117 protein-coding genes, 3 tRNA genes and 1 pseudogene (2 of these 121 only partly in view) are annotated in these 110,421 nt (G+C 67.8%); 55 read left to right on the plus strand and 66 right to left on the minus strand.

Annotated elements, in window-relative coordinates:
- Positions 1 to 84 carry the 3' end of an MFS transporter gene (locus tag ACLBWJ_RS08655; protein ID WP_447660133.1) on the plus strand. The gene continues 1,425 nt to the left of window position 1, outside the view, so 84 of the gene's 1,509 nt are visible here — the last part of the coding sequence; its start codon lies off the left edge, out of view; the stop codon is at positions 82 to 84.
- On the opposite strand, the gene ACLBWJ_RS08660 is transcribed toward ACLBWJ_RS08655, so the two are convergent.
- The 5 genes from ACLBWJ_RS08660 to ACLBWJ_RS08680 all read right to left on the minus strand — a co-directional run bounded on the left by ACLBWJ_RS08660 (position 76) and on the right by ACLBWJ_RS08680 (position 5,732).
- Entirely contained in the window at positions 76 to 1,683 is a 1,608-nt protein-coding gene (locus ACLBWJ_RS08660; protein ID WP_447660134.1) for a molybdopterin-dependent oxidoreductase, read from the minus strand. The genes ACLBWJ_RS08655 and ACLBWJ_RS08660 overlap by 9 nt on opposite strands.
- 125 nt (positions 1,684 to 1,808) lie before the next feature.
- On the minus strand, positions 1,809 to 2,861 hold the full coding sequence (locus ACLBWJ_RS08665; protein ID WP_323986967.1) for a GNAT family N-acetyltransferase: 1,053 nt from the start codon (positions 2,859 to 2,861) through the stop codon (positions 1,809 to 1,811).
- A 47-nt stretch (positions 2,862 to 2,908) separates the two neighbouring features.
- Positions 2,909 to 3,901 carry an ABC transporter substrate-binding protein gene (locus ACLBWJ_RS08670; protein WP_447660135.1) on the minus strand — a complete coding sequence of 331 codons (993 nt, stop codon included), beginning with the start codon at positions 3,899 to 3,901 and terminating at the stop codon, positions 2,909 to 2,911.
- Positions 3,902 to 3,954: 53 nt separating this feature from the next.
- On the minus strand, positions 3,955 to 4,722 hold the full coding sequence (locus ACLBWJ_RS08675; protein ID WP_323986965.1) for an amino acid ABC transporter ATP-binding protein: 768 nt from the start codon (positions 4,720 to 4,722) through the stop codon (positions 3,955 to 3,957).
- Positions 4,719 to 5,732, minus strand: coding sequence for an amino acid ABC transporter permease (locus ACLBWJ_RS08680; RefSeq protein ID WP_447660136.1), 1,014 nt, complete (start codon positions 5,730 to 5,732; stop codon positions 4,719 to 4,721). The genes ACLBWJ_RS08675 and ACLBWJ_RS08680 overlap by 4 nt, the downstream gene beginning before the upstream one ends.
- Positions 5,733 to 5,888: 156 nt before the next feature.
- On the opposite strand from ACLBWJ_RS08680, the gene ACLBWJ_RS08685 reads away from it, so the two are divergent.
- Entirely contained in the window at positions 5,889 to 6,521 is a 633-nt protein-coding gene (locus tag ACLBWJ_RS08685; protein ID WP_354451661.1) for a LysE family translocator, read from the plus strand.
- A 24-nt stretch (positions 6,522 to 6,545) separates the two neighbouring features.
- On the opposite strand, the gene ACLBWJ_RS08690 is transcribed toward ACLBWJ_RS08685, so the two are convergent.
- From ACLBWJ_RS08690 to ACLBWJ_RS08700, 3 genes are all read right to left on the minus strand, one after another.
- A complete protein-coding gene (locus ACLBWJ_RS08690; RefSeq protein WP_447660137.1) occupies positions 6,546 to 6,782 on the minus strand; it encodes a hypothetical protein in 237 nt (78 codons plus the stop codon).
- 372 nt (positions 6,783 to 7,154) lie between these two features.
- Entirely contained in the window at positions 7,155 to 8,501 is a 1,347-nt protein-coding gene (locus tag ACLBWJ_RS08695) for an HNH endonuclease (RefSeq protein WP_447660138.1), read from the minus strand.
- Positions 8,502 to 8,609: 108 nt separating this feature from the next.
- Positions 8,610 to 9,350 carry a GNAT family N-acetyltransferase gene (locus tag ACLBWJ_RS08700; RefSeq protein WP_274179040.1) on the minus strand — a complete coding sequence of 247 codons (741 nt, stop codon included), beginning with the start codon at positions 9,348 to 9,350 and terminating at the stop codon, positions 8,610 to 8,612.
- Between the two features lie 181 nt (positions 9,351 to 9,531).
- Between ACLBWJ_RS08700 and ACLBWJ_RS08705 the strand changes: the two genes are divergently transcribed.
- Positions 9,532 to 10,248: a Pr6Pr family membrane protein gene (locus tag ACLBWJ_RS08705; protein ID WP_447660139.1), complete on the plus strand. Its 717-nt coding sequence runs from the start codon at positions 9,532 to 9,534 to the stop codon at positions 10,246 to 10,248.
- On the opposite strand, the gene map is transcribed toward ACLBWJ_RS08705, so the two are convergent.
- Positions 10,232 to 11,002: a type I methionyl aminopeptidase gene (gene map / locus ACLBWJ_RS08710; protein ID WP_323986959.1), complete on the minus strand. Its 771-nt coding sequence runs from the start codon at positions 11,000 to 11,002 to the stop codon at positions 10,232 to 10,234. The two genes, ACLBWJ_RS08705 and map, sit on opposite strands and share 17 nt — an antisense overlap.
- Before the next feature lie 58 nt (positions 11,003 to 11,060).
- On the opposite strand from map, the gene ACLBWJ_RS08715 reads away from it, so the two are divergent.
- Complete coding sequence (locus ACLBWJ_RS08715) at positions 11,061 to 11,327, plus strand: helix-turn-helix transcriptional regulator (protein WP_094261289.1); 267 nt, start codon at positions 11,061 to 11,063, stop codon at positions 11,325 to 11,327.
- A 67-nt stretch (positions 11,328 to 11,394) separates the two neighbouring features.
- Here ACLBWJ_RS08715 and ACLBWJ_RS08720 read toward each other — a convergent pair whose 3' ends face one another.
- Complete coding sequence (locus ACLBWJ_RS08720) at positions 11,395 to 11,886, minus strand: FBP domain-containing protein (protein ID WP_447660140.1); 492 nt, start codon at positions 11,884 to 11,886, stop codon at positions 11,395 to 11,397.
- 322 nt (positions 11,887 to 12,208) lie between these two features.
- On the opposite strand from ACLBWJ_RS08720, the gene ACLBWJ_RS08725 reads away from it, so the two are divergent.
- Together ACLBWJ_RS08725 and ACLBWJ_RS08730 are read left to right on the plus strand one after the other, a co-directional pair.
- A complete protein-coding gene (locus ACLBWJ_RS08725; protein WP_447660141.1) occupies positions 12,209 to 12,892 on the plus strand; it encodes a hypothetical protein in 684 nt (227 codons plus the stop codon).
- A gap of 81 nt (positions 12,893 to 12,973) precedes the next feature.
- Positions 12,974 to 13,660 carry a phosphatase PAP2 family protein gene (locus tag ACLBWJ_RS08730; RefSeq protein WP_447660142.1) on the plus strand — a complete coding sequence of 229 codons (687 nt, stop codon included), beginning with the start codon at positions 12,974 to 12,976 and terminating at the stop codon, positions 13,658 to 13,660.
- Here ACLBWJ_RS08730 and ACLBWJ_RS08735 read toward each other — a convergent pair.
- The gene (locus tag ACLBWJ_RS08735; RefSeq protein ID WP_447660143.1) at positions 13,605 to 14,051 is read right to left on the minus strand and encodes a hypothetical protein; all 447 of its coding nucleotides are present in this window, start codon (positions 14,049 to 14,051) and stop codon (positions 13,605 to 13,607) included. The genes ACLBWJ_RS08730 and ACLBWJ_RS08735 overlap by 56 nt on opposite strands.
- 158 nt (positions 14,052 to 14,209) lie before the next feature.
- Between ACLBWJ_RS08735 and ACLBWJ_RS08740 the strand changes: the two genes are divergently transcribed.
- The 8 genes from ACLBWJ_RS08740 (at position 14,210) to ACLBWJ_RS08775 (ending at position 22,480) form a co-directional block, all read left to right on the plus strand.
- Entirely contained in the window at positions 14,210 to 14,878 is a 669-nt protein-coding gene (locus tag ACLBWJ_RS08740) for a peptidylprolyl isomerase (protein WP_114587486.1), read from the plus strand.
- A gap of 206 nt (positions 14,879 to 15,084) precedes the next feature.
- Positions 15,085 to 16,071, plus strand: a complete 987-nt coding sequence (locus tag ACLBWJ_RS08745) for a methionine ABC transporter ATP-binding protein (protein ID WP_447660144.1) — start codon at positions 15,085 to 15,087, stop codon at positions 16,069 to 16,071.
- Positions 16,068 to 16,811, plus strand: a complete 744-nt coding sequence (locus ACLBWJ_RS08750; protein WP_112615635.1) for a methionine ABC transporter permease — start codon at positions 16,068 to 16,070, stop codon at positions 16,809 to 16,811. The genes ACLBWJ_RS08745 and ACLBWJ_RS08750 overlap by 4 nt, the downstream gene beginning before the upstream one ends.
- A 66-nt stretch (positions 16,812 to 16,877) precedes the next feature.
- The gene (locus tag ACLBWJ_RS08755; protein ID WP_447660145.1) at positions 16,878 to 17,720 is read left to right on the plus strand and encodes a MetQ/NlpA family ABC transporter substrate-binding protein; all 843 of its coding nucleotides are present in this window, start codon (positions 16,878 to 16,880) and stop codon (positions 17,718 to 17,720) included.
- Positions 17,721 to 17,744: 24 nt separating this feature from the next.
- Entirely contained in the window at positions 17,745 to 19,178 is a 1,434-nt protein-coding gene (gene argG, locus ACLBWJ_RS08760; RefSeq protein WP_447660146.1) for an argininosuccinate synthase, read from the plus strand.
- Between the two features lie 58 nt (positions 19,179 to 19,236).
- Positions 19,237 to 19,875, plus strand: coding sequence for a TetR/AcrR family transcriptional regulator (locus tag ACLBWJ_RS08765; RefSeq protein WP_112615629.1), 639 nt, complete (start codon positions 19,237 to 19,239; stop codon positions 19,873 to 19,875).
- Positions 19,875 to 20,540 (plus strand): hypothetical protein, encoded by a 666-nt coding sequence (locus tag ACLBWJ_RS08770; RefSeq protein ID WP_447660147.1) that lies wholly within the window; start codon positions 19,875 to 19,877, stop codon positions 20,538 to 20,540. Before ACLBWJ_RS08765 ends, ACLBWJ_RS08770 begins: the two co-directional genes overlap by 1 nt.
- Positions 20,537 to 22,480, plus strand: coding sequence for a YhgE/Pip family protein (locus ACLBWJ_RS08775; protein WP_447660148.1), 1,944 nt, complete (start codon positions 20,537 to 20,539; stop codon positions 22,478 to 22,480). The genes ACLBWJ_RS08770 and ACLBWJ_RS08775 overlap by 4 nt, the downstream gene beginning before the upstream one ends.
- A 6-nt stretch (positions 22,481 to 22,486) precedes the next feature.
- On the opposite strand, the gene ACLBWJ_RS08780 is transcribed toward ACLBWJ_RS08775, so the two are convergent.
- Positions 22,487 to 23,185 carry a helix-turn-helix transcriptional regulator gene (locus ACLBWJ_RS08780; RefSeq protein ID WP_447660149.1) on the minus strand — a complete coding sequence of 233 codons (699 nt, stop codon included), beginning with the start codon at positions 23,183 to 23,185 and terminating at the stop codon, positions 22,487 to 22,489.
- 73 nt (positions 23,186 to 23,258) lie between these two features.
- Here ACLBWJ_RS08780 and ACLBWJ_RS08785 point away from each other — a divergent pair, with 73 nt between their 5' ends.
- Together ACLBWJ_RS08785 and ACLBWJ_RS08790 are read left to right on the plus strand one after the other, a co-directional pair.
- Positions 23,259 to 23,999, plus strand: a complete 741-nt coding sequence (locus ACLBWJ_RS08785; protein ID WP_447660150.1) for an alpha/beta fold hydrolase — start codon at positions 23,259 to 23,261, stop codon at positions 23,997 to 23,999.
- Positions 24,000 to 24,051: 52 nt separating this feature from the next.
- Positions 24,052 to 25,065 carry a glycoside hydrolase family 6 protein gene (locus ACLBWJ_RS08790; protein ID WP_274179056.1) on the plus strand — a complete coding sequence of 338 codons (1,014 nt, stop codon included), beginning with the start codon at positions 24,052 to 24,054 and terminating at the stop codon, positions 25,063 to 25,065.
- A gap of 15 nt (positions 25,066 to 25,080) precedes the next feature.
- Here the strand turns inward: ACLBWJ_RS08790 and ACLBWJ_RS08795 are convergent, their stop codons facing one another.
- The gene (locus ACLBWJ_RS08795) at positions 25,081 to 26,379 is read right to left on the minus strand and encodes a PP2C family protein-serine/threonine phosphatase (RefSeq protein ID WP_447660151.1); all 1,299 of its coding nucleotides are present in this window, start codon (positions 26,377 to 26,379) and stop codon (positions 25,081 to 25,083) included.
- A gap of 108 nt (positions 26,380 to 26,487) precedes the next feature.
- On the opposite strand from ACLBWJ_RS08795, the gene ACLBWJ_RS08800 reads away from it, so the two are divergent.
- A complete protein-coding gene (locus ACLBWJ_RS08800; protein WP_447660152.1) occupies positions 26,488 to 27,027 on the plus strand; it encodes a hypothetical protein in 540 nt (179 codons plus the stop codon).
- Between the two features lie 7 nt (positions 27,028 to 27,034).
- A complete protein-coding gene (locus ACLBWJ_RS08805; RefSeq protein ID WP_447660153.1) occupies positions 27,035 to 27,619 on the plus strand; it encodes a TetR/AcrR family transcriptional regulator in 585 nt (194 codons plus the stop codon).
- Between the two features lie 4 nt (positions 27,620 to 27,623).
- Here the strand turns inward: ACLBWJ_RS08805 and mnhG are convergent, their stop codons facing one another.
- The 7 genes from mnhG to ACLBWJ_RS08840 form a co-directional block, all read right to left on the minus strand.
- A complete protein-coding gene (gene mnhG, locus ACLBWJ_RS08810; protein WP_112615611.1) occupies positions 27,624 to 27,974 on the minus strand; it encodes a monovalent cation/H(+) antiporter subunit G in 351 nt (116 codons plus the stop codon).
- Complete coding sequence (locus ACLBWJ_RS08815; protein WP_114587494.1) at positions 27,971 to 28,243, minus strand: monovalent cation/H+ antiporter complex subunit F; 273 nt, start codon at positions 28,241 to 28,243, stop codon at positions 27,971 to 27,973. The genes mnhG and ACLBWJ_RS08815 overlap by 4 nt, the downstream gene beginning before the upstream one ends.
- Positions 28,240 to 28,803, minus strand: a complete 564-nt coding sequence (locus tag ACLBWJ_RS08820; RefSeq protein ID WP_404568584.1) for a Na+/H+ antiporter subunit E — start codon at positions 28,801 to 28,803, stop codon at positions 28,240 to 28,242. The genes ACLBWJ_RS08815 and ACLBWJ_RS08820 overlap by 4 nt, the downstream gene beginning before the upstream one ends.
- Positions 28,804 to 28,805: 2 nt before the next feature.
- Positions 28,806 to 30,371 (minus strand): Na+/H+ antiporter subunit D, encoded by a 1,566-nt coding sequence (locus ACLBWJ_RS08825; RefSeq protein ID WP_274179060.1) that lies wholly within the window; start codon positions 30,369 to 30,371, stop codon positions 28,806 to 28,808.
- Positions 30,368 to 30,889 carry a Na(+)/H(+) antiporter subunit C gene (locus ACLBWJ_RS08830; protein WP_112615603.1) on the minus strand — a complete coding sequence of 174 codons (522 nt, stop codon included), beginning with the start codon at positions 30,887 to 30,889 and terminating at the stop codon, positions 30,368 to 30,370. Before ACLBWJ_RS08830 ends, ACLBWJ_RS08825 begins: the two co-directional genes overlap by 4 nt.
- Positions 30,886 to 33,798 (minus strand): Na+/H+ antiporter subunit A, encoded by a 2,913-nt coding sequence (locus tag ACLBWJ_RS08835; protein WP_447660154.1) that lies wholly within the window; start codon positions 33,796 to 33,798, stop codon positions 30,886 to 30,888. Before ACLBWJ_RS08835 ends, ACLBWJ_RS08830 begins: the two co-directional genes overlap by 4 nt.
- A gap of 71 nt (positions 33,799 to 33,869) precedes the next feature.
- A complete protein-coding gene (locus ACLBWJ_RS08840) occupies positions 33,870 to 34,928 on the minus strand; it encodes a LacI family DNA-binding transcriptional regulator (RefSeq protein ID WP_447660155.1) in 1,059 nt (352 codons plus the stop codon).
- A gap of 56 nt (positions 34,929 to 34,984) precedes the next feature.
- Here ACLBWJ_RS08840 and ACLBWJ_RS08845 point away from each other — a divergent pair, with 56 nt between their 5' ends.
- Positions 34,985 to 36,244, plus strand: coding sequence for an MFS transporter (locus tag ACLBWJ_RS08845; RefSeq protein ID WP_447660156.1), 1,260 nt, complete (start codon positions 34,985 to 34,987; stop codon positions 36,242 to 36,244).
- Between the two features lie 265 nt (positions 36,245 to 36,509).
- Here ACLBWJ_RS08845 and ACLBWJ_RS08850 read toward each other — a convergent pair whose 3' ends face one another.
- Positions 36,510 to 37,100: a TetR/AcrR family transcriptional regulator gene (locus ACLBWJ_RS08850; RefSeq protein ID WP_447660157.1), complete on the minus strand. Its 591-nt coding sequence runs from the start codon at positions 37,098 to 37,100 to the stop codon at positions 36,510 to 36,512.
- Positions 37,101 to 37,164: 64 nt separating this feature from the next.
- On the opposite strand from ACLBWJ_RS08850, the gene ACLBWJ_RS08855 reads away from it, so the two are divergent.
- From ACLBWJ_RS08855 to nucS, 3 genes are read left to right on the plus strand one after another with little or no spacing between them, the layout of a single operon-like run.
- Positions 37,165 to 37,926, plus strand: a complete 762-nt coding sequence (locus ACLBWJ_RS08855; RefSeq protein WP_447660158.1) for a CPBP family intramembrane glutamic endopeptidase — start codon at positions 37,165 to 37,167, stop codon at positions 37,924 to 37,926.
- Positions 37,927 to 37,973: 47 nt separating this feature from the next.
- Entirely contained in the window at positions 37,974 to 38,564 is a 591-nt protein-coding gene (locus ACLBWJ_RS08860; RefSeq protein WP_404568433.1) for a GNAT family N-acetyltransferase, read from the plus strand.
- A 9-nt stretch (positions 38,565 to 38,573) separates the two neighbouring features.
- Positions 38,574 to 39,272 carry an endonuclease NucS gene (gene nucS / locus ACLBWJ_RS08865; RefSeq protein ID WP_091501312.1) on the plus strand — a complete coding sequence of 233 codons (699 nt, stop codon included), beginning with the start codon at positions 38,574 to 38,576 and terminating at the stop codon, positions 39,270 to 39,272.
- Positions 39,273 to 39,291: 19 nt separating this feature from the next.
- Here the strand turns inward: nucS and ACLBWJ_RS08870 are convergent, their stop codons facing one another.
- The gene (locus ACLBWJ_RS08870) at positions 39,292 to 40,164 is read right to left on the minus strand and encodes an aldo/keto reductase (RefSeq protein ID WP_447660159.1); all 873 of its coding nucleotides are present in this window, start codon (positions 40,162 to 40,164) and stop codon (positions 39,292 to 39,294) included.
- A 90-nt stretch (positions 40,165 to 40,254) separates the two neighbouring features.
- Here ACLBWJ_RS08870 and ACLBWJ_RS08875 point away from each other — a divergent pair, with 90 nt between their 5' ends.
- The 4 genes from ACLBWJ_RS08875 (at position 40,255) to ACLBWJ_RS08890 (ending at position 42,975) form a co-directional block, all read left to right on the plus strand.
- Positions 40,255 to 40,896: a TetR/AcrR family transcriptional regulator gene (locus tag ACLBWJ_RS08875; RefSeq protein ID WP_447660160.1), complete on the plus strand. Its 642-nt coding sequence runs from the start codon at positions 40,255 to 40,257 to the stop codon at positions 40,894 to 40,896.
- Between the two features lie 10 nt (positions 40,897 to 40,906).
- A complete protein-coding gene (locus ACLBWJ_RS08880) occupies positions 40,907 to 41,578 on the plus strand; it encodes an HAD hydrolase-like protein (protein ID WP_447660161.1) in 672 nt (223 codons plus the stop codon).
- A 174-nt stretch (positions 41,579 to 41,752) separates the two neighbouring features.
- The gene (locus tag ACLBWJ_RS08885) at positions 41,753 to 42,244 is read left to right on the plus strand and encodes a GNAT family N-acetyltransferase (RefSeq protein WP_447660162.1); all 492 of its coding nucleotides are present in this window, start codon (positions 41,753 to 41,755) and stop codon (positions 42,242 to 42,244) included.
- A 611-nt stretch (positions 42,245 to 42,855) separates the two neighbouring features.
- Entirely contained in the window at positions 42,856 to 42,975 is a 120-nt protein-coding gene (locus ACLBWJ_RS08890; RefSeq protein ID WP_282501782.1) for a glutaredoxin domain-containing protein, read from the plus strand.
- A gap of 99 nt (positions 42,976 to 43,074) precedes the next feature.
- Here the strand turns inward: ACLBWJ_RS08890 and ACLBWJ_RS08895 are convergent, their stop codons facing one another.
- The 7 genes from ACLBWJ_RS08895 to ACLBWJ_RS08925 form a co-directional block, all read right to left on the minus strand.
- On the minus strand, positions 43,075 to 43,365 hold the full coding sequence (locus ACLBWJ_RS08895) for a hypothetical protein (protein ID WP_447660163.1): 291 nt from the start codon (positions 43,363 to 43,365) through the stop codon (positions 43,075 to 43,077).
- A gap of 52 nt (positions 43,366 to 43,417) precedes the next feature.
- Positions 43,418 to 44,263 carry a hypothetical protein gene (locus ACLBWJ_RS08900; RefSeq protein ID WP_447660164.1) on the minus strand — a complete coding sequence of 282 codons (846 nt, stop codon included), beginning with the start codon at positions 44,261 to 44,263 and terminating at the stop codon, positions 43,418 to 43,420.
- A gap of 338 nt (positions 44,264 to 44,601) precedes the next feature.
- Positions 44,602 to 44,880 (minus strand): DUF3892 domain-containing protein, encoded by a 279-nt coding sequence (locus ACLBWJ_RS08905; protein WP_447660165.1) that lies wholly within the window; start codon positions 44,878 to 44,880, stop codon positions 44,602 to 44,604.
- 163 nt (positions 44,881 to 45,043) lie between these two features.
- Positions 45,044 to 45,661, minus strand: coding sequence for an Abi family protein (locus tag ACLBWJ_RS08910; RefSeq protein ID WP_447660356.1), 618 nt, complete (start codon positions 45,659 to 45,661; stop codon positions 45,044 to 45,046).
- A gap of 212 nt (positions 45,662 to 45,873) precedes the next feature.
- Positions 45,874 to 46,617, minus strand: coding sequence for a recombinase family protein (locus tag ACLBWJ_RS08915; protein ID WP_447660166.1), 744 nt, complete (start codon positions 46,615 to 46,617; stop codon positions 45,874 to 45,876).
- Positions 46,581 to 47,249 carry a maleylpyruvate isomerase family mycothiol-dependent enzyme gene (locus ACLBWJ_RS08920; RefSeq protein ID WP_282502684.1) on the minus strand — a complete coding sequence of 223 codons (669 nt, stop codon included), beginning with the start codon at positions 47,247 to 47,249 and terminating at the stop codon, positions 46,581 to 46,583. Before ACLBWJ_RS08920 ends, ACLBWJ_RS08915 begins: the two co-directional genes overlap by 37 nt.
- Positions 47,249 to 47,539 (minus strand): DUF1905 domain-containing protein, encoded by a 291-nt coding sequence (locus tag ACLBWJ_RS08925; protein ID WP_282502683.1) that lies wholly within the window; start codon positions 47,537 to 47,539, stop codon positions 47,249 to 47,251. The genes ACLBWJ_RS08920 and ACLBWJ_RS08925 overlap by 1 nt, the downstream gene beginning before the upstream one ends.
- A gap of 66 nt (positions 47,540 to 47,605) precedes the next feature.
- Here ACLBWJ_RS08925 and ACLBWJ_RS08930 point away from each other — a divergent pair, with 66 nt between their 5' ends.
- Entirely contained in the window at positions 47,606 to 48,601 is a 996-nt protein-coding gene (locus tag ACLBWJ_RS08930; RefSeq protein WP_323986950.1) for an RNA polymerase subunit sigma-70, read from the plus strand.
- A 177-nt stretch (positions 48,602 to 48,778) separates the two neighbouring features.
- A complete protein-coding gene (locus ACLBWJ_RS08935; RefSeq protein WP_323986949.1) occupies positions 48,779 to 49,522 on the plus strand; it encodes an alpha/beta fold hydrolase in 744 nt (247 codons plus the stop codon).
- 89 nt (positions 49,523 to 49,611) lie between these two features.
- Here ACLBWJ_RS08935 and ACLBWJ_RS08940 read toward each other — a convergent pair whose 3' ends face one another.
- On the minus strand, positions 49,612 to 49,962 hold the full coding sequence (locus ACLBWJ_RS08940) for a hypothetical protein (RefSeq protein ID WP_282501774.1): 351 nt from the start codon (positions 49,960 to 49,962) through the stop codon (positions 49,612 to 49,614).
- Positions 49,963 to 50,128: 166 nt separating this feature from the next.
- Here ACLBWJ_RS08940 and ACLBWJ_RS08945 point away from each other — a divergent pair, with 166 nt between their 5' ends.
- Positions 50,129 to 51,067, plus strand: coding sequence for an AbiTii domain-containing protein (locus tag ACLBWJ_RS08945; RefSeq protein ID WP_447660168.1), 939 nt, complete (start codon positions 50,129 to 50,131; stop codon positions 51,065 to 51,067).
- Positions 51,068 to 51,171: 104 nt separating this feature from the next.
- On the opposite strand, the gene ACLBWJ_RS08950 is transcribed toward ACLBWJ_RS08945, so the two are convergent.
- The 4 genes from ACLBWJ_RS08950 to trxB are packed head-to-tail and all read right to left on the minus strand — an operon-like array spanning position 51,172 to position 54,627.
- The gene (locus tag ACLBWJ_RS08950; RefSeq protein WP_282501772.1) at positions 51,172 to 51,573 is read right to left on the minus strand and encodes an arsenate reductase ArsC; all 402 of its coding nucleotides are present in this window, start codon (positions 51,571 to 51,573) and stop codon (positions 51,172 to 51,174) included.
- A gap of 11 nt (positions 51,574 to 51,584) precedes the next feature.
- Positions 51,585 to 52,577 carry a metalloregulator ArsR/SmtB family transcription factor gene (locus ACLBWJ_RS08955; RefSeq protein ID WP_407667121.1) on the minus strand — a complete coding sequence of 331 codons (993 nt, stop codon included), beginning with the start codon at positions 52,575 to 52,577 and terminating at the stop codon, positions 51,585 to 51,587.
- Positions 52,574 to 53,668: an ACR3 family arsenite efflux transporter gene (gene arsB / locus ACLBWJ_RS08960; protein ID WP_282501770.1), complete on the minus strand. Its 1,095-nt coding sequence runs from the start codon at positions 53,666 to 53,668 to the stop codon at positions 52,574 to 52,576. The genes ACLBWJ_RS08955 and arsB overlap by 4 nt, the downstream gene beginning before the upstream one ends.
- A complete protein-coding gene (gene trxB / locus ACLBWJ_RS08965) occupies positions 53,665 to 54,627 on the minus strand; it encodes a thioredoxin-disulfide reductase (protein WP_282502613.1) in 963 nt (320 codons plus the stop codon). The genes arsB and trxB overlap by 4 nt, the downstream gene beginning before the upstream one ends.
- A gap of 74 nt (positions 54,628 to 54,701) precedes the next feature.
- On the opposite strand from trxB, the gene ACLBWJ_RS08970 reads away from it, so the two are divergent.
- Entirely contained in the window at positions 54,702 to 55,091 is a 390-nt protein-coding gene (locus tag ACLBWJ_RS08970; RefSeq protein WP_282501769.1) for an arsenate-mycothiol transferase ArsC, read from the plus strand.
- A gap of 45 nt (positions 55,092 to 55,136) precedes the next feature.
- On the opposite strand, the gene ACLBWJ_RS08975 is transcribed toward ACLBWJ_RS08970, so the two are convergent.
- The gene (locus tag ACLBWJ_RS08975; protein WP_447660169.1) at positions 55,137 to 56,450 is read right to left on the minus strand and encodes an FAD-dependent oxidoreductase; all 1,314 of its coding nucleotides are present in this window, start codon (positions 56,448 to 56,450) and stop codon (positions 55,137 to 55,139) included.
- A 90-nt stretch (positions 56,451 to 56,540) separates the two neighbouring features.
- On the opposite strand from ACLBWJ_RS08975, the gene ACLBWJ_RS08980 reads away from it, so the two are divergent.
- Both ACLBWJ_RS08980 and ACLBWJ_RS08985 read left to right on the plus strand, forming a co-directional pair.
- Positions 56,541 to 56,891 carry an ArsR/SmtB family transcription factor gene (locus ACLBWJ_RS08980; protein ID WP_282501768.1) on the plus strand — a complete coding sequence of 117 codons (351 nt, stop codon included), beginning with the start codon at positions 56,541 to 56,543 and terminating at the stop codon, positions 56,889 to 56,891.
- Positions 56,888 to 57,391 (plus strand): GNAT family N-acetyltransferase, encoded by a 504-nt coding sequence (locus ACLBWJ_RS08985; protein WP_282501767.1) that lies wholly within the window; start codon positions 56,888 to 56,890, stop codon positions 57,389 to 57,391. Before ACLBWJ_RS08980 ends, ACLBWJ_RS08985 begins: the two co-directional genes overlap by 4 nt.
- A gap of 281 nt (positions 57,392 to 57,672) precedes the next feature.
- Here the strand turns inward: ACLBWJ_RS08985 and ACLBWJ_RS08990 are convergent, their stop codons facing one another.
- Together ACLBWJ_RS08990 and ACLBWJ_RS08995 are read right to left on the minus strand one after the other, a co-directional pair.
- Positions 57,673 to 58,761: a hypothetical protein gene (locus ACLBWJ_RS08990; RefSeq protein ID WP_447660170.1), complete on the minus strand. Its 1,089-nt coding sequence runs from the start codon at positions 58,759 to 58,761 to the stop codon at positions 57,673 to 57,675.
- A 167-nt stretch (positions 58,762 to 58,928) separates the two neighbouring features.
- Entirely contained in the window at positions 58,929 to 59,615 is a 687-nt protein-coding gene (locus tag ACLBWJ_RS08995) for a hypothetical protein (RefSeq protein WP_447660171.1), read from the minus strand.
- Between the two features lie 267 nt (positions 59,616 to 59,882).
- On the opposite strand from ACLBWJ_RS08995, the gene ACLBWJ_RS09000 reads away from it, so the two are divergent.
- From ACLBWJ_RS09000 to ACLBWJ_RS09020, 5 genes are all read left to right on the plus strand, one after another.
- A complete protein-coding gene (locus tag ACLBWJ_RS09000; RefSeq protein WP_282501765.1) occupies positions 59,883 to 60,359 on the plus strand; it encodes a DUF2975 domain-containing protein in 477 nt (158 codons plus the stop codon).
- Positions 60,359 to 60,577: a helix-turn-helix domain-containing protein gene (locus ACLBWJ_RS09005; RefSeq protein ID WP_023953394.1), complete on the plus strand. Its 219-nt coding sequence runs from the start codon at positions 60,359 to 60,361 to the stop codon at positions 60,575 to 60,577. Before ACLBWJ_RS09000 ends, ACLBWJ_RS09005 begins: the two co-directional genes overlap by 1 nt.
- Positions 60,578 to 60,697: 120 nt before the next feature.
- Positions 60,698 to 62,170, plus strand: coding sequence for a DUF3375 domain-containing protein (locus ACLBWJ_RS09010; protein WP_447660172.1), 1,473 nt, complete (start codon positions 60,698 to 60,700; stop codon positions 62,168 to 62,170).
- Positions 62,163 to 62,897, plus strand: coding sequence for a DUF4194 domain-containing protein (locus ACLBWJ_RS09015; protein WP_274179100.1), 735 nt, complete (start codon positions 62,163 to 62,165; stop codon positions 62,895 to 62,897). The genes ACLBWJ_RS09010 and ACLBWJ_RS09015 overlap by 8 nt, the downstream gene beginning before the upstream one ends.
- Positions 62,894 to 66,253, plus strand: a complete 3,360-nt coding sequence (locus ACLBWJ_RS09020; protein WP_447660174.1) for an ATP-binding protein — start codon at positions 62,894 to 62,896, stop codon at positions 66,251 to 66,253. Before ACLBWJ_RS09015 ends, ACLBWJ_RS09020 begins: the two co-directional genes overlap by 4 nt.
- A gap of 40 nt (positions 66,254 to 66,293) precedes the next feature.
- Here ACLBWJ_RS09020 and ACLBWJ_RS09025 read toward each other — a convergent pair whose 3' ends face one another.
- Entirely contained in the window at positions 66,294 to 66,710 is a 417-nt protein-coding gene (locus tag ACLBWJ_RS09025; RefSeq protein ID WP_274179102.1) for a hypothetical protein, read from the minus strand.
- A 137-nt stretch (positions 66,711 to 66,847) separates the two neighbouring features.
- Positions 66,848 to 66,931, minus strand: a tRNA-Leu gene (locus ACLBWJ_RS09030).
- Positions 66,932 to 67,072: 141 nt separating this feature from the next.
- Here ACLBWJ_RS09030 and ACLBWJ_RS09035 point away from each other — a divergent pair.
- From ACLBWJ_RS09035 to pknB, 7 genes are read left to right on the plus strand one after another with little or no spacing between them, the layout of a single operon-like run.
- Positions 67,073 to 67,813 carry an FhaA domain-containing protein gene (locus ACLBWJ_RS09035; RefSeq protein ID WP_112615553.1) on the plus strand — a complete coding sequence of 247 codons (741 nt, stop codon included), beginning with the start codon at positions 67,073 to 67,075 and terminating at the stop codon, positions 67,811 to 67,813.
- Positions 67,810 to 68,367, plus strand: a complete 558-nt coding sequence (locus ACLBWJ_RS09040) for an FHA domain-containing protein FhaB/FipA (RefSeq protein ID WP_269268443.1) — start codon at positions 67,810 to 67,812, stop codon at positions 68,365 to 68,367. The genes ACLBWJ_RS09035 and ACLBWJ_RS09040 overlap by 4 nt, the downstream gene beginning before the upstream one ends.
- Positions 68,368 to 68,376: 9 nt before the next feature.
- Positions 68,377 to 69,612, plus strand: a complete 1,236-nt coding sequence (locus ACLBWJ_RS09045; protein ID WP_112615549.1) for a PP2C family protein-serine/threonine phosphatase — start codon at positions 68,377 to 68,379, stop codon at positions 69,610 to 69,612.
- A gap of 56 nt (positions 69,613 to 69,668) precedes the next feature.
- On the plus strand, positions 69,669 to 70,994 hold the full coding sequence (locus ACLBWJ_RS09050; protein ID WP_112616917.1) for an FtsW/RodA/SpoVE family cell cycle protein: 1,326 nt from the start codon (positions 69,669 to 69,671) through the stop codon (positions 70,992 to 70,994).
- Entirely contained in the window at positions 70,991 to 72,448 is a 1,458-nt protein-coding gene (locus tag ACLBWJ_RS09055; protein ID WP_114587517.1) for a peptidoglycan D,D-transpeptidase FtsI family protein, read from the plus strand. Before ACLBWJ_RS09050 ends, ACLBWJ_RS09055 begins: the two co-directional genes overlap by 4 nt.
- Positions 72,445 to 74,298, plus strand: a complete 1,854-nt coding sequence (locus ACLBWJ_RS09060; protein ID WP_447660176.1) for a protein kinase domain-containing protein — start codon at positions 72,445 to 72,447, stop codon at positions 74,296 to 74,298. The genes ACLBWJ_RS09055 and ACLBWJ_RS09060 overlap by 4 nt, the downstream gene beginning before the upstream one ends.
- Before the next feature lie 11 nt (positions 74,299 to 74,309).
- Positions 74,310 to 76,058, plus strand: a complete 1,749-nt coding sequence (pknB, locus tag ACLBWJ_RS09065) for a Stk1 family PASTA domain-containing Ser/Thr kinase (protein ID WP_274179104.1) — start codon at positions 74,310 to 74,312, stop codon at positions 76,056 to 76,058.
- A 32-nt stretch (positions 76,059 to 76,090) separates the two neighbouring features.
- Here pknB and ACLBWJ_RS09070 read toward each other — a convergent pair whose 3' ends face one another.
- The 4 genes from ACLBWJ_RS09070 to ACLBWJ_RS09085 form a co-directional block, all read right to left on the minus strand.
- Positions 76,091 to 76,732: an anthranilate synthase component II gene (locus ACLBWJ_RS09070; RefSeq protein WP_282501754.1), complete on the minus strand. Its 642-nt coding sequence runs from the start codon at positions 76,730 to 76,732 to the stop codon at positions 76,091 to 76,093.
- Positions 76,729 to 76,887, minus strand: a complete 159-nt coding sequence (locus tag ACLBWJ_RS09075) for a hypothetical protein (protein ID WP_181574158.1) — start codon at positions 76,885 to 76,887, stop codon at positions 76,729 to 76,731. The genes ACLBWJ_RS09070 and ACLBWJ_RS09075 overlap by 4 nt, the downstream gene beginning before the upstream one ends.
- Positions 76,887 to 77,612: a class E sortase gene (locus ACLBWJ_RS09080; RefSeq protein WP_274179106.1), complete on the minus strand. Its 726-nt coding sequence runs from the start codon at positions 77,610 to 77,612 to the stop codon at positions 76,887 to 76,889. Before ACLBWJ_RS09080 ends, ACLBWJ_RS09075 begins: the two co-directional genes overlap by 1 nt.
- A gap of 74 nt (positions 77,613 to 77,686) precedes the next feature.
- Positions 77,687 to 77,872, minus strand: a complete 186-nt coding sequence (locus tag ACLBWJ_RS09085; RefSeq protein WP_354451708.1) for a hypothetical protein — start codon at positions 77,870 to 77,872, stop codon at positions 77,687 to 77,689.
- Between the two features lie 361 nt (positions 77,873 to 78,233).
- On the opposite strand from ACLBWJ_RS09085, the gene ACLBWJ_RS09090 reads away from it, so the two are divergent.
- Positions 78,234 to 78,473, plus strand: a complete 240-nt coding sequence (locus tag ACLBWJ_RS09090) for a cell division protein CrgA (protein WP_023953414.1) — start codon at positions 78,234 to 78,236, stop codon at positions 78,471 to 78,473.
- 76 nt (positions 78,474 to 78,549) lie between these two features.
- Here ACLBWJ_RS09090 and ACLBWJ_RS09095 read toward each other — a convergent pair whose 3' ends face one another.
- Positions 78,550 to 79,449, minus strand: a complete 900-nt coding sequence (locus ACLBWJ_RS09095; RefSeq protein WP_274179108.1) for a rhomboid family intramembrane serine protease — start codon at positions 79,447 to 79,449, stop codon at positions 78,550 to 78,552.
- 7 nt (positions 79,450 to 79,456) lie between these two features.
- Positions 79,457 to 80,014 (minus strand): peptidylprolyl isomerase, encoded by a 558-nt coding sequence (locus ACLBWJ_RS09100; protein WP_181574157.1) that lies wholly within the window; start codon positions 80,012 to 80,014, stop codon positions 79,457 to 79,459.
- A gap of 92 nt (positions 80,015 to 80,106) precedes the next feature.
- Here ACLBWJ_RS09100 and ACLBWJ_RS09105 point away from each other — a divergent pair, with 92 nt between their 5' ends.
- Together ACLBWJ_RS09105 and ACLBWJ_RS09110 are read left to right on the plus strand one after the other, a co-directional pair.
- Positions 80,107 to 80,685, plus strand: a complete 579-nt coding sequence (locus ACLBWJ_RS09105) for a DNA helicase (protein ID WP_112615535.1) — start codon at positions 80,107 to 80,109, stop codon at positions 80,683 to 80,685.
- A 5-nt stretch (positions 80,686 to 80,690) separates the two neighbouring features.
- Positions 80,691 to 81,176, plus strand: a complete 486-nt coding sequence (locus ACLBWJ_RS09110) for an aminoacyl-tRNA deacylase (protein ID WP_274179110.1) — start codon at positions 80,691 to 80,693, stop codon at positions 81,174 to 81,176.
- Positions 81,177 to 81,458: 282 nt separating this feature from the next.
- On the opposite strand, the gene ACLBWJ_RS09115 is transcribed toward ACLBWJ_RS09110, so the two are convergent.
- Genes ACLBWJ_RS09115 through ACLBWJ_RS09150 form a run of 8 tightly spaced genes read right to left on the minus strand, consistent with a single transcriptional unit; the run spans position 81,459 to position 91,980 of the window.
- Positions 81,459 to 81,740 (minus strand): hypothetical protein, encoded by a 282-nt coding sequence (locus ACLBWJ_RS09115; RefSeq protein WP_354451711.1) that lies wholly within the window; start codon positions 81,738 to 81,740, stop codon positions 81,459 to 81,461.
- A gap of 16 nt (positions 81,741 to 81,756) precedes the next feature.
- Positions 81,757 to 82,572, minus strand: coding sequence for an ABC transporter permease subunit (locus tag ACLBWJ_RS09120; protein ID WP_274179112.1), 816 nt, complete (start codon positions 82,570 to 82,572; stop codon positions 81,757 to 81,759).
- Positions 82,572 to 83,504 (minus strand): ABC transporter ATP-binding protein, encoded by a 933-nt coding sequence (locus tag ACLBWJ_RS09125; protein WP_274179113.1) that lies wholly within the window; start codon positions 83,502 to 83,504, stop codon positions 82,572 to 82,574. Before ACLBWJ_RS09125 ends, ACLBWJ_RS09120 begins: the two co-directional genes overlap by 1 nt.
- A complete protein-coding gene (locus ACLBWJ_RS09130; protein ID WP_274179114.1) occupies positions 83,501 to 84,775 on the minus strand; it encodes a metalloprotease in 1,275 nt (424 codons plus the stop codon). Before ACLBWJ_RS09130 ends, ACLBWJ_RS09125 begins: the two co-directional genes overlap by 4 nt.
- Positions 84,772 to 85,908, minus strand: coding sequence for a lantibiotic dehydratase C-terminal domain-containing protein (locus ACLBWJ_RS09135; protein WP_274179115.1), 1,137 nt, complete (start codon positions 85,906 to 85,908; stop codon positions 84,772 to 84,774). The genes ACLBWJ_RS09130 and ACLBWJ_RS09135 overlap by 4 nt, the downstream gene beginning before the upstream one ends.
- Positions 85,905 to 88,661, minus strand: a complete 2,757-nt coding sequence (locus tag ACLBWJ_RS09140) for a lantibiotic dehydratase (protein WP_447660179.1) — start codon at positions 88,659 to 88,661, stop codon at positions 85,905 to 85,907. Before ACLBWJ_RS09140 ends, ACLBWJ_RS09135 begins: the two co-directional genes overlap by 4 nt.
- Before the next feature lie 2 nt (positions 88,662 to 88,663).
- Complete coding sequence (locus ACLBWJ_RS09145; RefSeq protein ID WP_282501751.1) at positions 88,664 to 90,247, minus strand: nitroreductase family protein; 1,584 nt, start codon at positions 90,245 to 90,247, stop codon at positions 88,664 to 88,666.
- Between the two features lie 29 nt (positions 90,248 to 90,276).
- The gene (locus tag ACLBWJ_RS09150; protein ID WP_274179118.1) at positions 90,277 to 91,980 is read right to left on the minus strand and encodes a TOMM precursor leader peptide-binding protein; all 1,704 of its coding nucleotides are present in this window, start codon (positions 91,978 to 91,980) and stop codon (positions 90,277 to 90,279) included.
- Positions 91,981 to 92,055: 75 nt separating this feature from the next.
- Between ACLBWJ_RS09150 and ACLBWJ_RS09155 the strand changes: the two genes are divergently transcribed.
- Positions 92,056 to 92,214, plus strand: a complete 159-nt coding sequence (locus tag ACLBWJ_RS09155; RefSeq protein ID WP_269268424.1) for a hypothetical protein — start codon at positions 92,056 to 92,058, stop codon at positions 92,212 to 92,214.
- Positions 92,215 to 92,623: 409 nt separating this feature from the next.
- On the opposite strand, the gene ACLBWJ_RS09160 is transcribed toward ACLBWJ_RS09155, so the two are convergent.
- The 4 genes and pseudogenes from ACLBWJ_RS09160 to ACLBWJ_RS09175 all read right to left on the minus strand — a co-directional run bounded on the left by ACLBWJ_RS09160 (position 92,624) and on the right by ACLBWJ_RS09175 (position 96,176).
- The gene (locus tag ACLBWJ_RS09160) at positions 92,624 to 92,800 is read right to left on the minus strand and encodes a hypothetical protein (protein ID WP_274179119.1); all 177 of its coding nucleotides are present in this window, start codon (positions 92,798 to 92,800) and stop codon (positions 92,624 to 92,626) included.
- Positions 92,801 to 92,802: 2 nt separating this feature from the next.
- Positions 92,803 to 92,898: pseudogene (locus ACLBWJ_RS09165) on the minus strand (hypothetical protein); the annotation flags it as partial.
- 21 nt (positions 92,899 to 92,919) lie between these two features.
- On the minus strand, positions 92,920 to 94,866 hold the full coding sequence (locus tag ACLBWJ_RS09170) for a hypothetical protein (protein ID WP_447660181.1): 1,947 nt from the start codon (positions 94,864 to 94,866) through the stop codon (positions 92,920 to 92,922).
- A 164-nt stretch (positions 94,867 to 95,030) separates the two neighbouring features.
- Positions 95,031 to 96,176: a sensor histidine kinase gene (locus tag ACLBWJ_RS09175; protein ID WP_269268421.1), complete on the minus strand. Its 1,146-nt coding sequence runs from the start codon at positions 96,174 to 96,176 to the stop codon at positions 95,031 to 95,033.
- 257 nt (positions 96,177 to 96,433) lie between these two features.
- Here ACLBWJ_RS09175 and ACLBWJ_RS09180 point away from each other — a divergent pair, with 257 nt between their 5' ends.
- Positions 96,434 to 97,093: a response regulator gene (locus ACLBWJ_RS09180; protein ID WP_447660182.1), complete on the plus strand. Its 660-nt coding sequence runs from the start codon at positions 96,434 to 96,436 to the stop codon at positions 97,091 to 97,093.
- A gap of 176 nt (positions 97,094 to 97,269) precedes the next feature.
- Here ACLBWJ_RS09180 and ACLBWJ_RS09185 read toward each other — a convergent pair.
- The 9 genes from ACLBWJ_RS09185 to dnaA all read right to left on the minus strand — a co-directional run bounded on the left by ACLBWJ_RS09185 (position 97,270) and on the right by dnaA (position 107,245).
- A tRNA-Ala gene (locus ACLBWJ_RS09185) sits at positions 97,270 to 97,342 on the minus strand.
- A gap of 14 nt (positions 97,343 to 97,356) precedes the next feature.
- Positions 97,357 to 97,430: transfer RNA gene (locus ACLBWJ_RS09190), tRNA-Ile, on the minus strand.
- 61 nt (positions 97,431 to 97,491) lie between these two features.
- Positions 97,492 to 97,896, minus strand: coding sequence for a DUF3566 domain-containing protein (locus tag ACLBWJ_RS09195; RefSeq protein WP_112615523.1), 405 nt, complete (start codon positions 97,894 to 97,896; stop codon positions 97,492 to 97,494).
- Complete coding sequence (gene gyrA / locus ACLBWJ_RS09200) at positions 97,893 to 100,472, minus strand: DNA gyrase subunit A (protein WP_112615521.1); 2,580 nt, start codon at positions 100,470 to 100,472, stop codon at positions 97,893 to 97,895. Before gyrA ends, ACLBWJ_RS09195 begins: the two co-directional genes overlap by 4 nt.
- Positions 100,473 to 100,505: 33 nt before the next feature.
- Complete coding sequence (gene gyrB / locus ACLBWJ_RS09205) at positions 100,506 to 102,563, minus strand: DNA topoisomerase (ATP-hydrolyzing) subunit B (protein ID WP_274179122.1); 2,058 nt, start codon at positions 102,561 to 102,563, stop codon at positions 100,506 to 100,508.
- Between the two features lie 123 nt (positions 102,564 to 102,686).
- Positions 102,687 to 103,175 carry a DUF721 domain-containing protein gene (locus tag ACLBWJ_RS09210; protein WP_112615518.1) on the minus strand — a complete coding sequence of 163 codons (489 nt, stop codon included), beginning with the start codon at positions 103,173 to 103,175 and terminating at the stop codon, positions 102,687 to 102,689.
- The gene (gene recF / locus ACLBWJ_RS09215) at positions 103,162 to 104,328 is read right to left on the minus strand and encodes a DNA replication/repair protein RecF (RefSeq protein ID WP_274179123.1); all 1,167 of its coding nucleotides are present in this window, start codon (positions 104,326 to 104,328) and stop codon (positions 103,162 to 103,164) included. Before recF ends, ACLBWJ_RS09210 begins: the two co-directional genes overlap by 14 nt.
- Positions 104,329 to 104,386: 58 nt before the next feature.
- Positions 104,387 to 105,526 carry a DNA polymerase III subunit beta gene (dnaN, locus tag ACLBWJ_RS09220; protein ID WP_112615514.1) on the minus strand — a complete coding sequence of 380 codons (1,140 nt, stop codon included), beginning with the start codon at positions 105,524 to 105,526 and terminating at the stop codon, positions 104,387 to 104,389.
- Between the two features lie 393 nt (positions 105,527 to 105,919).
- Entirely contained in the window at positions 105,920 to 107,245 is a 1,326-nt protein-coding gene (gene dnaA / locus ACLBWJ_RS09225; protein WP_447660357.1) for a chromosomal replication initiator protein DnaA, read from the minus strand.
- A 396-nt stretch (positions 107,246 to 107,641) separates the two neighbouring features.
- On the opposite strand from dnaA, the gene rpmH reads away from it, so the two are divergent.
- The 6 genes in view from rpmH to rsmG are tightly spaced (at most 46 nt apart) and all read left to right on the plus strand, a layout consistent with a single transcriptional unit that may run on beyond the window.
- Positions 107,642 to 107,779 (plus strand): 50S ribosomal protein L34, encoded by a 138-nt coding sequence (rpmH, locus tag ACLBWJ_RS09230; protein ID WP_036304730.1) that lies wholly within the window; start codon positions 107,642 to 107,644, stop codon positions 107,777 to 107,779.
- A gap of 13 nt (positions 107,780 to 107,792) precedes the next feature.
- The gene (rnpA, locus tag ACLBWJ_RS09235; RefSeq protein ID WP_023953438.1) at positions 107,793 to 108,131 is read left to right on the plus strand and encodes a ribonuclease P protein component; all 339 of its coding nucleotides are present in this window, start codon (positions 107,793 to 107,795) and stop codon (positions 108,129 to 108,131) included.
- Positions 108,128 to 108,484, plus strand: a complete 357-nt coding sequence (yidD, locus tag ACLBWJ_RS09240) for a membrane protein insertion efficiency factor YidD (protein WP_269268416.1) — start codon at positions 108,128 to 108,130, stop codon at positions 108,482 to 108,484. Before rnpA ends, yidD begins: the two co-directional genes overlap by 4 nt.
- A gap of 7 nt (positions 108,485 to 108,491) precedes the next feature.
- Complete coding sequence (gene yidC, locus ACLBWJ_RS09245; protein ID WP_112616914.1) at positions 108,492 to 109,580, plus strand: membrane protein insertase YidC; 1,089 nt, start codon at positions 108,492 to 108,494, stop codon at positions 109,578 to 109,580.
- A gap of 46 nt (positions 109,581 to 109,626) precedes the next feature.
- Complete coding sequence (locus ACLBWJ_RS09250; protein ID WP_274179125.1) at positions 109,627 to 110,133, plus strand: Jag family protein; 507 nt, start codon at positions 109,627 to 109,629, stop codon at positions 110,131 to 110,133.
- Positions 110,126 to 110,421: the beginning of a 16S rRNA (guanine(527)-N(7))-methyltransferase RsmG gene (rsmG, locus tag ACLBWJ_RS09255; RefSeq protein ID WP_274179200.1), read on the plus strand. It continues 352 nt past the right edge of the window; the window shows 296 of its 648 coding nt (coding positions 1-296); it begins with the start codon at positions 110,126 to 110,128; its stop codon lies beyond the right edge, outside the window. The genes ACLBWJ_RS09250 and rsmG overlap by 8 nt, the downstream gene beginning before the upstream one ends.

A 110,421-nucleotide genomic window follows, 5' to 3' on the forward strand; every position in this document is an offset into this window, starting at 1 on the left:
GGAATTGCGGATGCGGCGGGTCCAGGATCCGCAGTTCGTGGCGAGTCGACGGGGGTTGCCGCAGGGGCTCGGGGGTCAGGCTGAGACCGTCACCAGGACGCGCTGCCAGCCACTCGAGCCGTCGGGAGCGATCGGGGCGCGCTCCTCGATCTGCGTGTCGCCGTCCTTGTTGACGGCGCGCACCTCGACGTAATGGGTTCCCGCCTCGGCCTGCCACTCGAGCATCCACTGCACCCACGTGTCGGCGTTGATCGGGTTGGAGAGCGTCGCAGCCTGCCAGTCGCCGTCGTCGATGCGCACCTCGACACGCTCGATGCCCACGGTCTGAGCCCAGGCCATTCCCGCGATCGCGACGGTTCCCGCCGCCACCGGGGTACCCGTGCGCGGCGTGTCGATGCGGGAGGAGAACTTGATCGGCGCTTCGGCTGCGTACCCACGCGGGGTCCAGTACGCCTCATCGGCCTCGAACGTCGTGACCTTCAGCTCCGTCACCCACTTCGTCGCGGAGACGTAGCCGTAGAGCCCGGGCACGACCATGCGCACCGGGAATCCGTGCTCGAGCGGCAACGGCTCGCCGTTCATCTTCACGGCGAAGATCGCGTCCCGCGCATCGTCGGTCAGAGCTTCCAGCGGAGTGGATGCCGTGTAGCCGTCGACGCTCTTCGAGAGCACCATGTCGGCGCCGGACTGCGGCCCGGCCATGCGCAGGATGTCGCGGATCGGGACGCCCTGCCAGATGGCGTTCCCCACCAGCCCGCCGCCGACCTCGTTCGAGACGCAGGTGAGCGTGACCGCGTACTCGTCGAGGCCCATGCCGACGAGGTCGTCGAAGCTCAGCTCGACACGCTGATCGACCATGCCGTCGATGACGAGGCGCCACGTGGTGGGGTCGACCGAGGGGACGGTGAGCGCCGTGTCGACGCGGTAGAAGTCCGCGTTCGGGGTGATGAGCGGCGAGATGCCCTCGACCTCGAGCTCGGCGCCGTCGGGGATCGTGACCGTCGACCGGGGTTCGGGGATGCGCAACTCACGGCGGAGGGCGTCGACCGAGGCCGTCGTCGCATTGAGCAGGCGGGCTCCGACGCCAACGATCACGGCCGCGAGGCCCACGCCGCCCGTCGCGACGAGGAAAGATCGACGGCCGAGGCCGCGCTGCTCAGCGGCCGGCGCGGCCGGGGTGTCGGCCTCCGCGGCATCCGCAGCGCCCGCCCAGCGCCGGAGGCGCGTGATGAGGAGAACGAGGACGAATACCCCGACCAGCGTTCCGATCACCGGCGGAACGAACGCCAGCGGGCTGGCTCCGGTGCGGGTGATGATGGCAGCGGTCGAGATCACCCCGGCGAGGGCGATCACGATGACGCCGAACGGCCGCACGAAGAACTGCAGGATGCCGGCGACCGCGGCGGCGATCACGACGGCGAGCGCGAGACTGCCGAGCAGGACGACCTTGTCGGCCGAGCCGAAGGTCGCGATCGCGAACTCCTTGAGGGGTTGCGGCACGATGTCGATGACGAAGGCACCCACCGCGAGGATGGGGCTGCTCTCGCGCGCGACGAGGAGCGCGATCAGTTCGGCGACGGCGAGGAAGGCGGCCGCGCTGACGATGCCCGCGAGGGCGCTCCACAGGCCCCAGGCCCAGCGCCGACTCTTCACCTGGTTCGCGGATGCGGTTGATTTCGCCATCGCTGTCGCCTCTCGATCGGCAGATCACTCGTACCGTGCATAGTTCTTCGTCGCCGAGCCCGCAACGGATGGAAATCCGGCGGAAACGGTGCGTGCTCGGCGGCGGGGACGGGGTGGGGCGGAGGCTAGAGGGGCTTGGCGAAGCAGCGGGAGAACGCGTACTCGGTGTACGGCGCGTAGATCGGGATGGGCGTGTAGCCGAGGCGTCCGTAGAGCTCGACGGCGTCATGCTGGCGGTCGCCGGTCTGCAGGATGACGCGTTCCGCGCCTCGATCGAGAGCGATGCGCTCGAGCTCGGCGAGCAGCGCCCGGCTCGCGCCGAGACCGCGGGCACGGGGGTGGACGTACACGCGCTTGATCTCGAGATCCCGGATGCCGTCGTGCTCGAGGACGCGGAGTGCGCCGTGGCCCACGGCCTCGCCCGCGGCATCCGTCACGAGCACCGTCGCGACGATCGTCGCGGGGTCGATCGCGAAGGCGCGGGCGGACCGGGCGGCGGCCTCGGGATCGGCGTCGTCGAAGCGGTCGGCGTAGCGCGGACCGACCTCACGGTCCATCTCGGCGCGCAGGGCCGCGGCACGCGGGTCGTCGTAGTCGATGTGCTCGAACAGCCACGTCATGGCCGAGACGCCGGCAGTGGTGCGGGTTGCCGCGCGGGGCTCCGGTGCGAGGTCGTATCCGAACGCGAGCAGGTCGACGAAACGGCCCGGCTCGACCTCGATCCGGCCCTCCCGCTCGGGCAGGCGCGTGAAGCCGAGCTTGGCGTACAGCGCGTGCGCGGCGGTCATCTCGGGCCCGCTGTTCATGACGACGCGATGCGATCCGCGCTGCCGGGCCAGCTCGATGACGTGCCGGGTGAGCGCCTCGCCGACTCCTCGGCCACGGGCTTCGGGGGCGACGGCGAGCTGGCGGAAGTCCGTCTCGCCGGGCTGCGCGACGCCGGCGAGCGGACGGTTGGGCCGGGCGACCCAGACGGTTCCGAGGATCTCGCCCTCATCCACCGCCACCCACACATCTCCGATCCGCACGCGGGCGGCGACGTCCCTCAGCGAGTCGAGGTACTGCTCCGAGAGTCGGTCGTAGCTCTGCTGGTAAGCGCGCGCGGTCAGCTCGCCCGCCCGAGCGAATTCCTCGGTGCGGACGAGCCGGATGGTGAGCGCTGTCGCGGTCGATGTCACGAGGCGACGCTACCTCTCACCGCGACCTGTTCACGACGCATAGCCGTTCATGACGCGGGGAGTCCGGGCGGGTTGATCTCGCTCTTCCCGATGCGCTCCGACTCGAGCCCCCACGTCTCGAGGACCTCGTCGTACTGCCCGCCCTCGATGAGGGCGTTGATCGCGATCGACACCGGCTCGATCAGGCCGTTGCCCTTCGCGGTCGCCGCGGCGATGTTGGCGGTCTGCGGCCAGCCGCCGGGCACGAGGCCGACGAGCTTGGTGTCGCCGGTCTCCCGGGCCGACCAGGCCGAGGTTGCGTTGGGGCCGAAGGTCGCGTCGACGCGGCCGGACTGCAGCGCGAGGACGGCGGCGGCGTTGTCGTCGTAGTACTGGAGTTCGGCGGGAGCCTCGCCGGCAGATTCGAGCTCCTCGTTCCAGGCGAGCAGCACCTGCTCCTGGTTTGTGCCCGAGCCGACCACGATCTTCAGGCCCGAGATGTCGGCGGCTCCCTCGATCTTCTCGATGTCGCTGTCGGCGCGGACGTAGAAGCCGAGGAGGTCTTCGCGGTAGCTCGCGAAGTCGTAGAGCTCCTTCCGCTCTTCCGTGACGGTGACGTTCGAGGTGATGAGGTCGTATTTGCCCGACTGGATGCCGAGGGGCCAATCGGCCCACGCGACGACGACGGGGTTGTACTCGAGCCCGAGCGCTTCGGCGATGAGCGATCCGATGTTGGGCTCGGTTCCGGCGGCCTCGGTCTCGCCCTCGGGGATGTAGCCGAGCGGGGGCAGGTAGGCGGAGTGGGCGACGGTCAGCTTGCCCTCCTCGACGGGCTGGAAGCCGCTCGCCTCGAGGGCCGCGACGGCCTCGGCGACGGGTTCGTCGAGGTGCACCCAGTGGATGTCGTCGGTCGCGACGTTGGCCGTGGTGGGTGCGGGCGCCGCGGCCTCGGCTTCGGCGGGTCGGTTGAGGTTCACGGCGGTGACGATGCCGCCGACGATCGCCGCGACCGCGACGACGCCGAGTCCGGCGGCGATGCCCTGCTTCTTACTGATGGCCATGCTGTGGGTCTCTCTCGAAAAGTGGGGTGCGGGTGGAGGGGTGGGATGGGATGTCAGGCGAGGACCTTGGCGAGGAACTCCTGCACGCGGGGGTGCTTCGGCGCGACGAGCACCTCGGCGGGCGGGCCCTGCTCGATGATCCGGCCGCCGTCGAGGAAGACGACGCGGTCGGCGACCTCGCGGGCGAAGCCGATCTCGTGGGTCACGATGATGAGCGTCGTCCCGAGCTGCGCCAGGTCGCGGATGACGTCGAGCACCTCGCCGACGAGTTCGGGGTCGAGCGCGCTCGTCGGCTCGTCGAACAGGATTACCTTGGGCTTCAGAGCCAGCGCTCGCGCGATCGCGACGCGCTGCTGCTGCCCGCCCGAGAGCTGGCGGGGGTAGTGACCGGCCTTGTCGCCGAGCCCGACGCGGTCGAGCAGCCCGAGCGCGAGCTCGCGGGCGTCGTCCTTCGACAGCCGACCGAGCGCGATGGGCGCTTCGGTGACGTTCTCGAGGGCGGTGAGGTGGGGAAAGAGGTTGAAGTTCTGGAAGACGATCCCGATCTGGGTGCGGCGTTCGAGCACCGCCTTCTCGCGCAGCTCGTAGAGCTTGCCGTTCCGCTGCTCGTAGCCGATGAACTCGCCGTCGACCGTGACCGATCCGCGGTCGACCGTCTCGAGATGATTGATGGTGCGCAGCAGCGTCGACTTGCCCGAGCCGCTCGCGCCGAGGATCGCGACGACCTCGCCCGGCTCGACCGTGAGGTCGATGCCGCCGAGCACCTCGACTCCGGCGTAGCTCTTGTGGACGTTGTGGATCTCGACGAGACCGATGGTCATGACTTTCCTCCGGGTGCGAGGGGGCGGGGTGCCGGCGCGTCGTCGCCGAGCCGAGCCCATTGCGCCGCGATCCAGCGGCGCGCGCGCTGGACGGGCGTGGGCGGCAGAACTCGTACGGATCCCCGCGCATAGTGACGCTCGATGTAGTACTGAAGGATGCTGAGCACCGTGGTGATGATCGTGTACCAGACCACCGCGACGAGCAGCAGCGGGATGACGCGGCTGTTGCGGTTGTAGATCACCTGCACCGCGTAGAACAGCTCGGGGATCGCGATCACGAACAGCACCGACGTGCCCTTGACGAGGCCGATCACCTCGTTCGTGGCGTTGGGGATGATCGATCGCATGGCCTGCGGCAGCACGATGCGGCTGAGTCGGCGACGCGGCGGGATGCCGAGGGCCGCGGCCGCCTCGAGCTGGCCCTGGTCGACCGAGAGCAGGCCGCCGCGGATGATCTCGGCGGAGTAGGCCGCCTGGTGCAGGCTCAGGCCGAGCACGCCCGCCGCGAACGCGCTGATGAGCTGCACCGTCGGGAACTCGACGATCCAGAAGTCGGTCGTGAAGGGGGTGCCCAGCCCGAGCGTCGGATACAGGTAGCCGAGGTTGTACCAGACGACCAACTGTACGACGAGGGGGACCGAGCGGAAGAACCAGATGAAGCTCCACGCCGCCGCGTTCAGCAGCGGCGACTTGGCGAGCCGAGCCAGCGCCAGCACCGTCCCGAGCAGGAATCCGATCGTCGCCGACACTGCCGTGTAGACGAGGGTGAGGCCGAGTCCCTGCAGCACCGGGTCGGAGAAGAAGTACTGCGCGAAGTAGCCCCACTCGTAGTTCTCGTTCGTCACGAGCGACCACAGGAACTGTGCGACGACGAACACGATGATCGCGGCGATCGCCCACCGGAACCAGTGCCGCGTGCGGACGACGGGGATGTCGCCGAGGTCGACGCGCTGCGCGGTCGGCGCAGTGTCGCCGACGCTGCGGTCGACGCGCGAGACGGTGTCGGTCATGCGGATCTCCTCGGAACGGCGCGGATGCAGCGGATGCTGCGGATCGCCCGACAGTAGAGCGGCGCGGGCGCCGCTGTCGCGGCGCCGCCACACACGGCGACACGCACGGAGACATGGCGTAATACAGGCGACTCCTCGGGCCGATAGCGTTCGTTCGTGATCCCGTTCGAGAACCTGCTGGCGTTCCTCCTCGCGGCTGTCGTCATCATCGTGATCCCAGGCCCCGGTGTGCTGTTCGTCATCGGCCGATCGATCGCCCTCGGGCGTCGCGCCGGCGTGCTGAGCGTGCTCGGAAACGCGCTCGGGAACGTCCCTGCCCTGCTCGCGGTGGCGTTCGGGGTCGGCGCGATCGTCGCGTCGTCGGTCGCCGCTTTCACGGTCATCAAGATCGTCGGCGCCGCGTATCTCGTGTGGCTCGGGGTGCAGGCGATCCGCCACCGTCACGCGCACGTGCGCACGCCCTCGAATGTGCGTACGTCGCCGATGCGCCTGCTTGCTCAGGGGTTCGTCGTCGGTGTGACGAACCCGAAGACGATCGCGTTCTTCGTGGCTGCTCTCCCGCAGTTCGTCGCCCCCGGCGCTGGTCCGATCTGGATGCAGCTCCTCGCGCTCGGCCTGATCTTCCAGGTGCTCGCCGTGGTGAGCGACAGCCTGTGGGCGCTCGCGGCGGGAACGGCCCGCGCGTGGTTCGCCACCTCACCGCGCCGCATGGCGACGCTCGCAAGCGCGGGAGGCGTGATGATGATCGGGCTCGGCGGAACCCTCGCGTTCGCGGGCGCGAAGGGCTGACGACGGCGCGCGCCGCGCGCCCTGCTACCCCAGGATGTTGAGCACGAGAAGTGCAGCGGTCGCCAAGAGCGACGCTGCGCCGGTCGCCGGTCGGAGGCGGACCGGGATGAACGCGGCGATGAGTGTGACGCACGCGATGGCCGCCATCGCGAACGCAGCGATCACGAGCACAGCGTGGAGGAGATACCCGCCGGGATCGAAGAGTTGGAGGATCAGGGTGGTCGCGCCGCAGAGCACGGATACGAGCACGACCGACACCAAGGGCGCTGTTGCTCGAGACCACCCGACGGCTTGTTGCACTCGAATCGCAGTCCCCCCGATCACTCCCCCGCACACGAACCACAGGGCTGAGTAGGCGAGGAACCGAAGAGGACCCGACTGGTTGGGCGCCGTGAGGCTGATGATGCTCGCGGGAATGAGCGCGATGACGCCGACGAAGACCGCGGCAGCGAGCCACCGCCGGTATGAAGGCCGAGCGACCGTCCGTTCTCCCGCATTCGACCCGCCAGCATTCCGGTCAGTCACCTCGGAGCACCCCTTCGTCCACTCCACCCTCGCATAGCGCCCGCGCACACGTCAGGGGATATCACCGCGCGTGCTGCTGCGTGGTCCGATCGACTGGCGCGGCTGGCGTCAGAAGGGTGCTGCTTCACCCGGCGGCGGTCCGCCGAGTGCGGCATCCGGTGGCGGGTCCGCGGTGTCTATCGTGAAGCAGACGGCGGGTATGGGGACGTCTTCGCGGTAGACCCGGCCGAGGGGTGAGGTCCATTCCAGGACCCCGCCGCCGACCTGCCTGACTTCCCACTTCGTGAATTGCTTCATCGAGTGGTGTCGTTGGCAGAGGTGGGCGAGGTTGAAGATGTGGGTGTGCCCACCCAGGGCGTAATCGACCGTGTGGTCGAGTTCGCACCGGATCGCGGCCCGCCGACATCCCGGGAATCGGCAGTGCTGATCCCGCGCCATCAAAAGTTTCTTCATCGACGCGGTCGGCCGGTACGTGTCGATCTCGACCGGGGTGCGGGTGACGGGGTCGATGAACAACCGGTCCCACTCGCTGACCTGCCCGGCGAGCTCGCGCGCCGTATCCGCATCGATCAGCGCACCCCCGACGGCTTCGGCGGGGTTCTCGTCACGCCCCATCAACGTTTCCGCCGTGACCGCGACCTGAACGCGTGCCCGGATCGCCCCGAGCCCACCGGCCCGGTCCGTCCCGTACGTCGGGTCGACCACGGGCGCCCCGCCGAGGACGAGGTCACCGAGGATGTCGGCGCGCAGCTGATCCATCGTTCGCGTATCGGCCGGCTCGCATGCGCCTGCGGCATCCGCCCGGGCGTCCTTCACCAACTGCCCCATCTGCGTGAGCCGGTCGAGCATGCCCACCGCGATCACGGTCGGGACGGTCGCGATGACATCCGACATCCCGTCCGTCCCGTGCGCGACCCGCACGCACCGCCCGGCGGCGGCTTCGCGGTGCCGGTCGGTGAACGTGCGCTCGTGCAGCTTCTCCGCGAGGGCACGCAGGGCCGGTTTCACCCGGGTGGCGATGTCGCGCTCGCACACCGCGATCGCCGCGACCTCGAACTCGCCCCGCACCTCATCGGGCAGCCCGGTTCCCGCTTTGACGACCGCGTCGACGTGGTCGCGGGTGATCCGCCGCTCCTCCCACGCCGAGAAGACGGTCGGGTAATCGTCGACGATCGTCAGCGCATGGTCGATGTCGGCCTGCAGGCGCCTGTCGGTCCGCCGGGCCAGCCCCGCAGCTTCAGCCGCGACCGACCGCAGCTCCATGTCCGAGGCCATCCCACGCACTCCGTCACGGCGCGCCTCACGCAACGCGGACCGGCCCAGCTCGGCCAGAGCCCGCACCGAAGCGACATCCGCGTCATGCACCAGCGCGAGCGCCTCGCCGTAAGCCGCGATCGCGGGGCCGTGCGGCGAGACCTCGATCTCGTCCGAGCCGCAACCCCTGTTCGCTGACATGTTCCCATTGTGGCAGCGGGGTCAGACATTTACGTCGAACAAACATACGAAGAGCGAAACTCGTCAGAGCGCACGACTGGGGAGGAATCGCCGACCGGGAACCGCCGGTCAGGGCACGCGCACGCCCGTGAAGTTCGTCCGCTGCCGCAATTCGAACCCCAGCTTCTCGTAACCGGCGATCGCGTTCACGTTCGACGCCGCGGCGTGCATCATCGCTCGGCCACCCCGCTGCTGGATGTGGAACGCGACATCTAGCACCAGCCGCGACGCGAGCCCCTGCCGCCGGTACGCCTCGTCGGTCGCGACGGCGCTGATCTCGGTCCATTCGCCCGGCTGCAGCCGCTCCCCGGCCATCGCGATCAGCCGGCCGTCGCGCCGGATGCCGATGTACCGGCCGAGCAGGTGGGTGCGCGGCCGGAAGGGACCGGGCCGGTTGCGTTCGACGAGCGCGAGCATGTCGGCGACATCCGCCTGCCCCAGCTCGACCGCCTCGTCGTCCGGTCGCGGCTGCAGGCGATCCGTCTCGACGAGCTGCACTCCCGCGCCACCGAACGTGCGCACCCACCCGTCAGGCAGCACCGGCCCAGCACCATCACTACCGCCAACGTCCGCACGGTCGGGCGTACTGATGCTGAACTCATTGCCCGAACCCACCACGGTCGTGAGCGAGTCCCACACCGCGGGGTCCTCCCATGTGCGCACGCCCACGAAGCCGGCCACGTCGTCGGGATACCGGCGGACGAGGTCGTCGCCGATGGCGAGGTGCGCGTGCGCCCCGGTCAGCGAATGCCATGCGGCGTTATCGCGGACGTCGGGGCCGCCCAGAACAGGAGGGGTGGTGATGGTCATCGGGTTCGTCCTCTCGCGCGCCGCGTGCTGCCTTCGCCGCGGTCGCCGTCGGACCCAACGCGTCGACGCGCCGATCCATGCCCGCGGATGCCGCATCGCGACGCTATCCGTGACCGGACGCGACATCCCGGACCGCCGCCACATGCGTTCACGTACGGCAGTCGAGCGATAGTGTGCCCACGTGCAGAGCTCGAGGCAGGCGACGGTGTGGTCGCTCCTGCGGCTGGCGATGGCCGTCGTCATCCTCGCCGCCGTCATCACCCAGCTGACCGTGTCACTGACGCGAACCGCCGAGTCCGGCGGCGACGTCGCGACCGTGTTCGCGAACTTCTTCAGCTTCTTCACGATCCTCTCGAACGTCATCGCAGCAGTGGTTCTCGCGACGGCGGGCGTCCGCGCACTGATCGGCCGCGCCGGGCCGGAATCATCGCTCGGGCTCTCCGCCGCGCTCACCTGCGCCACGGCGTACATGGTCATCACCGGAGTCGTCTACAACGCACTCCTGCGCGGGATCACGCTCCCGCAGGGATCCGAGCCGGTGCCGTGGTCGAACGAGGTGCTGCACCTGATCGGCCCGATCTTCCTCGTGCTCGACCTGCTGATCGGCGCCCGGCGCCGCGCCCTTCGCTGGCAGGTCGTATGGGTCGTGGTGGCGTTCCCGCTGCTGTGGGTGGCCTACACGCTCGTCCGAGGCCCGCTCGTCACGAACCCCACGACGGGCGAGCCGTACTGGTACCCCTACCCGTTCCTGAATCCGAACGGCCCTGGCGGATGGGGGTCGGTCGCGGCGTACGTCGTCGTCATCGCGATCGGCTTCGTCGCCGTCGGCTTCGGAGCGGTGTGGGTCACCCGCCGCCGCGCCCGCGTCCTGCCGACGGAGATCACCGCGGCAGGGTGAGAATCTCGGCCGCTCCGTCGGTGATGGCGATCGTGTGCTCGGTGTGGGCGGTGAGGCATCCGGTCGAGCTGCGGAGCGTCCACCCGTCCGCGTCGGTCACGAGCACATTCGTGTCTTCCATGACCCACGGCTCGATCGCGATGAGCAGCCCCGGCCGCAGGATGTAGCCCCGCCCCGGCCGCCCGGTATTGGGGATGTGCAGGTCGCCGTGCATCACCGACCCGATGCTGTGCCCGCCGAACTCGGTGTTGATGGAGTATCCGGCACCGGAGAGCACATTGCCGATCGCGCGCGAGATATCGCCCACCCGGTTGCCCGCGCGTGCGACCTCGATGCCGGCGGCGAGGGCGCGTTCGGTCGCGTCGATGAGGGCTGCCGCTCCCTCCGGGCGCCGATTCCCGACGACGAAGCTGATCGCGGCGTCGGCCGCAAGGCCGCCCTTCGTGACGGCGAGGTCGAGCGTGAGGAGGTCCCCGTCGGCGAGGCGGTAGTCGTGCGGCATCCCGTGCAGCACGGCGTCGTTGACCGCCGTGCAGATGTAGTGCCCGAAGGGGCCCCGCCCGAACGACGGCGCGTAGTCGACATAACACGACGTCGCCCCGTTGTCAGCGATGAGCTCGCGCGTCCACTCGTCGATCTCGAGGAGGTTCGTACCCACCTGCACCCGCGAGCGGATATCGCGGAGGATGCCGCCGACGATGGCCCCCGTCTCGCGGGCGCGATCGACCTCGCGCGGTGTGAAGATCTCGATCATGGTGCGCTCCTCCGGTATAAAAATACCGGTCAAACTATACCGCTACGATGAGCGCATGATGGTTCGTCGCGCGCTCACGCCCGAAGCCGTCGAGCGCGGCCGTCGCCTGGGCGCCCAGCTCCGGCGAGCGCGGGGAGACCGGTCGATCACGGAGGTCGCCGCAGCCGCCGGCGTATCACCCGAGACACTGCGCAAGATCGAGACCGGCCGGCTGGCGACCCCGTCGTTCGCGACCGTCGCCGCCGTCGCCGCGAGCCTCGGCCTGTCGCTCGACGCGCTGGCCGCCGAGGCGCTGCTCACGGACATCGCCTCGACGACGACCTGATCAGCGAGACCGCCGGCGCCCGGCCCCGCCTCGCTGAGGAGAAGCCGGACGCCGGGTGCGGGGCGGCTCAGGCGCCGTCGCGCAGATCGCGGAAGAACGCGTCGACGTTGGCCTGCAGCGTCGCGATGCGGCGATCGCGCGCCGCTGCCGCGTCGAACCCGAGGTAGGGCGGCGGGTCGAGACGCCGGACGTTCCGCGAGCACTCGAACCCCGAGCACAGGAGCGTCCCGACGGTGTTTCCGGCACGACCGGCCTTGCCCGCCCGCTTCGCGGCGAAGAAGACGACCTCGTTGGGGAGGGTGACATCGCAGCACCACGAGCATTGCGGGCGGGTGCGCGTGGCCTGATCTGCCTGACGCAGCTGCAGGCCGACGGCCTCGCCGTCGACCTCGGCGACGATGAACCCGAGCAGCGGAGTCTTGGGGTCGCGCCACCCGTAGTAGTCACGGGTAGACCAGTGGACGTCCCCGAGGTCGGCGGGGACGACGAGCGAATTGCGCTCGCGGAGCGAGACGTTGATGAACGAGGAGCGGATGGCTTTCGCGGTGAGGGCGAACATGGAAAGGGTCCTGTCTGAGTACGCGTTCGCGCACCACCGTCGCGCCGGCGCCCGGAACGGGCTGCGAGCAGACGGTCGTGAGCGGATCATCCCGGAACGACGGAGTCGGCGCCCGGGACCGGGAGAGCGCGTCGCGGACATGGGTCGACGCGACGCGCGCCGGATCAACCGGCGAGGAGGACGAAGGATGCCGCGCCTGTGCCACCGGCGCTGAGCGCGCCGGAGACCCCCTCACGCCCAGAGGGCATCGGCAGACGGACGGTACTCACGCGTCCAGGCTACTCCCTGCACACCGGCCGGTCACCGGCGATAGCATCCACCCGTGACGACGAACGATCGGGGACGACGGCTCGTCGAACGCGCCAGCGCCCGCCTCGAGGAGCATCATCCCTCCTTCGTGACCTCCCACCCCACGGCCCTCGGCCTGCTGTGGATGATCACCGTGGTCGCCCTGCTCGTCATCTGCGATCTGCTCGGCGGCCCGCACTGGCTGCGCGCGACCCTCACCCTTACAGCAGCACTGCCTCCGCTCGTGGCGACGCTCATCGTCCTGTCGCAGACGCCGAGGTCGCACTTGGAGTACGAGCCGTCGATCCTGACCCATTTCTTCGCGCGGTTCCTCGCGCTCTTCAGCGCCTTCGTGTTCTGGCTGGGCTCGGTCGTGATCGGCGGCGCGATCGCGGTGCAGCTCGCCGACGAGAGCGGCACCGACATCGAGACGGCCTGGGTCGCCGCCGGTGACCTCTTCGCCCGCATCGTCCCTCCGGTCACCGTGCTGCTCTACTGCGTGCTGATCATCCGCTACGCGAGCTACCTGGTGCGACTGCGCGGTTGGTCGGCCGTGCCCACGCGCCACCGCATCCCGGAGCACTTCCTCGCCGACGCGCCGCGCACACGTCAGATCGTGATCGGCCTCGCGCATCCGGGTCTGCTCCTCGCCTCGGGACTGCTGTCGACACTCGTCGCGATCGCACTGACCCTGCGGGCAGAGGCGCTGCTCTCCTGAACGAGGAATACACCTCGGGGAGGATGCGCGTGCGCCTGAGAGCGGATGCCGCGCGGCCGCGCGCTTCCTAGCGTTGCTGGGGTGAGCACCGCCATCCCCCGATCGTCGATACTCCCCGTGTCCGCTGTCGCCGTCATCGCGGCGGCCGCACTGCTCATCCCCTGGTGGGGCGCGAGCCTCAGCGTCCTGGCGACGCGCGGGGCGATGACCGCGGGCCTCGCGCTTCCGGCGACCGCGTACCTCTCGGACCAGTTCCTGTCGCTGCTCGCCGTCGGCACGGTCGTCGCGTTGGCCGTCGCGCTGCGAGGCGGGTCACGGCACCGCATCCTCTCCATCGCCGCAGCGGGCGGAGTCGTCATCGCCTACGCGACCAGCGAGATGGTCAAGGTGGCCCTCATGCAGGCACGCCCGTGCACCCGCTGGGCAGCGCTGTCCGCCTGCGACGCCACCGACTACTCCTTCCCCTCGAACCACGCCGTCCTCGCGATGGGCGCGGTCTGGGTCATCGCCGTGGCGGCGCGCCGGACGTGGGCGACGTGGGCGGCCGTGGGCGCAGCGCTCATCGTGCTTTCGGGTCGACTCTTCGAGGGCGCGCACTACCTGCACGATGTCGCCGCCGGCGCTCTGCTGGGTATCGCCGTGCCGGCGCTGCTGACGATCGTCGCGGTCGCCGTCACGCGAGAACCCCGGACGACGCGGTCGGCGCCGGAGATCAGTCGACGGCGGCGCGAACCAGCTCCCGCACGCGACTCTCGACCTGCGGAGTGACCTCGACGATCGCGAACGACGTCGGCCACATCGACCCGTCGTCGAGCGTCGCCGTCTCGTCGAAGTTGAGCGTCGGGTAGCGGGTGTCGAACTTCGACTTCGGCTGCACGAAGATCACGACCTTCCCGGCGCGCGCGTAGGCGGGGAACCCGTAGAACGTCTTCGGGTCGAGGTCGGATGCCTCCTCCGACACGATCCGGTGGACCATGCGGGCGACCTCGCCGTCGATCCCCTCGAGCGCGTCGATCGCGTCCATGCAGGCCTTGAGCTCCTTCGCGAGCTTCGCGGCGCCCTTCAGACCCTTTGTCGAGCGGAGCTCCTCGGCCCGCTGCTTCATCGCCGCCTTCTCCTCGTCGGAGAACCCGGCACCGCCCGCCGTGCTGTCAGCCATCGCCACCCCTTCCGCGGCCCGCGGCGCGGGCGTCACGGTCCGATCGTGCCACTCGCGCCGCGTGCTGACCAGGTTCCGGCATCCGGCTTCGCTCGCGACGGCCAACCGCGTCGATCCGGGTACCCGACCGGCGGCATCCGAGACCGTAGGCTCTGAACATGCGTGCTCGTCTCGGTTCCGCCCTTCTCGTCCTGTCGGCTCTCGCTCTCGCCGGATGCGCATCGTCGCCCACGCCCGCCGAGCCCGACACCATGCCGACCGCCGAGACCGTTCCGGAGGGCGCCTGCGCCTACGTCGAGGCTCCCGGCGGCGTGCGCGACGTCGAGCTCCCGCCGGCCGAGTCCGAGGTGACGGGCCAGGTCTCGGCCGTGCTGCAGACGTCGGCCGGCGACATCCCCATGACCCTCGACGCCGACCGCACGCCGTGCACGGTCGGCAGCTTCGTCTCGCTCGCGGAGCAGGGCTACTACAACGACTCGCCCTGCCACCGCCTCACCACCTCGGGCATCTTCGTGCTGCAGTGCGGCGACCCGTCGGGAACCGGACGCGGCGGCCCCGGATACAACTACGCCGATGAGCTCGACGGCAGTGAGACCTACCCGGCCGGAACGGTCGCGATGGCCAACGCCGGCCCGAACACGAACGGCTCGCAGTTCTTCCTCGTGTACGAGGACACCCCGCTGCCCGCGAAGTACACCGTCTTCGGCACGCTCGACGAAGCGGGCCTCGCGGTCGTGCGCGAGGTCGCTGCCGCCGGCGCCGAGGGCGGTGCCCCCGACGGCGCCCCCGCCACCCCGGTGACGATCACCGGTGTCTCGCTGGGCTGAGCCCGGGGGCGTCGGCCCGCCGAGAATGCACCCTCTCGGCGAAAACGCACCGTGCGGGGTACGCGCTCGCGGCGACGGTGCGCGCTCGCGCGTCGGCAAGGGACGGCGACATTTGGGGTAACGGGAATTCGGTGCGACGCGTGAAGGACGGGAAACTCGGGGTTACGCCGGCGACCCGACGGCGCAGACCTCCGAAAGGCCCGACCGTGATCGCGCTCGAGCACGTATCGAAGACGTACGGCGGATTGACCGCCGTCGACGACGTCTCGCTGCAGATCCCTTCCGGGGAGATCTACGGCATCGTCGGCCAGTCCGGCGCCGGCAAGAGCACCCTCGCCCGCATGGTCAACCTCATCGAGCGGCCGGATACAGGCCGCGTGGTCGTCGACGGGGTGGATCTGACCGCCCTCGACGCGAACAGCCTGCGCGCGGCACGCCGTCGCATCGGGATGGTGTTCCAGCGGTTCAACCTCCTCGGCAGCCGCTCGGTGCGCGGCAACGTGGAGCTCGCCCTCGAGCTCGACGGCAGCCCCCGGACCCGGCGGCGCGACCGCGCGCAGGAGATGCTCGACCTCGTCGGCCTCGGCCACCGGGGCGACGCCGGCGTGCACGAGCTGTCGGGCGGGCAGCAGCAGCGCGTCGGCATCGCCCGCGCCCTCGCGAGCGGCCCGAGCGTGCTGCTCTCCGACGAGGCGACGAGTGCCCTCGACCCCGAGACCACGACCTCGATCCTCGACCTCTACCGGCGCATCAACGCCGAGCTCGGACTCACCGTGCTCCTCATCACGCACGAGATGGATGTCGTGAAGTCGACGTGCCACTCGGCGGCGCTCATCGAGCACGGCCGCGTCGTCGAGAGTGGTCGCCTCACCGACGTCATCCGCACGCCGGGCTCGCGCCTGACCTCGCAGCTCTTCCCGCTGGGGCCGATCCCCGCGGGAGCCGACCCGAGCGCGACGGTCATCGACATCACGTTCGCCGGCGGCACGGCCGACCGTCCCGTCATCGCGCGGATCGCCCGCGACCACGACGTCGACGTGTCGCTGCTCGGCGCCCTCGTCGAGCAGATCGCCGGCACGCAGGCCGGCCGCACCCGTCTCGAGGTGCCCGCGGCCGCGGCATCCGCCGTCATCGCCGACCTGCGCGGCCAGGGTCTCATCGTCGACGTCCTGCAGGGAGGGGATGCCGCGTGAACGAGCAACTGCTCAATCTGCTGCTGGTCGCCACCGGCCAGACGCTCTACATGGTGGGCGTCGCGCTGCTGGCGACGATCGTCGTCGGCCTCCCGCTCGGCGTCGTGCTCGTCGGCACCGAGCAGGGGCGCTTCCTCGCGACCCCCTTCGGCTCGCGCCGCGTCGGCATCGTCATCAACCGCGTGCTCGACTTCATCGTCAACCTCGGCCGGTCGGTGCCGTTCATCATCCTGATGGTCGCGCTGATCCCCTTCACCCGGCTCATCGTCGGCACCTTCATCGGACCGACCGCGGCGATCGTGCCCCTGTCGGTCGTGGCCATTCCGTTCTTCGCCCGCATGGTCGAGATCGCGATCAAGGAAGTCGATGACGGCCTGCTCGAGGTCGCCGCATCGCTGGGCGCGAGCCGCTGGCAGCTCGTGACGAAGGTGCTGCTGCCCGAGGCCGCGCCCGCGATGCTGCTCGGCCTCTCGACGACCGTCACCTCGATCATCAACTTCTCGGCGATGGTGGGCACCGTCGCCGGTGGCGGTCTCGGCGACGTCGCGATCCGCTACGGCTACCAGCAGTACAGCTGGATCCACATCGTCAGCGTCATCGTCGTGATCTTCGCGATCGTCATGGTGCTGCAGGGCCTGGCGAGCTGGGGCGCCCGGCGCCTCGCCCGCCGCTCGCCCCGCGGCCGCACCGCCGCCCCGAGCGCACGGATGCAGCGGGCCGACGCCCGCGGCACAGCCTGACGCCCCCGCACCGCCCCTCCAGCCACGCACCGCCCGACCGCACCGTCATCCCGAGAGGAACCCTCCATGTCCCGCACGGCCCGCACCACCCGCACCCCGCTCCTCATCGCCGCCGTCGCCGCGGCGGCCCTCCTGCTCGCCGGATGCGCCGGCTCGCCGGCATCCGAGTCGGGCGGCACCGACGGCGACGGCCTCGGCACCCTCAAGGTCGGCGCACTGCAGACGCCCGCCGGCGACATCCTGAACCACATCGCCGAGAACGGCGCAGCCGAGCTGGGACTCACGATCGAGTTCGTGCCCTTCACCGACTACAACACGCCCAATACCGCGCTCGTCGACGGCTCGATCGACGCGAACCTGTTCCAGAACTCGACCTTCCTCGAGAACTTCAACACCAACACCGGGTCGGATCTCATCAGCGTCGGCGAGGCGTACCTGCCCTCGGCCGCGTTCTACTCGAGCAAGGTCGACAGCCTCGACGACCTGAAGGACGGCGCGACGATCGCCATTCCGAACGACCCGACGAACGAGGGGCGCGCGCTCAAGCTCCTCGCGCAGGAGGGCCTGATCGAGGTCTCCGACGACGTCGCCGACCTCACCGGGATCACCGACAACCCGCGCGACTTCCGGTTCCAGGAGATCGAGAACGCGACGCTGCCGCAGGCCGTGCCCGACGTCGACGCCGCCTTCGTCACGATCAGCTTCGCGCTTCCGGCGGGCCTCACCGCCGACGAAGCGATCCTCACCGAGGGCGAGGGCAGCCCGTACTACAACGTGCTCGCGACGCGTCCCGACCTGAAGGACGACCCCCGCATCGTCGCGCTCTACGACCTGCTGACCTCGTCGGAGGTCGCCGACTTCGAGAACGAGACCTGGGGCGGCCTGGTCGTCCCCGTCACGAAGGACTGACCCCCGCTCAGTAGGATTGTCCCCATGTCGAAGGTCCTCCAGTCCCTGCCCGTCGGCGAACGCGTCGGCATCGCCTTCTCGGGGGGTCTCGACACCTCCGTCGCGGTCGCGTGGATGCGCGACAAGGGCGCCGTCCCGTTCACCTACACCGGCGACCTCGGCCAGTACGACGAGGACGACATCGCCTCGATTCCCGGCCGCGCGCTGCAGTACGGCGCGGAGGGCTCGCGCCTCATCGACTGCAAGCCGATGATGGTCGAGGAGGGCCTCGTCGCCCTTTCATGCGGCGCCTTCCACATCCGCTCGGCCGGCCGCACCTACTTCAACACCACGCCGATCGGCCGTGCCGTCACCGGAACGATGCTCGTGCGCGCCATGAAGGAGGACGGCGTCGACATCTGGGGCGACGGCTCCACCTACAAGGGCAACGACATCGAGCGGTTCTACCGCTACGGCCTGCTCGCAAACCCTGCCCTGCGCATCTACAAGCCGTGGCTCGACGCCGACTTCGTCACCGAGCTGGGCGGCCGCACCGAGATGAGCGAGTGGCTCGTCGCGCACGGGTTCCCGTACCGCGACTCCGTCGAGAAGGCCTACTCGACCGACGCCAACATCTGGGGCGCGACCCACGAGGCCAAGACCCTCGAGCACCTCGACGTCTCGCTCGAGATCGTCGAGCCCATCATGGGCGTGCGCTTCTGGGATCCTGCGGTCGAGATCGAGACTGAGGACGTCTCGGTCACGTTCGAAGCGGGCCGCCCCGTCGCCATCAACGGCGTCGAGTACTCCGACATCGTCCAGCTCGTCATGGAGGCGAACGCGATTGGCGGCCGCCACGGTCTCGGTATGAGCGACCAGATCGAGAACCGCATCATCGAGGCCAAGAGCCGCGGCATCTACGAGGCGCCGGGCATGGCGCTGCTGTTCGTCGCGTACGAGCGCCTCGTCAACGGCATCCTGAACGAGGACACCCTCGCGACCTACCACGAGCAGGGTCGCCGCCTCGGGCGCCTGATGTACGAGGGCCGCTGGCTCGAGCCGCAGTCGTTCATGCTGCGTGAGTCGATCCAGCGCTGGGTGGGCTCCGCGATCAGTGGAACGGTAGCGCTGCGCCTGCGGCGCGGCGAGGACTACACGATCCTGAACACCGAGAGCCGCAACCTGTCGTACTCGCCCGAGAAGCTCTCGATGGAGCGTGTCGGCGACTCGGCCTTCGGTCCGACCGACCGCATCGGCCAGCTCACGATGCGCAACCTCGACATCGCCGACTCGCGCTCGCGCCTCGAGCACTACGCCGGCATCGGCCTCATCGGCGGCCCGACGGCCGAGCTCGTGGGCGACCTCGAGCGCGGCGGGGCGGCCGAGATCACCGGCAACGTCGAATCGACCGATCAGCATCTCGCCGAGCGGGTGGATGCCGCGGGCGAGTCCGCGTCGTTCGACTTCGGCGCCGACTGACCCGCAGCACGCGTTCTCATAACTTGCACATGTGTGTGCAGGTTCGTATCATCGACGGGTGACCGACACCGTCTCCCCCCGTCGTCCGCGGAAGGATGCCGCCGCCAATCGCGCCGGCCTGCTCTCCGCCGCCGCGCGCACGCTCGCGCTCGACCCGAGCGCGTCCGTCGACGCGATCGCCCGCGCCGCCGGGCTCAGCCGCCGCGCCCTCTACGGTCACTTCGACGACCGTGACGCGCTCGTGCGCGAGCTCGTCGCGTCGGGCGCCCAGCGTTTCAACGCCATCGCCACAGACCCCGAGCTGCGACTCGACACCGAGCCGGTTCCGGTCGCGCTGGCCCGCCTGACCGGTCGGCTCTGGGGCGAGGCATCCCACGTGCAGGTGGCCGCCGCCGTCGCCCTCGATGAGCGGCACGTCGAAGACTCCGCCGCCGCGCTCGCCCCGCTTCGCCGCGCACTGATGAACCTGGTGCGCCGCGGGCAGGACGAGGGCGCGCTGCGGACGGATGTCGCCGCGCCGACTCTCGCTCGTCTCATCGAGGAGACCGCGCGCACCGTCATCGTCCGGCTCGACGCGTCCTCACCCGAGGCGCGGTCGCTCGTCGTGCGCGCGGTCCTCTCGATCGCGGGGCTCTCGTGGCGCGACGCCGCCGCACTCATCGACTCGCACCCCGATGTCGTGGGGGCGGTCTCCTGATGCGCGTCGAGCTGCGTGCCGTGGCGAAGGGCCGCAAAGACCTCGCCCTGCCGCCCACGACCCTGTCGTTCCGCACCGGCCGTGCCACCCTCGCGATCGCCGAGACGGAGCAGCGCCCGACCGTCCTGGGCCTCATCGCGAGCGGACGGATGCGGCCCGACGACGGCACCGTCCTGCTCGACGGCGCTCGCGCCTCGCGCACGCTGCGGCACAAGACCGCACTGATCGACGCGCCGGACGTGAGCGACCCGCCCCCGAACATCTCCACGGTCGGCGTCGTCAGCGAGGAGCTGATGTTCGCGGGCCGCCTCGCCGACCCGATCTCCGCGCGGCGGTGGCTCGACGAGCACGATCTGCGCTCGTACTCGCGCGTCCCCATCGGGGACGTGCCCGCGACCGACCGCATCCGGATGCTGCTCGAGCTCGCGGTCCTGCGGCCGGGCGTCGAGGGCATCGTGCTCGTCTCCCCCGACCGCCACGGCGGCGATCCGCACGACTGGTGGACCCTCGCCCGGGAGTTCGCGGGACGCGGCCTCGCGGTGCTCGTGATCGCCGGCCAGGCCGCTGCGACGCTCCTCACCGAAACCGATCCCCTCGCGCCGCATCGACGCCTGGTGCCCAGCGGCATCCGGCTGCGCGGCACCCGTCCGAAGGCCTCCCGATGAAGATCCCCGCCCTCATCTCCGCCGAACTACGACGGCTGACGGCCACCCGGATGTCGGTGGTCGCGCTCATCGCGCTCATGCTCGTCCCCGTCCTCTACGGCGGCCTGTACCTGTGGGCCAACCAGGACCCGTACGGGAAGTTCGCCGACATCCCGGTAGCGCTCGTCGACCTCGACTCGGGGGCGCCCAAGAGCGACGGCAACGGCACGGTCAACTACGGGTCCGACGTCACCGACAAGCTCGTCGAGGGCCGGGCCTTCGGCTGGAAGGACATGACCGCCGCCGAGGCTCAGGAGGCGCTGCGTACCGGCGATGTCGACTTCTCGGTGACCATCCCCGAGGACTTCTCGCTCGCCCTGACCAGCGCCGCAGGCGACGAGCCCCGCCAGGCGACGCTCGTGCTCGCCACCAATGACGCGAACAACTACCTCGCTTCGTCGATCGGCTCGCAGGCGGTCGAGCGGATCCGCTCCTCCGTCGCCGAACTCGTCGGACGGGAGGCGGCATCGCGGCTGCTCACCGGCATCGCCGACATCCGCGTGCAGCTGCAGAACGCCACCGACGGGGCGAACCAGCTCGTCGACGGGGCAGGTCAGGCGCTCGACGGCGCCAACCAGCTCGCCGACGGAACCGGGCGGCTGTCGAGCGGAGCCGTGCAGCTGCGCGACGGCGCGAACCAGCTCGCCGGCGGCGCGTCGCAGCTCGCCGACGGCACCCGCACGCTGGCTCAGGGCTCGTCAGACCTGGCGTCCGGTGCGGCCCAGGTCTCCGACGGCACGACCGAGCTCGCGGGCTACGCCGACCGCGTTCGCGCAGCCGTCGACGATGCGGCGGGTCAGCTGCCGCAGGTGCGCACAGACATCGCCGCGCTGCTCGCCGACGGAGGTCTCGATCAGACGCAGATCGCGGAGGTCCTCGCCCGCCTGGATCCCATCGGCGACCGTCTGCAGTCGGGCGCGACGCGCGTCGACGAGGCGACGGGTCAGATCGACCGCCTCGCCGCGGGGGCGGCCCAGGTCAGCTCGGGCGCCGCACAGCTCGCCACCGGTGCTGCGCAGGCCGCCGACGGTGCGGCATCCGTGTCGTCGGGAGCCGGCCAGCTCGCGTCGGCGACGGACGAGGCCGCGACCGGCGCCGCTCAGCTCGACGAGGGCGCCCGACAGCTCGCCTCGGGACTCGGGACGCTCGACGGCGGGCTCGTCACCCTGCGCGACGGGCTGAGCTCCGGCGTGGCCCAGCTGCCCGTCTCTACTCCCGAGCTGCGCGAGCAGCAGGCGCAGACGATCGCCGACCCGGTGGCGGTCGACTCCGGCAACCTCGCGAAGGCCGGTGACTACGGTGCCGGCCTGGCGCCCTTCTTCGCCGCCCTCGCGGGATGGATCGGCATCTACGCCCTCTTCCTCATCGTGAAGCCGGTCTCGCGCCGGGCGGTGACCGCGCTGCGTTCGCCCCTCCGCGTAACCCTCGCCGGCTGGCTCACTCCGGCGATGCTCGGCGGAATCGGCATGATCGTCCTCTTCGGGGTGCTGTCGATCGCGCTCGGATTCAACTTCTCGAGTCCGGTCGGCACCCTCGGGATGCTGATCACCGCGTCGTTCACGTACGCCGCGATCATCCTCGCGCTCAACGTGTGGCTGGGGTCGGTCGGTCAGTTCATCGGCCTCGTGCTGATGGTGCTGCAGCTCGTCACCGCGGGCGGGACCTTCCCCTGGCAGACCCTGCCGGCACCGCTCGCCGCCCTGCACCATGTTCTGCCGATGGGCTACGTCGTCGACGGCATGCGGCAGTGGATGTACGGCGGCGACCTGAGCCGGGTCAGCCTCGACCTCGCGGTGCTGTTCACGTGGATGGCCGGAGCACTCATCCTCGCCGCGATCGGCGTGGCCCGGATGACGCACGGCCGGACGCTGCGCGACCTGCAGCCGAGCCTCATCGGCTGATCGTCGCTAGGCCCGCGCCCCGTCGACCGGTCGGGCGTGCTCCGGCGGCTGCCCGACCTCGGCGACGCTGTGGCCCTCGCACTCCGCCGCCGTGACGTGCGCCCGCTCGACGCGATCGACCGCGAACCACCGCATCGCGTCGCGCAGTCGACACCATCCGATGAGGTACCACCGACCGCCGTTCGACGCGAACAGCACCGGCTCGACGTCGCGCGTGGTGGTGGCTCCGCTCTCGGCTGTGTAGCGGATGCGGACGACGCGCTGCTCGAGCATCGCCTCCTCGAGCGCTGATCGGACGGCTCGCGAAGCCGCGGGCGCCCCGTCGACCCAGACGCGTCCGGCGAGGTCGACCGCGCGCTCCCGCGTCCGGGGGTCGAGCACGTCGACGATCTTGCGCACCGCGGCCGACGCGAGGTCGGCATAGGGCGCATCCGGCGCAGCGGCGACGGCCGCCATCAGTGCCACCGCCTGGGAGGGCGACAGGCTGACGGGCGGGAGCGAGGACCCGGCGGCGAGCCCATAGCCGCCGCCCGGACCGGGCCGCGACCAGATCGGCGCACCGCTGCGTTCGAGTGCATCGAGATCGCGCTTGATCGTCCGGACCGAGACCTCGAACTCACGTGCCAGACGCTCGGCCGACACGCCGCGCGTCCCGCTGCGCCGCAGCGTCTCGGCGAGGGCGTGCAGGCGCTCCGCGCGCTTCATCGTCGAAGCCGCGGCGAATTCATGACATAGATGATGACACACTGTTGTCCAACGCGCGACGGATGCTGATCTCATGACCGATCACTTCACGCCTCCCCCACTCGTCCTCGTTCCCGGCCACTGGCTGGGCGCCTGGGCGTGGGACGATGTCGCCGCCCATCTCTCCCCCATCGACGCGCGTGCACGAGCGCTCACCCTGCCGGGCCTCGACGCCGACGACCCCGAGCACGCGACGCGCACGCTCGAAGATCAGGTCGGCGCGATCCGCGACACGCTCGACGAGCTCGGAGCGTCGCGGGACGATCCAGCCGTCCTGGTCGCCCACAGCGGCGCCAACGGCCCGGTGAGCATCATCCTCGACCGGCATCCGGAACTCGTCCGACGTGTGGTGTGGGTGGATTCGGGCCCGATGGCGAGCGGTGCCGCGTTCGCACCGGGACTCCCGGAGGCCGTCTCGGAGCTGCCGTTGCCGCCCTTCGACGAGCTCGCACAGCAGGCGAGCCTCGACGGCATCGAGCCCGAGGGCCTGACGCGGTTCCGAGCTCGGGCGGTCGCCGAGCCGGCACCCGTGGTGAGGGAACCGGTGATCCTCACCGATGGCGCCCGCTACGCCGTGCCGACCACCCTGGTGTGCTGCTCGATCTCCGGCGAGCAGGTCATGCGGATGGCCGAGAGCGGTCATCCCATGTTCGCCGAGGTCACCCGGCTTCGGGACGTCGACGTCGTCGACCTCCCCACGGGCCACTGGCCGATGTGGAGCAGGCCGCGCGAGCTCGCCGACATCATCCGGGCGGAGGTCGCACGAGGCTGCTGACGAGCGCGCGGCATCCCGGTAGTCTCGGGGCACCGTTGCAAGGAGGTCGATCATGCGCAGCGTTCCACGGATCTCATCGGCGCTCGCGGCGGTGCTCGCTCTCGCCTTCGCCGCCGGAGTCGCGCATGCGGCGCCCGCGAGCGCGCACGAGGAGGCGCGCCGCGGCGCCGGACCAGCGGTCGCCCCGACCTCGGGCCCGAATCCGCTCGCTCGGGGTGCCGCGCTGCCGACCCATTCGGCTGCGGCCCAAGCGGCGTCGGACGCGCGAGCTCAGGGACGCACGGCGGTGGCCGATGCCTTCGACGTGATCGCGCGCATGCCCACCGCCACCTGGCTCGGGGAATGGTACAGCGATGCCGAGCTCGTGCAGGTGCTGCGGGCGGAGACCGCCGCGGCGGCCGCACAGAACAAGGTGGCGACGTTCGTCATGTACGCGATCCCTGCCCGCGACTGCTCCGCGTACTCGCAAGGCGGGCTGCCGGTCGAACGCTATGGGGAGTGGGCACGGCTGATCGCTCAGACGCTGCGCGGCACGGCATCCGCCGTGATCGTCGAGCCCGACGCCCTGTCGATGCTCGGCGACTGCGCGGGTCAGGGGCCCCGGACGACGCTGATCCGCGACGCCGTCCGTGCCCTCACCGAGGCCGGCGTCACCGCCTACATCGATGCGGGGAACGCGAACTGGGTGCCGCCCGAGACGATGGCGCAGCGGCTGCGGGATGCCGGCGTCCTCGACGGCCGCGGGTTCTCCACCAACGTGTCGAACTTCTCGCCGACCGCCGACGAGCAGCGGTACGCGGAGCGCCTGCGAGCATTGCTGGGCGGCAGCCCGCGGTACGTCATCGACACGTCGCGCAACGGTCGCGGGTGGCAGGGCACGTGGTGCAACCCGAGCGGCGTGGGCCTGGGGACGCCGCCGAGCGTCGGCGCGGATGGCTCCGGACTCGACGCGCTGTTGTGGATCAAGCGACCCGGCGAGAGCGACGGGACCTGCAACGGCGGTCCCGCGGCGGGCAGCTGGTACGAAGAGGCCGCCCTCGAGTTGGTGCGGAACCGCGCATTCTGAGGCCGACGCCGGCGATCAGGCCGTGCCCCAGGTCACGGCGATGACGGTGGCGTCATCCTCCTGTTCGCTTCCGGCGGCCCGAGCGACGAGTTCGCTGACGACGGTGTCGATATCGGGCCGGCTGCTGACGAAGTCGCGATAGCGGTCGATGGAGTCGAGCGATCCGCCGAACAGATCGAGTACGCCGTCGCTGACGCTGATGACGCTGTCACCGGGGCGCAACGAGAGCTCATCGCTCGTCCAGCTGGTCCCGACGCCGATCGGAAGGTGGCCCGAGCGGAGGAACTCGCTGGTGCCGTCCGCGCGACGGATCACGGTGAGGCCGTGACCCGCATCGACCCACCGCAGCATCCCATCGGGGCTGATGCGCGCGTGGAAGCACGTCGTGAACTGGGCTCCGATCGTGTCGGTCGGACCGGTGTTGAGACCGATCGCGGCGCGGCGGAGTGCGGCGGCGGGGTCGGGATCGTCGACGTTGCTCCGAATGACCGTGCGGACGGCGGCGGCGATCATACCGGGACCGACCCCCTTGCCCATGACGTCGCCGAGGGTGAAGGCGGTGCCGCCGTCGGGGGTGGCGTACCAGTCGTAGAAGTCGCCGCCCACGGTGCGGGCCGGGACGCACGCGCCGGCCACCCGGAAGCGCGCCGGCAGATCCGACCCGTCGACCGGCTGCAGAGACCGCTGGACGACGGCAGCCTGCGACACCTCGGCCTCGGCCAGACGCCGGTGCCACTGCGACGCCGTGAGCTTCTGCAGCGAGCGGCGCGACAGCTCGTTCACGACGGCGCCCGCTGCAGCGTAGACGAGTACGGCGATGATCAGTCGAACGAGCTCGCTCACGGTGAGCACCTGGTCGGGCGCGAGCACCAGCGGCAGCAGCAGCGTGACGCACACACCGACGAGCGGGAGCACGATGCGCCAGCGCCCCGGTCCGGCAGCGATCCAGATGACGGGGAGGACGACGATCGCGAGGAACACCGATTGCGTGTCACCCGTGCCGAACCGCAGCAGGCCGATCGCGATGAAGTCGCCGATCGGGATGACGAGCTCCGCACGCCGCAGCGCCGGCCATCGCGCCATGAGCGCGCCGAGGACGAGGAGCACGACGGCGAGCGCCGCTCCCTGCCACATCCTCGCCGCATCCGTCACGGGGAGCCACGGCACGACGGCGCTCGCGATGGCCGCTCCGACGACGAACGCCGCGACGATGGCCTGCCGCGCGAGGTTCTCCCACGACCGGTGCACGGGCACCACGACCGCGGGAGCGGCCTCGACGGATGAGACCCGGGCGTCAGGCGGGGCGTGCGTCATGTCTCCAGTCAATACGACTTCGGGCCTCGGTGGGCGACGAAGGGCGCCGGTTTTAGTAACACGCGCGTGCTAACATCGCTCCATCCGCCGAACCGAGAGGACTCGACCATGATCCTGGCCGCCATCATCGCCTGCGAGGTGGGATTCTGGGTTGCGATCATCGCGGGCCTCGCAGCCCGCTACGCGTTCAACCGACCCCGCCTCGGCGCGATGCTGCTCCTCGCCGCGCCGCTGATCGATCTCGTTCTGCTGCTGCTCGTCGCGGTCGACCTCCTCGGCGGCGGGACGGCCTCCTGGCACCACGGGCTGGCGGCGCTCTACATCGGCATCTCGGTCGCCTACGGACACCGGATGATCGCCTGGGCCGATGCGAAGGTCGCCACGCGTTTCCGGGGCGCGGCGCCGCGCCCCGCGCTGTACGGCACCGCATACGCGATCGCTTGCTGGAAGGATGTGCCGCGCACGCTGCTCGCGTCCGCTATCGCGGCTGCGATCCTCGGCGGGCTCATCCTGCTCGTCGGCGACGCCGACCGCACCTCGGAGCTGCTCGGGTTCTTCCCGATCCTCGGGGTGATCGTCGGGATCGACCTGCTCTGGGCCATTAGCTACTCCGTGTGGCCCAAGCGTGCTCCGGTCGCTGCGGGATGATGATGACATGCCCCGCCTGATCGACCACGACCACCGCAACGACGAGATCGCCGCGGCCGCGTTCCGAGTGCTCGCCCGCGACGGAGTGGCGGCGCTGTCGGTGCGGCGGGTGGCCGACGAGGCGGGGATCGCGACGGCATCCCTTCGTCGTGCGTTCCCCACGCAGGATGAGCTGCGCCGATTCTGCTTCGAGCGCCTCCACCAGGACGTCACGACCCGTCTGCTCGCCGTGACCGGCCAGGGACGCGAGCGCGCGATGCGCTGGATGCGCGAGCTGCTGCCGCTCGACGATTCGCGGCGCACCGAGCTCCTGGTTCAGCTGCAGCTGAGCCGGCTCGCGCTCACCGACGACGGCTTGCAGGGCCACGCCCGCGACCTGCATGACGGCGTCCACCGGGTCTGTGCCGCCGTGATCGGCGAGCTCGGGGGAACGGGAGGCCTCAGCGCTGACATCGATCCGGTCCTCGAAACGGAGCGCCTGCATGCCCTGCTCGACGGGCTGGCGCTGCACCTCATCTGGACGTCGTCGACCGAGCCGGCCGTCGATGTCGACCGGGTGCTCGACCGTCACCTCGACTCGCTCGCCGGTTAGCGGGTCAGTCGCGGGTGTCGCTCGGAGCCGGGGCGTCGGCGAACTCGTCGACGAAGAGCGACTCACCGTCGAGCGTCTTGTTGCGGTACGCCTGACGTCCGACCATGTGGGCCGACAATGGCGCGGTCGCGAGCTGGATGAGCGCCACCGGCACGAGGAACGCGACGACCGGCCACGAGTGCAGCGAAACCCCCACGGCGATGCAGATGAGGATGAAGCCGAGGACCTGGGGCTTCGTGGCGGCGTGCAGACGCGTCGGCACGTCGCGGAAACGCAGCAGCCCGATCGCTGCCGTGAGGCACAGCAGGGCCCCGATGAGGACGAGCACGAGGGCGATGACGTCGGTGATGCTCATGAGGCGTCCGTGTTGTCCTTCCGCGCGACGAAGCGCGCGATCGAGATCGAACCGAACACGCCGACCGCGGCGACGATCAGCAGCACGGGCAGGGTGCGGGTGTGATGGTTGATCGCCATCTCGGCGCCGAGCGCGCAGATCACGAGCGTCAGCAGCACATCCGAGGCGACCGCGCGGTCGAGGATCGACGGGCCGACGATGATGCGCCACAGCGTCAGCAGCGCGGACACCGCGAACACGACCGAGATGACGACGACGAGCCAGGTCATGAGCGCTCCCTCCGCAGGTCCGACAGCTGGTGGGCCTGCTCCTTCGATCCGACTGCGCGAACGATGCGCTCCTCCCAGTGCTGGATCTCGCGCCGCTGGTGCTCGAGCTGCTCTTGCGAACGGATGCCGATGGCGTGCACGTACAGGATGCGGCGGTCGCGGTCGATGTCGATGATCAGCGAGCCGGGGATGAGGGATGCCGTCACCGCGACGTGCGTCATGATCAGGTCGTCGTCGGTGCGCAGCGGCACGGCGATGATCGCGGCGCCCGGCTGGCGGCGCGGATCGATGACCTGCCAGGCGACCAGCAGCGACCCCTTGACGAGCGAGAACAGGAACTCGAGGAAGAAGACGACGCCCCACCAGATGTTGACCCGGCCCGACAGCTCGACCGGCGGCAGCCGGAACACGCGCGTCACGAAGAGGGCCACCACGATGCCGGTCAGCGCCGCGAGCACGGTGAACTGACCCCACAGCAGCATCCACAGCGCGACGAGCCAGACGAAGAACGGCAGCTGTCGCCAGAGCGCGGTCGCAGCGTTGCGTTTGGCGTCGCCCATCATCACTGCACCTCCTGCTCGAGCTGACTGATCGTGACCGGCTGCAGGAGCGATTCTCCGATGGCGGCGCAGAGGTCGTACAGGGGTCCGGCGAACACGGTCAGCGCGACCGTGACGGCGACCATTCCGGCCGTCGCGGTCGTCATGATGCGCGGGATGACGCGCTTCTCGGTCTGAACGTCGGCCCCTTCGGCATCCCCGAGGTAGGCGATGCGCGCGTCGGTCTCGCTCTCGCCCTCTCCGACCTCGTCCTTCTCGCGCCAGAACGACAGGTTCCAGGCGCGCATCAGGGCGTAGAGCGTGAGGAGCGAGGTGATGATGCCCGCGACGATCAGCACGTACATCAGCGGACTGCCCTCGTCGGCGGCCGCGTCGAACAGCGCGTACTTGCCGATGAAGCCGGAGAAGGGCGGGAGACCGCCGAGGTTGATCGCCGGGATGAAGTAGAGCACGGCCAGCAGCGGCGCCGCGCGCATGAGGCCCTTCACCTTCAGGATCGAGGTCGACCCGGCCCGTCGTTCAACGAGACCGACCGCCAGGAAGAGGGTCGTCTGCACGACGATGTGGTGGACGATGTAGTAGATCGTCGCGCCGACGGCGGCCGGCGTGGCTATGGCGAGGCCGAAGATCATGTAGCCGATGTGGCTGACCAGCGTGAACGACAGGATGCGTTTGAGCTCGGCCTGCGCGACGGCGCCGAGCACCCCGACGATCATCGTCGCCAGCGCGACGATCAGCAGCAGCGTGTTGACGCTGTTGTCCTGGAAGATCTCCGTCTCGGTGCGGATGATCGCGTACACGCCGACCTTCGTCAGCAGCCCCGCGAACACCGCGGTGACGGGAGCGGGCGCCGTCGGATACGAGTCGGGCAGCCAGAACGACAGCGGGAAGACGGCGGCCTTGATGCTGAACGCGAGCAGCAGCAGCAGGTGCAGGACGAGCTGCGTCTCCTGCGGCAGCTCCGTCATCCGCTGCGAGAGCTGCACCATGTTCACGGTGCCCAGCGCGCCGTAGATCGCCGCGATCGCCGACAGGAACAGGATCGACGACACGAGCGAGACGACGATGTAGACGACGCCCGTGCGGATGCGCGACTCGGTCGACCCGAGCGTGATGAGCACGTACGACGCGACGAGCAGGATCTCGAATCCGACGTACAGGTTGAACAGGTCGCCCGCGATGAAGGCGTTGAAGATGCCCGCCGAGAGGATGAGGTACGACGGGTGGAAGATCGAGACCGGTGTCTCGTCGTCACCGTCGGCGGCGCCCTGGCCGACCGAGAAGAGCAGGACCGCGAGCAGGACGACGCTCGAGACGACGACCAGCAGCGCGGCCAGCCGGTCGACGTAGAGCACGATGCCGAACGGGATCGGCCACCCGCCGACCGAGACTGCGATCGGCACGCCGGTGGCGTTGATGACGTTCAGCAGCACCGCCGCGATCACGAGGGTCGCGGTGAGCGTGACGATCGAGACCCCGACCTGGATGCGGCGGCGGCGACCGAAGATGAGGGCGACCGCGGCCCCCAGCAGGGGCAGCGTCACGAGGAGGGGAACCAGGGCGCTCATCGGTCTCCTCCGGGGCGATCGGTGGGCGCGTCGTCGCGCAGCGCGTCGAAGTCGCGCGAGTGCAGCACGGTGATGGGTGACGTCTGGTCGCCGACGAAGTCGGTCGTCGCGTCGTCGTCTTCGTCGGTGATCTCCTGCTCCATCGCCTCCTCGTCTTCGGCCATGCGATCGCGCACGGCGAGGTCGGCCTCGTCATCCTCGACCGTGTCGGCCTGACCGAGCTGCCAGGAACGGTAGATCAGGGCGAGCAGGAAAGCCGAGACGGCGAAGGTGATGACGATCGCCGTGAGGGTCAGCGCCTGCGGCAGCGGGTCGCTGAACTCGGCAGGGTCATCGGCCGAGCCGTAGAACGGCGCGACACCGGGCGCCCCCATGACGACGAGGAGGAACAGGTTGGCTGCGTTGCCGAGCAGCAGGAAGCCGATCAGCACGCGGGTGAGGCTGCGCTCGAGCATCGCGTAGACGCCGGCGGCGAAGAGCGCGCCCATGATGATGATCAGGATCAGTGAGACGTTCATCGGGCGAGCTCCTCTCGCTCCTTGCGCTGCCGGTCGACTTCCGCGCCCAGCGAGCGGAGCACGTCGAGGACGAGCCCGATGACCACGAGGTAGACGCCGACGTCGAAGATCGTCGAGGTGACGAACTCCACGTGGCCGAGAACGGGCAGCTCCGCCTCCCAGAACGTGCTCGTCAGGGCGGGCGCACCGAAGAAGAGGGGCACGACCGCGGTACCGACAGCCAGCGCCATCCCGACGCCCAGCAGTCGCCCGGCATCCGTCGGAGCGGCAGCCCCGAGCTCGTACGGTCCGCCCGCGACGTAGCGCATGACGAGCGCCATCCCCGCGACGAGTCCGCCGGCGAAGCCGCCGCCCGGCAGATTGTGGCCGGCGAAGAGCAGATACAGCGACACGACGATGATCGTGTGGAACAGGATGCGGACGATCACCTCGAGCATGATCGAACGCGTCTCGGGGCGGAGCTTCTGCCCGCCCACGAGCCAAGCCTGCCGCGACGATCCCGATCCGGCGCGGGGCCGCGGCCCCTCCGAGGTCTCGACGAGCGGACGGCGCGTGCGCAGCGCGCCGGTGGGCAGCGACGAGATCGCACGAGAGAGCGTGTCGGAGCGATGCGTCACGAAGACGAGCGAGGCCACACCCGTCGCCGCCAGGATCAGCACCGACAGCTCGCCCATCGTGTCCCAGCCGCGCAGGTCGACGAGGGTGACGTTGACGACGTTCTTGCCGTGACCGATCTCGTACGCGAGGTCGGGGAACGCGGTCGAGATCGGCTCGGCGACGCGCGCGCTGGTCGCGACGATCGCCACGAGTGCCATCGTCGCGCCGACGCCGATGCCGAGCAGCGCACGCCCGATCGGCCAGACCGAGGCATTGTGGTCGCCCATCCGCGAGGGGATGCGGCGCAGCACCAGCGCGAAGGCGATGAGCGTGACCGTCTCGACCAAAATCTGCGTCAGCGCGAGGTCGGGCGCACCGGCCGACGCGAAGAGCGCGACCATGCCGAGCCCCGTCACCGACACGAGCACGACTCCGGTGTAACGTTTGCGGGCACGCACCGCGATGATGCCCGCGATGATCATGATGGGTGCGACGAAGACCTGCATCGGCGAGTGCCACGCGGCGAGGTCGGCCTGCCAGCCGCCGTGCGCGATGAGCGCCGTGCCCTCGGCCGCGACGAACACGACGAAGATCGTGCCCACGTAGACCGGAAGCGACCCCCGCTGGGTGAGCGACGTCGTCCACACCGAGGTCCGCACGATGGCACGAACCGTCCCGTTGTAGGCGTCGACGGCGGTGAAGGGGAGCCAGCGACGCTGCGTGCCGGGGCGCCGCCCGACGAACCAGAACAGCACGAGACCGGCGAGGATGCTGCCGACCGAGAGGAAAAGCGCGGGTTCGAAACCGTGCCAGAGGGCGAGGTGGTAATCGTAGCCGTCGGCTCCCGCCGCCTCGGGCATCGTGGCGGCGTAGCCCGAGAACGCGGCATCGAGCAACGGTGCGGCGATGCCCCCGACGACGGTGAGGCCGCTCAGCAGCACCGGGGCGGCGAGGAAGCCGATCGGCGGATCGGGCCACTCCGTGCGAGGCAGGGTCGCGCCTGCGGCATCCTTCTTCGTGAAGAACGCGCCCCACACGAAGCGTGCGCCGTAAGCCGTGGTGAGCAGCGAGCCGAGCACGATGCCGATCAGCGGTGCGAGGGCGAGCGGATCCGTGCCCCCCTCGAGCAGCGACGAGAGCGCGGCTTCCTTCGCGACGAAGCCGATGGTCGGTGCCACGCCCACCATCGAGGCGATCGCGATGATCGAGAAGACTGCGAGCGTCGGCGCCTGGCGTCCCACTCCCGAGAGCTCACGGATGTCGCGGGTCGACAGCTGTCGGTCGATGACGCCGACCACGAGGAACAGCGACGACTTGAACAGCGCGTGGCCGACGAGCAGCGCCAGGCCGGCCAGGGCGGAGTTGCGCTCGCCATAGCCGAGAACGACCGTCAGCATGCCGAGCTGGCTGACGGTGCCGAAGGCGAGGATGCGCTTGAGGTCGGACTCGCGCAGGGCCTGCAGACCTCCGAGCAGCATCGTGAAGACGCCGAGCCCGATGACCATGGGACGCCACGGGTCCTCGTGTGCGAAGGCGGGCGCGAGACGGGCGATCAGATAGATGCCGGCCTTCACCATCGCCGCGGCGTGGAGGTAGGCGCTGACCGGGGTGGGCGCCGCCATGGCGCCGGGCAGCCAGAAGTGGAAGGGGAAGATGGCCGACTTGCTCAAGGCACCGACGAGCGTGAGGGCGATCGCGACGTTGAGCAGCACACCCTCGGGTGCCGGCGAGGAGACGATCGTGCTCAGGCTCGTGGTGCCGTAGAGCACGACCAGCATGACGACCCCGATCAGCATCACGAGACCGCCGAGGGTGGTGACCAGAAGCGCCTGGAGCGCGGCACGGCGGCTCGCTCCTCGGCCGTTGTAGAACCCGATGAGCAGGTAGGAGAGAACGCTCGTGATCTCCCAGAACATCACCAGCACGACGATGTCGTCGGTGAGAACGAGTCCGTACATGGCGCCGGCGAAGGCGAGCAGCACGGCCGCGAACTGCCCGACGCCGACCTTCTTGCCGTCGAAGTACCAGCGGCAGTAGATCATCACGAGCGCACCGACGCCGGTGACGATGAGCGTCATGATCCACGCGAGGGTGTCCATCCGCATCGACAGAGCGATGTCGAGCTGAGGGATCCAGGCGTATGACTCGAACGGAATGCCGCCGCTCAGAACCTCAGGAGCGCGACGGGCCGCGTCGACGAACGCTGCGATGGGCAGGAGTGCTGCGACGAAGAATGCGCGGGCGCCGATCCGCTTGATCAACCACGGCAGAACCAACGGAAGAACCGCGAACGCACCGAGGAAGATCAGCAACAGGCCTCCTCTGGGCGTGGGGGGTCGTGTCACCCATCCTACCGACAGGATGCCGGTCTACGGTCGATCGGCTAATACTTGACAGCGACCGGCCCCGTCGTGTTCCCCACACGGAACGTACTCGTGAACCACTGCGAGTCGGGCGTGTCTCCGGCCAGGAGCGCTGCCACAGCCTCGCCGGCGGCTCGCCCCTTCTGCCACGCCGGCTGCACGAGTGTGGTCAGTTCGTAGGGCGCGAGACCGTCGACCACGATGCCGTCGAAGCCCGTGATGCTGACATCCTCCGGTACCCGCAGCCCGGCCTCCTCCGCAGCGCGCAGCACACCCACCGCGAGCAGATCGCTCTGCGCGATGACCGCCGTCGGATGCGGGCCGTCGCCCGCGAAGAGCGCGCGTCCGACTGCCGCGCCGGCGTCGATCGAGCTGTCCCCGGCGGCGTAGGCAGCGGCATCCGGAAACACGTCGCGGAATCCGGCGAGCCGGTCGGCCACCACGTCGACCGACGTCGTGCTCTCGTCGTCGCGCGACAGCCAGCCCGACTCCGATCCCCACCGCACCGGCATCGTCACCGCGACGACGTTCGTGTGCCCGAGATCGCGCACGTGCTCGGCTGCGAGGCGCTGCGCCTCGCGGTTGTCGAGCGCGATCCGGGGCACCCCCTCGCCCCCGTCGCCTTCGATGACGACGACCGGGATGCCACGGGCCCGAACGCTCGCGAGGTGGTCGCGCAGCAGCGCGCTGCATCCGATCAGCACGGCGGCGTCGATGGGAGCCGTCATGAGCGTCGGCTCGCCCGCGACGACGCTGCCCTCGCGCAGCAGCAGCAGTCCGGCGCCGATCGGGGCGACCGCGTCGGCGAGCGCGTCCATCGTCGTCCGCATGACGGGGTCGCCGAAGACGCTGCCGAGCCGCCCGCCGCTGACCACCCCGATGATCCCGCTGCGTCCGCGCCGGAGCGACGCCGCGCGCGGGTCGGGTCCGAGGTATCCGAGCTCGGCGGCGGCCGCGAGGACCTTCGCGCGGGTCGCTTCGCTGACGGGCGTCTTGCCGCTGAAGACGACGGATGCCGTCGACGGCGAGACCCCGGCCGCATGCGCGACGTCCGAGATGGTGGGCCGACGTGCGTTCACGCCCCGATCGTACCTGGCCGTAGTGCAACGTCGAATCGATTCGGTACGCTGACCCGGTGACCGATGTGCTCTCCCGTTCCGTCTACCTGCGCTGGCGCAACGCCGTCTTCGCGATCTTCGCCGCGAGCGGCCTGAGTATCGCCACCTGGGCCGCGCGCGTACCCACGATCAAGGAAGACCTCGGCATCGAGAACCGCGAGATCGGACTGGCGCTGCTCGCGATGGGGATCGCCTCGATCCTCGGGCTCTCCGCGAGCTCCGTCATCATCGCCCGGCTCGGCACCCGCACCGGCATGTTCGGGGTGCTGATCACGCTGTCGATCGGCCTCGCGATCCTCGGGCTCGGCAGCGGTTTCTTCCACTCGTACGCGATGCTCATCGTCGGGCTCGCGCTGTTCGGATTCGGCAACGGATGCCTCGACGTCATGATGAACGTCGACGGAGCCGCCATCGAGACGCAGTCGGGCAAGACGATCCTGCCGCTGTTCCACGCCTTCTTCAGCTTCGGGACCGTGATCGGCGCAGGGCTCGGCGCGATCGCCGCCAGCCTTCGCATCGGCGTCGCCATCCACGCCGTCACCATCGCCTCGCTCATCGTCGTGCTCGCGATCGTCGCGATCGCGAACGTCCCCCGCCGGGCGGTGACCGACGCCGTCGCCGCCGATTCCGCGTCGGCGGAGGCGGCCTCCGCCGACGGCCCCGCGCCCGGGTGGCGTCAGCGCCTCGCGGTCTCGCTGTCGGCCTGGCGCGAGCCGCGGACCTACACGCTCGGCATCATCATGCTCGGCATGGCCTTCGCCGAGGGCGGTGCGAACGACTGGCTCGCGCTCGGCGTGGTCGAGCACGAGGGCGGAACCGCCGCCATCGGCGCCGCGGCGCTCACCGTCTTCAGCGTTTCGATGACCGTCGTGCGCGTCTTCGGCGGTCCCCTCGTCGACCGCTTCGGCCGGGTCGCGACGCTGCGCGTGCTCGCCGTCGCCGCGACCGCCGGCATCCTGCTGTTCATCCTCGCCCCGAACCTGCCGCTCGTCTTCGTGGGAGCCGCACTGTGGGGCATCGGGGCGTCGCTCGGCTTCCCGCTCGGGATGTCGGCCGCCGCAGACGACCCCGCCCACGCGGCCGCCCGCGTGAGCGCCGCCGCGACGATCGGTTACGTCGCGTTCTTGTGCGGACCGCCGATCCTCGGATTCATCAGCGACCACATCGGCCTGCTGCCGACGCTGTTCATCCTGGTGGTGCTCGTCGCGGCATCCGGTCTCGCCTCGTCGGCCGCGAAGCCGCTGCCCGGAGCCAAGGTCGGCGCCGGCCGCCACTGACCCGTCGCGCGAGGTCCGCGCCGCTTCACCGCGCCGCGAGGTCCCAGTTTGGCCGGGTATCCCGTCGCCATTCCCGGCCCAACTGGGACCTCGGCGGAGCGGTGAAGCGGGCGGGGGCAGATGGCCTGACGGACGAGTCGGGGTCGTGTGAGCCGAGCCGGTCCCGCCCGGTCAACAGGCTCAACCGTGCTCGCTGACGGCCCGCGGGGCTTCAACGGCAGGTGAGCCTGACGACGGGACAACCGGCAGATGCCGGCGCGGTAGCTCAGAACCGCGGCAGCGGCACCCCCATGCCGCGAAGCAGGGCGCGCACCGCGTCGACAAGCAACCCGGTGGGGACGGGCGCGGCGAGCGCGGCGGCTGCGGCTCCGTCGAAGAGCCAGCGGATCGCGCGAGCCTGGCCGGTGCACCTCGCCGGGTCTGCATCGAGAGCCTGCGCGAGGTACTGCGTGAGGAAGTCGTCGATCGCCGCGGTCTCGGCGGCGAGCGATTCGCGGACGGGCTCGAGCCGTTCGACGTCGCCGATCGCCCGGACGAGCCCGGGGTACAACTCGTCGGCGAGCTCCGCCTCGAGGTGCGCGGCATAGGCCAGAACGGCATCCATACCCGCTGCCCGCTCAGTGATCTCGGCGAGCGCCCGTTCCGTCTCGGAGCGCCCGGCCTCGAGCACTCCGACCAGGAGGTCGAGCTTCGTCGGGAAGTAGTGGAACAGCGTGCCCGACGACACGCCCGCGCGACGGTGGATCGACGCAGTGGTGGCGGCCGCGTATCCGGATGCGGCGAACTCGGCGGCCGCCGCATCCAGGATCACGGCACGCCGCTCCTCAAAGCGTTCAGGATCGCGACGGCGTGGCACGGGAGCCACCCTAGCCCGCGAAGCTTTACTAGAGCAGCAACTCTAGAGCGGTTACTCTGATGTCGTGGAATCGGAATCGAACCCCGCCACGGCACCGACGAACGCGACACCGCCAGAGCCCCGGCACCAGCCGCAACGGCCGCAACCGCCCCGCCCCCGCGCGCTCGCCTGGACGACCGTCCTGGTCGGCATCGGTCTCGCGTGGTCACCGATGTGGCTACCGGAGGTGCTTCGCGCCGTCGGAGCCGACCCGCGTCCCCCGCTCGCGGCGATCGGGCTCGCGGGACCGGCGGCCTCGATCTTCTGGAACTGCCTCGCGACGGCGCTCGTCCTCGCGTGGGTGTTCGGTGTCGAGCCGCGCGGGCTGTCGTCTCTGCGCATCGTGCGGCCGACTGGCAAAGACCTCGAGTGGGCACTCATCTTCTTCGGTGGCGCCATGGCCTGGAGCTGGCTCGCGCAGCTCATCCGTCCGCAGAACGCACCCGACACCGGCTCCGCCACCATCGCGGCGCTCCCGATCCTGGTGGTCGTCGCGATGATCCTGAGCGCCGCGATCTGCGAAGAGATCCTGTTCCGCGGCTATCCCCTCGAACGATTGACCGAGCTCACGGGGCGACGCTGGGTCGCGGTCGCCACGACGCTTCCGTTCTTCGTCGTGCCACATCTGTTCACCTTCGGACCCGAGTGGCTGCTCTACCACGCGAGCGGAACCGTGGCGATCTACGTGCTGTACCTCTGGCGCCGCAACCTCGTCGCCTGCATGGTGCTTCACGCCGCCGTCAACGCGCCGATCCTCATCCCGACCGTCGCTGCGCATATCGGCTGAACACGCGGGCGCGCGCCCGCGCCGGCACTCTGCCAGGATCATCCGCGATGACGATCTCCACACAGCCCTGGTACCTCCCGGCATCCGACACCGGCGTCCACCTCGACATGATCCCCGAGCAGGTTCTCCATGCCCTCGGGGCAGGTGACACGGCGAACCTCGACCCGATCTACGCCAACCCGTTCCTCACAGGCCCGGAATGTGACTGGCTCTGGCGGCACCGCAGCGCACAGGTCGGGAACGCGCCTGGTGACGCTCCGTGGATCACCCGGCTCATCATCGATCCCCAGCGCGACGCCGCCGTCGGCGTGGCCGGCTTCCACGGCCCGCCGGATGCCAGCGGCATGGTCGAAGTCGGGTATCGCGTCGACCCCGCGCTGCGGCGCCGCGGTTATGCACGACAGGCTCTCGAGACCCTGCTCGACGTGGCACGCAGCCACCCCGATGTGCGCACGGTGCGCGCGACGATCAGCCCTGACAATGTCGCGTCACGAGCGCTCATCGACGGTTACGGGTTCGTCGAGCGCGGCGAGCAGTGGGATGACGAGGATGGTCTCGAGATCATCTACGAGCTCTCCGTCGCCGATGCGGTCGCCGACGCCGACGACGCCGCCGCCGCCGCCAGCGATAGCGCTTAGGCTCGACGGGTGCGTCTGGTCATCGCCCGCTGCTCCGTCCAGTACACGGGGCGCCTCAATGCTCACCTTCCGCTCGCCACCCGTCTGCTGGTGCATAAGGGCGACGGAAGTTTGCTCGTGCACTCCGACGGCGGGTCGTACAAGCCGCTGAACTGGATGAGCCCGCCGTGCACGCTCACGGTCGAGACGCCCGAGGACGACCCGGATGTCGAGGAGCAGGTCGTCGAGCAGTGGCGGGTGACCCACGCGAAGTCGGGCGACACCCTCGTCGTGCGCATCTACGAGATGATCCACGACTCGTCCCACGAGCTCGGCGTCGACCCCGGTCTCATCAAGGACGGCGTCGAGGCCGATCTTCAGCGCCTGCTCGCCGAGCAGGTCGAGGTGATCGGTGAAGACCTGACGCTGGTCCGCCGCGAGTTCCCGACCGCGATCGGACCGGTCGACCTGCTGCTGCGCGATCCCGCGGGCGGAACGATCGCCGTCGAGGTCAAGCGCCGCGGCGACATCGACGGTGTCGAGCAGCTCACGCGCTATCTCGAGCTGCTCGGCCGAGACCCGCACCTCGCGCCCGTCACCGGGGTGTTCGCGGCGCAGGAGATCAAGCCGCAGGCGAAGGTGCTCGCCACCGACCGCGGCATCCGCTGCGTCACGCTCGACTACGACGCCATGAAGGGCATCGAGTCGGGCGCGCCGCGCCTGTTCTGACGCGACGCGCCCGAGCCTCTCAGGAGCCGAGCTTCGACAGCTCCTCGAACTCGTCTTCGGTGAGCTCGATCTCGGCACCGCGGAGGTTGTCCTCGAGGTGCGCGACGCTCGAGGTGCCCGGGATCGGCAGCATGACCGGCGAGCGCTTGAGCAGCCACGCGAGGGCGATCTGGGCGGGGGATGCCTGCTTGCGCTCGGCGAGCTCGCTGAGCGGCGAGTCGGCACCGGTCAGGCCGCCGGTCGCGAGCGGGAACCACGGGATGAAGCCGATGCCCTGCTCCGTCGACCAGTCGAGGAGTTCCTCGGCATCCCGCTTCTGCAGGTTGTAGAGGTTCTGCACCGACACGATCGTGGCGATCTGCTGCGCGGCCTTCACCTGATCGACGGTGACCTCGGAGAGTCCGATGTGGCGGATCTTGCCCTCGTCCTGGAGCTTCTTCAGCTCGCCGACCTGGTCCTCGAGGGGAACCTGCGCGTCGATGCGGTGGAGCTGGAAGAGGTCGATGCGGTCGAGACCGAGGCGCCGGAGGCTCATCTCCGCCTCCTGGCGCAGGTACTCCGGTCGCCCGAGCGGCGGCCACTCGTTGGGTCCGGTACGCGTGAGTCCGGCCTTCGTCGCGATCACGACGTCGTCGCCGTAGGGGTGCAGCGCCTCCCTGAGGAGTTCCTCGGCGACGTAGGGGCCGTACGAGTCGGCGGTGTCGAAGAAGTTCACGCCGAGCTCGACGGCGCGCTTGAGAACGCGGATCGCCTCGTCGTGGTCCTTCGGCGGGCCCCAGACGCCGGGGCCGGTGAGCTGCATCGTGCCGTAGCCGAGGCGGTTGACCTCGAGGTCGCCGCCGATGCGGAAGGTGCCGGAAGCGTGGGCTGAGGACGTGCTGGATGTCGTCATGAGGATGTCAGCGCGCGGGAGCCGCGAGACATTCCCGCCACCCGCATAGCCACCCCGGCGGGCCTCATGAGCGAGACCCATAATGGGGCGGTGCCGAAGATCACCGCTGCGACCGTCGCAGAGCACCGCGTCGCTCAACACGGAGCGCTCCTCGCCTCGGCGAAGGCGATCATCGCCGAGGCCGGCGTCGCCGCCATCACTCCGCGTTCGGTGTGCGAAAGGGCGGGCCTGTCCCGGTCGAGCTTCTACGAGTACTTCCCCTCCAAGGACGACCTCCTCGCCGCGATCGCGATGCAGGCGTTCGAGGAGTGGGGTGCGGAGCTCGAGGCCGCGATGGATGCCGCAGCCCCCGGCCGCGCTCGCCTGCACGCCTACGTCACCGCGACGATCCGGATGACCGCTGATGGCAAGCACACGCTCGCCACGGGCCTCCAGCAGACCGACATCTTGCCGAAGAACGTCGAGGCGATCATGGCGATGCACGACGCCCTCACCGCACCGCTGCGTCACCTTCTCGAAGAGCCCGGAATCCCGGGGGCCGCAACCCGTGCGGCCCTCGTGCAGGGCGTCATCAACGCCGGCATGCAGCTCGTGGAGCACGGGGTCGACGCCGACGATGTGATCGCGGGAGTCATCGGGGTTCTCGATGGGGGCGTGCACGGCGCATGCGACCGCGTTCCGAAGATGGTCGACGGCCCCCTCACGCCGTACTCCGCGTCATCGCGCACGTAGGGTGGGACCTATGACCCGATCGCCGTTCTCCTGCGCCCTGTGGGACATCGACGGCACGGTCGTCGACGCTTCCGAGGGCATCCTCCGCCGCCTCACGATCACGCTCGAGCACTTCGGCCGCCCCGCGCCGACGCGCGAGGAGCTCATCCACTGGATCGGTCCGCCGATGCACGAGTCGTTCCAGACGAACCTCGGGATGACGCCCGAGAAGGCGACCGAGGCGGTGTCGTTCTACCGCGTGCTCGGCAAGGCAGACGGCTACACGACCGGTGCACGCCTCTACCCCGGTGTCGCCGACCTCATGGTCGAGCTGGATGAGGCGGGCGTGCCGCAGTCGACGGCGAGCTCCAAGCCCGAGATCCAGGTGCGGGCGCTCATGGAGCACTTCGGTCTCGCGCCCCGGCTGCGCGAGATCGTCGGGGCCACGAGCGACGAGAAGACGCTGAGCTCGAAGTCGGACATCGTGGCCGAAGCTCTCCGGCGTCTGACCGCCGATGGCGTCGACGTCTCGCGGCCCGTTCTCATCGGAGACCGCCACCACGACGTCGAAGGCGGCGCCGCGAACGGTGTGCCGGTCATCTTCGTGTCGTGGGGCTTCAGCACGCCCGACGAGGCCGACGGCGCGATCGCCGTGGCGGCCGACATCGACGACCTGCGGGCGCAGCTGCTGTCTGCAAAGTGAGCGTCGGAGAACTCCCCCATTCGACGCCCGGGCTGCGTGCCAGAAATGCAGCGCCCGGGCGTCGACGGATCCCCCCGGATACGTCACGCGATGCGTGACGGGACAACTGTACTGATTCTCGCGCCGCACCGATACCCGTAAATGAGACGGATTTCATCCGCGTAGCGTGCCGGTGTGACTCACGTGGATCTCCGCCCCTTCGACGATGACGACGCGGATGCCGTCTTCGAGATGATGCGCGACCCGGATGCGGTCGCCCAGGCCGCGTTCACCGCCGACGATCCCTCGGACCGCGACGCGTTCGACGCCTGGCTCGAACGCCACCGCGCCGACGACCGCGTCTCGATGTTCGTCGTGACCGATGACGGCGGCTTCGCCGGAACCGCCGCCGCTTTCACCGTCGACGGCGACCGCGAGGTCACCTATTGGATCACCCGACACGCGCGAGGTCGCGGCGTCGCCTCGGCCGCGCTGCGCCTGCTCGTCGCCCGCGAGGCGGAGCGCCCGCTCTATGCCCGGGTCGCCGCCGACAACGCGGCATCCATCGCCGTGCTCACCAAGAACGGCTTCAGTGAGATCTGCCGGCAGCGCGCCTACGCCCCCGCCCGCGGCGAGGAGATCGACGAGCTCGTGGTCGCCCTGCCGCCCACCCTCGACGGAATCTGACGCGACTGTTCGATGTCGGGCGAGCCGTCAGGACCCGACATTGTGGCAGCGAGCGGGACTCAACAGAATCGCCTCCATCGCTGCTTGGTACGCCTTCCTTCGTAGGCAGCTCCCCGACTGGGAGCTCTTGCTCCGACCACCAGGTCGGCAGCCCGCGCTCGTTCCGCTTCTCTTCGAGGTGGTCGATGACCTCCTCTAGAAGCACGGCGTTCGAGACGCCGGCGTGCTGGGCGAGCTGATTGAGCCGGTCCTTCGAACCCGCTTGATCGCCCAACCCCGGCTCCCTGGGTTCTCACGCGAACCCCACGGGAGACGACGGTCGGTCATACCGCGACACCAGCCATAGACCGAGCGAGTCGCGAGTAACACGCCGCGTGTTGCCATAGATCAAGACAGAGTGACACGGACGTGTCAACTACTTGAGCTGCCGGCGCCGGCGGCAGCGGGGGAGCGCGTCGGCTCGGAACGCCTCAAGGGTGCTGCGCGGATTCCTGCGGAATCCCGGCGGGGCCAGTCCTTGACCCGCTCCGAGCCGACGCGCGGGCGGCAAGTATCAGCTGATGGCGAAGCATCGGCTGAACGGCCGAGGACCGCAGAGAGGATCACGGGCGATGAGCATTCATGTCACGGTGTACGGGGCCGAGGGCTGCACGAAGTGCACGAACACCTGCACAGCGCTGCGCCTGGCCGGTATCGACTTCGATCTCGTCGACGTCCACGCCGACGCCTGATCGACGAGCTGCGCGTTGCCGGCGTCCACGAGCTTCGTTGGTCGTGACCGACAACGGCGACAGGTGGCGGCGCACCATGACCTTCGCCGGAGCGTTCAGTCAAAATCTGCTGCTGAGGCGGTCTTCGGCTTCACCGAGAGCACGGTTTAGCTGAGCTAGTTCATCTCGGACGCGCTGGACCTTCTCGGGAGTGAAGTACTGGATGCCTAAGGAGGAGACGGCTTGGGCAATCGCTGTGTCGAAGCGATACTCGTGCTCGATTGCTTCGCTCAGGTGATCGCCGGTTGGGAGGCGAAGAACGAGGTCCAAAAACCGTGAGGGGTCGTTGAGAACGTCGAGATAGGCGTTCAACAGACGCTTTCTCTCGATCTGTAGTTCGCGATGATTCATCTGGACACACTATCCGGGTGACTCGACCTGAAGTCGAGCCCCCCGGATACCCTCAGAACGTCGCGCCCGATGTGCCCGTGTGAACGACGGTGTAGGTGTGGCTGTTTCGCAGGAACCACAGTGGCTGACCGGGATCATGGTAGGTCGTGATCTTCCCACTCAGCTCGACGTGGTACTTCGTGCCGGGCGCCGAGCCGTGCTGGTAGTTTTCCTCGAAGATCAGCGGGCCTGTTCCCATCCCTCGAAACTGTGCGCTGTCACAGTTATTCCAATCGTGCAGAACCTGGTCAAAGAGGGGGAGCTCGTAGTAGGTCTTGCACTCCAGCGGATTGACCTCAATGAGTGAACCGGCGATTGCGCGGACTTCACCATCAAGAGTGACAGTGGGATACTCGTTGATATTGTACGAGAATTTAAGTTGAACGGTGCCTACGACCGGCCCACAGCCGGTTCCGTCGGGACGACAATATCCGTAGTCGAGCTTCTCGTCCAGGTACCAGATTTTCCCGATCACTCGCCCGTCTCGGATTGCGGGGGCACGTAGAGCATCAGCCTGCACTCCGCCACGGCTGACATCCGTAGACTCCGAGGCCGTCGCTTCGGCCAGAACTGCTCGAAGGTCCGCGGCGGACGCGCTGTCAAGGTTGGCTGACTTCTTCTCGACGAATGCTGTAGCTCCAGCGCTTTCGCCTTGCGCCACCAGCTGCCGAACGGCTGCCTCTACCGGATCCTCGTCAGCAGATGCGAGGTAAGGTGCACAATCTCCAGCTTGCTTCTCATCGATACTGCACGGCTGTGCTGCGGTGCCACTCGCCCATGCAGGAGTTACCGCGGCGGTAGCAAGGATCGTCAGAACCGCGGCAGAGAGTGCAGCGCGGGTCAGAAGTCTCGTTTTCAACTGATTCCCCCATAATGTGATTCGGTCGAGCCGACCGTTTCACGATTTATGCCAGGAAGCAACGAAACGATCGAGGTTCCTCAGTTGGGAGATCGAAACATCCCCTCATTGGGCAGTTATCCCGATGATCGAGAACTGGGCTCTCGACAGCTCACCCGCCGCGGCGGCCGACGGTCGCAAGAGCAACCAAGCGGTACCGGATACCCCGATAATCAACGTTATGTCAGGTTCCTGACATATGTCCGGTTGCGTGCCCCTAGATGGGTGCGTGAACGCACGCGGCCGCTTGGGGCATCCGGCGATGGGGCTAGCGCTTAAGGCTTGTGGAAGCTCATGGTTCAGAAGGTCAGGAGGCTGACCAGGTTGTTAGTCCACTTGACGTCGGCATGAGTACGCAGGTACGGCTGCCCGTTTTGCGGCCTGACAACCCCGACTGCTACACGAGCGCTCCCAGCGCCGACGTAGGCCTTCCCTCCGTTGTCGATCCAGGCAACCAAGGTGGGCTTGTCGCTGTGCTTGACTTCGCCCGTCTGCTCGCTCTTCCATTTGTATGAGACGATCTCGTCCTCCGTCTTCCGAGTCCCCCCGAAACGGACGTGTGTGATCTGGATGGACATGGCCCCTCGCTTCCTGTCGCAACACTGCGGCACTGAAACGGATCATGGCACGAAGGCACGACAGCCCAGTCCGGTCAGTTCGCAAACGGCCGCATGAGAACGCGAACGTGGCGACAACGTGGCTACGCGCCGGTGAGCGATTCGCGCTCGTCGGCCGGAGAAGCTACACGGGCTTGACCGCCAACACCCCTGGTACAGCCGACTGCGCGTCGACCCAGCTGCTCAGGTCAGGATCGATGAAGCTTGTAACAAGCAGGATGTCGTCATATCGACCTTGAAGGTCCTGCGACCAGATGCGGTGGTGGTGCCCGATGCGATTGCGAAGGTCGCGAAGCCGACTGACAGGCTCTTGCACCGTGTCCTGCGCTCTGTCAGGAGCGTGTGGGAACCCGGTCGCGATGTCCGGCCAGAACCGCATCTGACTCTGGGAGACCATCTGGTGCCAGAACCCGAAGGAGATCTCCGAGATGACTTGGCTTGGCGTAACCGGCTTCTGGTTCTTTGTGACGCGCCTCTTCGCGGTGTCAACGTCGACGTACGGGTACCGATGCTTAGTGGGTGGGTTTCTGCGACCGAACTCACGATGGTCGTCCCAGATCCAATGGCTCGCGCGCCCGAGTTGCGCGTGCCGGTCTGACATGCGGGCATCGATGGTGTTGCGCAGTGCCACCTCGAGGTGTCCGAGCGAACCCCAGAACGCCGAAGCAGCCTCGACGTTCCACTGGTAGAGCTCCTCCGCCCTCGCAGTGTCTCCGCGCGCTTCGGAGAGATAGTGTTTCAGCCGGTCCGGGCCGAAGTGTTGCTCGTAGAACGCCTAACGCTGATTGACCATCGTCCCCCACTCACGTAACATGTAACGCAACACCCCGGAACCGTCCCTGTAGGCCTCGCAAAGGTCAGATCACACGGCCGGGGTTCTGCTTTTCTACCAGGCGGTCACGGGTGCCCGCGACCGCTAGCGCTGGGAAGTCTGCAGGCGGCACTCACGCTTGCTCAGTCGCGGGGAGATAGAGCGCGTCGAACGCTCGACGACCCTACCCCGAGGACCCGTCCGATACTCTCCCAGCTGTGATGCTCGGCGCGTAACTGTCGAGCCGCCGCGATTCGCTCTGGAGTCATCACGCTCGGGCGGCCGCCGACACGTCCCTGGCTGCGGGCGTACTCGAGACCTCGCTGAGTGTTGTCCCGGATCGTGTCCACGCGCAGCTGCGCGAACACGGCCACGATCCCGAACAGCGCACGACCCATAGGCGACGTCGTGTCGATCATCGGCTCGGTGAGACTCACGATGTTCACCTGGCGCGCGTCGAGATCCTGCAGCGTCTCAATCAGGATGCGCTCACTGCCGGCGAGACGATCGAGCCGGCGGACCTTGAGGGTGTCCCCCGGCCTCAGGTAGTCGAGACATGCCAGCCACTGCGGCCGATCGGTGACGCGGCTCGATTCGCCATGGTCGACGAAGACACGTTCGCAGCCGGCGGCGCGGAGCTCGGCGGACTGAGCATCCGGGTTCTGCTCCCGCTTCGAGACCCGGGCGTACCCGACTTCATGTGCCATGCCGAAAACGGTACCGCCAGGGTTCCGGCGCGAAACGGTTTCGGCAGGGGGTTTTGGCGGATCGATCCTCGGCGTGTCGCGCAGCTGCTCATCGACGTCGACGAGCCCACCAGAAACGATCAGTTTCGGCCGATTGTGGACCTCTACAAACGGCGAGCAGGTTCGCGTTGCGGCTTCCACTCCGCCCCGCCACGCTTGATCAGGACAGCCGCTCCGGGCCCGTGCAGTTCACCCGGGATGACCGGCCGGCCAGAAAGCGCGACAAGGAGCGACAGCGCCCGACCGCGCACCTCCGCACCTTGGCCGATCTCGGTCGCCGCGTCGTTGGCGACCAACCGGAGGCCTTGCGCTCGTGAGCGCGAGTACTCCGTGAAATCGTGACGCGCGAACCATTGCAAAGTGGCGGCCGCCGTTTGAACGGGTACACCGTCTCGGATACCGACAGGCCGACGGATCTCTTCGCCGTGGATCAGGACTTCACCCAATCCCGCCATGAGCGGACCGGCCGCGCGTCGCTTGTTGCGGATCGCTCGTTCATACCTGGCCAATGTCTCAGCCGGCGAAGCCCCCATCCTGGTGACTACTCCCCGTTCCTTATGGAGCTCAAAGTCAAAGCGCGCGGAGAACACGCTGCGCAGCCAGGCTGGGATGCTCTGTTCTGCTCCAGCCGTCAGATGTGCGATGGTCTGCTCGAGAGTCCAAGAGCCAACGAGCGCGGGAGATCGCCATTGCTCGGCGGTGAGGGATTGAGTCTGGTCATGTAGACGCTGCCGCTCGGCGTGGATCAGCGACCAGAGCGCGGAGGCCCTCATCACTTGACTCGACGCTCGATGTGGACGGTGACGGTGTCTCCCACGTCCTTGCCCAGCTTGCGGCGGAACGCAGCGTTCAGCGACACCATGTGGCCGCCCGTCCCGGTGACCATCATCCCGACGTCTTTCAGCGGCAGGTCGTCAACTGTAAGGTCTACCCGAACGGAGCGGCCCGTGCCGAAGAAATCGGCAGAGTCGGGCATCTCGACGCAGGCCCAGACCTCGCCCTTCACGTTTACGCCGATCGGGGCGGTGAAAGTGTGATCGAGCGTGATGGGGTCAAACGGCATGGGATCTCCTCGGTCGTCGGAACGCTGTCGATAGGTGAGACTGCGCGGCGCGGGCAGAATCGTCGCATGGCGCAGAACTTCTCGGACATACCCGTCGTAGAGCGCGAGAGCGCCAACGAGAACTCTCGTGAACGATTCGAGCGGGCGGTAGCACCACTGCGGCAGGGCCTGCACGCTCACTGCTATCGCATGCTTGGGTCGGTGCACGACGCCGATGATGCTCTGCAAGACGCTCTCTTGCGTGCCTGGGCGGCGTTCGACCGGTTTGAGGGACGCAGCTCGGTCCGAACGTGGCTCTACACGGTGGCCACTCGGACATGCCTGGATACCGCCAAAGCACGGGGACGACGAGCGCTCCCGATCGACCTTGGCCCTGCCGCCACCGAACCCGCCACCGACTCGACACCGGACACCGAAATCGAGTGGCTGACGCCGTACCCCGATCCGGCAGACTTGGCGCAGCGCACCGAACACTTAGAACTCGCCTTCGTCGCGACGTTGCAACTCCTGAGCGGCAACGAGCGGGCCGCGCTTCTCCTCGTGGACGTCCTCGGCTTTTCGGCCTTCGACGCGGCCTCAGCAATGGGGACCAACACGACCTCGATACATTCGGCTCTCGCTCGCGGGAGGCGAACTCTGGGGGAACGCAGCGCCTCCCCGGCGAATCCGACACAGCCTCGTCCGTCGCAATCGACGCTTTCCCTGGCTCATCGGTTCGCAGAGGCACTCGCCAACTCCGACCTACGGACGTTCGTCGACCTTCTGGCTCCCGACGTGACCTGGCAGATGCCACCACTCACGGAGTGGTACGCCGGCGCGGATTCTGTCGCAGCCTTCGCACATGCCGTCCCGATGACGCTGTGCCCAAGCTGGCGCACCCGCGTGATAACCGCCAACGGGCAGGCCGTGGTCGCCTTCTACATCGGAGCGCACCATGCCGCGCCGCACGAGGCATGGTCCTTAACGCTGGTCGATACCCAGTATGAGGCGATCACAGGCATCACCTCGTTCATCGACCCCGATCTCTTCGCACGGTTCGACCTGCCGGCTTCACTGAGTTGAAGGCGACCGAAACCCCGTACCGAAACCGTTTCTCCCAAAACCAGGTTTCGACACGGTCCTAGGTTTCGGCAGGCTCCCGCAGCGCCATCCGCCGAGGTGCCGTAAACGATCGTTTACGGCAGGCAGGCGGCCGAAAGTCACAAATACGCTCGGAGGCTCTGACAGGGTGAGAGCATCATGTTTCTCTCCTCATCTGGCCCTGACACCGCGTCGCCTGTGCTTCTTCTCCACGGCGGTGGGGTTGCCGGCTGGATGTGGGACTCCTTGCGGGAGCGGCTTGCACCGAGCTACGCGGTCCTTGTTCCCGACCTACCGGGGCACGGACGGTCAGCCGCTGAACCTTACGTATCTCACGCGAACACCATTACCGCGATCGCAGAGCTGCTCGCGACTACTGTCCCCGGTCGCCCCACGACCGTCATCGGGTTCTCCCTCGGGGCTCAGCTCGCCATACAACTGGCCTCAGGGCACCCTGAACTCGTCAGTCAGGCGGTCATCGTCAGTGCTCAAGCAAAGCCCATGCCGTTCACCGACCTCACGCTTGCCGCGCTCGGCGTCAGCGCACCGCTTGCTCGCAAGCGATGGTTCGCTAAGTTGCAAGCTCGGGAACTCTTCATACCCCCTCATCTGATGGAGGAATACATCAGCACCAGCGCGGGAATCACGAAAGAGACACTCGTCGGCGCTGTCGGCGCCAACATGAGGTTTACGCTGCCCGACGCATGGTCGGCGTTCCGCGGGCAAACTCTCGTCATGGTGGGCGGGCGAGAACGACGCCTGATGCGCGACTCAGCCGACTCCATCCACGAAGCCCTTCCCAGCGGTGAACTTCTGGTCGTCGACGAATGCGGACACGGCGTCCCGTTACAACGCCCGGATTGGTTCAACGATCGCGTCGTCGATTGGCTCCCCGCGGACTGATCCTCGACCAGTGGTTCCGCCTGAAACGGTAGTTGGCAGTGTGGCGTGCTGTCCGTAGACGTGCAGAACACGGCCGCATGGCCGGCGCGTTAGGAGATCGGTCGGAGGATGTTGTGATCGACGGGGAACGGCGTCGAGTAGTACAGCTCGGTAGCCGAGGTGTTCCCCCAGTCGTCTTTCTGCAGTCGTATACCTCGCGGCGAGAGTTCCGCGATGCGCACCTTCAGCCATGACCCGTCGATCAACCGGAGCTCATGAGGGTCGGCCAAGTACGTCAGCCCCAACGCGTCGAGCGTCTCCTCTGCGGTCAACCAGTCCACCGCCTCAGTGCGATTACGACCAAGCAGATCGATGGCAACGAAATCTTCACCGGTCGGTTTCATCCATCCCAGGAGTTCGCCGTCATCGGAACGTCGATGCTCGATCCAGTCCGCGTCCATCCGAACAGCCTAAGAGACGGAAAACCCCTGCCGGAACCGAGTTGCGGCCCACGTTATCGGTGATCGGTGAGGACCGCACGGCGCTCACGCGCCGGAAACGATCGGTTTCGCACCGCTCGCAAGCCGGTGGGTCCGCGATGTCATAGGTTCCACCTACGATTCCGACATGACCGACTCGCTGCTGCGATCACTTCGGGACCGCGCCCTCGACGAGACCGAGCCTCTTGCCGGGCTGCTACGGAAGTGTCTGCTGCTCGGCGCCGAGACCGGATCGAGCGCGCTACGCGATTGGGCTCGTCTGGAGCTCAACGGCTACACGGACGAATCGACGATTCCCGATTATCGCAAGCTGCCGGGCGTCCCCATCACGGTCGACTCGATCAGCGGGAACACGTGGACAAAGGGACAGATCGTCACACGCTGGCAGCTGCCCAAAGCGGCCCAGGGCTACGTGCCCGAGTTGCTGTATCTGACCCAGCCGATCGAAGAGCTTGAACGTCAAGCACAGGAGAAGTCGCTGCGCTTCAAGCCGCCTGGGCTGGCGGCTGCGCAGAGCGTGTGGGACCGGGAACTGGGACCGTTTCAGTCCATTGTGAACATGTCCTACATCCTCTCGGGGACGTCTATCTCGGGTCTCCTCGGGCAAATCCGTACGAAGCTGATCGACGTGATCGCTGATCTGACCGTGACCACACCGCTGACGGAGCTGCCTCGACGCGAAGATGTCGACGCCGCCATGCAGCAACGCATCGGTCATCTCGGCGACGTCTACACGACCACGGTCGTGCATCCGTCCGGCCCGACTGCCATCGGTGCCGGAGCAACGGCTTCTACGGGTCTGCGCGTCAGCGATGTCCTCCCACTTCTCGACGCCGTGAGAGCGGCCGCCCAAGCCACCGATGCCGACACGACAGAGGTTGAAGCGGCTGTCACCGAGCTCAATGAGGTGGTCTCGAAGCCTGATCCCGAAACGGGCGAGGTCATCAAGCGCGCAGGCAAACTCCGCGAGGTCGCGGACAAACTCGGCATCGCCGCTGTCTCGAGTGCGACGAGCGCGGCCGTATCAGCGCTCACCGATCTCGCGATGAAGGGCGCGTTTGGTTGACCGACCGCGGTGAGGTCCGCTTCTGCGTGCCGGAACCGCGGCTTAGATCAGCGGTGATCGCCGGGTGAGCGCTCCGGCCCTTCTCTAAACGTAGCTGAGACGTCTCAGACGAGCTCGCTGACGAGCTGCTGGATCCGTTCACGGATGTCGTCGCGGATGGGGCGCACCGCGTCGATACCCTGCCCGGCGGGGTCGTCCAGCTTCCAGTCCTCGTAACGCTTGCCGGGGAAGAAGGGGCACGCGTCTCCGCAGCCCATGGTGATGACGACGTCGGAGGCCTGCACGGCCTCGGTCGTGAGCACCTTGGGCTGCTCAGCGGTGATGTCGATGCCGAACTCGGCCATCGCCTGAACAGCGGTGGGGTTGATCTGGTCGGCGGGCATCGACCCCGCGGAGCGGACCTCGATGCGGTCGCCGGCGATGTCGCGCAGGAATCCCGCGGCCATTTGGGAGCGGCCGGCGTTGTGGACGCAGACGAAGAGGACGGAGGGCTTGGTGTCGGTCATGGTGGCTCCGGTCAGCGGGCGGGGGTGAGTGTGGCAAGGAGGGCGTCGACGCGGCGGGCGATGTCGTCGCGGATCGCGGCGACGCCTTCTGCGGAGGCGAGGGCGGGGTCACCGACGGTCCAGTCCTCGTAGCGGACGCCGGGGATGATGGGGCAGACGTCACCGCAACCCATGGTGATGACGACGTCAGCTGCGCGCACTGCGTCATCGGTCAGCGGTTTCGGGAACCGCGGTTCGTCGTCGCCGAGGGTCAGCTCGTCGATGAGGGGCTGCACATGGGGGTGGATCTCAGCGGCCGGGGTCGATCCGGCCGAGCGCGCCACAACGGCGCCGCCCGAGCGCTGATTCACCAGCGCCGCGGCGAGCTGCGATCTACCTGCGTTCGCGACACAGACGAACAGCACCTGCGGCTGTCCCTGCGTGCGGTCACGGGTGATGTCGGTGAGCCGTTGGTGCGCGAACCGGTCGGTGAGCGACAACAGGTGGTTCTTCACCCGAGCGCTTTTGGCCAAGGCCGTGTACGACTCGCGGACGATCGTCGCCACCAGGCTGCCGTCGAGCTGCGGGTAGTCCTGACCGAGCGCTTCGGCCAGGTGGGCGAGAGCGTCGTCGACGTTCTCGAGCCCCGCGTGCTCAGCGCGGACGGGGGCCACGGCGGCGGGCGCGAACGAGTCCAGCAGCGTCGTCACCGCCGGGCGAAGGGGCGGGGCGATCCGATACCAGACCCACGTGCCACGCCGCTCGGAGGTGAGCACGCCGGTGTCGCGGAGCACCTTGAGGTGGTGCGACACGGTGGGCTGGGACACCTCGGCCAGTTCCGCGAGGTCGCACACGCACGATTCACCGCGCGCGTCGGTGGCAATCGCGGACAGCATCCGCAACCGCAGCGGATCGGATAGTGCTTTCAGCGTGGTGGCGATCGCGGTGGCCGCGTCGTCCCCGATCGCGTGCGTGGGGGACGGCGCGCAGGTGTCTTCTGCGGTAGTGGCGGGAGCGCTCATCATCGAGTCCTTTCCAGGGCAGGTTCGGGAATCGCGTAGGGGTCGGTGTGGAACCATGCCCGCGCGGCCCACAGTGAGACGTAGACCAGGCCGACGAGCACGGGGACCTCGATCAGTGGCCCCACGACACCGGCGAGGGCGTGCCCGGACGTGGCGCCGAACGTGCCGATCGCGACGGCGATGGCGAGTTCGAAATTGTTGCCGGCCGCGGTGAACGCGAGCGTCGACGAGCGGGCGTAGCCCAGGCCGAGGGTCTTACCGGTGATGAGGCCGGCGAACCACATGATGGCGAAGTACACCAGCAGCGGGACCGCGATCCGCACGACATCGAGCGGCCGTGAGGTGACCTGTTCCCCCTGGAGGGCGAACAGCAGCACGATCGTGAACAGCAGCCCGTACAGCGCCCACGGTCCGATCTTGGGCAGGAACGAGCCCTCATACCAGGCGCGGCCCTTGCGGCGTTCCCCGATAAGACGGGACGCGAACCCGGCGACCAGTGGCACGCCCAGGAAGATCAGCACGTTGAGCGCGATCTGCCACACGGACACGTCCAGGCCTTGGCTGTCGAGGCCGAGCCAGCCGGGGAGGACGGTGAGGTAGAACCAGCCGAGGATCGAGAACGCGATGACCTGGAACACCGAGTTGATCGCAACAAGCACGGCCGCAGCTTCCCGGTCACCGCAAGCGAGGTCGTTCCAGATCACGACCATGGCGATGCAGCGTGCGAGGCCGACGATGATCAGTCCCGTCCGGTACTCGGGCAGGTCCGGCAGGAACACCCACGCCAGGGCGAACATCAATGCAGGGCCCGCGATCCAGTTCAGCGCCAGCGACGAAACGAGGAGCTTCTTGTCGCCGGTCACGGCGGCGACCTTGTCGTATCGGACCTTCGCGAGCACCGGGTACATCATGACCAGCAACCCGAGCGCGATCGGAATCGAGATCCCACCGACCTCGAGGTGTGACAGCAGTTCGGACAGCCCCGGGATGAACCGGCCCAGGAGGATGCCGCCACCCATCGCCAAGCCGATCCACAGCGGTAGCCACCGGTCGAGGGTCGAGAGGCGGCGAGTAGCGGGTGCTGCGTTGCTCACGCGAAAGCCTCCGCCAGGGCGGGAACATCGAGCGTGGCGAGGTAGTGCTGCGCGTCCTGTGCTGCCGCGCATCCGGTCCCGGCAGCGGTGATCGCCTGCCGGTAGGTGTGGTCGACGAGGTCGCCGGCGGCGAAGACCCCGGTGAGCGAGGTGCGCGTGGAGGGGTGGTCCACCAGCACGTAACCATCGGCATCGGTGGTGACCTGGCCGGTGACGAGTTCGGAGCGAGGGTCGTGACCGATAGCAACGAACACGCCCGTCACGGGGAGGTCACGCTCAGCACCGGTAACCGTGTCCCGCAGGCGAACTCCGTGCACCTTCTCTTCCCCCTGCAACGCAGTGATCTCGCTGTTCCACGCGACGTCGATCTTCGGGTGCTCCAGCACCCGCTGCGCCATGATCTTCGACGCTCGGAACGAGCTGCGGCGGTGCACGACGGTCACTTTCCGAGCGAACCGGGTCAAGAACAGTGCCTCCTCCATGGCCGAATCACCGCCACCGACCACGACGATGTCCAGGCCCCGGAAGAAAAACCCATCGCACGTCGCACACCACGACACGCCATGACCCGACAGGCGCTCCTCGTCGGGAAGCCCGAGCTTCCGGTACGCCGACCCCATGGTGAGGATGACGGCGCGGGCGTGGAACGTCTCCCCGGCGCCGGTCTCGATGACTTTCGTGTCGGATTCGAGATCGACGCGGATCGCGTCGTCGAGGAGGATGCGGGCGCCGAAGCGTTCGGCCTGCCGGCGCATCGTGTCCATCAGCTCCGGTCCCTGGATGCCATCGACGAACCCGGGGAAGTTCTCCACCTCCGTAGTCGTCATAAGCGCACCGCCCGCAGTGACAGAACCGGCGATGACAACGGGGGCGAGCCCGGCCCGCGCCGCGTACACCGCCGCCGTGTAGCCCGAGGGGCCCGACCCGACGATGACCAGCTCAACCTCTTGAATCGACATATATCTATATTGACAGGTGCCTATGCAAGACGCAATCCTGATCATCGACACCGCAACGTACCGAGGAGAGCCGGATGAAACCGACCGTCCTGTTCATCTGTCAGCACAACGCCGGCCGCTCTCAGCTCGGCGCCGCTCTCCTCGAGCACCTTGCAGGGGGCCGCTTCACCGCAGCGTCCGCCGGTCTCGCCCCGGCCGAGACGGTGAACCCTGCCATCGCCGCGACCGTTGCCGAGCTGGGAATGGACATTACGGGGCGCGTGCCCCGCGCGGTGACGCCTGCTGACTTGGAGGCTGCCGATGTCGTGGTTCTCATGAAGCCCGGGTTGGCGCTGCCCAGCGCTCCGCGCGGGGAGGTTCTGGAATGGTCCTTCCCCAACCCTGAGTCCTGGGATGCCGACGCGGTCCGTCCGTTGCGCGAAGCGGTGTCCAACAAGATCCAGGCGACTCTCCTTACCCGCTGAGCTGACAGTGAGGGGGCAGGCCGCCGGCCTGCCCCCTCTGCGTTCTCATACCGATGCCGGCGCCCGTCCGATCTGCAATACCGGAGGCGCGCAGCACGCCCCGCCTAGCGACGCCCCGGATGCATCGAACAGCCCTGCGCCGCCGCAAACACCAGTGTCCGGGAGGACGAGCTCGACGCGGCGGGCGGCTTCGCGGTCGCCCGCGATTTCAGCTGCAACGCTGCGGACTTGCTCGTACCCGGTGAGCGCGAGGAATGTCGGCGCACGGCCGTAGGACTTCGCCCCGACGAGGTAGAAGTCAGGTTCGGGCTGGGCGAGGTCGCCGGCGCCGGTCGCGGCGACGGACCCGCAGGAGTGCACGTTCGGATCCACCTCCGCGGCGATCCGAACCGGCGCCTGCAACGTCGGGTCCAGCTCCAACCGCAGCTCGGAGAGGAACGACAGGTCGGGGCGGAAGCCAGTGAGCACCACCACCCGGTCGGCCGTGAGAGTGCGACCGTCCTCCGCGACTAGGACGGGGCGCTCACCGTCACGGGTCACGCGTTCGACCCGGAACCCGGTGACGAGGGATACCAGGCCGGCATCGACGTGCTCTTTCGCCTTGATCCCCAGCGCGCCGCGTGCGGGCAGCTCGTCAGCGTCGCCCCCGCCAAAGGTGTTCCCAGCGGTGGCTCGGCGTAGCGCCCAGGTCACCGTCGTCGAGGGGTCCCGGCGAGCCATGCGGGCAAGGGCCAGCACGGCCGTCACGGCCGAGTGTCCCGAACCGATGACAACGGTGTGCTTGCCGGCGAAACCAGCACGGTCACGAAAGTTGGGGATGCGGTACGAGAGCAGGTCCGCGGACGCCGCCTCACCGATAGCGGGGAGCCCGTCAGCTCCCGCCGGGTTGGGGGTCGACCAGGTGCCGGATGCGTCAATCACAGCTCGGGCTTGCAGCCGATACTCCTCCCCCTGAGCAGGCGAGACGTGAACGGTAAACGGCTGATCCCCGCGGCCAGCATCAACAAGTCGGTCCCGGCCGAGCCGCGAAACTCCCATCACCCGGGCACCAAAGCGAACGCGATCACCCAGGGCGGCAGCCAGGGGCGCGAGGTACCTCTCAATCCACTGCGCCCCAGTGGGGTACCCCGTCGTCGGAGCCTGCCACCCCGAGCCGTCCAGGAGACGAGCGCCCGCCGCGTCGATCAGCTCAGGCCACTCGGAGAACAGCCGCACGTGCCCCCATTCCGCAACCGCAGCCGCAGGAGAACTGCCAGCCTCAAGCACCACAACGGGCACACTTCGCTCAAGCAAATGCGCGGCCGCGGCAAGACCCTGAGGACCCGCGCCGATCACAGCCACCGGCAAGACGTCTTCCACAGCAACCTCACTCATCCATTGACGAACATCGATGGGTAGAGCATCATCGATACATCGACGACTGTCAATACGACGTGAGAGGATCGCAGTATGACTGCACAGCTCCCGCTCCTTCCTCCCGCGGAAAGCGAATCGTGCTGCGCTCCTGTGACCGGGGCGGTGATTTCGCTTGAAGACGCTGAGCGCACCGCTCGAACATTCAAAGCACTCGGCGACCCCACCCGCGTACGCCTGCTGTCCTTGATCGCCGCATCCGCGGACGGGGAGGCGTGCGTCTGCGATCTAACCGAGCCCGTAGGCCTATCGCAGCCGACCGTGTCACACCACATGAAGCAGCTCGTCGACGCCGGTCTCGTTACCCGCGAGCAGCGCGGCCGATGGGCCTACTACCGCGTCATCACCGACGCTCTCGACGCCGCATCCCGCGCCCTCCGCGCATGAGCGACATCGCCGTACGGGCCCTGACCGAGAGGGACTGGCTCGAGGTCGAAACGATCTACCGTGAAGGCATCGCCGCCGGAAACGCGACGTTCGAAAGCGAGCCTCCATCCTGGGCCGACTTCGACCAAGGAAAGCTCCAGGTTGGCCGACTCGTCGCCACCGATCCCGCCGGCTCAGTCCTCGGCTGGGTTGCCGCATCCCGCGTCTCTGCACGCGAGGTCTACCGCGGAGTCGTAGAACACTCCGTCTATGTTGCCGATCGCGCCCACGGGCGCGGCGTCGGCACGGCACTTCTCACCTCCTTCCTGCGCGCAGCTGACGCCGCTGACATCTGGACGGTGCAAGCAAGCATCTTCCCCGAAAACACCGCCAGCCTGGCCCTTCACGAGCGTGCCGGCTTCCGCCGCATCGGCCACCGCGAACGCATCGCGTACATGACCTACGGCCCCTGGGCTGGCAACTGGCGCGACACGATACTCATCGAGCGCCGCCGCCCCTAAGGCACGTCAAAACCCCCTGCCGAAACCGTTTGTCCCGAAACCGGGTTTCGATACGGCCCTGAGTTTCGGCAGGCTTCCGCGGCGCACGACTCGACCGTCCCAGAAACGATCGTTATCGGTCGGCACGCGTCTCGCCCAGTTCATGCGACCGAGTGAAATGGAACACCCCTGCCGCGACGAGGGAGATGCTGGCGAACCGCCCCAACAGTGGAGGGTGGAGCAGCGCCCCCACTCACGGAGCACGGCCGGGACCGCCACGATCAGGAGCAAGATCGGCCCTTCTAGGGTGTTCCCGTGGGGAGAACCAGTGATTCCCCGCTCGGTAGTATCACCGGCCCGTCTCCAACCACCGCCCCGTCCAGTTCGAGACCGCCGTGAACGGTGATCGCGGCTCCCGGTAACTCGATCACGCCATCACCGGAGATCTCTACGTCGCGAAGAATCACGTCCGATAGTCGACTGATCCGCGCAATGCTCAGGTTGACCCGGCCGCCGCTTATCTGAGCGTGGCTCACGTCGACAGTGCCATGGTTCTCCACCCTTGTATGGGAAAAGCTGATCAGGCCCGCTTTCTGAATCCTCACGAGAGTGAGCTTTGCGGAGCCTTTGTAGCCGATCCGCGCCTGATCGAGTCGGATAACGCCCGCGACATCAGCCCGAGCCAGAAGGACTTGCCCGTCGTACTGCACGGCCAGCTTCCGGAACGACAGCGCCCCACCATGCCGGATCACCGAGCCCGAGAATGTTAGAACGCCCTGATCCTGCACCGTCGCGTCGTCAAAGAAGACGCGACCTCCATCGAGCACGTGCAGGCGGACGAATCGCAACAGGCTTCCGCGACCGATGTGCGCGCTCGCGAAGCTCACGCTGCCGTGGGGGAGGATGACGGCCCCGCTGAGGTCGACAGTGAAGTCGATGTGGGCGCCAGCGAGGTTGATCGTCCGGTTGTGCCAGCCGGACTCGGAACCGTCGTACAGGTGGTTGCGAATAACCGTGTAGCCGGCTTGCTTGACTGCGACTTCCTGGGGGGTGGTGCACTGCGCCCTCCGACGTTCCTCAGGAGTGGGCGAGTCGTCTGGATCGAGTTCATCATCCGGCGGGAGGAGCATGTCGTCGGAGCGAGGAGCACGAAGGTAGCCCGCGAGAACCTCGATACAGACCTGTACCTCGTCGGGCTTCTCGAATGCGTGCCAGTCATCCGCGAGGGAGCCGAGCGCGAACAGTGCCGCTTGCCGGTTCACGGGCGATCGGTCACTGAGCAGCTGAACGGTCGTCACGAAGCGCTCTCGCAGGGTTCGCTCTGTCTCAACGCGCCACTGTGCATCTACTTCCTCCCGGCGCGATTGCTCCCGCGCCCGGTCGTCGTTCAACCGATCAAGGTCGCGCTGGGCCGCCTCGCGTTCCTGGTGGTGGCGAGAGAGGCTGATCCCGACACCAATAACGGCAGCAACCCCGCCGATCGAAAGTAGGACGAGGTTCCCTGCTGAGCCCAGCAGTTTGCTTCGCTCCAGGTCGTCGAGGTCCGGCAGCCAGTTGTTCAGCAGCTGTCGTGGAAAGTGATGACAGCGTAGAGAGCGACGACCAGGTAGACGACTACGCCAATCGCTACGAGCCGACCGTAGTTTCTGCTCAACCAGCTCGGCTTCTTCGGTGTGGGGGTGCTCTCATACCGATTGCGGCTGAGCGCTCGAGGCTCACGCCGCATCTTCACCCCTCGGGGCCACGCCTGCCCCTGCGGTACAAGACCGGGGACATCTGCGCTGTAGTCCTGAGCGCGCCCTTCGCTGACCGCGACGGCGACGAGTGCCTTGCCGGCTTGGTCAAGGGCGGGCGTGAGGAGCGGAGCGATGCCCCGTCTGAGCGCTCGACCGCGCTGCGATCCAGGTTGGGCGGTGGTGTGGCCTGCGACGTGCCAGGCGTCGCGTTTGGCCGTGATCGCAAGCGTGGCGTCCCGCTCGGGGGTCATGTAGTACCTGGTGTGGCGGCGAAGTGCGATCATCGCCGGGTACATGAGAGCGAGCGCTGGCGCCCCAATGATGCAGGCCACAAACATCAAGGCTGAGAAGCGGCGTGCACGCTTCGTGCTTTTACGGCGCTCGGCGCCGTGGGTGAAGCCGCGGAGCGTCCAGCCGAGGATGCGCAGACCGTCACGGATTGGGCGTGCGTCGGGGTAGCCATTGATGGCGGGGGTCTGCGCGTCATGGTGCGATTCTGCCGCCGCCACCTGACACATGCTTCCCCAGCTGCTCGCCGGTGAGCCATTCGGAGAGCCGGTTGATCTCGCGTGCGGCTTGATCGGGGTCGGCGTGGACCCCTCACACGGTTCGCAGCCCGCCGGGAACGATCGTTTATGGCCGGCCATCGCCAGGCACTTGGTTTGCGCTGTGAGGCCTGCTGACCCGGCCGGCATCCCGGCCGCTACGCGTCCAGGGGGTAGGCGCCTATCGAAAAACGATCTATCGTTTCTCGATACTTAGTGAAGGAGCGCGATATGAGCCGGACCCTGATCGCCACCGCCAAGATCGTCTTCGCCGTACTTGCCCTCATCGGGCTCGCGCTCCAGCTCTTCATCATCCCCGCGAACGTCGCCGGCCTCGCCAGCGCATACGCGGAGGTCGCCAGTATCGCGCCCGCCATCATCGGGTGGGGAGCCTTCGTCATCGCCTGCGGTCAGGCAGCGGTCATCGTCACGTGGCGCTTGCTCGATCTTGTGCGCGACAACAGCATCTTCACGACCGACGCCTTCACGTGGGTGCGCGCGCTGACGTGGTGCCCCGCCGCGATCGGGCTCAGCACCCTCGCGATGTTCGTGGTGCTCAACGCCGCGCATGTCACGCCGCCGGCGCTCATGCTCGGCATGCTCGCCGCGATCGGAGTCAGTGCCGCGGCGACGTTGATCCTGGCCGTGCTGTTCACGCTGCTTCGGCAGTCCGCCTCCATGCAATACGACCTTGCGGAAGTCATCTGATGCCGATCGTCGTCGACATCGACCGGCTCATGGACGAACGCGGCATGACCGTCGCTGAATTGTCCGCGGCGATAGGAATCACGCCAGCGAACCTTGCCGTGCTCAAGAACGGTCGCGCGAAGGCCGTCCGCTTCTCCACGCTCTCTGCCCTCTGTGAGGCGCTCTGCTGCCAGCCCGGCGACATACTCCGATACGACAACGCCCCAGCCGTCACGTAGGCTCGGGCACCCGCCGGTGTCTTGCATCCGGTCGCCGGACGTGCGGATGGCGAGATCCGCCGACGCTCGACGGGATCTGACCGACAGTTCGATGTCGGCGCGCCGGATACTGTTGCATGGATGGGAAGTACTCGCGCTGAGGCCGCATATGTGCGTGCGTTGTCGGCGTTCCGTACCCCCACGCTCGATCTCCTCCACGGCCGCTACGCGCCGTTCGTGGTCGCAACGCTCTCACTCGTCTTCTCCGTCGACCGGCCGTCCGTCGAGATCTCGGATGCGCATGCCGAGGTCGCCGAGATCGTCGACGAGCTGCGTGCAGCCGGATACGACGAGGACGATCGCGCGCTGCCGGCCGGTACAGCCCGCGAGATCTGTCGCTACTGGGTGCGGGTGGGATGGCTCGTCCCCCAGATCGACGGCGACGTCGAGGTCTACCGGCTGACGGCCCACGCGGTGGGCGCCCTGGAGATCACCGGACGCACGACCGGCGGACGCACCCGAGTCTCGAACTCCCGTGTCCGCACCCTCCTGGAAGCCGTCGAACGACTCTCCGACCACGCCGAAACCGACCCGGAGGTGCGCCTCACGCGCCTCATCCGCGAACGCGACGCGCTCGACGCCGAGATCGCGCGCCTTCAGCTCGGGGAATCCGAGCCGATCGACGATGAGCAGCTCCTCGAAGAGGCTGAGAACGTGCTGCATCTCGCGCGCGAGCTGCCCGCCGACTTCACGCGCGTCGCGGAGTCGATCAAGGCCATGCAGCGCGATGTCATCGCCGACCTCCGGCGCGACGTGCGCCCCACCGGCGAGGTACTGCGCGAGTACCTGCAGCGCGGACAGTACGTCATGCAGTCGACGCCGGAAGGCCGGGCGTTCGCCGGCGCGCTCCGGCTGATCGGCGATCCCGAGCGCATCGACAGCCTCACAGACCAGCTGCACACCCTGCTCACACAGCCCTTCGCGCGTCTGATGGACACCGAGCAGCGCGCCGAGCTCGACGCGATCTCGAGGCGCGTCGAGCTCGGCGTCGAAGAGGTTCTGACCGCCCAGCGCCGTGCGTCGCGGGTCATCACCGCGCAGGTGCGCACGCACGACCCCATCCGCGATCGCCACGTCGACGATCTGCTGCGCGATGTCATGGCCGGTCTGCAGGCCTGGACGCACAGCACGTCATCCGAGGCCACCGTCGACATGATCCGCAGCCTGCCCACAGCCGACATTCGCCACCTGCGGCAGTCGACGACCGACATCCGCCCACCGCGTGCGCCGGCACCGCTGTCGGCGTCCGACGGAGACGCGGAGATTCTGGATGCCGATACACGCGCGTGGGGCGGTCCGCGATACGCCGAGCTCGAGGCTCACGTCGCTGCCCTCGGCGAGGAGTTCGATCTGGGTGAGGCCTTCCTCGCCGCGGACGACGACGTGCGCCGTCCGGTCGACCTGGTCGGACTCCTCGAGATCGCCCACCGCAACGGCATGCGCGAGAGCGACGACCTCTCGGTGGTCGAGGCGCGCCGCCCCGACGGGACGACACGGCGCTTCGCGTTCGGATCCGTGACCGCCCGCACCTCGAAGGAGCCCGACGATGACTGACACCGCCACCCTCGGCACAGCCGACAGCGAGGCTCCGGTCGACGGCGCGTTCGTCGAGCCCGCTGCGATGGAAGACGACCTCGGCGAGCTCTTCCCCGGCGATCGTGGGGTGCTCGATCCCGCGGTGCGCCGCGTGCTCGTCCACCTGCTGCAGCGGCGGTTCGTGCTCGCCGACCGCAACCGCGAGGAGTGGACGGCCCTGCTCGACAATCAGCAGCTCGTCGAATCTCGCCTCAATGACCTGTTCGTGCGGCTCGTGATCGACCACGACCGCGGCGTCGCCTACAAGCAGCAGGTGCGCTCGGACGAGCTCGATGTTCCGATCCTGCTTCGGGATGCCGCATACACGCGGTCCGAGACCCTCGTCCTCGTACACCTGCGCACGGTGTATCAGCGGGAGTCGGCGGCCGGGGAGCCGGCCGCCCGGGTCGACATCGAGGACGTCGAGCAGACCGTGATGAGCTACTTCGCGGATGCCGACGGCGACACCGCGAAGCGGCAGAGACTGATCCGCAAGGCGATGGACCGGCTCGCTCGCGACGGCATCGTCGACGAGGAGACGACGGGACGCTTCCGCATCAGTCCGCTCGTCGAGATCGTCCTCAGCGCCGAGAAGCTGCGCGAACTGCGCGATTGGCTGCGCGACCGGTCGGAGGCGGACGACACCGGTGGCGTCGCGGCCGACGAAGACGACGAAGACGACGAGCCTCAGGAGGAGGAGCTGTGACGATGCTCGAGACGCTGTTCGGGCTCATCCCGGCGGCATCCCGCGGCCAGCAGTGGCTCGCCGAAGACCTTCAGCTCATCAACTGGGGCGGCTACGAGGGCGCCCACCGCGTGCGCTTCTCTCCCGGTGCCACTCTTCTGTGCGGTGGTTCGGGGTCGGGTAAATCCACGCTCATGGACGCCTACATCGCGCTCATGATGCCCCACACCACTCCCTTCAACGGCGCCTCGAACGGTGGCGTCACCGGGCGTCCGCGCGGCTCCGAGCAGCGCAACATCCTGTCCTACGGCCGCGGCAAGATCGACGAGTCGCGCACCGAGGACGGCACGAAGATGACCGTCCTCCGCGGCGACGGCGAAGACACCTGGACCGCGGTGTCGATGACGTGGATCGATCACGACGGGTCGCAGTTCACGGCGGTGCGAGCCTGGTACATCCCGGCGAGTGCACGCGTGCTCGAGGACACCGTGCGTGTGCGGGCGACGACCGATCGGGCCTTCGATCTCCGCTCACTCGAGCCGTCCGCCGCGCAGCGACTTTCCGATTCCGCCGTGCGCGCTGCGGGCCTGGAGCCCGTCGGAACGGACCGCGAGTTCTCGGCCCGCCTGCATGCCGTGCTGGGCATCGGCGCCGCGGGGGCCGGGGCCAAGGCTATGAGCCTGCTCGCGCGCATCCAGGCCGGCCAGCAAATCACGACCGTCGACGACCTCTACAAGCGTCTCGTGCTCGAAGAGCCCGAGACGATGGAGACCGCCGACGCCGTCGTGGCGCACTTCGACGGACTCGAGAGCACCCGCATGCGCATGCTGACGGCCCGGCAGCAGGTCACTGCGCTCACGCCCATCCCCCAGCTGCGCGCCAAGATGGCCGCCGCGACCGAGCGCGTGAACCTGATCGACGAGGTCGGCTCCTTCTCGGATGCCGGTTCGCTCGCCACACTCTGGCGAGCGAACAGACGCCTGGCGATGCTGCGTGAGGTCGAGACCGAGCTGCGCGAGCGCAAGACCGCGGCCGAGGTCACGCTGCGCGAGAAGCGCGCCCTCGCGGATGGCGCCGAGGCCGAACGCGACGGCCTGATCGACGTGCTCCGGCTCTCCGGCGGGGATCGCCTGGCCACGGCGCAGCGCGAGCTGCGAGAGGTGGAGCGACGGCTCGCCGACGTCCGGCGACACCGCGAGGTGTTCGACACCGCCGTCAAGAGTCTGGGCGTCGAACTCTCGAACCGCGACGAGTTCACCGCGTTCATCTCCCGCGCCCGGGCAGAGCTGGCCGACTCCGATGCGAAGGCGCGTGCCCGCTCCGCCTTCGCTGAAGCCGCGTCGACAGCGAAGGCCGCGCGGATCGAGGTCGCAGAGCTGGAGGCGGAGGCTCAGCGCGTAGCCTCACGCCACGGCAACATCCCGCCCGCTCTGCACGAGTCGCGCGAGCGGCTCGCGGAGGCCGCGGGACTCACGACCGCGGATCTCCCGTTCGTCGGCGAGCTCGTCGAGGTGCGCACCGAGTTCGAGCCGTGGCGCGAGGCGTTCAACCTCGCGCTCGGCGGCTTCGCGACCACGGTGCTGATCGACACCGCTCACCTGGAGCGCTTCCGGGCGGCGATCGAATCGGTCCACACCCCCGTGCGGTTGCGCTTCGAGGGCGTGCACGCAGGCATGGAGCCGGTCGCCAACCTCGACCCGCAGACCCTGCCCGGGCGCCTCGACTACCAGACCTCGCCGTTCACCGGTTGGCTGCAGGAGCGGCTCGAGACCCGCCACGGATACGTCTGCGTCGATTCCAGCGCCGAGCTGCCGAAGCATCGCATGGCGCTCACGATCACCGGACAGGTGGCGCAGGGCAACCGCGGCGCGCACGGTGGCCACGGTCGCGAGAACGTCCTCGGGTTCTCGAACGAGCGACGCCGGCACGACGTGGCACGTCTCGTCGACGACGCTCGCCGCCGTCTCGACGACGCCCTGCGGGAGCGGAAGGTCGCCGAGAGCGAACTAGACACCGTCGACTCGCGCCTTGCCGTGTACGCCAAGATCACCGACCTGACCTGGGAAGAGGTCGACGTCGAGGCGGTCACCGCGGAACGGGATCGCTGGATCGGCGTGCAGAGCGACGTCACGGCCGCCAACCCCGAGATCGCCGATGTGCAGCGACGGATCTCCGACATCAAGGACCGGATCTCACACCTGCGCGATGAGATCGCCCGCGTGTCGATCGAACGTGATCAGATCGAGGCACAGTGGGCCGAGGTGATCGACGACGTCGATTCGGATCAGTCCGTGCTCGACGACGCCGAGCGGGCAGAGCGCACTCTCACCGCCGCACAGTCCGCGTTCCTCGACGAGCGATTCCATCTCGATGGGCCGACCTCTGACGGCAGCCCGTCCCAGGCGCTGAACCGCTTCTCCGCGGCCCTCGCGACGGCCGCGCAGCGCCTCGCAGAGGACCGGCGGGCGGCCGTCGACGCCCTCGACGAGAGCCGCGATGGCCTGCGACGCATCATGGTGAGCTTCCTCGAGCGGTGGCCGAATCCGAACCTGCTGCCCGACCCCGACACCTCGATCGACGACTTCGAACGCGCTCTCCAGGCCCTCGAGACCAGTGGACTGCACGAGCTCGAGTCCGAGTGGCGCGACAGCCTGCTCAAACTGTCGGGCAACGACCTCACGAACCTCGACTCGACGCTCAGCCGATCGATCCGCGAGATCCGTGATCGCATCGACCCGATCAACCGCATCATGCAGGACCTCCCGTTCTACGACGACGACCATCGCCTGCAGATCACCACGCGCGAGAACCAGTCCGAACCTCGCCGTCGCTTCCGGCGCGAGCTGCGCGAGGTTCGCGGGCTGATCGAGAACGCCACCACAGATGATGAGCGCGAACACGCGTACCGCCGGATGTCGCGCCTCATCGGGCATATGCGCCGGTCGGCGCCCGATTTCGGCGACCTCATCGACGTCCGCAACCACGTTCGCGTGAGCGCAGAGCGCGTGGATGCCGTGACGAAGAAGCATGTCGCGCTCTACGACCACATCGGCGAGAAGTCCGGCGGAGAGTCGCAGGAACTCATTGCGTTCATCGTCGGCGCGGCCCTGCGCTACCAGCTCGGCGACGCGAGCGCCGAGCGCCCTCGCTACGCCCCCGTGTTCATGGACGAGGCCCTGATCAAGGCCGATGCACACTTCACCAAGCGTGCGATCGGAGCGTGGCGCGGACTCGGCTTCCAGCTCGTGATCGGCGCACCGAACGACAAATACAGCGCGATCGAGCCGCACGTCGACGTCGAGTACGACATCCTCAAGGACACGCGCGGTCGCTCCTGGGCTAAGCCGAAGGTCGCCCTGGAGGCCCCGGCGTCGTAACGGCGCGCGGTCCCGGGCATGCGGATCAGACGACCCATGCCTATAAGCGATCGCTCTCCCTCGTCGTGCGCCGAAAGCTCGGGATGACGTCGAAGTCTGACCAGAGGGCCTTCTCTACGACTGTGAACAGTCGCTCGCCCTGCTCCAGCCACTCGCTGCGGTGCCCGTCGGAACGCCAACCTGTCGGGAAGACGTATCCCGCCTCGAACCGTCCCTGCCAAAGCATGAGGTCTCGGACCACGTCCTCGGGGAGGCGACGAGCGATGTCTTCCACGGCGCCGCTGCTCTCCGGCCAGAGCGGGAAGATACAGCCGTAGTCGGGCTCCATTTTGACCGCCGGTACCCCGCCAGCTTCTCGGCGACGCGAGCGATCGAGAGCTTCCTCATCGGTCGCGAAGTCGGGCACGATGACTTCCAGCCACGTCTGCGGATCGACGATCGTCCTCTGCATGCCCATGGGGTGATGCTACGAGCTCACGCCCCACCCCCAGCCGGGCGCTATCCCCCAGGGCGGGCCGATCATCGTCCACGCGAACCTGCTGGGAACGCCGAAGGCCCCCGCCGGTTTCCCGGTCGGAGGCCTTCGTCTCACTGTGCGCGAGGGGGGACTTGAACCCCCACGCCCTTGCGGGCACTGGCACCTGAAGCCAGCGCGTCTACCTATTCCGCCACTCGCGCGAGAACGTGTTTCCACGAACTCAACTTCCCGAGGATATCACGCCGACGGCGGCTCCTGAGCCGCGATCCGAGCCCCAATGCATGGTCCGTTCAGCCTCGCTGACTACGATGAAGCAACCATCCGCCTGCCTGAGGAGCCCCGTGGGACTACTTGACAGCTTCGAGAAGGGTCTCGAGCGTGCCGTCAACGGCGCGTTCGCCAAGACCTTCCGCAGCGGCGTCCAGCCAGTGGAGATCGCCTCCGCCCTCCGCAGCGAACTCGACAAGAAGGCCGCCGTCGTCAGCCGCGACCGCATCCTCGTTCCGAACGCCTTCACGGTGCGCCTCTCCGACAACGATGCCGAGCGCATGAACGCGATCGGGCCCGCTCTCCTCGACGAACTCCGCGGGCTGGTCGAGAAGCACGCCAAGGCTCAGGGCTACTCGTTCTCGGGTGCCGTCTCGGTCTCCCTGCAGGACGACCCGCAGCTCTCGACCGGCACCGTCCGCGTCGACTCCAACTCCGATGCGGGCGCCCGCGTGTCGTGGCAGGCCGTGCTCGACATCGACGGCACACGGCATCCGATCGTCGCAGCGCGCACCGTCATCGGGCGCGGCAGCGACGCCGACATCACGATCCCGGATGCCGGAACCAGCCGGAAGCACGTCGAGATCCTCTGGGACGGCGAGCGCGCCATGGTGCGCGACCTCGGTTCCACCAACGGCACCCAGCTCAACGGCGCGCGGGTCAGCGAGGCCGCCCTGCCGTCGGAGGGCGTCGTGCGCATCGGTCGCACCGACATCGTCTTCCGCGTCGTCCCGCAGGCGCAGGCTCCCGCGCGGCCCCGGATGTCGGCGGCCGACGCGACCCGCATGTACGACACCCGAGGTGAAGCCCGATGAGTCCGCTCACCCTCCTGCTGCTGCAGATCGGCTTCCTGGTCCTGCTGTGGTTCTTCGTCTTCGCCGTCGTGTACTCGCTGCGCGCCGACCTGTTCGGCGTGAAGGTGCGCAAGCTCCCCGAGCCGGCGGCAGCCGGTGCTGCCCCGGCTGCGAGCCCCGCGGTCACCCGTCCGCCCACGTCGTCTCCGGATGCCGCGACCGCCGCCGTCGGCGCGGTCGGCACCCCGGCCCCGGCAGGCAAGGGCGGAAAGGCGACGACCGACGCCGTGTCGCGCATCGTCATCACGAGCGGCCCCAAGGCCGGCCTCGAGCTTCCGCTCGGCTCCGAGCCGCTGACCATCGGCCGCTCGAGCGAGTCAGGCCTCGTCATCCGCGATGACTACACGTCGAGCCACCACGCGCGTCTCGTGCTGTGGGGCAATCAGTGGATGATCCAGGACCTCGACTCGACCAACGGCACGTGGCACGACGGCGAGCGCGTCGCTTCTCCGGTTCCGATCGTCGTGGGTGCGCCGATCAAGGTCGGCGCAACGACGTTCGAACTGCGGAAGTAGCCCGCACGTATGGTCTTCCAGGGCTCCAGCGCCGCCATCTCGCATACCGGGAAGGTGCGCTCCAACAACCAGGACTCGGGCTTCTGCGGCTCGAACCTGTTCGTCGTCGCCGACGGCATGGGCGGGCATGCCGGTGGTGACGTCGCCTCGAGCCTCGCGGTTCGACGGCTCGAGAGCCTCGACCAAGCCTTCTCCACGACCACCGAGGCCGAGGCCGCCCTGCGCGAGGCGCTGGCCGACACCGCGGCAGAGCTGATCAGCACCGTCAAGGTGCGCCCCGAGCTCGCCGGCATGGGCACGACCGTCAGCGCGCTCGTCATGGTCGACGAGTACGCCGTGATCGCGCACATCGGCGACTCGCGCCTGTACCTCTTCCGCGACGGGGCACTGACCCAGATCACGACGGACCACACGTTCGTGCAGCGTCTGGTCGACTCGGGCCGCATCACCCCCGAAGAGGCTCGCTACCACCCGCGCCGTTCGGTGCTCATGCGTGTGCTCGGTGACATGGACCCCGATCCCGAGATCGACACGTTCATCATGCCCACGCAGCCCGGCGACCGGTGGCTGCTGTGCTCCGACGGACTGTCGGGCGTCGTCGACGACGCCCACACCGCGAAGGCGCTCGGGCAGGGTTGGGCTCCGGGCCGCACTGCCGACAGCCTCCTCAAGCAGGCCCTCGACGGCGGTGCGCCCGACAACGTCACGATCGTCATCGTCGACGTCGGAGGCCAGCACCCGCTGTTCAGCGGACCACCGACGGTCGTGGGGTCGGCGTCGCACCCGCTCGGTATCGAGGTGCCCGCCGCTCGCCCGCAGCGCAGCAGCTGGCTGCATCCTGCTCGCCAGGCCGCGAACGAGCCCACGCACTTCGAGCCTGCCGCGGAGTTCCTCGAGGAGCTGATCGAAGAGGACCGCCGCCGCGCACGTCGCCGCCGGATCACCTGGTTCGCCGGCTTCATCGTCATCCTGGCCGCGATCGGGGTCGTGCTCTTCGGTGCCTACAGCTGGACGCAGACGCGCTACTTCGTCGGCGTCGACGAAGACACGGTCGTGATCTACCGCGGCATCCCGCCGAGCATCGGACCGATCTCGCTCTCCTCGCCCGAGGAAGACACCGGAATCCCCCTCGCCGACCTGGCTCCCTACCAGCTCGACCTGGTGAAGCAGACCATCTCAGCCGACTCGCTCGCCGAGGCCCAAGCCATCGTCGAGAATCTGCGCGTGGACGGAGGATCATCGTGACCGGCACCGCCGTCTCGGCCGACACCTCGGTCATCAAGGCGCTGCGCAAACTGCGGATGCCGCAGACGCAGCGCAACCGCGAGCTGGGCCTGCTCCTGTTCGCGTTCGTCATCAACGCCGCGGCCCTCGCCCTCGTGCAGCTCGGAAAGAACGGGGCGATCGACTCGTCGTTCCTGATCTACTGCGCCGTGCTCGACGCGCTCGCACTGGCCATCCACGTCGTGCTGCGCCTCCGGGCGCGCGACGCCGACCCGTTCGTGGTCCCGATCGCCACGCTCCTCTCGGGCATCGGCATCGCCATGATCTATCGGATCGACCTGGAGGGCACCTCAGCCGGCTGGGACATGCTGGCCGTGCGTCAGATCGTCTGGTGCGCGATCGCCCTCGTGGCAGCCCTCATCGTCGTCATCGCCCTGCGCAACTACCGTGTGCTGTTCCGGTACACCTACGTGTTCGGGTTCGCGGGCATCGCGCTGCTTCTCCTTCCGTTCGTCCCGGGCCTCGGCGTCGAAGCCGGCGCCGACGTCTGGGTGTCGATCGGCGGCATCGTGTCGTTCCAGCCCGGCGAGCTGGCGAAGATCGCCCTCGCGATCTTCTTCGCGGGCTACCTCGTCCGCACGCGCGAATCCCTCACATCGGTCGGAACTCGATTCCTCGGGGTCACCTGGCCGCGAGCTCGCGAGCTCGGTCCGGTCCTCGTGATCTGGGCGATCTCGCTGGGCATCATCGTGCTGCAGCGCGACCTCGGCACCGGAACCCTGATCTTCGGCATGTTCATCGCGATGCTCTACGTCGCGACCGGTAAGACCAGCTGGGTCATGATCGGCCTGAGCCTGGTTCTCGCCGGCGTGATCCTCGCCTCGCAGGTGCTCCCCTACGTCAACGGCCGCTTCCAGAACTGGCTGAACCCGTTCGACCCGAACAACGTCGACGCCGCCGGCGGAAGCTTCCAGCTCATCAACGGCCTGTACGGCCTCGCCAAGGGCGGCTTCATCGGCACGGGGCTCGGCCAGGGTCGCCCCTGGATGACGCCGTTGTCGCAGAGCGACTACATCTTCCCGAGCCTCGGTGAGGAACTCGGCCTCATCGGCGTCTTCGCCCTGCTGTGCCTCTACATGGTGTTCACGAGCCGCGGCGTGCGCATCGGCCTCGCCGGTCAGGACGACTTCGGCAAGCTCCTCGCGACGGGCCTGTCGTTCACGATCGCGCTGCAGGTGTTCATCATGGTCGGCGGTGTGACCCGCGTCATCCCGCTGACGGGGCTCACGACACCGTTCCTGGCTGCCGGCGGCTCGTCCCTCGTGGCCAACTGGATCATCGTGGCCCTCCTCCTCCGCATCTCGGATGCGGTTCGCTCTCGACCCCGGGTGGTGATCGGATGACCAAGGAACTGCGACGACTCAGCTTCGTGATGCTGGCGATGTTCCTCGCCCTGTTCATCTCGACCAGCTGGATCCAGGTGATCCAGGCCCAGGCGCTCAACGAGAACCCGGGCAACCGGCGAACGCTGTACGACTCGTTCGAGGTGCAGCGCGGTTCGATCATCGCGGGCGGTTCGGTCGTGGCGGCATCCGTGCCGAGCGGCGACATCTACTCCTGGCAGCGCCAGTACACGGATGCCGCGATGTGGGCGCCCCTCACCGGCTGGATCAACCCGGTGCTCGGGTCGTCGTCGGGGATCGAGCAGATCATGAACCAGTCGCTCTCCGGCACCGACGACACCCAGTTCCTCGCCCGCCTCGAGCAGATCATCTCGGGCGCACCGGCGCGCGGATCGAACGTCCTGCTCACGGTGGACCCGAGAATCCAGCAGGCGGCCTTCGACGCACTCCAGGGCTACGAGGGCGCCGTCGTCGCGAGCGACCCCTCGACCGGACGCATCCTCGCCATGGTCACGAGCCCGAGCTTCGACACCAACCTGCTGGCGTCGCACGACTCCGCCGGCGTCAACGCCGCGTACGACGAACTCGCGGCCGACCCGCTCAAGCCGCTCTTCAACCGGGCGATCGACGGCGATCTCAACCCGCCGGGATCGACGTTCAAGCTCGTCGTGGCCTCCGCCGCGCTGTCGTCGGGCAAGTACACGCCCGAGTCGACGTTCCCGAACCCGGCGACGTGGACGATCCCCGGCACGAGCAACACGCTTCACAACTTCGACCTCGGCACCTGTGGCCCCGGCGACACGGTCACTCTCGCGACCGCGCTGCGGCTCAGCTGCAATATCCCGATGGCCGAACTGGCTGTCGAGCTCGGCGACGACGCCATCCGCGAAGAGGCCGAGAAGTTCGGCTTCAACAGCGAGATGGAGATCCCGCTCGCGACCGCCGCGTCGCAGTACCCCCGCGGGCTGAACGACGCCCGCACGGCGCTCTCGGGGTTCGGTCAGGGGGACGTGACCGCGACGCCGCTGCAGATCAACCAGGTTTCAGCCGGCATCGCGAACGGCGGCATGGTGATGAAGCCGCAGCTTCTCGACTCCGTCGTCGCACCCGATCTGACCGTGCAGGAGAAGTTCGAGCCGAGCGAGTTCGGCCGTGCTCTCAGCAAGGATGTCGCCGAGCAGATGCGGACGCTCATGGTCGCCAATGTCCGTGACGGAGCGGCGAGCGGTGCAAGAATAGACGGCGTCGATGTCGCCGGAAAAACGGGCACTGCGGAGCACGGTCCAGGCGATCCGTACACGTTGTGGTTCACCGGCTTCGCGCCGGCGGACAACCCCCAGGTGGCCGTCACTGTGATGGTCGAGAACGGGGGCGGCCAGGGGCAGGCCGGGACGAGCAGCGGGATCGCAGCCCCCATTGCGAAGAAGGTTATCGAGGCGGTGCTGAACAGATGAGACCCATGCAAGGCGTGAGCTTCGGCGGGCGTTACGAACTGGATTCGCGGATCGCGATCGGCGGTATGGGCGAGGTGTGGGAAGCCACTGACCACGTCATCGGCCGCACTGTCGCGATCAAGATCCTCAAAGACGAGTACATGGGCGACCCCGGGTTCCTCGAGCGCTTCCGCGCCGAGGCCCGTCACGCGGCGCTCGTGAACCACGAGGGCATCGCGAGCGTCTTCGACTACGGCGAGGAGAACGGCAGCGCCTTTCTGGTGATGGAGCTGGTGCCCGGCGAGGCGCTGTCGACGATCCTCGAGCGCGAGGGCTCGCTGTCGTCCGACAAGACGCTCGACATCGTCGCCCAGACCGCCTCGGCGCTGCAGGCTGCGCACGCCGCGGGCCTCGTGCACCGCGACATCAAGCCCGGCAACCTGCTCATCACGCCCGACGGCCGTGTGAAGATCACCGACTTCGGTATCGCGCGTATCGCCGACCAGGTTCCGCTCACCGCGACCGGTCAGGTCATGGGCACCGTCCAGTACCTCTCCCCCGAGCAGGCCTCGGGGCACCCGGCCTCGCCGGCCACGGACATCTACTCGCTCGGCATCGTCGCGTACGAGTCCGTGGCGGGCAAGCGTCCGTTCACGGGTGAGTCGCAGGTCGCGATCGCCATGGCGCAGATCAACGAGCAGCCGCCGCCGCTGCCCGCCACGGTCTCCGACCCGGTGCAGAAGCTCATCCTCGCGATGATCGCGAAGAAGCCCGACGACCGTCCGGCGTCCGCCTCGGCCGTCGCGCGGGCGGCATCCGCTCTTCGCCGTGGCGATCTGGCCGCGGCGCATGCCGCGGTGCCGGCGATCGCGGCCGGTGCGGGCACGAGCGACGTCACGCAGCTGATGCCCTCCGCAGGCGGCGACACGGCGACGTTGCTGCTCCCGGCCGGAGCCGCCGCTGCCGGGGCCGGCCTCGCGGCCGCGGGTGCGGCGGGCGCTGCGTCCGAAGCCGCTGCTGCGGACGACAACCTCGCCGAGACGCCGAAGCGCAAGCGCAGCCGGTGGACCTGGCCGCTCGTCGCGCTCATCGCCCTGCTCGTCATCGTGCTCGGCGGCACGCTGTTCGCCCTGCTCTCCGGCAACGGCGACCCCGAGCCCGACCCGTCGACCCCGACCAACGCGGCACCCTCCACTCCGGAGAACACCCCGTCCACGCCGCCGAGCCCGAGCACTCCGGCGTCGATCAACGTCGACGACCTCGGCCTCATCGGCCGCTCGTGCGAAGACGCCCTCGCCGTCGCCGAACGGGCCGGCCTCGAGAACGTGACCTGCGCACCCGGCAACGCCGCGCCCAGCGAGGACCAGGTCGGTCAGGTCTACGAGGTGGTGCCGCTCGGCAACGTGCAGCCCACCGATTCGGTGACCCTCACGTCGTACGCGGAGCAGAGCCCGCTCAACGCCCCCGCCGCTCCGACGATCCAGTCCAACGGCCAGACCGTCACCAGCGTGACCGCCGGCTCGACGGTTCAGGTCATGTGGTCGAGCTACGCGTGCCCCGCCGGCCTGACGCCGTCGGAGTACCGCTTCACGGTGTCGGGCGGGACCTTCGCCAACGGCCAGACCACGTCGAGCTTCAGCCTTAACCAGCGCCCCGCGCCCGTCACCGTCGGCGACTCCGGAGCGCTCTCGGTGACGTACACCGTCACCTGCGCCGGCGAGAACGGTGACCGCACGTCGCCCGCCTCCCCCGAGGCCGCCGCCACCATCCAGACGGCGCCCTCTCCGAACCCCAGCCAGAACGGGAACGGCGGCGGCAACGGCGGCGGAAGCGGCAACGGCGGCGGGAACGGCAGCGGAAGCGACGACTGACCGGTTCGACCATGAGTCCCACATCCGAGTACGAGTCGAACGCAGGGAGTGACGTGTCGGCAGAGCAACGTGTGCTGTCAGGGCGCTACCGCATCGACGAGCCCATCGGGCGCGGCGGAATGGCGAGCGTGTACCGGGGGTACGACGTCACCCTCGGGCGTGACGTGGCGATCAAAGTGCTCAAGCGCGAGCTGGCCGACGACCCCGGCTTCCGCATGCGGTTCCGCCTCGAGGCGCAGGCCGCGTCGCGGATGGCCCACCCGTCGATCGTCCGTGTGTTCGACGCCGGTGAGGACACCGAGACCGACCCCGACAGCAGTGACCACTCCGTGCCGTACATCGTCATGGAGCTCGTGACGGGTCGACTGCTGAAGGACATGGTCGAAGCCGGCCCCATCAGCGAGTCGGATGCGGTGCGCTACGTCGACGGCATCCTCGAAGCCCTCGAGTACTCGCACCGCGCCGGGGTCGTGCACCGCGACATCAAGCCGGGCAACGTCATGATCACCGACGCCGGCACCGTGAAGGTCATGGACTTCGGTATCGCCCGGGCCGTTTCGGACTCGTCGTCGACGGTCGCGGAGACCACGGCGATCATCGGCACGGCGGCCTACTTCTCCCCCGAGCAGGCCAAGGGCGAGCCGGTCGACGCGCGCGCCGACCTCTACTCGACCGGTGTCGTGCTCTACGAACTGCTCACCGGGCGGGCGCCGTTCCGCGGTGAGACGCCGGTTGCCGTCGCCTACCAGCACGTGAGTGAAGCTCCCCTGCCGCCGTCGGAGATCGTCGAGAACGTGCCGCGCGCGCTGGATGCCGTCGTGCTGCGCGCTCTCGCGAAGAGCCCGTTCCAGCGATTCCAGGACGCGACGGAGTTCCGTGCCGCGCTCGACCAGGCGGTCGGCGGCAAGCAGCCGACCAAGCGTCAGATGGGGGCCCTCGCGAGCGAGCTGTACGGGCCGGATCCGCGGCACGCGGCCGAGACGGCACGATCCCTGCGTCAGCTCAGCACCGACAACACGATGCGCCGCACGCAGTCCGGCCCGCCCGTCAGCTGGATCTGGGCCGGAGTGGCGGTGCTCGCCGCCCTGCTCATCGCGGTGCTCATCTGGGTCCTGGCATTCCGTGACACGACCACGACCGTGCCTAGTACGTCGCGGGTCGTGCCGGAGGTCGCCGGCAAGTCGTGGGACCTGGCGGAGAATCTCATCGAAGAAGCCGAGCTGGATCCGGTCCGTTCCGACCGCAGCGACGACGCGGTGCCGCCGGGCGACGTCATCAGCACCGAGCCCGCAGCAGGCATCACCCTCTCGCCGGGCCAGCGCGTGACCGTCTACGTCTCGACGGGCCAAGAGATGGCTACCGTCCCGACCCTCCAGAACCTCTCACGCACCGAGGCGACCGAAGCGCTGCAACGTGCCGGGCTGCAGCTGGGCACCGTTCGATCGCGCAACGATCCGACCCTGCCTGCCGGCACGGTCATCGAGGCGTCGGCGCCCGAGGGCTCGGCTCTCGCCATGGGATCGTCGGTCAACCTCGTCGTCGCCAGCGGCACCGTGACCCTCGTCGACCTGACCGGGTACACCGTCGAGGCCGCCGAGCGCGAGCTGCAGCAGGAATCGCGTCAGCTGATCCCCGAGGTCATCGAAGACCCGGGCTGCGCGGCAGCAGCGGGCGGTCGCACCGTCTCGTCGCAGTCGCTGGCACCGGGCGAGGTCCCGATCGGATCGACCGTCACGCTCCGGGTCTGCACCGGCAGCTGAGACCCGCGCCTCACCGGCTCCGGCGCACCGGTTCAGGTGACGGTTGCATCCCGTCGATGCGGGTGCAACCGCGCCCCGCGCTCCTGCGCGCCGTTCAGTCCGACCGACGCCAGCCAGTTCCCCAGCATCCGGTAGCCGCCATCGGTCAGCACGGACTCGGGATGGAACTGCACGCCGACGACGGGTGCGTCACGGTGGGCGATCGCCATGACCGTGCCGCCCGGCGCGCGTGCGGTGACCCGCAGCTCGGCGGGCACCGTCGCGGCGTCGACGGCGAGAGAGTGGTACCTGCCCGCCGCGAAGGTCGTCGGCACGCCCTCGAACAGGAAAGACCCGTCGTGTCGCACGTCCGACGTCATCCCGTGCATGAGTTCCGGCGCCTCCCCCACCGTCGCGCCGAACGCGACCGCGATGGCCTGATGCCCGAGACACACCCCGAGCAGCGGAACCGCGGATGCCGCGGCTGCGCGCACGACGTCGATCGAGGCGCCCGCATCCTCCGGAGTGCCCGGTCCCGGCGACACGAGGACGCCGTCGAAGCCCGCCATCACGTGTGAGGGGTCGCTCACGGCATCCGACTCCACCATCTCGGTCTCAGCGCCGAGCTCATGGAGATAGCCGACCAGAGTGTGGATGAAGCTGTCGTGATTGTCGATCACGAGGATCGCGGTCACCCGACCGTCGACTCCTCGCCCGGCGCGAAGAACGGCGCGATGGCAGGGAACACCCAGAAGAACAGCGCATAGACGACCGCAGCCGCGAGGATGAGCAGGAAGAACAGCCGGAGCCACCAGGGTCCGGGGAGAACTCGCCACAGTGCTCCGTACATCAGGCGGAGACTCCCTCTGTCAGCGACGCCGGCGGACCCGCCGAGGTCGGGGTGAACTCTTCGAAGACCGCGTACGAGATGATGCGCTCGAGCATGTTGAGTTTCGGGGCGCAGCTCGTGAGGGTGAGGTACTTGCCGTTAGCGCTGAGGTCGACCTGCTGGGGAACCGGGTTGAGTACCTCGATCGCCGTGTCCTGCACGTACTCGACGTTGCGGAATCGGTAGGTGTACCAGCCGTCCTGGGTCTGGATGACAATGGCGTCGCCGACCACGAGCCGGTCGACCGGGTCGAAGGGCGCACCCGAGGTCCACCGGTGCGCGGCGACAGCCATGTTGCCGTCGGCGCCCGGCATCGCGGAACCCTCGTAGTGACCGATGTGGCCCTTGTCGAGGATCGCCTTCTTCGCCGTGCCGTTCGCGATGGTGAACTGCCAGTCGGGACCGAAACGCGGGATGTACATGATGCCGAACTCCGCGCCCGGCTCGGGCTCGGCCAGCACGGGAATCGCGGCGGGGTCCACCGGCTCGGGCTCACCGGTAGGCGTCTCGGCCGGCGTCGGAGCCTCTTGGGCCTGGGTCTGCCACTGCTGCGCGAGCGCCGCGGCCTCCGCCTGCTTCTGCGATCCGATGATCATGTCGCCGAACCACATCTGCCAGCTCACGAAGAGCAGCATCACCACACCGGCGGTCAGAAGGAGCTCGCCGAAGACGCTGATCACACTCACGCGTCGCCGCGGGCGCGACGGCGAGCGACGTGAGCGTCGGGACGACGTGCGAGTGCTCTCCACAGTCGCAGAGTTTAGCCCGCAGCCCTGGAAGAACTCACTGTGGCGACGAGACGGCGCACCGCGCTGGATGTCGGCAGATCGACCCAGAGGCGGATGCTGCCGGTCCTGACGCCTGCGCCGTTGACAACCGCGGCACCGCCGAGGTCGTCGAGCAGCGGATGCATCTCGGCCGCGACCGACTCCGGGAGATATCCCACACCGCGACCGTTCGAGAAGGCTGCGATGTTGCCGCGGCCCCGAGACGCGTCCACTTCGGTACGCAGGACATAGGCACGAGGATGACGGCTCTGTCGCTCACGGTCGTTCACGAGATAGTGAGTGCGTTCGAGTCTGACCGCGCGAGACGGGAGCTCCCGCAGATCCGGCAGGTCGTCGTGCCGGCTGACGCGCCCGGTCACTGCGTGGACGATCTGTTCCCACCATGCGGGCATCTCGGCCCCTCTCGATTCGGCATGCCATCACCGAGGCGGAGCACTCCCCTACTGTCTCACGGCCGGCCTGTGGGAGTCCTGACGGGTGAGCCCGGGCGACTCGAGGTCCGACGGCTAGGATTCTCCCATGGCATCTTCCAGCGACCACGACGACCCGACCGTGGAGCGACGCCCCGCAGATGACGCACCTAACCCGGTCTGGTTCAAGCCGATCATGCTGGGGCTGATGCTCATCGGACTCGTGTGGGTGCTCGTCTTCTATCTCAGCAACTCCACGCTTCCCGTGCCCGGTATCGGGGGCTGGAACCTGGTGATCGGTTTCGGCATCGCCTTCGTGGGCTTCCTCATGACCACGCGGTGGCGCTGACCGGTTGTCCACATGGGGTGAATCACACCGGTGTGATTCCATCCCCACCTGGGGATAGGCCTGTGGATAACTTTCGTCAGTAGAGGGCGAGGGGCACCGCGAGCAGAGCGATCAGCCCCGCGGCGGTGGCGCCGAGCAGCCAGACCTGCAAGCGCTGACGGCGGATCGTTCGCGTGCGCGCGAAGATGAAGCCGACGAGCGCGCCCACCGCCAAGCCGCCGACGTGCGCCTGCCACGAGATCTGCGTGCCTGCGCTTCCGCCGAGCCCGCTCAGGAGCAGCGGCAGGAACGTGATGACGAGGTTGATTCCCAGAACCACGGCGATTCCCGTGATGTTCGCGCCGATATGACGGCCGATCACGAGCAGGGCGCCGAAAAGGCCGAAGATCGCGCCCGACGCACCGACGACAGCCGATGAGAACCCGAACAGCACGACTGCGACCGATCCCCCGAGGCCGCTGAGCAGATAGAGCGCGAGGAAGCGGCCGCGACCGAGCATCGGCTCGAGGCTGCGCCCCAGCATCCAGAGCGCGAGCATGTTGAGCCCGACGTGCCAGAAGCCGCTGTGGACGAGCAGCACCGTGAACAGCCGCCACGGCTCGAAGGTGCCGCTGAACTCCGGGTAGAGCAACGGGGGGTACATCGCCAGAGTCGACGTGACCACGGACCCCAGGCCCGGGATGAGTCCGACGATGAACACGAAGAACGTCACGCCGATGATCCCGTAGGTGACCAGCGGCCGTGAGTCGTCGGAGCGCACCGCGCGCAGGACGCGCGGTGCGCGGCGGGGACGCGGCGCGTCCGAGCTCTTCTGCTGATCACGCAGACATTCGGGGCAGATCACTCCGACGGGCATCTGGGTCTGGCACTCCGCGCAGATCGTGCGCAGGCACCGCTGGCAGAGCACGAAGCTCTGCCGATCCGGATGCCGGTAACAGAAGTTGTCGGGGTTGCTCCGCAGCTCGGACGCGCTCACGTACCGCTCAGACCGTGACGACGTCGATCGACGAGATGACCACCGGGTCGACCGGACGGTCCTGTGCGCCGGTCTTCACCGAGGCGATCGTGTCGACGACCTGGCGCGACGCGTCATCCGCGACCTCGCCGAAGATGGTGTGCTTGCCCTGCAACCAGGGGGTCGGGTCGGTGGTGATGAAGAACTGCGAGCCGTTCGTGCCCTCGGCCTTGCCCGTGATCGCGTTGCGGCGCAGGCCCGCGTTCGCCATCGCGAGGATGTAGGGCTTCTGGAAGTCCAGCTCGGGGCTGATCTCGTCGTCGAAGTTGTAGCCGGGGCCGCCGATGCCCTGACCGAGCGGGTCGCCGCCCTGGATCATGAAGTTCGGGATGATGCGGTGGAAGATGACGTCGGTGTAGAGGGGGCCCTCGCCGGGCTTGCCCGTGGCGGGGTTGGTCCACTCCTGCGAACCGTCGGCGAGACCGATGAAGTTTTTCACCGTGCGGGGGGCCTGGTCGCCGAAAAGGTTGACGACGATGTCGCCGTGGTTGGTGTGGATCGTCGCTACTGCAGTGTGCTGAGGCATGTGTGCCATTCTCGCACCTGTCAATGCCCTGCTGGCTGGAGCGCTCTCTGGCAAGATGAGGGAAAACGTCCCACGATGCAGGGAGGGCCCACGTGAGCCTCAGCCGCAAGCGCAAGAAGCAACTCCGCAAGCTCCAGAAGCAGGCGAACACCCTGTGGGAGTCGCAGCAGGTCCTGATGGGAGAGGCCGCTAAAGTCGCACGCGACGCCGGCCACCAGCTGGGCAACTACAACCGCGAGCACGTCAAGCCCGCCGTTCAGAACACCTACGAGCAGTACGCGGCGCCGTACGTCGACAAGAGCGTTCGCGCGACCCGCAAGGTCTACAACGGCGCGCTCATCCCCGCCGCCGGTGCTGTCGTGGGCGGCGCGCTCTCCGTGTGGGATGCGGCCAACGACACCCGTGGACGCCTCGCCCATGGCCGCGGCGTCGACCTCGACCTGTCGTCGGTGAAGAAGAACGCCGCCAAGTACGGCAAGAAGGCGACGAAGAAGTTCCAGTCGCGTGCCGCACTGCCGGAGCCGAAGAAGAAGCGCGGCGCCGGTGGCGTCATCGCTCTGATCCTCGGCGTCACGGCCGCAGCCGGCGTGCTCTACGCCGCCTGGCAGACGCTTCGCGCGGACGACGAGCTGTGGGTTGCCGACGACCCGCTGCGCGCTCCCGACGCCTGAATCGGATGACAGAAGATCTCGAGCCCACGTCTCGGGTCCGCCTCGCGGCGGCCGAGCGTGGGCTCGATGTCGTCGTTCGGCCGCGTCCGGATGCTGCGAGCCTCGATGAGGCCGCCGCGCTCCTCGGTCTCGAACCCGACGACATCGTCAAGACGCTCGTGGTCAAGCGGAGCGACGACACGTATCTGTTCGCGCTCGTCCCGGGCGACCGGGTCATCTCGTGGCCGAAGCTCCGCGCCCTCGTGGGGGTCAACAAGCTGCGCCTGCCCGAGCCCGAGCTCGCCCTCGCGGCGACCGGGTACGAACGCGGCACGATCGTGCCGATCGGCAGCACCCATGACTGGCCGGTCTTCGCCGATTCGTCCATAGCGGGCCGACGCATCGCGATGGGCGCCGGCGCGCACGGCTACAGCCTGTTCGTCGACGCCGACGCTCTCATCGCCGCCTACGGCGCAACCGTCGCCGATATCACGGAGCAGCGTTCGCGCTGACGGGTCGCTCCCGATCGTCGCGCGGGGTCACCGCGTGAGAGAACGTCTGGCACCTAAGCGCAGGACGACGTGGACGCGCAACTCGTCGACGTCGTACTGCAACACGACGACGTCGAGCACGAGCAGGTCGAGGTGGTGCTGCACGCGCTGCTCGTCGTGCTCGTCGAAGCCGCCGAGAGATCGTCGGTCATGGCGAGGTCGAGTACCTCGAATGTCTCGACCTCCAGCGCCGCCACTTCGGCCCTCAGCATCGTCATGGTGCCATCCTTTCGTCGTCGCGATCTAAGAGAACGTCATTCCGAATACAGTCGACGAGGCGATCAGACACAGCACGGCGATGATCGCGAAGACCGCCTTCTGACCGCTCGACCTGCTCGTGACCGCGGCGACACCCGCCGCAAATGCGCCGATCATCCCGACGAAGGCGAGCGTGCGGGCCGCTCCGACGTCGGCGAAGCCGAAGTGCAGCACAGACGCGGCGACGGCGCTCGCAACTCCGATCACAGCGCCGACGGCCGCGAATCGCTGGAGACCGCGCGGGTGGATAGATTCTTCAGTCGTCATTTCGGCTTTCTCCCTGTCATCGGATGTCACGCGCACGGAACACCACCGCCGCCACGCCCGCGCTGAGGATGCACCATGCGACGAGCACGAGGATCGCGATCCCCAGGGGTGCGTCGGGGACGCCGCCCGGCATGGTGGCGATACCGGCGGCGTCTGCGAGGACCGCGGACGCCCCGCTGATGAGCCCGACGCGCACGGGCGCCAACACGGTGGCCACCGCCGCAAGCCCGTGAACCATCTGCTCGACGACAAGCGCCCACAGCACGCCGATCGCGATGCTGGCCGCGAGCGAACGGGTAACGATACCCAGCATGAAGCCGAACATCGCCCAGGCCACGGCAATCAGCCAGGAAGCCGCGGTGTCGGCGACGATCGCGACAGCGTTCCATCGCATCGACGCTCCGTCGATGGCCGAGAAGACGACGGCGCACACGGCGGCCGTGACCATCGACAGCACGATGACGACGGAGACCAGCAGGAGGAGCGCCGTGAGCTTACCCACCAGCACGGTAGCGCGCTCGGGCACGCGGCTCAGAGTGAGACGGAGGATTCCCGATCTCTCGTCTCCGGCTGCCATGAGCGCGCCGAGGATGATCAGCACCGGGGCTCCGTACATCGGAAGCGACCCGAGGACGGCCGCAGACACTGCGTCCGTGCCCAGGCTCGCTTTCATCGCGGCGCGTTGCTCCTCGGTGAGTCCGTCGACGGTCATCGCGACGATGAAGTTCGCGAGATAGGCGAACAGCACGATCTGGAGAAGCCAGACGATGGGCAGGACGGTGAAAGCCCTACGGTGCCGCATCCCGTACAGCTCTGCATCCACCGTGGACATCATGAGCTCCTCCGTTCGTCGGCCGCGGTCATCTGCAGGAAGACATCTTCCAGGGAGCGGTGGTCCCGCCGGACACCCGTCACATCCACTCCGGCCGAAACCAGGGCCACCGTGACCGACGCCGAGATGTCCTTCGCCGCGACGACCTCGACGCCCTCGCCGGTAGGCCGGACCTCGTCGACCTCCGCGTGCGAGCGCAGTACGTCGAGCGCAGCCTCGACGTCGGTGGTCGTCACGATGATTTTCGGCGCCTCCCCGTGCGCAGCTTCGATCTCGGCAGGGGTGCCGATCGCGATGATCCGCCCGTGGTGGAGCACCGCCACGCGATCGCACACGTGGGCGACCTCGCCGAGCAGATGGCTGGACAGCAGCACCGAGCGGCCCCGCTGCGACTGCGCGCGGATCAGATCGCGCATCGCCGAAATACCGGCGGGATCGAGCCCGTTGGTCGGCTCGTCGAGAATCAGCAGCTCTGGTTCTCCGAGCAGCGCGGCGGCGAGTCCGAGGCGCTGCTTCATCCCGAGCGAATACGTCCTGAAAACGTCATCCCCGCGATCACCCAGCTCGACCGCCTCCAGCGCGGTGTCGACGGCTGTCCGGGCGAGGCCGGCGTACTTGGCGATGAGCACGAGGTTCTGGCGCCCCGTCATACCGGGGTAGAAGGTCGGGCCCTCGATCATCGTGCCCACTCTCCGCAGCACGTCGTTGCTCAGCGTCGCACTCCCGAGTACCGAGAACGAACCGCTGCTCGGTCGCGCGAGACCGACGAGCATCCGCATGAACGTCGTCTTCCCGGCGCCGTTGAGACCGACGAACCCATAGACCTCGCCCCGTCTCACCTGCAGGCTGACGGCGTCAACCGCGGTCCCGCGGCGGAAGGTCTTCGTCAACGCGGTCGTGCTGATCGCGTTGTCCGTGTCGCTGATCGTCATGTCTGACCCCATCTCTTCGATATCGGTGTCCTGGTGCCCGTCTGCGCCCTGCGCTTGGCCCGCGTCCGCCGCGTCGCCAGCACCCCGATGGCGAAGGTTGCCAGCACCCCGCTGCACACCACGACTACCGCGGGCCACGGACCGAGCAGCGGTTGGAGGGCCAGATATCCCGCGACCGCGAATCCGAACACCATCGCGCTCATGAACAGGAGCGAGAAGAGGCCGTACACCAGCGACGCGGTTCGGTGGCCGGATTCCCGACTGCCCGCTTCGCGGCTGCGACGTGCGAGGCCGACCAGCGCCGCTCGTGAGGAAGCCTCGAGATCGAAGGCGCCGAGAGCGTGCATGAGCGCGTAGTAGCCGTCCATGTGAAAGAGCGGGACGAGATTGATCAGGCCGGTGAGCAGACCGAACGTCATCATCGCCGCACAGACGGTGGCGAGCGTCCCGTCGGCGACGAGCGACAGCGGCCAGAACGGTAGACACACCGCGACGGATACCGTCACGCCCGCGAGAGCCACCCTCACCCTGCGGGAGCGATCGTGGAAGAGCATCGTGTCGTCGACCTTGCAATAGGGCGAGATGAACGGAAATCGCCACATGACGCCGATCTCGATGTCACGCGCCCCGTAGGCCCACGCCGTCGCGCCGTGAGCAAGCTCGTGAAGAACGAGGGAGGCCCACATGACGACGATGAAGACGGCGATCGCCACCGGATCCGTCCAGAGCGACCGGGCGGCGGGCCAGAGCACATCCCAGTTGGAGCTGACATGAACAACCAGCGCCGCCGCGGCCACCCAGACCAGCAGCCAGACGGCGAGATGATCGAGCACCCGCACCGCGACGGCCATGCGGCGAAGGATCCGATCCGCCTTCACGATCGGCATCCGGGCGTGCAGCCACGTGCGAGCCTCTCCGCGTTCTCGCTCTCGGGCGTCTCGCAGGCTCTGCAGCTGGACCGGCGTAGCCGACCCCACCAGGAGGCCTCGCTGAGCGAGCAGTCCGAGCAGGGAATTCCACAGCGGCTCGGTGAGTCGCCGTTCGTAATGCTCGATGAACTCGTCTTCCAGCTGGTCGACGGTGCGCACGCCGTCCATACGTGAAACAAGGAATTGCTCGTGCTCGCCGATGCGGAAATACCATCCCGTCCGCGCATCGTGCATCACGAAGCGTGTCGACGGAACATCCCAGAGGCCGGGACCGATGCGCACATCATCGACCAGCTGCGGGCGCGCATCGCGCAGCAGGTCGAGAGTGTCGCCGCCATTCATCGGTCGGCCCCTGTCCCCCCGAACATGAACTGCAGGTCGGTGCTGGCGGAATCGGCTCCACCCTGAGTGAGGGCATGCTCGATGAGGTAGGCGATGTAACACTCGTCGATGATGCTCACCCCCAGACGGTTGTTCGTCATGTGCAGATACCCACTGAGGAGAGCCTGTGCCCCCGTCGTGATGTCGACGGGGATCGTGCCGCCGTCCGGGCCGAGCGGGAACGTGAGCTCTCCCCTGTCGGCGACAGCAGAAAGCGTGTCGTGAAGGTCGATGCAGTGCTCGGCCCATTCCTTCAAGAAGCCGTTCAGTTCATCGGTATCCCTGCGAGCGGCAGCCTCGTACACCGTGCCGAGGTGTTCGCGCAGACCGCCCTGCATGGTGTCGAACGCTCGAGCGTATGCATCGTGGCGCGGCGCCGCCTCGCCCGAGCCCGATCGCTCCCAGTACGTGCGGTATGCCGACAGGAAGAGCGCCGATCGGTCGATGTCGTCCTGGAACACGCCCAGCATCACCGTCATCAGCTGCGCGGAAAGCCCGAACAGCACCGATCGCACGTGCACATTCGTCGTCTCCACGAGCGTGCGCACCAGGTCGCTGGATGCCTCGAAGTGCTTCTCCGCCACGCTGATCGCCTCGGTACCCCCATATCGTCCGACTTCGGGCTCGTAGCGCATGACGACGTAGCTGTTGTTCGGGCGCATAGGCATGGAGCCGGTCTCTCCGTACAGCTCATTCCACTGCTGCTCGTCGTATTCGCCGAGGAACATCTCCTTGAACAGGCCGGACGTCTCACGCTCGTCCATCTCGTAGAGAGCAGGACGGTCGTCGAGGAACGCGTCGAGAGCCGAGAACAGCCGGTCGACGACCATCTGCTGATCGCCCATACGTCTCGGCTTGAGTCGCACGCGCAGATGCGGCCCTTCCATCCAGTACCTGATGAAGAACCACGATTCCAGCAGCCCGTCTCGGCGAAGCCCGTCGATGACAGGTCCAACGGCGTCGACGAGCAACGGGTGGTTGTTGCTCGAATAGTAGACGTGCACGGCAATCCATTCGCCGGCGGCATCCGGATCCACCACGGGGGGCAATTCGGCCTCGACGGCGACGGGCGATATCGGACGAACCGCGGTCATCGTGTCACCGCCGGAGCGTTGAACTCGAAGGTGATCTCCGAGACGTGGCGTTCCCCAGCCGCATTCCGCGCGGGCAGGCTCTCCGGTACCGGCAGCATCTCGGTGAAGACCAGGCGCCGATTCGCGCGCTGGGCCAACTGGTCGAGGATGTCGAGACAGAAATGGTCCTCGAAGTCGACGAACTGCGGCTTACCGAAACGCACGGCGGAGTCATCACCCTCGCCCTCGTCCCCACCGGCGGCATCGGGCGTGACGAAGACGTAACGCGGTAGACCGTGCCTGCGCGTCCACCGTCTCCAGCCGAGCATCCGTTCCGCGCCATCCGCGCCTAACAGACCCTCGGGGAGCGAAGCCGGGTCCGTCTTCCACACTCGTCGGACGAGCACCAGGTCGCCTAGCCGCACCCGCGGATGGCCGCCTATCTCGCCCCCGCCCAGAGGTTCGTCGGTCCCCGTCCAGAGGTCGAGGCTCGCGATCCGACTCTGCGAGAACGCCAGGAGCAGCCGCTGCATCTCCGGCAGTGCCATGGGCATGAGGAAACCCAGATAGACCGGGATCACCTCGACGTCCAGTCGCCGTGAGCGGAGGAGAAGCCGGCCGCACGAGGGGTCACGGACGATCGAGAGATCCTCCACAGGCAACTGCTCGTCCGTGTCGCGGAACGAGACCTCACCGGAACAGACGATCTCGTACGGCGTGACGACGGAATGCAGGTTCAGGTTCGACGTGTCGTATCCCCCGGTGATCTCTGCGAAGACGGCGCCGGGCGGAGTGATGCTGCGCAGGTGCTCTCGCAACGCGTCGACGAGAGAGGTGTCGCCGGACTCCGCGAAGCAGTGGTGGAAACGCGAGAACAGCAGTGACAAGCCCGTATAGGTGCGATTCAGGACGCACCGATCGCGGCCGTCTATCTCGCCGATCTGGCCGAAGTAGGCGCGCGGGTCCAGCCGGTCGCCCAGATCGGGTAGCGCGGCCGCCACCTCCTCGACGAAGGCATCGTCGAGAACGAGGTCACCGGCACCATCGTGCGCGGCATACCGCGAGCGCATCGCACGAACCAGGGTGCGCCGTGCCTCATCGAGAGCGCGGACCTCGTCCATCTTGAACCAGTTCTCCTGGTCCTGATATTCGTTGTCGACGAAAGGCCGTCTGTTGGCCGAGTAGCGGAGGTACTGGTCGTAGACGTCGAGGTGGAAGTCGTGGGTGAACTTCACGATGTCGTCGCATGTTCCGCGTGCCCCGTAGCGGGCGTCGAAGAACCCGCGCACCATCAACCGGTGCGGGGTGAGGGAGTCGAAGACGGGCAAGATGCGAGCAAGCGAGGCGAAGTCGCCGGACAGCCCGCTTTCCCAGGCATCGAGCGACGCACGGACGCTGCCGCGCGGCAGCGCAGAGTCCTCGTAGACCACCGTGCGCAGCCGCTCCGGTTGCTGCACACCTATCCCGCGCATCATCGCGTCGTAGTGAGAGTGCAGATCGCGGATGATGAGCCGTCTCTCGTCAACGCTGGCCTGCGCGTAGGTCCCTACGAGGTCGGTCATCCGACGGATGTCGCTCGAAAGCGTGGAAGCCCATGGCGCCTCCAGTCCTGCGATCCTGTCCGCGAAGTGAACAGCGGGATCCGCCGCATGGATGTCCATCGTCAGCACAGGCGCGGTCAGCAGATTCAACCTCAGGAGATGCCGCAGGTAGTGCCACACATCGTCGAGGGGACGGTCGTGCGGAAGCTGGGAGTGGAGCGCGATCTGCAGGCGGCCCATGGTCATCATGCGGTCTCCGAGCACACGGAAGAGATCGTCGACGATGTCGCTGTGCGCAAGGAAGAACACGTTCTCGTCGAAGGTGTCGAGGGTCATCGCCGCATCGGCGTCACCGACCTTGCGCTGCCTTCGCATGTACCTGACGCGCCGACGATCGCTCGTCCATCCACGCGAGACCATCACGGGGAGGTCGACGAGATGCTCGTCGGACGCCAGGATGGCCTCGCTCACCCGTGCCAGCATGGCCATGTTCAACCGGGGATTGCTCCGGGCTGCTTGCGAGTCCAGAACCTCGGGATCGACCTCGAGCACACCGCCAGCATCGCCCGAGAAGTCGCCCAGCGCGACGTCGGTGAGTGTGCTGAAGGGACTCGTCTTGCAGACGGTCCGATAGACATAATCGCTCGCCGACCGCTCGATGCGCCGGGCGCGCTTCGACAGGCTGGCGGGATCGGCGGCCAGGTAACGCGGGATGGCCTCGTCGAGAGATGGAGACGCCAGAAGAATCCCGGAGCGCAGTACTGGTGTCGCGATAAGCCGTTGCAGGGCCGCTCTCCGCAGCGGGAGCTCGGCGCGGAACACGTCGGCGCCGCTTCGGCGCACGTCACGCGTCTGCTGCGCGAGATCGATCCACTCGAGGATGTCACCCGCCAGGCCATCGGGGAGAATCGCGAGCGCTGCGCGGGTCGCCTCGATGTCGCGCGGCACACGGGCGTTGAAGATGTCACGGCGGAGATTGATCAGTGCGTGACGGACCCCGTCATCTTCTTGGCCGCCGATGAACTCCTGCACGCGGTCCGGAAGGGTTCGGGCAGCATCGTCGAGTCGCGCCTCGGCGTCCAGCACGACGTCGGCCCATGCGACGGTCCGAGAGAATGCCAGTCCCTGCAGCCGTTCCCAGGGCAGCGGCGCGACTCGGAACATGAAGTGGGGGGGCGTCGACTTCGCGACGGAAGAGATCCGTGGGCGAGCGAGGGCTGAGAGGTTGGTCATGACTACTCCTTCGCGTCGAGATCCAGCGGTGCGGCGAAATCCGCCTGATCGACGCGATCGCGGCCGATCATGATCATGATCAAGGGCCATTCGCCGGTGTCGATCACGCGCAGACGCTCGGCGTACGCGACGTTGTCGAACCCCAGGGCAGCACCACACGCGAGCCCGAGGTCGGTAGCCGCAAGGTAGGCGGACTGGGTCGCCGCACCCACGACTGCGTTCAGCAGACGCACGGTCCGCGAGCCACCTGCGGCGAGCACGTCGTCGGCCGGCACGAGGATGGCGAGCACGGCTGCCGCCTGCTCGACGTTGTAGTTGTCGAGGAAGTACGTGGCCTGAAGGAAGAGCCCGGGATCTTCGTCGTCGATACGGACCAGGGCGTCCTGCTCGTGGTCGTACACGTATCCACCCGGCGAGATCCCCTCGACGTGGTTACAGAAAACGGCCACCCGAGCGAACTGCGCCCGTCCGGCGTCGGTGAGCAGCCGCGCACCTCGATCGGTGGTGCGAAGCACATGGGCAAGCTCCGCGAGACCCAGCGGGATGTTGGAGCTGAAGGTGCCGAAACTGGACCGCCTGGCGGCCAGAAGATCCGACAGTCCGAGCGCGGAGCTCGACTCCGCGCTCGGGGGCAGCGACGTCATCTGACCCGACGACGTCCGCGCGAGCACCACATCTATCGCAGGAGCGATCGTGTCCGCGAAGGAGTCGCGCATGACGTCGACCACCTGAGGGAAGCGCGTCGACCCGGGGAAGCGCTCCGCCTCCTCGAACCGCACCCCCGCCTCGGAGGTGACGGTCCCTCTTTTCAGGTCGCCGGCCCCCGGCGGGAGTGGCAAGACCGCCAAGGTCGTCTCCTCGAACGGGTCGAGGCCGAGCAGGCCGTCGAGACCCGCGGAGTCGAACCACAGGCGGGGAGTCCGCGCGGCCGAGTCGCCCGACAACCCGGACAGTGCGAGTGTGGCGAGCACCGTCCCGAGGTCCATGGTGACCACGTGGTGGCTGAAGCTGTTGTATTTGAAAGCGTTCTTCCAGAGCTTGACCGTCACCAGCAGGAACTGGTCGGTCCCGCAGTCGTCGTCGATCGCGGCGCGAACCCTGTCGTGTGCATCGCCGACAAGAAGCCTTTGCATCGTTCCCGAGGCCGTGTTCCAGTGATACACACCGGGAAGCTGCCGCGCCGAAGAACCGCTCACCCAGTAGAACTCGAGCGGATAGAGACCGCCACCATTCGCCGTGCCCCGGGAGTACGTGCTCACCGCGCTCACCGTCTTGTTGACCGCATCATCGTTGCCGGTCACGCGCAGACGACGCGAGAGGAGACCATATGTGTCGTGGAGGGCGCGGCCCAAGCTACCGACGTCCAGCACATCGCTCGGCGACGTCGACGGGGATGAGAGCGCATCCGACAGCCGTGTACGGCACTTCTCGCCGACGGGCATCTCGAACTGCGCGGCGTCGGAGAAGACCTTGTGGCGCCGGGGCTGCTGGTCCCACAGCACCACGTGGTCGAGCGGTGGCATCGGCGTACGGGCGCGCCGTACGACATCATCGACGTACTTCCTGACGCGTGTCGTCGTGGGCATGTGGGCTCCTGTCGGAATGACGGCGGTCATCAGGGGAACGGGTGCGGTACCGGGTTGATGTCCTCGAACCGCAACGCGGTGGCGCGAAGCCCCGCGTCGCGGTGAGCGGTGCGGGTCCGGTCCATGTGGAAGGCTCGCTGTTTGTGCCAGCCGAAGTCGATCGGGATCAGCCCCGGCACGACCGTGGCATACGTGTTCAGACCCATCGACCGTTGCTCGGGCGACGTTTGATCCACCGCGAGGAGATCGAACCCCCTGTCGTCTAGCGCGGCGATGACCCACCGCAGGTCGTCCGAGAGGTCGAGGTTCCGGGGACGCGTCCTGTTCCATTCCTCGTAGACAACCCCCATCGGCTGCGCGCGGCGCTCGCTGAGCAGAAAGTCTGAATGCTCGACCATCTCGTCCATTCCGTGGAGGAGAGCATGGTGCTTGAGCTCGCGAACCAAGCCGAAGTCATTCAACATCGCGCGAGCCTCGGCAGCGCCGCTCGTCATCCGCCGGTCGAAGCTCGGGACATACGATGCGACCTCGCACAGCGCCGCCCGCATCGCCTGCACCGGGTCCAGCGACGAGCCGGCGGCGAAGCACAGTGCGCCCGGACGTCCGTCGGTCCGCACGGCGACGGCGGTCACGACGGGAACCGGCAAGTCGACCCTGGTGTCGAACATGCGCACGTCGAAGCCCTCGAGCGCCATCCGCGCCACCATGATCGAGATGTCCGAAGCGCCGCTGCTGAGCGGATCGATCTCGACCGCAGGATGACGAGCGAACCAGGTCAACAGGAAGGAGTCCCGTTCGATGAGCTCGAGGACTCCGTGCAGGATGGCCTCCTCAGGGCTTCCCCCGGTAGCGCAACCGTTCGAGCATTCATCGACGAATGCCGGGCCCGTCTGATCCAGATAATGCACGAGTCGCTGCGGCACGAACGTATCCGTGCCGGTGGTGAGGTTGCGACCCCAGACCCAGGGGATCTCGAGGTCCTCGGTGAACTCGACGAAATAGGGCGTGTTGAAGTCGTAGAACTCGCGCGGATAGAGGGTGCACGCACGAGGATCGAGAGCGGGCACGTCCAGGTCGCGAAGCGCAGCCCAGACGGGTTCGGGCAGGCCGCGGGCCAGGAGGCCGGCATACCGCTCGAGACCCTCCAGCACAGCGAGCCGCCGCGAGTCCTCGATGTTGTCGGCGTGGCCGCTCCAGAAGAACTCGTAGAGGTGCGCTGCCCCGCGCACGTAGCTGTAGCCCGTGACGGGGATCGTCGTCGGGTTGTCGAAAGCGGCGGGAGCCTGGGGGCCCAACACGCCACACACCGGGTTCGCGAACACGTCGATGTCCATGGCGTAGTCGCGCAGCGAGGTCAGACGGTAGGTGTCGACGTCGGGTTTCGGGCGGGGTGCGAACGGGACCGCCGCCCGCGACGGCGAGTTGGCCGGGGTCATGCCGCATGCGGGACAATCGGGGTCCGCCAGGAGGGGGAATGTCCGGGTCGCGAGAGTGTCGAGCTGCAGCCTGCGCACGGGGGTCTCCCCCATGGTCGAGGGACGGACACGGGTATCGTCTTCCACCATCAGCTGCAGCGCGTCGAGCACCAGTGGCGTCAGCCAGACGCCCGACGGCAGCGCGCAGGAACTTCCCGCCATCTCGAGAGCGTCGCGCTCGTCCTCCCGACGAATGGCTTGCCAGCGGCGATGGAAGCAGAGAGCACAGGCAGCTCGTTCAGATTCGACTCCTGTCATCACGTACGCGTCGCGCCCGTGGAGGTGCACCGTTGTGACCTCCCTCTCGGGGAACAGCGTCGTGTCGACGGCACCGTGGATTCCCAGGACATCGGTCGCGCCGAGTTCCAGGACACGTGCACGTGGGCGATCGCTCCGTCGCGGCTGGGCGTCGAGATACGCCTGTACCGTGTCCGCGGCTCGCACTATTACGGGTGCCGTCATTTCTCCTCCATCGCCGCCGAGGCGGCCTAGATCACTTACTGGTCGACCCGCAGCTGGACGAACACCCGCAGCAGCTGCCGCAACTCGAACTCGAACAACCGCAGCAGCTCGAGGTCGAGCAGCTCGACCACTGGAGCGCTTCGTCCTGCGACAGCTGGGCGAAATCGTCTATCTCGAAGGTCTGCGCCTCGAGATCGGCGATCTGTCGTGCAAGGGGATTCATCATCACCCCTCCTCTCCGTTGGTCTGGGTCGTCACGCACACGACGATGTAGAGCTGCAGCTCGAACTCGTCGTCGAGCAGCACGACGAGCACGAGCACGAGCACGTCGATGTGGTGCTGCACGCGCAGCTGGTACTGGTCGAAGCCGCCATGTCTTCGGCGGGTGTGAAGTCGAGCACCTCGAAGGTCTCCGCCTCGAGAACCGCGATGTGGGCTTTCAACTGGGACATTCGTTCACCTCCTTTCCGGTTGTGCGTGGGCGTGTGGCGCCCGCTCGGGTCAGCCGATATGGCTGCAGCTGGTCGTCGATGTCGAGCTCGTGGCGCTGCAACTCGTCGAGCTGCAGCTGCAGGTCGTGCATCCACAGCAGCTGGACGTCGAACAGCTCGACCACGCGAACCCCTGCTGGTCCATCAGCAGCTCGGCGCTGTCGAGGATCTCGAACGTCTCGGTCTCGAGTGCTGCGAGGTCCGCCCGCAATCCGTTCTCCATGTCTTCCTCCCTTCTCGCAGGTCAACTGTCGGCCGGAAGCAGAACTCGCACGGTGTGGAGCGCCCCCGTCGCCCGGATATCGGCGGTCGTCGTATCGACCACCACCGTGTCGAGGGACGCCTCGGTCGACCCGGTGAAGGGCTCGGACACCGTCCGCAACGCAAGAGTCGACACATCGAGATCCGGGATGAGCATCCGGTCCGGTTCGGCCCCGGTCGGAGCCACGAGCACGCGGCCGAGGAGTCGGAGCAAGGCATCCTGGGCGGCCTGATCGACGTCCCACCCGGAGCCGAGCGTGTGCTCGCCGGACCGCAGGTCTCGCGCGAGCAACACGGTCCCCACCGCGGTGTGCGGCAGCTCGACGAGAACCGGGTCCAGACCCTTCAAGCGAGCCGCGTCGAGCAGGTACGCATTCTGCGCGTTGAGACCGTCGGCGGGGATGTCGTGCACGTCGCCCTCGCGCACCAGCGAGGACAGCGCGCGGAAGGCTGCGGCTGACAGCAGGCCGGCGGCTACAGCTTCGGCAAGGGTGGCACCCGCTCCCTCGCCGGCAGTGGTGCGTTCGAACGCGCCGCGTGAGTTCACTGCATGGCGCGACCACACCGCTGCCTGGGGGACGAGAACTCGCTCGCCACCGAGGGTGATTCCGGGGACGAGAGGCATGTCGTCGGCCTCGACGGGGCCGAGACCCGTTGCGATCTCGAGCTCGGTGGCGAGAATGCGTCTGAATGCGGAAGACTCCTGCGGCTCACGCGGACCGACGTTGCTGACATGGAGGAGCGCGGCGGCCTCCATTGCGCGCCGACGAGCGTCTCCGAGGTTGTCCAGCGAGAACCCCAGCACCGTGGTCGACGTACCCGACCGCCGGTGCACGGCGCGCGCGATCTTGATCGGCGACTGGTCGACCAGCTCGTCGGTGAATCCCGTGACGACGCCGACCTTCTCGCCGACGAGGCGCAGATAGCGCTGCAGCCTGTCGGAGTCCACGTCGTTGTCGACGCTGTCCCTCGCTGTTGGCCATGATCGGACCTCGGCGGCATCCGGTGGCCGGATGCCGGATGATCGCGGGTCTGGAAGGACCGCTTCGCGAGAGGTGTCACCGGTGGTGAGGTCGACGATCACGATCGCGTCGTCTGCTTCGGCCGGTGGGGCCGCCGTGAGGTAGCGGAAAGCGTCGTAGGCCACCGTGGTCCCGAGGATGCCCAGCTGCACGCGCGAGAGGGACGCCACAGACACACGATGGGCGGGATCTGAGATCGCCCGCCACATCTGGAGGGAGCCGGGTGTCTCGTCGTTGTCGGTCAGCCGGGCCATCGCCGCAGCCCAGTTGATCGCGGAACCGGGACGGGTGATCGGGCCGAGGATGACCTGGTCTCCGATCCGCGTCACGGGGTAGACGGCGCTGCCGGGCTCACGAGTGGCTCGGGCGATCGCCGAGGCGTCGCCGGTGGTGTCAATGACGATCCGCAGTGCGGCGGCGCCGGCCGCGGGTGTCTCATCCGCGTCCGCCGTGCGGAGCAGGCCGTTGCGCTGCAGGCCCCGTCGGACGACGTCGCTGACTTCTGGGTCGCCCTCGACGGTGACATGCGCAGCGCGAAAGCGACCAAACCGCTCGAGACCATCGTTCGCGTAATGGTCGATGTAGGCGATCTGTGCTCGAAACGGGGCAAGAGGCCCCGTCGGGTCGACCGGGTCTCCGTCGATCAGTGACACCGCGTCATGGTCGCGGAGAACGGCGAGAAGACTGTCGACCATCTGGGATCGAGACTCATCAAGTCCGGCCACCAGCTCCTCGGCCGTGCGTGAGCCGTCGAGGAACGGGGCGAGGCTGGCGAGCCACCGATACGTCGTCTGCCCGCGCAGAACGAAACCTCCGTCGGAGTGCCGGACCAGGGCTCCGCCGGGCACCTGCGCGAAAACCAGATCATGGCGCAGCCGCAGCCTGCTCGCCGCCTTCTCGGACTGCATTGCGATATTCATCGGCCCCCCACTCGATCTCGACCACACGCGTCGTGTCGACCTCGACGGTGGTCTCGCTCGAACACATGCTCATCTTGTGGGAGAAGGATCCGCACAGAAGTGCCGATTAGATGGCACGAAAGTACGACCGCAGGAGAGGCCCGCGGGTCGGGTCACTCGCTCTCGTGACCCGTCGGCACACGGACCGACAGCGTCCACACCCCCGAGGACGCGGCGGCGGAGAGATGTCCGCCCACCCTCGAGACACGCTCACGCATCCGGACCAGGCCGAACCCGCCGGATGGTACGCGTTGGATTCTGCGTCCTTCCTCGACGGAATTCGTGATCTCGAACTCGACGGCGGCCCGCGACGTCCGCACCGCAAGGGCGACCTCCGTGCCGCTCGAGTGCTTCAGCACGTTCGTGGTCGCCTCGCGCACGAGCCGGGACAAGGTCAGGTCCACGATCCGAGGCAGCTGTGTCCCGTCGACGGCGTCGACATCCGCACGTACGGTCATCCCGGCGCGTTCCAGCGTGTGACACCCGTCTGCGATGGCGCCCCGGAACTCGGAAACCGACGCGGAGGTCGTTTCTGTGGGCTGAACGTGCGATTGCCCCACAACGCGCCTGAGGTCCTCCAGCGCGCGACGCGAAGAGGAGCGGATCGCGTCGAGTGACGTGCCGTGCGCATCGCATTCGACGATCAAGTCGACGTGCATGGCGATGATCGTCAGATCGTGTGCAACCACGTCGTGCAGCTCATCCGCTATTCGCAAACGCTCCGCCATCACGGACTCGTGCTCCGCCCGCGCACGCTCCGCCAACTGCTCACGCAGTCGGCGCGACCCCGCCTCGATTCTGCGCATGATGAGCCCGCTGGACGCCGACACCACCCCCACGGCCATGAGGACGATCGCCTCGGTGACAGGCGTCGCGTCAGCGAGGATGCTCCACGCGAGCCCGCCTGACCACACCATGGCGTACACGAGTATGACGCGAAGGTCGCACGTGCGGACCACGAGGGCCAGCGCCACAGCGGCTACCACGAGGGCGAGTGCTTGCGTATCCCCCAGGAAGGCGCCGAGGAGGAGAACGACGATGACCGCAGCCGAGAGTCGGGGCGAGAAAGCGAACCCGGCCAGGGAGACGGTGAAAAAGGACTCGAAGATGGCCGTCGACAACGGATCCCCGGCGGTTGCGTGCATGGCGATTCCGGCGACGAGCAGCACACCTGCGAGAGTGAGCAGCGTGATGCGCTCGGGACGACTGAGAGGCGAGACGTGGCGGAGCCCGTGACCGAAGCCGTCGCTACGCTTCACCGTCCCCACGCTCACAGGACCATTGTGCGTCGCTGAGGCCCGGGCGAGTCAACCGCCACATCGCGCCAGTGTCAGTGTCAGTGGCACACTCCGAGCATCTTGCAGAGTTCGGACCAGAAGCCGCCCGCCATCATCCCGTGAATCACGCACATCACCTCCCCCTGTGTCGTCGCCTCCAGCATCACGCGAAGAGAGCGGCCCATTCGTCTCGATCCGTCGCACTTTCGTACCGAAGAATCCCCGATATTCTCGACGACGTGACCGAGATCCGCGTGCTGATCGCTGATGACGAGGAACTCATGCGCAGCGCTCTGGCGATCTTCGTGGAACGCTCGCCGTCGATGACGGTTCTCGGGACCGCCGAGGACGGTGCCGTCGCGGTCGACATGGCCGAGCGTCTTCGTCCCGATGTGGTGCTCATGGATCTGAACATGCCGCGAATCGACGGTTTCGAGGCGGCACAGCGTCTGCAGCGCGCAGGAAACCCCGCACAGATCATCGCGATCACGACCCTCGGCACCACCGATGCCATCACCCGTGCACTGAGAGGTGGATTCGCCGGCTACCTGTTGAAGGATTCTCCGCCGGATGCGGTCGTTGCTGCGATCGCGGCGGTGCACAGCGGTTCGGGCGTCCTGTCCCCCGAAATGACCAAGCGTCTGGTACTCGACGTCAAGCGGCACGACGTCATCGATGCGCACTCGGTCGAGAGCCTCAACGACCGCGAAGCGGCGATACTCCGCGAGCTCGCGCTCGGGAAAAGCAACAGCGAGATCGCGGATGCGCTCCATCTGTCCGAAAGCACCGTCAAGACCCACCTCGGCGTCGTCATGAAGAAGTGGGATGTACGAGACCGAGTGCAGGTCCTCATCACGGCGGTCAGGGCCGGACTCGTCGATCTGTTTCCGGCGGACTGAAGCGGACTATCGTCGCCGTCGTGATGGACGGGATCGCAAGCACGGCCGCAGGCACCAAGCGAGCAGATCACGCGCACGCCTGAACTCCCGCGTCTCGTTGCGGCTCGAACTTCCCGGCGCCGACGAAAAAAGTGACGCCGGGTATCCGTAGGAACGGATACCCGGCGTTGCGTCTGTGGAGCCTAGGAGATTCGAACTCCTGACATCCTGCTTGCAAAGCAGGCGCTCTACCAGCTGAGCTAAGGCCCCGAGGGGGTTCGGGGTGGGGCTACCAGGACTTGAACCTGGGACCTCTTCATTATCAGTGAAGCGCTCTAACCGCCTGAGCTATAGCCCCGTACCGACGCGCTTCACGCGCCGGCAACCTCCAAGACTTTACCCGATGATCCGGGAATCTACTAATTGGAGGTGAAGCCGACCAGCAGTCCGCCGGTGACCTTGACCATCACGTTGTAGATGCCGGCGACGACAGCGCCCAGCACCGTGATGACGATGAGGTTGAGGATGGCGACGACGGCCGCGAACGCCATGACCTGCGGCAGGTCGAGGAACTGCTTGATGGAGAAGTCACCGTTCGAGAACGCCACGAACAGCTCGTCCACCCGGTCGATGAGACCGGTGGTGCTGAGCACCATGAAGACGAGGAAGGTGGCGACGACCGTCACGATCGCCAGGGCCACCGCGGCGAGGAACGACAGCTTCACGGCCGACCAGAAGTCGACGTAGACGAGGCGCAGGCGGACCTGCTTCGCGCTGGTCTTGCTCGTGGACTTCTTGGCGAGTTTGTCGGCGACCGTGCTCATGCGTCAGAACCACTCTCTTCGGTATCCGCGGACGGGGGTGCATCCGGGGCGGAGGCATCCTCGGATGCCGCGTCTTCGGTCAGTCCACGCTCACCGTTCCGGGCGATGGCGAGGATGCGGTCGTCGTCACCGAACCGGGCGAAAACGACGCCCATGGTGTCGCGACCCTTGGCCGGGACCTCGGCCACGGAGGAGCGTACCACCTTGCCGCTGGCAAGAACCACGAGGACCTCGTCGGTCTCCGACACGATGAGACCGCCCGCGAGCACCCCGCGATCGTCGTTCAGCTTGGCCACCTTGATGCCCAAGCCGCCGCGGCTCTGGGTGCGGTACTGGTCGACCGACGTGCGCTTGGCGTACCCGCCGTCCGTGACGACGAACACGTAGCCCTCGTCCCGCACGACCGATGCCGACAGCAGGCTGTCGTCCTCACGGAACGAGATGCCCTTCACACCTTCGGTCGATCGGCCCATCGGGCGCAACGCGTCGTCGGTGGCCGCGAAGCGCAGCGACATCCCCTTGCGCGTGATGAGAAGGATGTCGTCGCCCTCGTCGACGAGCAGCGCGCTGACGAGCTCGTCGCCGCCGGCCTCGTCGTCCTGGCCGCGCAGGCGGATCGCGATGACACCGCCCTGGCGGTTGGTGTCGTACTCGGTCAGCGCGGTCTTCTTGACCTTGCCGTCGCGGGTCGCGAGTACCAGGTACTGCGCCGCGGCGTAGTCGCGGATGTCGAGGATCTGCGCGATCTCCTCGCCCGGCTGAAGCGCGAGGAGATTGGCGACGTGCTGGCCCTTCGCGTCGCGGCCGGCCTCGGGAAGCTCGTACGCCTTGGTGCGGTAGACGCGGCCCTTCGTCGTGAAGAACAGCAGCCAGTGGTGCGTCGTCGTGACGAAGAAGTGCTCGACGACGTCATCCGCGCGCAGCTGGGCGCCCTTGACTCCCTTGCCGCCTCGGTGCTGCGAGCGGTAGTTGTCGCTCCGCGTGCGCTTGATGTACCCGTCGCGGGTCACCGTGACCACCATCTCCTCTTCGGGGATGAGGTCTTCCATCGACATGTCGCCGTCGAACCCGTGGAGGATGTGCGTGCGCCGCTCGTCGCCGTACTTGTCGACGATCGCGGTCAGCTCTTCGCCGATGATCGAGCGCTGACGCGCGGGGGTGGCGAGGATGTCGTTGAGGTCGGCGATCTTCAGCTCGAGCTCGGTCGCCTCGTCGATGATCTTCTGACGCTCGAGCGCCGCGAGGCGGCGCAGCTGCATCGACAGGATCGCGTCGGCCTGCAGATCGTCGATGTCGAGAAGGGCCTTCAGTCCCTCTCGCGCTTCCTCGACCGTGGGGGAGCGGCGGATGAGCGCGATGACCTCGTCGAGGGCATCGAGCGCCTTGAGGTATCCGCGCAGGATGTGCATGCGCTTCTCGGCCTCGTTGAGGCGGTAGCGCGTGCGGCGGACGATGACCTCGATCTGGTGGGTGATCCAGTACGAGATGAATCCGTCGAGCGGGAGCGTGCGGGGCACGCCGTCGACGATCGCCAGCATGTTGGCGCCGAAGTTCTCCTGCAGCTGCGTGTGCTTGTACAGGTTGTTCAGCACGACCTTCGCGACGGCGTCGCGCTTGAGCACGACGACGAGGCGCTGACCCGTGCGGTCGCTCGTCTCGTCGCGGATGTCGGCGATGCCGGTGATCTTGCCGTCACGAGCGAGGTCGCGGATCTTGAGCGCGACGTTGTCGGGGTTGACCTGGTACGGCAGCTCGGTGATGACGAGGCAGTTGCGGCCCTGAATCTCCTCGACCTCGACGACGGCGCGCATCGTGATCGAGCCGCGACCGGTGCGGTACGCCTCTCGGATGCCCTTCGTGCCGAGGATCTGCGCCCCAGTGGGGAAGTCCGGGCCGTGGATGCGCGACATCAGCGCTTCGAGGAGTTCCTCGCGCGATGCATCCGGGTTCTCCAGCGACCACAGTGCACCCTCGGCGACCTCGCGCAGGTTGTGCGGCGGGATGTTCGTGGCCATGCCGACCGCGATACCCACCGAACCGTTCACGAGCAGGTTCGGGAAGCGCGAGGGCAGGACGACCGGTTCCTGGGTCTTGCCGTCGTAGTTGTCCTCGAAGTCGACGGTGTCCTCGTCGATGTCGCGGACCATCTCCATGGCGAGAGCGGCCATCTTGGTCTCGGTGTACCGCGGGGCCGCGGCACCCTGATTGCCCGGCGAGCCGAAGTTACCCTGCCCGTCGGCGAGCGGGTACCTCAGCGACCACGGCTGCACGAGGCGGACGAGCGCATCGTAGATCGCGCTGTCACCGTGCGGGTGGTATTGACCCATGACCTCGCCGACGACGCGCGCGCACTTCGAGTAGCTCTTGTCGGGGCGGTAGCCGCCGTCGTACATGCCGTAGATGACGCGGCGGTGCACCGGCTTGAGGCCGTCCTCGACGCGGGGGAGCGCGCGCCCCACGATGACGCTCATCGCGTAGTCGAGGTAGCTCCGCTGCATCTCGACCTGGAGGTCGACCTGATCGATGTTGCCGTGGTTGTGGGCAGGCGTGAGGTCGGGACGTTCTTCGTCAGACATACGTTCTCAGTTTCTCGATGTCGCTCGGCTCGATCAGATGTCGAGGAAGCGGACGTCCTTGGCGTTGCGCTGGATAAAGGTGCGGCGGGACTCGACGTCTTCGCCCATGAGCACCGAGAAGATCTCGTCGGCGGCGGCCGCGTCGTCGATCGTCACCTGGCGCAGGGTGCGGGTGCTGTGGTCCATCGTGGTCTCCCACAGCTCTTTCGGGTTCATCTCGCCGAGACCCTTGTAGCGCTGGATGCCGGATTCCTTGGGGATGCGCTTGCCGTTGGCGAGCCCGTCGGCGAGCAGAGCGTCGCGCTCCTTGTCGCTGAACACGTACTCGTGGTCGGCATTCGTCCACTTCAGGCGGTACAGCGGCGGCATCGCCAGATAGACATAACCCGCTTCGATGAGCCCGCGCATGTAGCGGAACAGCAGCGTCAGCAGCAGCGTCGTGATGTGCTGCCCGTCGACATCGGCATCCGCCATCAGCACGATCTTGTGGTACCGCGCCTTCTCGACGGCGAAGTCCTCGCCGATGCCGGTTCCGAACGCGGAGATGATCGCCTGGATCTCGTTGTTGCCGAGAGCACGATCGAGTCGCGCCTTCTCGACGTTCAGGACCTTGCCGCGCAGCGAGAGGATCGCCTGCGTCTCGGGGTCACGGCCGCGCACAGCCGAACCGCCGGCCGAGTCACCCTCGACGAGGAAGATCTCGGAGATCGACGGGTCCTTGCTCGTGCAGTCCTTGAGCTTGTCGGGCATCGACGCCGACTCGAAGACGCTCTTGCGGCGGGCGGTCTCGCGGGCCTTGCGCGCGGCGAGACGCGCGGTCGCGGCATCCACCGCCTTCATGATGACGCGCTTGGCCTGGGCGGGGTTGCGGTCGAGCCAGTCCGTCAGCTGGTCGCCGACGATCTTCTGGACGAACGCCTTCGCCTCGGTGTTGCCGAGCTTCGTCTTGGTCTGACCCTCGAACTGCGGCTCGGAGAGCTTGACGGAGATGACGGCCGTGAGTCCCTCGCGGATGTCGTCACCGGTGAGGTTGTCGTCCTTCTCCTTGAGGAGGCCTTTGTCGCGCGCGTAGGCGTTGACGCGCGTCGTCAGCGCCGCCCGGAAACCCTCTTCGTGGGTACCGCCCTCGTGCGTGTTGATCGTGTTCGCGAAGGTGAACACGTTCTCGGTGTAGCTCGTGGTCCACTGCATCGCGAGCTCGAGCGAGATGTGGCGCACGGTGTCCTCGGACTCGATCTCGATGATCTCGTCGTTGACCACCTCGGTCTTGCGCAGCTTGTTCAGGTACTCGACGTAATCGACGAGGCCACGCTCGTAGTGGAAGTCGTCGTGACGCTGCTGCGACTCGGAGCCACCCTCGTCGAGGTCGACGACCACGGCCGCCTCGGGACGCTCGTCGGTCAGCGTGATCCGCAGCCCCTTGTTGAGGAATGCGGTCTGCTGGAAGCGCGTGCGAAGAGTGTCGTAATCGAACGAGATCGTCTCGAAGATGTCGCCGTCGGGCCAGAAGGTGACGGTCGTTCCGGTCTCGTCGCTGTCCTCGCCCTTCGCCAGGGGAGCCTGCGGCTTGCCGCCGTCGGCGAACGTCTGGCGCCAGACCGATCCCTGACGCTTGATCTCGACCTCGAAGCGCGTCGAGAGCGCGTTGACGACCGACGATCCGACGCCGTGCAGTCCACCGGAGACGGCGTAGCCGCCGCCGCCGAACTTTCCACCGGCGTGCAGGACGGTCAGCACGACCTCGACGGTCGACTTCGTCGGATCGGAGGCGTGGGGATCCACCGGGATGCCGCGGCCGTTGTCGACCACCCGGAGCCCACCGTCTTCGAGGATCGTCACGTGGATCGTGTCGCAGTAGCCGGCCAGCGCCTCATCGACCGCGTTGTCGACGATTTCGTAGACGAGGTGATGCAGACCACGCTCACCCGTGGATCCGATGTACATTCCCGGACGCTTCCGCACCGCCTCGAGGCCTTCGAGCACCTGGATCGCGTCGGCGCCGTACTCGTTGGGCACCTTCGCCGAGGTCTCCTCAGCCGAATCGGGGGTTTCGGGGTCTTCGGGAACGCTGTCGGGATTCTGAGACGTCATAGGTTTCGAGCGCTCCACATCGGTTCGGTCAGTCCCGCTCAGTCTACCCGTTCGGGCGCTCTCACGCGGCCCTCAGCGCCCGTATGGCGAACGAAAGTCGGATTCGATGACTGGGGACGTGGCTCATCCGTAGGTATCGCGAGGGCCACGGCCTGGAACGGCTCTGGGGCCCCATTTCCAGGAGGGGACGTCCGGGCCTACGAAACGCACCGACTCGACCCCCGATTGTGGGAACGCTTTCACGAGCTGCGTCGTGATGACCGTCCGCATCAGGTGGAGGTTCTTCGCCCACGCCGTCGAGTCGCACTGCACGGTGAGCACGCCGTCGGAGAGCGCGACGGGGGATGCGTGGCGCGCGGTCTCCTCGCCGGCGACCTCCGCCCAGCGCAGCACGAGATCCTCGCGGGAGAGCTGGGCGTCCCACCCGGCCTGACGAGTGAGGTCGGCGATGACGTCACCGAGTCCCTTGGGGTCGCGTCCGGACGTGAAGGGCTGGTTCTCGTCGTCGTCCGTCCGCTGCCGACGGCGCTTCTTCCACCGGCCCGAGGGCTCGAGCCCGCGCAGACGCAGATACGTGGAGATCGTCTCCGGCGCTTCGTCAGACGGCAGCATCGGAATCCTCGTGCAGCGTGCCCGCCTCGACCCGAACGGTGCGCGCACGCAGACCGAGCGGAACGTCTTCGGAGACCGCCGCCGTCACGATGACCTGTTCGTAGTCGGCGACGATGCCGGCCAGGCGCGCGCGCCGATCAGCATCGAGCTCGGCGAAGACGTCGTCCAGGATCACGATGGGGTCGCCCAGCGTCGACTCCGCGCGCAGCAGCTCGGCCGACGCGAGGCGGAGGGAGAGGGCGACGGACCACGATTCGCCGTGCGACGCGTAGCCCTTCACCGGAAGATCGCGGATGCGCAGGATCAGGTCGTCGCGGTGCGGGCCGACGAGCGTGATGCCGCGGTCGAGCTCCGCGCTGCGACGATCGGCGAGGGCGGTGCGGAAGAGCTGCTCGATCGCCGCCGCGTCGGCGATGCCGGCGTCGGCAGGCGAGTCGTCCTCTTCCGGATCGGCTCCGCCGACGGAGAGCGCCCACTGGAGTTGGGGTCGATGGTCGGCACCGGCGATGGCGGTGTAGGCGCGGGCGACCGGGCCGGCGAGTTCGGATGCCAGTCGCAGACGGGCCCGGATGACGTCGGTGCCGAGCGAGACGAGCTTGTCGTCCCATACCTCGAGTGTCGAGAGCCCGTCTCCACGGACACCGCGGGCGCGGGCGGATTTCAGCAGGGCGTTGCGTTGCTTGAGCACGCGGTCGTAGTCGGCGAGGACGCCCGCAAGCCGCGGGGCACGCTGAATGAGGAGCTGATCGGCGAATCTTCGGCGCGCCGACGGATCACCGCGCACGATCTGCAGGTCTTCCGGTGCGAAGAGGACGACCTGCGCGTAGCGGGGGAGTTCCGCCGTACGCACGGGCGAACCGTTGACGCGAGCCTTGTTGGAGCCGGTGCGATTGAGCTGCGCTTCGAGCTGCACCCGTCGCTGACCGTGAGCGAGCCGGGCTCGGACGAAGGCGGCATCCGCGCCGTCGCGCACCATGGGTGCGTCCTGCGACACTCGGTGGGAACCGAGCGTCGCGAAGTAGCCGATCGCCTCGGCGAGATTCGTCTTTCCCTGACCGTTGCGCCCGACGAACACGTTCGCCCCGGGAGCGAGAGAGAGCTCGGCAGCCGCGTAGTTGCGGAAGTCCACCAGGCTCAGCTGCTCCACGATCATCAGATCACCCTAGTTCTCGTCTCCGACAGTCCCACCGAGGTGGTCGTGATCGGGGCGATCAGCGCAGGAGGAGGTTGGGCTGCAGCAGGTACTTGAACGACTCCACGCCGCCCGAGGTCTGCGGGGTGATGAGAATCGGGCTGAGCTTGTTCGCGTTCTCGCTCGAGGTGAAGGTGACGCGGGTGAACTCGCTCTTCACGGCCGCGAGCGCCTCGAGCAGGTACTGCGGGTTCAGGCCGATGACGACCTCCTCGCCCGTCAGCGTCGCGTCGACCGACTCGGTCGCGCGTGCCTGCTCAGTGCCCGACGCATCCATCGAGACCCCGTCGGCGCCGAACGTGAAACGCAGCGGAGCCGAACGGTCGAGCACGAGGGCGACACGCCGCACGGCTTCGATGAGCTCACCGGTGTTGACGACGGCGTGGTGGTCGGTCGCCTCGGGGAACAGGCGGCGGACCGGCGGGAAGTTCCCCTTGATGAGCAACGACGTGACCGTCTTGTTGCCGGCGGTGAAGGCGATGATCTCGCGGTCGCCGGAACCGGAGAACGACACCGTGATGTCGCCGGAGTGGGCGAACGTCTTACCCACCTCGGTGAGTGTGCGTGCCGGGACGAGCGCGGTGGTGGTGTTCTCGTCGGCGACGATCCCGCTGTCGAACGGGATGTCGCGGAGCGCCACGCGGTAACGGTCGGTGGCGACGAGGCTGAGCTGGGTGCCGCTCACCTCGAGCTGAACGCCGGTGAGCACAGGAGTCACGTCATCGCGCGACGCCGCGAAGGCGACCTGCGAGATCGCCGTGGCGAAGTCCTCGGCCGGCACGACACCCGATTCGCCCGAGACCTCGGGGATCGCGGGATATTCCTGTACCGGCATCGACGCGAGCGTGAAGCGCGCAGATCCACAGGTGAGGAGGATCCCGTCGTCGTCGACGGCGATCTGGATCGGCGCGTTCGGCAGGCGGCTGGCGATCTCCGACAGCAGACGACCGTGCACGAGGATCGTGCCCGGGTCGTCGACGGTGGCCTCGATCGTCGTGCGTGCGGACGCCTCGTAGTCGAACGCCGACAGCGAGAGACCCGCCTCGGTGGCTTCGATCAGCACACCCGCGAGGATCGGCTGCGGGTTGCGCTGGGGGAGGAGCTTCACGACGAACGACACAGCCTCGCTGAAGACGTCGCGATTGACCTGGAACTTCACTGGCGCTCCCTTGTCGTGGATGAAAGCTCTCCCATGCTAGTGCCCAACCCGAGCGGTTCCCGAAGCACGGTTGCGACCGGCCTCACCGCCGTCGAGGTGATCGAATCGCAAATTCTCTAGATGTAACTGTCTTCTTCATCTCCGCTGTGGAAACTGTGGACAACTCGGTTGATACCAGTCGGGACACGGGAACCACACGGATGTAACTTGTGAGCCGGCTGCGGATGATCGTGGGATGACGTCGGCCGCGCTCGGATCGCTGTCGAGCGGCGATCCACAGGAGATGTGTGATTCGTTCACAACTCTTCGACGACGAATCGAAGTTATCCACAGGTTTTCCACACTGTGCAGAACGGCATGATCGGGCGTCGCGCGACCCCTGTCAAGCTGAGCTCAGCGTCGGCCGAGCTGCGACGTGATCTCGGAGACCTGGTTGTAGATCGAGCGGCGCTCCTTCATGAGCTCGCTGATCTTCTTGTAGGCGTACATCACGGTGGTGTGGTCGCGGTTGCCGAAGAGCTGACCGATCTTGGGCAGCGACAGGCTGGTGCGCTCGCGGCAGAGGTACATGGCGATCTGTCGTGCGGTGGCCACGGCCTGCGAACGGCTCGAACCGTACAGATCGTCGACGGACAGTCGGAAGTACTGCGCGGTCGCCGTGATGATGTCGGTGGGGGAGATGACGTTCGCGTCATCCTGATCCACGATGTCGCGCAGCACGGTCTGTGCGAGGGAGATGTCGAGGTTCGACCGGTTGAGGCTCGCGAACGCCGACACGCGGATGAGCGCGCCTTCGAGCTCGCGGATGTTCGACGAGACCTTCGTGGCGATGTACTCGAGGACGTCGTCGGGGACGAGGAGACGCTCGGACTGCGCCTTCTTGCGCAGAATAGCGATGCGGGTCTCGAGGTCGGGTGCCTGCACGTCGGTGATCAGGCCCCACTCGAAGCGACTCCGCATGCGGTCCTCGAAACCGGTGAGGTGTCGAGGGGGCACGTCGCTCGTGATCACGACCTGCTTGTCGTGATCGTGGAGGGTGTTGAACGTGTGGAAGAACGCTTCCTGCGTCTCGGCGCGACCCTGCAGGAACTGGATGTCGTCGATCAGCAGGATGTCGACCTCGCGGTACCGCGCCTGGAAGGCCGAACCGCGGTTGTTGGCGATCGAGTTGATGAAGTCGTTGGTGAACTCTTCGCTCGACACGTACCTGACACGGATGCCGGTGTACAGGTTGAGCGCGTAGTCGCCGATCGCGTGGAGGAGGTGCGTCTTGCCGAGCCCCGAGTCGCCGTAGATGAACAGCGGGTTGTACGCCTTCGCGGGAGCCTCGGCCACGGCGACCGCGGCCGCGTGGGCGAAGCGGTTGGACTGCCCGATCACGAAGTTGTCGAACGTGTACTTCGGGTTCAGTCGGGTGTCATGGCGCGAGGTGGAGACGGGCGCTTCGACGTATTCCTCGCCGGCCGGCCGCAGCGGTGCCGGCGCAGCCGCGGATTGAACCGGGATCGGCGCCGTGAGGTGCGCGTCGGCGAGCTCCGGGTTGATGACGACGCGGTAGCTCGAGGCACCGGGCTCGACATGGACGTGTGCGAGCGCTTCCATGATCGGCTGGCGCAGGCGCTTGTTGAGCTGGGCGGCGGTGAGGTCGTTCGGAACGTCGAGGTAGAGCGTTCCCCCCATCACGCCCTGAGCCACAGCGAGACTCAGGAACCCCTGCATCTGCGGGGTCACCCGGTCATCGTCGGCAAGCAGGTCGAGGACCGCGTTCCACACCGGTACGTCCGGGAGATCGTGCTGAGCCAAGAGTTCCCCCGCGGATGATCGATGCTTTTCCACACAGCTACGCGCCAAACTGGGGATAGCTGTGGATAACTGCCCGTGACACGCTAGTCATGCGGTGTCGGGAGCGCCAAATCCACTGTAGTTCCGGCCCGCGTGTCGCCGCCAGGGCCTGTGTACAGCGGTGGATAATTGCGGGTTCCCGTCGCTCCGGTTTGAGTTACCGGGCATCGCGACGTACCCTTAGTCGGTTGACTTATGCCCGCGAGGGCAGTCCTGTACCCCCGTGTCCCCGGTCTGAAGCGTTCCGGTGACCGCCGATCCGGAGTGATCCCTATGAGCAAGCGCACGTTCCAGCCCAACAACCGCCGCCGCGCCAAGAAGCACGGCTTCCGCGCCCGCATGCGCACCCGCGCCGGTCGCGCCATCCTGTCGGCTCGCCGCGGCAAGGGCCGCACCGAGCTGTCGGCCTGACACAGCCTCTTCTGTGCTGGCGCGCGGAAACCGGATCACGCGCGGGGCGGATTACAAGGCCGTCGTCCGCGGGGGTGCTCGCTGTGCCGGTGCGCACACCGTGACCTACGTGGTGTCCACCGGTGCGAGCAGAGCTCCCCGGTTCGGTTTCATCGTCAGCAAGCAAGTCGGATCAGCCGTCGTGCGCAATACAGTGCGCCGACGGCTGAAGGCCGTTTGCGCGCAAGCGCTTCCCGACGTCCGTGAGGGCGCCGACATCGTGATCCGAGCTCTCCCCTCAGCGGCGCGCTCGGATTTCGCTGACCTGAGAGACGAGGTGGAACGGTGTCTGCGACGGCGAGCGGCGGTATGAGCTGGTCGACGCTGCCCACCGCTTCCGTCGGTGAGGGACACCTGGCCGCGACATCCGTGCTCCGCGCGGCGCCGCTCGTTCCGCGCAATGCCGGGATCGCGCTGCTGCACGCCTACCGTTCCGTTGTCTCGCCGCTGTACGGCGACGTCTGCAAGTACTACCCGAGCTGTTCCGCGTACGCGGTGGGGGCCGTGCAGCAGCACGGGCTCGTGAAGGGCTCCGCCCTCGCCGCCGCTCGGCTCGCCCGATGCCACCCGTGGGCGCAGGGGGGCGTCGATGACGTCCCCGCCCATCGGGACTTCCGCCACACCCTGACCAGGCACGGCTTCGTCGTGCCGCCGAGAAAGGACTGATCCCGTGCTGGATCTCTTCCTCGCCACGCCGACTCCCGTCGTGCCGACCCCGACGACTCCTCCTCCCGGCGGTGCTGACTTCTTCAGCACGATCATGTGGCCGTTCAAGTTCCTGGTCGAGGCGATCCTGGTCTTCTGGCACTGGGTTCTCACCGCTGTCGGCATGCCGGCCGCCGCAGGCGCGACCTGGGTCATGTCGATCATCGGTCTGGTCATCGTCGTGCGTTCGGCCCTGATTCCGCTGTTCGTGCGGCAGATCAAGAGTCAGCGCAAGATGATGGAGCTCGCGCCCGAGATGCGCAAGATCCAGGAGAAGTACCGCGGAAAGCGCGATCAGCTGTCGCGCGAGGCCATGAGCCGCGAGACGATGGCTCTGTACAAGAAGCACGGTACGACGCCAGTGTCGAGCTGCCTTCCGCTGCTGGTGCAGATGCCCATCCTCCTCGGCATGTTCTACACGCTGAGTGACGTAAAGAAGCACGCCGAGTGGGGCGTGGGCGGTGTCGGCCTCCTCAACGTCGACCTCACGAAGCAGTTCTACGACGCGCAGCTGTTCGACGTGGCGCCGCTTCACACGAACATGATCGAGGCGATCAACCTCGGTCAGACGGCAACCGTCACCATCCTCGTGATCCTCGTCGTGCTGATGATCGCGTCGCAGTTCATCACCCAGCTGCAGATCATCTCGAAGAACCTGTCGCCCGAGGCGAAGACCGGCCAGGCGTACCAGATGCAGAAGATCATGCTCTACGTGCTGCCGCTGGCGTTCATCTTCTCCGGTGTCTTCTTCCCGCTCGGCGTCGTCATGTACTGGTTCACGTCGAACATCTGGACCATGGCGCAGCAGTTCATCGTCATCCGCAACCTGCCGACCCCCGGCTCGGAGGCGGCGAAGGCCCGCGAGGAGCGCCTCGCACGCAAGGGCAAGGCCCTCGACGCCAAGGGTCGCGTCGTGTCCATGGAGAAGTACCAGGCTGAGCAGCAGCGACTCCTCGAAGAGGCTGAGCGTGCCCGCGCGGCTCAGCCGAAGCGCCAGCAGCCGATGAGCAAGCAGCGCGCGAAGAAGCAGTCGAACAAGGATGGCTCGCAGGGCTGACCCTGCCGGCATCCCTCATCGCACAGATCGAACCACGCGAGGAATCATGACGAACCCCACGGAGTCCCCGGCGGCTGAGCGCGCTGACGCGACAGTCGAAGAGCTCGAGCACGAAGGCGACATCGCCGCTGATTACCTCGAGGGCCTGCTCGACATCGCCGACATCGACGGCGACCTCAACCTCGACGTGCGCGCCGGACGGGCATACGTATCGGTAGAGGCGGACGACCCGAGCGCGCTGCGTGTGCTGTCGGACCCCGACGTCGTGCAGGCGGTGCAGGAGCTGACGCGGATCGCCGTTCAGACGAAGACCGGACGGTTCTCACGCCTCATCCTCGACATCGGGGGATCGCGGGACGCGCGCCGGCGCGAGCTCGAGCGTCTCGTCGACCGTGCCGTCGAGCGTCTCAACGACGGTGCATCGCAGGCATCGCTGCCGGCGATGTCCAGCTACGAGCGGAAGCTGGTTCATGACATCGCGTCTGAGCGTGGAGTCGTCTCGGAGTCGTACGGCGAAGGCGCAGACCGCCACACCGTCATCCGACATGGCTGATGTTTCACGTGAAACACCCGTGATCGAGCCGGAGCCGACGAGTGCCGTCGAGGCGCTGTTCGGCGCTCGGGTGGACCTGGCCCGGCATTACACCTCTGCGTTGGCAGCGCACGGCGAGGAGCGCGGCCTGATCGGCCCGCTCGAGTTGCCGAGACTGTGGACTCGGCACGTTCTCAACTGCGCGGCCGCGGCTCCACTTTTCACGGGCCGTGTCGGAGATGTTGGATCCGGCGCGGGTCTGCCTGGGCTCGTGCTCGCGATCGCGCGACCGGACGTCGAATGGGTGCT

The organism is Microbacterium sp. M4A5_1d (assembly GCF_053345465.1).

Bases quoted from the DNA above. Each gene is read 5' to 3' on its own strand.
- ACLBWJ_RS08660 (WP_447660134.1), bottom strand. From the start codon at position 1,683: ATGGCGAAATCAACCGCATCCGCGAACCAGGTGAAGAGTCGGCGCTGG.
- ACLBWJ_RS08670 (WP_447660135.1), bottom strand. From the start codon at position 3,901: ATGGCCATCAGTAAGAAGCAGGGCATCGCCGCCGGACTCGGCGTCGTC.
- ACLBWJ_RS08675 (WP_323986965.1), bottom strand. From the start codon at position 4,722: ATGACCATCGGTCTCGTCGAGATCCACAACGTCCACAAGAGCTACGCC.
- ACLBWJ_RS08680 (WP_447660136.1), bottom strand. From the start codon at position 5,732: ATGACCGACACCGTCTCGCGCGTCGACCGCAGCGTCGGCGACACTGCG.
- ACLBWJ_RS08695 (WP_447660138.1), bottom strand. From the start codon at position 8,501: ATGTCAGCGAACAGGGGTTGCGGCTCGGACGAGATCGAGGTCTCGCCG.
- ACLBWJ_RS08700 (WP_274179040.1), bottom strand. From the start codon at position 9,350: ATGACCATCACCACCCCTCCTGTTCTGGGCGGCCCCGACGTCCGCGAT.
- map (WP_323986959.1), bottom strand. From the start codon at position 11,002: ATGATCGAGATCTTCACACCGCGCGAGGTCGATCGCGCCCGCGAGACG.
- ACLBWJ_RS08715 (WP_094261289.1), top strand. From the start codon at position 11,061: ATGGTTCGTCGCGCGCTCACGCCCGAAGCCGTCGAGCGCGGCCGTCGC.
- ACLBWJ_RS08720 (WP_447660140.1), bottom strand. From the start codon at position 11,886: ATGTTCGCCCTCACCGCGAAAGCCATCCGCTCCTCGTTCATCAACGTC.
- ACLBWJ_RS08735 (WP_447660143.1), bottom strand. From the start codon at position 14,051: ATGGCTGACAGCACGGCGGGCGGTGCCGGGTTCTCCGACGAGGAGAAG.
- ACLBWJ_RS08740 (WP_114587486.1), top strand. From the start codon at position 14,210: ATGCGTGCTCGTCTCGGTTCCGCCCTTCTCGTCCTGTCGGCTCTCGCT.
- ACLBWJ_RS08755 (WP_447660145.1), top strand. From the start codon at position 16,878: ATGTCCCGCACGGCCCGCACCACCCGCACCCCGCTCCTCATCGCCGCC.
- argG (WP_447660146.1), top strand. From the start codon at position 17,745: ATGTCGAAGGTCCTCCAGTCCCTGCCCGTCGGCGAACGCGTCGGCATC.
- ACLBWJ_RS08770 (WP_447660147.1), top strand. From the start codon at position 19,875: ATGCGCGTCGAGCTGCGTGCCGTGGCGAAGGGCCGCAAAGACCTCGCC.
- ACLBWJ_RS08775 (WP_447660148.1), top strand. From the start codon at position 20,537: ATGAAGATCCCCGCCCTCATCTCCGCCGAACTACGACGGCTGACGGCC.
- ACLBWJ_RS08780 (WP_447660149.1), bottom strand. From the start codon at position 23,185: ATGAAGCGCGCGGAGCGCCTGCACGCCCTCGCCGAGACGCTGCGGCGC.
- ACLBWJ_RS08785 (WP_447660150.1), top strand. From the start codon at position 23,259: ATGACCGATCACTTCACGCCTCCCCCACTCGTCCTCGTTCCCGGCCAC.
- ACLBWJ_RS08790 (WP_274179056.1), top strand. From the start codon at position 24,052: ATGCGCAGCGTTCCACGGATCTCATCGGCGCTCGCGGCGGTGCTCGCT.
- ACLBWJ_RS08795 (WP_447660151.1), bottom strand. From the start codon at position 26,379: ATGACGCACGCCCCGCCTGACGCCCGGGTCTCATCCGTCGAGGCCGCT.
- ACLBWJ_RS08800 (WP_447660152.1), top strand. From the start codon at position 26,488: ATGATCCTGGCCGCCATCATCGCCTGCGAGGTGGGATTCTGGGTTGCG.
- ACLBWJ_RS08805 (WP_447660153.1), top strand. From the start codon at position 27,035: ATGCCCCGCCTGATCGACCACGACCACCGCAACGACGAGATCGCCGCG.
- mnhG (WP_112615611.1), bottom strand. From the start codon at position 27,974: ATGAGCATCACCGACGTCATCGCCCTCGTGCTCGTCCTCATCGGGGCC.
- ACLBWJ_RS08815 (WP_114587494.1), bottom strand. From the start codon at position 28,243: ATGACCTGGCTCGTCGTCGTCATCTCGGTCGTGTTCGCGGTGTCCGCG.
- ACLBWJ_RS08820 (WP_404568584.1), bottom strand. From the start codon at position 28,803: ATGGGCGACGCCAAACGCAACGCTGCGACCGCGCTCTGGCGACAGCTG.
- ACLBWJ_RS08825 (WP_274179060.1), bottom strand. From the start codon at position 30,371: ATGAGCGCCCTGGTTCCCCTCCTCGTGACGCTGCCCCTGCTGGGGGCC.
- ACLBWJ_RS08830 (WP_112615603.1), bottom strand. From the start codon at position 30,889: ATGAACGTCTCACTGATCCTGATCATCATCATGGGCGCGCTCTTCGCC.
- ACLBWJ_RS08860 (WP_404568433.1), top strand. From the start codon at position 37,974: ATGACGATCTCCACACAGCCCTGGTACCTCCCGGCATCCGACACCGGC.
- ACLBWJ_RS08870 (WP_447660159.1), bottom strand. From the start codon at position 40,164: ATGACGACATCCAGCACGTCCTCAGCCCACGCTTCCGGCACCTTCCGC.
- ACLBWJ_RS08880 (WP_447660161.1), top strand. From the start codon at position 40,907: ATGACCCGATCGCCGTTCTCCTGCGCCCTGTGGGACATCGACGGCACG.
- ACLBWJ_RS08890 (WP_282501782.1), top strand. From the start codon at position 42,856: ATGAGCATTCATGTCACGGTGTACGGGGCCGAGGGCTGCACGAAGTGC.
- ACLBWJ_RS08895 (WP_447660163.1), bottom strand. From the start codon at position 43,365: ATGAATCATCGCGAACTACAGATCGAGAGAAAGCGTCTGTTGAACGCC.
- ACLBWJ_RS08905 (WP_447660165.1), bottom strand. From the start codon at position 44,880: ATGTCCATCCAGATCACACACGTCCGTTTCGGGGGGACTCGGAAGACG.
- ACLBWJ_RS08920 (WP_282502684.1), bottom strand. From the start codon at position 47,249: ATGAGGGCCTCCGCGCTCTGGTCGCTGATCCACGCCGAGCGGCAGCGT.
- ACLBWJ_RS08925 (WP_282502683.1), bottom strand. From the start codon at position 47,539: ATGCCGTTTGACCCCATCACGCTCGATCACACTTTCACCGCCCCGATC.
- ACLBWJ_RS08930 (WP_323986950.1), top strand. From the start codon at position 47,606: ATGGCGCAGAACTTCTCGGACATACCCGTCGTAGAGCGCGAGAGCGCC.
- ACLBWJ_RS08935 (WP_323986949.1), top strand. From the start codon at position 48,779: ATGTTTCTCTCCTCATCTGGCCCTGACACCGCGTCGCCTGTGCTTCTT.
- ACLBWJ_RS08940 (WP_282501774.1), bottom strand. From the start codon at position 49,962: ATGGACGCGGACTGGATCGAGCATCGACGTTCCGATGACGGCGAACTC.
- ACLBWJ_RS08945 (WP_447660168.1), top strand. From the start codon at position 50,129: ATGACCGACTCGCTGCTGCGATCACTTCGGGACCGCGCCCTCGACGAG.
- ACLBWJ_RS08950 (WP_282501772.1), bottom strand. From the start codon at position 51,573: ATGACCGACACCAAGCCCTCCGTCCTCTTCGTCTGCGTCCACAACGCC.
- ACLBWJ_RS08955 (WP_407667121.1), bottom strand. From the start codon at position 52,577: ATGATGAGCGCTCCCGCCACTACCGCAGAAGACACCTGCGCGCCGTCC.
- trxB (WP_282502613.1), bottom strand. From the start codon at position 54,627: ATGTCGATTCAAGAGGTTGAGCTGGTCATCGTCGGGTCGGGCCCCTCG.
- ACLBWJ_RS08970 (WP_282501769.1), top strand. From the start codon at position 54,702: ATGAAACCGACCGTCCTGTTCATCTGTCAGCACAACGCCGGCCGCTCT.
- ACLBWJ_RS08980 (WP_282501768.1), top strand. From the start codon at position 56,541: ATGACTGCACAGCTCCCGCTCCTTCCTCCCGCGGAAAGCGAATCGTGC.
- ACLBWJ_RS08985 (WP_282501767.1), top strand. From the start codon at position 56,888: ATGAGCGACATCGCCGTACGGGCCCTGACCGAGAGGGACTGGCTCGAG.
- ACLBWJ_RS09000 (WP_282501765.1), top strand. From the start codon at position 59,883: ATGAGCCGGACCCTGATCGCCACCGCCAAGATCGTCTTCGCCGTACTT.
- ACLBWJ_RS09005 (WP_023953394.1), top strand. From the start codon at position 60,359: ATGCCGATCGTCGTCGACATCGACCGGCTCATGGACGAACGCGGCATG.
- ACLBWJ_RS09010 (WP_447660172.1), top strand. From the start codon at position 60,698: ATGGGAAGTACTCGCGCTGAGGCCGCATATGTGCGTGCGTTGTCGGCG.
- ACLBWJ_RS09015 (WP_274179100.1), top strand. From the start codon at position 62,163: ATGACTGACACCGCCACCCTCGGCACAGCCGACAGCGAGGCTCCGGTC.
- ACLBWJ_RS09025 (WP_274179102.1), bottom strand. From the start codon at position 66,710: ATGGGCATGCAGAGGACGATCGTCGATCCGCAGACGTGGCTGGAAGTC.
- ACLBWJ_RS09040 (WP_269268443.1), top strand. From the start codon at position 67,810: ATGAGTCCGCTCACCCTCCTGCTGCTGCAGATCGGCTTCCTGGTCCTG.
- ACLBWJ_RS09045 (WP_112615549.1), top strand. From the start codon at position 68,377: ATGGTCTTCCAGGGCTCCAGCGCCGCCATCTCGCATACCGGGAAGGTG.
- ACLBWJ_RS09050 (WP_112616917.1), top strand. From the start codon at position 69,669: ATGCCGCAGACGCAGCGCAACCGCGAGCTGGGCCTGCTCCTGTTCGCG.
- ACLBWJ_RS09055 (WP_114587517.1), top strand. From the start codon at position 70,991: ATGACCAAGGAACTGCGACGACTCAGCTTCGTGATGCTGGCGATGTTC.
- ACLBWJ_RS09060 (WP_447660176.1), top strand. From the start codon at position 72,445: ATGAGACCCATGCAAGGCGTGAGCTTCGGCGGGCGTTACGAACTGGAT.
- pknB (WP_274179104.1), top strand. From the start codon at position 74,310: ATGAGTCCCACATCCGAGTACGAGTCGAACGCAGGGAGTGACGTGTCG.
- ACLBWJ_RS09075 (WP_181574158.1), bottom strand. From the start codon at position 76,887: ATGTACGGAGCACTGTGGCGAGTTCTCCCCGGACCCTGGTGGCTCCGG.
- ACLBWJ_RS09090 (WP_023953414.1), top strand. From the start codon at position 78,234: ATGGCATCTTCCAGCGACCACGACGACCCGACCGTGGAGCGACGCCCC.
- ACLBWJ_RS09100 (WP_181574157.1), bottom strand. From the start codon at position 80,014: ATGCCTCAGCACACTGCAGTAGCGACGATCCACACCAACCACGGCGAC.
- ACLBWJ_RS09110 (WP_274179110.1), top strand. From the start codon at position 80,691: ATGACAGAAGATCTCGAGCCCACGTCTCGGGTCCGCCTCGCGGCGGCC.
- ACLBWJ_RS09115 (WP_354451711.1), bottom strand. From the start codon at position 81,740: ATGACGACTGAAGAATCTATCCACCCGCGCGGTCTCCAGCGATTCGCG.
- ACLBWJ_RS09120 (WP_274179112.1), bottom strand. From the start codon at position 82,572: ATGTCCACGGTGGATGCAGAGCTGTACGGGATGCGGCACCGTAGGGCT.
- ACLBWJ_RS09125 (WP_274179113.1), bottom strand. From the start codon at position 83,504: ATGACGATCAGCGACACGGACAACGCGATCAGCACGACCGCGTTGACG.
- ACLBWJ_RS09130 (WP_274179114.1), bottom strand. From the start codon at position 84,775: ATGAATGGCGGCGACACTCTCGACCTGCTGCGCGATGCGCGCCCGCAG.
- ACLBWJ_RS09135 (WP_274179115.1), bottom strand. From the start codon at position 85,908: ATGACCGCGGTTCGTCCGATATCGCCCGTCGCCGTCGAGGCCGAATTG.
- ACLBWJ_RS09140 (WP_447660179.1), bottom strand. From the start codon at position 88,661: ATGACCAACCTCTCAGCCCTCGCTCGCCCACGGATCTCTTCCGTCGCG.
- ACLBWJ_RS09145 (WP_282501751.1), bottom strand. From the start codon at position 90,247: ATGCCCACGACGACACGCGTCAGGAAGTACGTCGATGATGTCGTACGG.
- ACLBWJ_RS09150 (WP_274179118.1), bottom strand. From the start codon at position 91,980: ATGACAGGAGTCGAATCTGAACGAGCTGCCTGTGCTCTCTGCTTCCAT.
- ACLBWJ_RS09170 (WP_447660181.1), bottom strand. From the start codon at position 94,866: ATGCAGTCCGAGAAGGCGGCGAGCAGGCTGCGGCTGCGCCATGATCTG.
- ACLBWJ_RS09195 (WP_112615523.1), bottom strand. From the start codon at position 97,896: ATGAGCACGGTCGCCGACAAACTCGCCAAGAAGTCCACGAGCAAGACC.
- gyrA (WP_112615521.1), bottom strand. From the start codon at position 100,472: ATGTCTGACGAAGAACGTCCCGACCTCACGCCTGCCCACAACCACGGC.
- gyrB (WP_274179122.1), bottom strand. From the start codon at position 102,563: ATGACGTCTCAGAATCCCGACAGCGTTCCCGAAGACCCCGAAACCCCC.
- ACLBWJ_RS09210 (WP_112615518.1), bottom strand. From the start codon at position 103,175: ATGCTGCCGTCTGACGAAGCGCCGGAGACGATCTCCACGTATCTGCGT.
- recF (WP_274179123.1), bottom strand. From the start codon at position 104,328: ATGATCGTGGAGCAGCTGAGCCTGGTGGACTTCCGCAACTACGCGGCT.
- dnaA (WP_447660357.1), bottom strand. From the start codon at position 107,245: ATGCAGGGGTTCCTGAGTCTCGCTGTGGCTCAGGGCGTGATGGGGGGA.
- rpmH (WP_036304730.1), top strand. From the start codon at position 107,642: ATGAGCAAGCGCACGTTCCAGCCCAACAACCGCCGCCGCGCCAAGAAG.
- yidD (WP_269268416.1), top strand. From the start codon at position 108,128: ATGAGCTGGTCGACGCTGCCCACCGCTTCCGTCGGTGAGGGACACCTG.
- ACLBWJ_RS09250 (WP_274179125.1), top strand. From the start codon at position 109,627: ATGACGAACCCCACGGAGTCCCCGGCGGCTGAGCGCGCTGACGCGACA.